General features: G+C 66.5%; 109 protein-coding genes, 2 tRNA genes, 1 other RNA gene and 2 pseudogenes (1 of these 114 only partly in view). 55 read left to right on the top strand and 59 right to left on the bottom strand.

All coding sequences use genetic code 11. The annotated features are described in order from the left end of the window. The 3 genes in view from OWC43_RS00570 to corA are tightly spaced (at most 21 nt apart) and all read left to right on the top strand, a layout consistent with a single transcriptional unit that may run on beyond the window. Positions 1-745, top strand: the 3' portion of a protein-coding gene (locus tag OWC43_RS00570; protein ID WP_393955307.1) for an SDR family NAD(P)-dependent oxidoreductase. It extends 101 nt beyond the left edge of the window; the window shows 745 of its 846 coding nt (coding positions 102-846); its start codon lies off the left edge, out of view; the stop codon is at positions 743-745. Further along, on the top strand, positions 742-1,596 hold the full coding sequence (locus tag OWC43_RS00565; protein ID WP_393955306.1) for an SDR family oxidoreductase: 855 nt from the start codon (positions 742-744) through the stop codon (positions 1,594-1,596). The genes OWC43_RS00570 and OWC43_RS00565 overlap by 4 nt, the downstream gene beginning before the upstream one ends. A gap of 21 nt (positions 1,597-1,617) precedes the next feature. Continuing rightward, positions 1,618-2,622 (top strand): magnesium/cobalt transporter CorA, encoded by a 1,005-nt coding sequence (gene corA / locus OWC43_RS00560; RefSeq protein WP_137827349.1) that lies wholly within the window; start codon positions 1,618-1,620, stop codon positions 2,620-2,622. A gap of 57 nt (positions 2,623-2,679) precedes the next feature. Here corA and OWC43_RS00555 read toward each other — a convergent pair whose 3' ends face one another. From OWC43_RS00555 to OWC43_RS00545, 3 genes are all read right to left on the bottom strand, one after another. Next, positions 2,680-3,345 carry a Crp/Fnr family transcriptional regulator gene (locus OWC43_RS00555; RefSeq protein WP_393955305.1) on the bottom strand — a complete coding sequence of 222 codons (666 nt, stop codon included), beginning with the start codon at positions 3,343-3,345 and terminating at the stop codon, positions 2,680-2,682. 249 nt (positions 3,346-3,594) lie between these two features. Beyond that, positions 3,595-3,825: a DUF6894 family protein gene (locus OWC43_RS00550; RefSeq protein ID WP_137827347.1), complete on the bottom strand. Its 231-nt coding sequence runs from the start codon at positions 3,823-3,825 to the stop codon at positions 3,595-3,597. A 93-nt stretch (positions 3,826-3,918) separates the two neighbouring features. Then, on the bottom strand, positions 3,919-4,869 hold the full coding sequence (locus OWC43_RS00545) for an oxidoreductase (RefSeq protein WP_393955304.1): 951 nt from the start codon (positions 4,867-4,869) through the stop codon (positions 3,919-3,921). Between the two features lie 237 nt (positions 4,870-5,106). On the opposite strand from OWC43_RS00545, the gene OWC43_RS00540 reads away from it, so the two are divergent. Further along, positions 5,107-5,343 (top strand): hypothetical protein, encoded by a 237-nt coding sequence (locus tag OWC43_RS00540; RefSeq protein ID WP_137827345.1) that lies wholly within the window; start codon positions 5,107-5,109, stop codon positions 5,341-5,343. A gap of 1 nt (position 5,344) precedes the next feature. Further along, positions 5,345-5,593 carry a BrnA antitoxin family protein gene (locus OWC43_RS00535; protein WP_393955303.1) on the top strand — a complete coding sequence of 83 codons (249 nt, stop codon included), beginning with the start codon at positions 5,345-5,347 and terminating at the stop codon, positions 5,591-5,593. Positions 5,594-5,597: 4 nt separating this feature from the next. Here OWC43_RS00535 and OWC43_RS00530 read toward each other — a convergent pair whose 3' ends face one another. Further along, positions 5,598-6,128 carry a hypothetical protein gene (locus OWC43_RS00530; RefSeq protein ID WP_137827343.1) on the bottom strand — a complete coding sequence of 177 codons (531 nt, stop codon included), beginning with the start codon at positions 6,126-6,128 and terminating at the stop codon, positions 5,598-5,600. Between the two features lie 188 nt (positions 6,129-6,316). Between OWC43_RS00530 and argC the strand changes: the two genes are divergently transcribed. Both argC and OWC43_RS00520 read left to right on the top strand, forming a co-directional pair. Then, positions 6,317-7,258 (top strand): N-acetyl-gamma-glutamyl-phosphate reductase, encoded by a 942-nt coding sequence (gene argC / locus OWC43_RS00525; RefSeq protein ID WP_393955302.1) that lies wholly within the window; start codon positions 6,317-6,319, stop codon positions 7,256-7,258. 836 nt (positions 7,259-8,094) lie between these two features. Further along, positions 8,095-8,625 carry a MucR family transcriptional regulator gene (locus tag OWC43_RS00520; RefSeq protein ID WP_393955301.1) on the top strand — a complete coding sequence of 177 codons (531 nt, stop codon included), beginning with the start codon at positions 8,095-8,097 and terminating at the stop codon, positions 8,623-8,625. A 21-nt stretch (positions 8,626-8,646) separates the two neighbouring features. On the opposite strand, the gene OWC43_RS00515 is transcribed toward OWC43_RS00520, so the two are convergent. Continuing rightward, entirely contained in the window at positions 8,647-9,651 is a 1,005-nt protein-coding gene (locus OWC43_RS00515; protein ID WP_393955300.1) for a hypothetical protein, read from the bottom strand. 263 nt (positions 9,652-9,914) lie between these two features. After that, entirely contained in the window at positions 9,915-10,472 is a 558-nt protein-coding gene (locus tag OWC43_RS00510; protein ID WP_393955299.1) for a hypothetical protein, read from the bottom strand. A 314-nt stretch (positions 10,473-10,786) separates the two neighbouring features. Here OWC43_RS00510 and OWC43_RS00505 point away from each other — a divergent pair, with 314 nt between their 5' ends. Both OWC43_RS00505 and OWC43_RS00500 read left to right on the top strand, forming a co-directional pair. Then, positions 10,787-11,458 (top strand): ParA family protein, encoded by a 672-nt coding sequence (locus OWC43_RS00505; protein WP_137827339.1) that lies wholly within the window; start codon positions 10,787-10,789, stop codon positions 11,456-11,458. After that, positions 11,442-11,756 carry a ribbon-helix-helix domain-containing protein gene (locus OWC43_RS00500; protein WP_137827338.1) on the top strand — a complete coding sequence of 105 codons (315 nt, stop codon included), beginning with the start codon at positions 11,442-11,444 and terminating at the stop codon, positions 11,754-11,756. The genes OWC43_RS00505 and OWC43_RS00500 overlap by 17 nt, the downstream gene beginning before the upstream one ends. A gap of 280 nt (positions 11,757-12,036) precedes the next feature. Here the strand turns inward: OWC43_RS00500 and flgH are convergent, their stop codons facing one another. Genes flgH through flgF form a run of 4 tightly spaced genes read right to left on the bottom strand, consistent with a single transcriptional unit; the run spans position 12,037 to position 15,442 of the window. Continuing rightward, a complete protein-coding gene (gene flgH, locus OWC43_RS00495) occupies positions 12,037-12,783 on the bottom strand; it encodes a flagellar basal body L-ring protein FlgH (protein ID WP_137827337.1) in 747 nt (248 codons plus the stop codon). 26 nt (positions 12,784-12,809) lie between these two features. Beyond that, complete coding sequence (gene flgA / locus OWC43_RS00490) at positions 12,810-13,871, bottom strand: flagellar basal body P-ring formation chaperone FlgA (RefSeq protein WP_393955298.1); 1,062 nt, start codon at positions 13,869-13,871, stop codon at positions 12,810-12,812. An 11-nt stretch (positions 13,872-13,882) separates the two neighbouring features. Next, on the bottom strand, positions 13,883-14,674 hold the full coding sequence (flgG, locus tag OWC43_RS00485) for a flagellar basal-body rod protein FlgG (RefSeq protein WP_393955297.1): 792 nt from the start codon (positions 14,672-14,674) through the stop codon (positions 13,883-13,885). Positions 14,675-14,701: 27 nt separating this feature from the next. After that, positions 14,702-15,442, bottom strand: coding sequence for a flagellar basal-body rod protein FlgF (gene flgF / locus OWC43_RS00480; protein ID WP_393955296.1), 741 nt, complete (start codon positions 15,440-15,442; stop codon positions 14,702-14,704). A 267-nt stretch (positions 15,443-15,709) separates the two neighbouring features. On the opposite strand from flgF, the gene fliL reads away from it, so the two are divergent. From fliL to OWC43_RS00460, 4 genes are read left to right on the top strand one after another with little or no spacing between them, the layout of a single operon-like run. After that, positions 15,710-16,219: a flagellar basal body-associated protein FliL gene (gene fliL / locus OWC43_RS00475; RefSeq protein ID WP_393955295.1), complete on the top strand. Its 510-nt coding sequence runs from the start codon at positions 15,710-15,712 to the stop codon at positions 16,217-16,219. Next, entirely contained in the window at positions 16,216-17,430 is a 1,215-nt protein-coding gene (gene fliM, locus OWC43_RS00470; RefSeq protein ID WP_137827332.1) for a flagellar motor switch protein FliM, read from the top strand. The genes fliL and fliM overlap by 4 nt, the downstream gene beginning before the upstream one ends. A gap of 14 nt (positions 17,431-17,444) precedes the next feature. After that, complete coding sequence (locus tag OWC43_RS00465) at positions 17,445-17,933, top strand: DUF6468 domain-containing protein (RefSeq protein WP_393955294.1); 489 nt, start codon at positions 17,445-17,447, stop codon at positions 17,931-17,933. Then, positions 17,930-18,721, top strand: a complete 792-nt coding sequence (locus OWC43_RS00460) for a MotE family protein (protein ID WP_137827330.1) — start codon at positions 17,930-17,932, stop codon at positions 18,719-18,721. Before OWC43_RS00465 ends, OWC43_RS00460 begins: the two co-directional genes overlap by 4 nt. A gap of 36 nt (positions 18,722-18,757) precedes the next feature. Here the strand turns inward: OWC43_RS00460 and OWC43_RS00455 are convergent, their stop codons facing one another. Continuing rightward, positions 18,758-19,249 carry a glutathione peroxidase gene (locus OWC43_RS00455; protein ID WP_393955293.1) on the bottom strand — a complete coding sequence of 164 codons (492 nt, stop codon included), beginning with the start codon at positions 19,247-19,249 and terminating at the stop codon, positions 18,758-18,760. 161 nt (positions 19,250-19,410) lie between these two features. Between OWC43_RS00455 and OWC43_RS00450 the strand changes: the two genes are divergently transcribed. The 3 genes from OWC43_RS00450 (at position 19,411) to OWC43_RS00440 (ending at position 22,197) form a co-directional block, all read left to right on the top strand. Continuing rightward, complete coding sequence (locus tag OWC43_RS00450; RefSeq protein ID WP_393955292.1) at positions 19,411-20,163, top strand: invasion associated locus B family protein; 753 nt, start codon at positions 19,411-19,413, stop codon at positions 20,161-20,163. Between the two features lie 80 nt (positions 20,164-20,243). Beyond that, on the top strand, positions 20,244-21,473 hold the full coding sequence (locus OWC43_RS00445; protein WP_393955291.1) for a lytic murein transglycosylase: 1,230 nt from the start codon (positions 20,244-20,246) through the stop codon (positions 21,471-21,473). Between the two features lie 139 nt (positions 21,474-21,612). Further along, positions 21,613-22,197 carry an NAD(P)H-dependent oxidoreductase gene (locus OWC43_RS00440; protein ID WP_393955290.1) on the top strand — a complete coding sequence of 195 codons (585 nt, stop codon included), beginning with the start codon at positions 21,613-21,615 and terminating at the stop codon, positions 22,195-22,197. Between the two features lie 6 nt (positions 22,198-22,203). On the opposite strand, the gene OWC43_RS00435 is transcribed toward OWC43_RS00440, so the two are convergent. Continuing rightward, entirely contained in the window at positions 22,204-22,596 is a 393-nt protein-coding gene (locus OWC43_RS00435; protein WP_393955289.1) for a GFA family protein, read from the bottom strand. 151 nt (positions 22,597-22,747) lie between these two features. Continuing rightward, a complete protein-coding gene (locus tag OWC43_RS00430; RefSeq protein ID WP_393955288.1) occupies positions 22,748-24,088 on the bottom strand; it encodes a dicarboxylate/amino acid:cation symporter in 1,341 nt (446 codons plus the stop codon). A gap of 303 nt (positions 24,089-24,391) precedes the next feature. Between OWC43_RS00430 and OWC43_RS00425 the strand changes: the two genes are divergently transcribed. Further along, on the top strand, positions 24,392-26,236 hold the full coding sequence (locus OWC43_RS00425) for an ATP-binding protein (protein ID WP_393955287.1): 1,845 nt from the start codon (positions 24,392-24,394) through the stop codon (positions 26,234-26,236). Continuing rightward, the gene (locus OWC43_RS00420; protein ID WP_393955286.1) at positions 26,233-27,591 is read left to right on the top strand and encodes a sigma-54-dependent transcriptional regulator; all 1,359 of its coding nucleotides are present in this window, start codon (positions 26,233-26,235) and stop codon (positions 27,589-27,591) included. The genes OWC43_RS00425 and OWC43_RS00420 overlap by 4 nt, the downstream gene beginning before the upstream one ends. A gap of 12 nt (positions 27,592-27,603) precedes the next feature. On the opposite strand, the gene OWC43_RS00415 is transcribed toward OWC43_RS00420, so the two are convergent. The 3 genes from OWC43_RS00415 to OWC43_RS00405 form a co-directional block, all read right to left on the bottom strand. Continuing rightward, positions 27,604-30,612, bottom strand: coding sequence for an EAL domain-containing protein (locus OWC43_RS00415; RefSeq protein WP_393955285.1), 3,009 nt, complete (start codon positions 30,610-30,612; stop codon positions 27,604-27,606). A gap of 194 nt (positions 30,613-30,806) precedes the next feature. Then, the gene (gatB, locus tag OWC43_RS00410; RefSeq protein WP_393955284.1) at positions 30,807-32,279 is read right to left on the bottom strand and encodes an Asp-tRNA(Asn)/Glu-tRNA(Gln) amidotransferase subunit GatB; all 1,473 of its coding nucleotides are present in this window, start codon (positions 32,277-32,279) and stop codon (positions 30,807-30,809) included. Between the two features lie 76 nt (positions 32,280-32,355). Then, positions 32,356-33,138, bottom strand: a complete 783-nt coding sequence (locus OWC43_RS00405; protein WP_393955283.1) for a class I SAM-dependent methyltransferase — start codon at positions 33,136-33,138, stop codon at positions 32,356-32,358. A 341-nt stretch (positions 33,139-33,479) separates the two neighbouring features. Between OWC43_RS00405 and OWC43_RS00400 the strand changes: the two genes are divergently transcribed. Both OWC43_RS00400 and OWC43_RS00395 read left to right on the top strand, forming a co-directional pair. Beyond that, the gene (locus tag OWC43_RS00400; protein WP_393955282.1) at positions 33,480-34,730 is read left to right on the top strand and encodes a PepSY-associated TM helix domain-containing protein; all 1,251 of its coding nucleotides are present in this window, start codon (positions 33,480-33,482) and stop codon (positions 34,728-34,730) included. Next, positions 34,727-34,903 (top strand): hypothetical protein, encoded by a 177-nt coding sequence (locus tag OWC43_RS00395; RefSeq protein ID WP_393955281.1) that lies wholly within the window; start codon positions 34,727-34,729, stop codon positions 34,901-34,903. Before OWC43_RS00400 ends, OWC43_RS00395 begins: the two co-directional genes overlap by 4 nt. 23 nt (positions 34,904-34,926) lie before the next feature. On the opposite strand, the gene OWC43_RS00390 is transcribed toward OWC43_RS00395, so the two are convergent. The 4 genes and pseudogenes from OWC43_RS00390 to OWC43_RS00375 all read right to left on the bottom strand — a co-directional run bounded on the left by OWC43_RS00390 (position 34,927) and on the right by OWC43_RS00375 (position 37,750). Then, a complete protein-coding gene (locus tag OWC43_RS00390) occupies positions 34,927-35,814 on the bottom strand; it encodes a cation diffusion facilitator family transporter (protein ID WP_393955280.1) in 888 nt (295 codons plus the stop codon). A gap of 72 nt (positions 35,815-35,886) precedes the next feature. Then, on the bottom strand, positions 35,887-36,135 hold the full coding sequence (locus tag OWC43_RS00385) for a hypothetical protein (RefSeq protein ID WP_393955279.1): 249 nt from the start codon (positions 36,133-36,135) through the stop codon (positions 35,887-35,889). Between the two features lie 10 nt (positions 36,136-36,145). Further along, positions 36,146-36,301: a hypothetical protein gene (locus OWC43_RS00380; RefSeq protein WP_393955278.1), complete on the bottom strand. Its 156-nt coding sequence runs from the start codon at positions 36,299-36,301 to the stop codon at positions 36,146-36,148. Positions 36,302-36,452: 151 nt separating this feature from the next. Beyond that, positions 36,453-37,750, bottom strand: a pseudogene (locus OWC43_RS00375) (FAD-dependent monooxygenase). A 152-nt stretch (positions 37,751-37,902) separates the two neighbouring features. On the opposite strand from OWC43_RS00375, the gene queA reads away from it, so the two are divergent. After that, a complete protein-coding gene (gene queA / locus OWC43_RS00370) occupies positions 37,903-39,036 on the top strand; it encodes a tRNA preQ1(34) S-adenosylmethionine ribosyltransferase-isomerase QueA (RefSeq protein ID WP_393955277.1) in 1,134 nt (377 codons plus the stop codon). Between the two features lie 135 nt (positions 39,037-39,171). After that, positions 39,172-40,323: a tRNA guanosine(34) transglycosylase Tgt gene (gene tgt, locus OWC43_RS00365; protein WP_393955276.1), complete on the top strand. Its 1,152-nt coding sequence runs from the start codon at positions 39,172-39,174 to the stop codon at positions 40,321-40,323. Positions 40,324-40,326: 3 nt separating this feature from the next. Here tgt and OWC43_RS00360 read toward each other — a convergent pair whose 3' ends face one another. Beyond that, the gene (locus OWC43_RS00360; protein ID WP_137827313.1) at positions 40,327-40,584 is read right to left on the bottom strand and encodes a hypothetical protein; all 258 of its coding nucleotides are present in this window, start codon (positions 40,582-40,584) and stop codon (positions 40,327-40,329) included. A gap of 284 nt (positions 40,585-40,868) precedes the next feature. On the opposite strand from OWC43_RS00360, the gene OWC43_RS00355 reads away from it, so the two are divergent. Continuing rightward, positions 40,869-40,944 (top strand) — tRNA-Lys (locus OWC43_RS00355). A gap of 395 nt (positions 40,945-41,339) precedes the next feature. On the opposite strand, the gene OWC43_RS00350 is transcribed toward OWC43_RS00355, so the two are convergent. From OWC43_RS00350 to OWC43_RS00340, 3 genes are all read right to left on the bottom strand, one after another. Then, positions 41,340-42,956, bottom strand: a complete 1,617-nt coding sequence (locus OWC43_RS00350; protein ID WP_393955275.1) for an FG-GAP repeat domain-containing protein — start codon at positions 42,954-42,956, stop codon at positions 41,340-41,342. Positions 42,957-43,591: 635 nt separating this feature from the next. Further along, positions 43,592-44,128: a hypothetical protein gene (locus OWC43_RS00345; RefSeq protein ID WP_393955274.1), complete on the bottom strand. Its 537-nt coding sequence runs from the start codon at positions 44,126-44,128 to the stop codon at positions 43,592-43,594. A 678-nt stretch (positions 44,129-44,806) separates the two neighbouring features. Then, complete coding sequence (locus OWC43_RS00340; protein ID WP_393955273.1) at positions 44,807-45,139, bottom strand: hypothetical protein; 333 nt, start codon at positions 45,137-45,139, stop codon at positions 44,807-44,809. Between the two features lie 398 nt (positions 45,140-45,537). Between OWC43_RS00340 and OWC43_RS00335 the strand changes: the two genes are divergently transcribed. Further along, a complete protein-coding gene (locus OWC43_RS00335) occupies positions 45,538-46,185 on the top strand; it encodes a lytic transglycosylase domain-containing protein (RefSeq protein WP_393955272.1) in 648 nt (215 codons plus the stop codon). 188 nt (positions 46,186-46,373) lie between these two features. Here the strand turns inward: OWC43_RS00335 and OWC43_RS00330 are convergent, their stop codons facing one another. Next, positions 46,374-46,946, bottom strand: coding sequence for a ferritin-like domain-containing protein (locus OWC43_RS00330; RefSeq protein ID WP_393955271.1), 573 nt, complete (start codon positions 46,944-46,946; stop codon positions 46,374-46,376). Positions 46,947-47,474: 528 nt separating this feature from the next. Here OWC43_RS00330 and OWC43_RS00325 point away from each other — a divergent pair. Then, positions 47,475-49,406: a PAS domain-containing protein gene (locus OWC43_RS00325; RefSeq protein ID WP_393955270.1), complete on the top strand. Its 1,932-nt coding sequence runs from the start codon at positions 47,475-47,477 to the stop codon at positions 49,404-49,406. Between the two features lie 354 nt (positions 49,407-49,760). Further along, positions 49,761-50,933, top strand: coding sequence for an alpha/beta hydrolase (locus tag OWC43_RS00320; RefSeq protein WP_393955269.1), 1,173 nt, complete (start codon positions 49,761-49,763; stop codon positions 50,931-50,933). Positions 50,934-50,986: 53 nt separating this feature from the next. On the opposite strand, the gene OWC43_RS00315 is transcribed toward OWC43_RS00320, so the two are convergent. From OWC43_RS00315 to OWC43_RS00305, 3 genes are all read right to left on the bottom strand, one after another. Further along, the gene (locus OWC43_RS00315) at positions 50,987-51,586 is read right to left on the bottom strand and encodes a hypothetical protein (RefSeq protein ID WP_137827306.1); all 600 of its coding nucleotides are present in this window, start codon (positions 51,584-51,586) and stop codon (positions 50,987-50,989) included. Between the two features lie 16 nt (positions 51,587-51,602). Beyond that, complete coding sequence (locus tag OWC43_RS00310; protein WP_393955268.1) at positions 51,603-52,778, bottom strand: zinc-dependent alcohol dehydrogenase; 1,176 nt, start codon at positions 52,776-52,778, stop codon at positions 51,603-51,605. 454 nt (positions 52,779-53,232) lie between these two features. Continuing rightward, complete coding sequence (locus tag OWC43_RS00305) at positions 53,233-53,469, bottom strand: DUF6894 family protein (protein WP_393955267.1); 237 nt, start codon at positions 53,467-53,469, stop codon at positions 53,233-53,235. A gap of 303 nt (positions 53,470-53,772) precedes the next feature. On the opposite strand from OWC43_RS00305, the gene OWC43_RS00300 reads away from it, so the two are divergent. Next, positions 53,773-54,474: a Crp/Fnr family transcriptional regulator gene (locus OWC43_RS00300; RefSeq protein ID WP_393955266.1), complete on the top strand. Its 702-nt coding sequence runs from the start codon at positions 53,773-53,775 to the stop codon at positions 54,472-54,474. Between the two features lie 92 nt (positions 54,475-54,566). Here OWC43_RS00300 and OWC43_RS00295 read toward each other — a convergent pair whose 3' ends face one another. Both OWC43_RS00295 and OWC43_RS00290 read right to left on the bottom strand, forming a co-directional pair. Beyond that, positions 54,567-56,471, bottom strand: coding sequence for a PAS domain S-box protein (locus tag OWC43_RS00295; RefSeq protein ID WP_393955265.1), 1,905 nt, complete (start codon positions 56,469-56,471; stop codon positions 54,567-54,569). Between the two features lie 694 nt (positions 56,472-57,165). Further along, complete coding sequence (locus OWC43_RS00290; protein WP_393955264.1) at positions 57,166-58,341, bottom strand: peptidoglycan-binding protein; 1,176 nt, start codon at positions 58,339-58,341, stop codon at positions 57,166-57,168. 533 nt (positions 58,342-58,874) lie between these two features. On the opposite strand from OWC43_RS00290, the gene OWC43_RS00285 reads away from it, so the two are divergent. The 3 genes from OWC43_RS00285 to OWC43_RS00275 all read left to right on the top strand — a co-directional run bounded on the left by OWC43_RS00285 (position 58,875) and on the right by OWC43_RS00275 (position 60,459). Next, the gene (locus tag OWC43_RS00285; RefSeq protein WP_171015364.1) at positions 58,875-59,048 is read left to right on the top strand and encodes a hypothetical protein; all 174 of its coding nucleotides are present in this window, start codon (positions 58,875-58,877) and stop codon (positions 59,046-59,048) included. 662 nt (positions 59,049-59,710) lie between these two features. Further along, entirely contained in the window at positions 59,711-60,034 is a 324-nt protein-coding gene (locus OWC43_RS00280; RefSeq protein WP_393958458.1) for a phage holin family protein, read from the top strand. Positions 60,035-60,216: 182 nt separating this feature from the next. After that, on the top strand, positions 60,217-60,459 hold the full coding sequence (locus OWC43_RS00275; protein WP_393955263.1) for a hypothetical protein: 243 nt from the start codon (positions 60,217-60,219) through the stop codon (positions 60,457-60,459). A gap of 184 nt (positions 60,460-60,643) precedes the next feature. Here the strand turns inward: OWC43_RS00275 and OWC43_RS00270 are convergent, their stop codons facing one another. Genes OWC43_RS00270 through OWC43_RS00245 form a run of 6 tightly spaced genes read right to left on the bottom strand, consistent with a single transcriptional unit; the run spans position 60,644 to position 67,517 of the window. Further along, entirely contained in the window at positions 60,644-61,312 is a 669-nt protein-coding gene (locus OWC43_RS00270) for a class I SAM-dependent methyltransferase (protein WP_393955262.1), read from the bottom strand. 53 nt (positions 61,313-61,365) lie between these two features. Beyond that, positions 61,366-62,433 (bottom strand): glycosyltransferase, encoded by a 1,068-nt coding sequence (locus tag OWC43_RS00265; RefSeq protein ID WP_393955261.1) that lies wholly within the window; start codon positions 62,431-62,433, stop codon positions 61,366-61,368. Next, entirely contained in the window at positions 62,430-63,377 is a 948-nt protein-coding gene (locus OWC43_RS00260; protein ID WP_393955260.1) for a glycosyltransferase family 2 protein, read from the bottom strand. The genes OWC43_RS00265 and OWC43_RS00260 overlap by 4 nt, the downstream gene beginning before the upstream one ends. A 47-nt stretch (positions 63,378-63,424) precedes the next feature. Next, positions 63,425-64,573, bottom strand: coding sequence for a glycosyltransferase (locus OWC43_RS00255; protein WP_137827290.1), 1,149 nt, complete (start codon positions 64,571-64,573; stop codon positions 63,425-63,427). 9 nt (positions 64,574-64,582) lie between these two features. Next, complete coding sequence (locus OWC43_RS00250) at positions 64,583-65,473, bottom strand: glycosyltransferase family 2 protein (protein WP_393955259.1); 891 nt, start codon at positions 65,471-65,473, stop codon at positions 64,583-64,585. Then, the gene (locus OWC43_RS00245) at positions 65,463-67,517 is read right to left on the bottom strand and encodes an HAD-IIB family hydrolase (RefSeq protein ID WP_393955258.1); all 2,055 of its coding nucleotides are present in this window, start codon (positions 67,515-67,517) and stop codon (positions 65,463-65,465) included. Before OWC43_RS00245 ends, OWC43_RS00250 begins: the two co-directional genes overlap by 11 nt. A 57-nt stretch (positions 67,518-67,574) precedes the next feature. On the opposite strand from OWC43_RS00245, the gene OWC43_RS00240 reads away from it, so the two are divergent. Both OWC43_RS00240 and OWC43_RS00235 read left to right on the top strand, forming a co-directional pair. Further along, on the top strand, positions 67,575-68,615 hold the full coding sequence (locus OWC43_RS00240) for a glycosyltransferase family 4 protein (protein ID WP_393958457.1): 1,041 nt from the start codon (positions 67,575-67,577) through the stop codon (positions 68,613-68,615). Next, positions 68,615-69,814, top strand: a complete 1,200-nt coding sequence (locus OWC43_RS00235; protein ID WP_393955257.1) for a glycosyltransferase family 4 protein — start codon at positions 68,615-68,617, stop codon at positions 69,812-69,814. The genes OWC43_RS00240 and OWC43_RS00235 overlap by 1 nt, the downstream gene beginning before the upstream one ends. 12 nt (positions 69,815-69,826) lie before the next feature. On the opposite strand, the gene OWC43_RS00230 is transcribed toward OWC43_RS00235, so the two are convergent. Then, entirely contained in the window at positions 69,827-70,786 is a 960-nt protein-coding gene (locus OWC43_RS00230; protein ID WP_393958456.1) for a hypothetical protein, read from the bottom strand. Positions 70,787-70,987: 201 nt separating this feature from the next. On the opposite strand from OWC43_RS00230, the gene OWC43_RS00225 reads away from it, so the two are divergent. Together OWC43_RS00225 and OWC43_RS00220 are read left to right on the top strand one after the other, a co-directional pair. After that, positions 70,988-71,563, top strand: a complete 576-nt coding sequence (locus OWC43_RS00225; RefSeq protein WP_393955256.1) for a hypothetical protein — start codon at positions 70,988-70,990, stop codon at positions 71,561-71,563. A 10-nt stretch (positions 71,564-71,573) separates the two neighbouring features. Beyond that, complete coding sequence (locus tag OWC43_RS00220; RefSeq protein WP_393955255.1) at positions 71,574-72,218, top strand: hypothetical protein; 645 nt, start codon at positions 71,574-71,576, stop codon at positions 72,216-72,218. A gap of 199 nt (positions 72,219-72,417) precedes the next feature. Here OWC43_RS00220 and oxlT read toward each other — a convergent pair whose 3' ends face one another. Beyond that, positions 72,418-73,719 (bottom strand): oxalate/formate MFS antiporter, encoded by a 1,302-nt coding sequence (gene oxlT / locus OWC43_RS00215; RefSeq protein WP_137827284.1) that lies wholly within the window; start codon positions 73,717-73,719, stop codon positions 72,418-72,420. Positions 73,720-74,681: 962 nt separating this feature from the next. Here oxlT and rplM point away from each other — a divergent pair. From rplM to OWC43_RS00195, 4 genes are all read left to right on the top strand, one after another. Continuing rightward, positions 74,682-75,143, top strand: coding sequence for a 50S ribosomal protein L13 (gene rplM, locus OWC43_RS00210; protein ID WP_137827283.1), 462 nt, complete (start codon positions 74,682-74,684; stop codon positions 75,141-75,143). Positions 75,144-75,145: 2 nt separating this feature from the next. After that, on the top strand, positions 75,146-75,631 hold the full coding sequence (gene rpsI / locus OWC43_RS00205) for a 30S ribosomal protein S9 (protein WP_393955254.1): 486 nt from the start codon (positions 75,146-75,148) through the stop codon (positions 75,629-75,631). A gap of 94 nt (positions 75,632-75,725) precedes the next feature. Beyond that, positions 75,726-76,082, top strand: a complete 357-nt coding sequence (locus tag OWC43_RS00200; protein ID WP_137827281.1) for a DUF2293 domain-containing protein — start codon at positions 75,726-75,728, stop codon at positions 76,080-76,082. Positions 76,083-76,165: 83 nt separating this feature from the next. Continuing rightward, positions 76,166-76,375, top strand: a complete 210-nt coding sequence (locus tag OWC43_RS00195) for a molybdopterin-binding protein (RefSeq protein ID WP_137827280.1) — start codon at positions 76,166-76,168, stop codon at positions 76,373-76,375. 2 nt (positions 76,376-76,377) lie between these two features. Here OWC43_RS00195 and OWC43_RS00190 read toward each other — a convergent pair whose 3' ends face one another. Both OWC43_RS00190 and OWC43_RS00185 read right to left on the bottom strand, forming a co-directional pair. Continuing rightward, on the bottom strand, positions 76,378-77,256 hold the full coding sequence (locus tag OWC43_RS00190) for an aldose 1-epimerase family protein (RefSeq protein WP_393955253.1): 879 nt from the start codon (positions 77,254-77,256) through the stop codon (positions 76,378-76,380). A gap of 73 nt (positions 77,257-77,329) precedes the next feature. Beyond that, a complete protein-coding gene (locus OWC43_RS00185; RefSeq protein ID WP_393955252.1) occupies positions 77,330-79,102 on the bottom strand; it encodes an ABC transporter ATP-binding protein in 1,773 nt (590 codons plus the stop codon). A 217-nt stretch (positions 79,103-79,319) separates the two neighbouring features. Here OWC43_RS00185 and OWC43_RS00180 point away from each other — a divergent pair, with 217 nt between their 5' ends. The 7 genes from OWC43_RS00180 (at position 79,320) to OWC43_RS00150 (ending at position 85,026) form a co-directional block, all read left to right on the top strand. Then, positions 79,320-80,798 (top strand): YdiU family protein, encoded by a 1,479-nt coding sequence (locus tag OWC43_RS00180; RefSeq protein ID WP_393955251.1) that lies wholly within the window; start codon positions 79,320-79,322, stop codon positions 80,796-80,798. A gap of 116 nt (positions 80,799-80,914) precedes the next feature. After that, entirely contained in the window at positions 80,915-82,021 is a 1,107-nt protein-coding gene (locus OWC43_RS00175) for an acyl-CoA dehydrogenase family protein (RefSeq protein WP_393955250.1), read from the top strand. Then, on the top strand, positions 82,018-82,617 hold the full coding sequence (locus tag OWC43_RS00170) for a trans-aconitate 2-methyltransferase (RefSeq protein WP_137827276.1): 600 nt from the start codon (positions 82,018-82,020) through the stop codon (positions 82,615-82,617). Before OWC43_RS00175 ends, OWC43_RS00170 begins: the two co-directional genes overlap by 4 nt. Next, a complete protein-coding gene (locus tag OWC43_RS00165; RefSeq protein WP_393955249.1) occupies positions 82,604-83,293 on the top strand; it encodes a cytochrome b/b6 domain-containing protein in 690 nt (229 codons plus the stop codon). The genes OWC43_RS00170 and OWC43_RS00165 overlap by 14 nt, the downstream gene beginning before the upstream one ends. Beyond that, positions 83,293-84,036: a molybdopterin-dependent oxidoreductase gene (locus OWC43_RS00160; protein WP_393955248.1), complete on the top strand. Its 744-nt coding sequence runs from the start codon at positions 83,293-83,295 to the stop codon at positions 84,034-84,036. The genes OWC43_RS00165 and OWC43_RS00160 overlap by 1 nt, the downstream gene beginning before the upstream one ends. Positions 84,037-84,202: 166 nt before the next feature. Then, a tRNA-Ala gene (locus tag OWC43_RS00155) sits at positions 84,203-84,278 on the top strand. A gap of 118 nt (positions 84,279-84,396) precedes the next feature. Then, the gene (locus tag OWC43_RS00150; RefSeq protein WP_393955247.1) at positions 84,397-85,026 is read left to right on the top strand and encodes a hypothetical protein; all 630 of its coding nucleotides are present in this window, start codon (positions 84,397-84,399) and stop codon (positions 85,024-85,026) included. Positions 85,027-85,173: 147 nt separating this feature from the next. Here the strand turns inward: OWC43_RS00150 and rfbA are convergent, their stop codons facing one another. Genes rfbA through rfbC form a run of 4 tightly spaced genes read right to left on the bottom strand, consistent with a single transcriptional unit; the run spans position 85,174 to position 88,624 of the window. Further along, complete coding sequence (rfbA, locus tag OWC43_RS00145) at positions 85,174-86,064, bottom strand: glucose-1-phosphate thymidylyltransferase RfbA (RefSeq protein ID WP_393955246.1); 891 nt, start codon at positions 86,062-86,064, stop codon at positions 85,174-85,176. Between the two features lie 18 nt (positions 86,065-86,082). Beyond that, positions 86,083-86,967, bottom strand: a complete 885-nt coding sequence (gene rfbD / locus OWC43_RS00140; RefSeq protein ID WP_393955245.1) for a dTDP-4-dehydrorhamnose reductase — start codon at positions 86,965-86,967, stop codon at positions 86,083-86,085. Further along, the gene (gene rfbB / locus OWC43_RS00135) at positions 86,967-88,028 is read right to left on the bottom strand and encodes a dTDP-glucose 4,6-dehydratase (protein WP_137827271.1); all 1,062 of its coding nucleotides are present in this window, start codon (positions 88,026-88,028) and stop codon (positions 86,967-86,969) included. The genes rfbD and rfbB overlap by 1 nt, the downstream gene beginning before the upstream one ends. A 44-nt stretch (positions 88,029-88,072) precedes the next feature. Further along, positions 88,073-88,624 (bottom strand): dTDP-4-dehydrorhamnose 3,5-epimerase, encoded by a 552-nt coding sequence (gene rfbC, locus OWC43_RS00130; RefSeq protein WP_393955244.1) that lies wholly within the window; start codon positions 88,622-88,624, stop codon positions 88,073-88,075. A gap of 206 nt (positions 88,625-88,830) precedes the next feature. Between rfbC and OWC43_RS00125 the strand changes: the two genes are divergently transcribed. Beyond that, positions 88,831-89,265: a DUF2147 domain-containing protein gene (locus OWC43_RS00125; RefSeq protein WP_393955243.1), complete on the top strand. Its 435-nt coding sequence runs from the start codon at positions 88,831-88,833 to the stop codon at positions 89,263-89,265. A gap of 22 nt (positions 89,266-89,287) precedes the next feature. On the opposite strand, the gene OWC43_RS00120 is transcribed toward OWC43_RS00125, so the two are convergent. From OWC43_RS00120 to OWC43_RS00090, 7 genes are all read right to left on the bottom strand, one after another. Next, a complete protein-coding gene (locus tag OWC43_RS00120) occupies positions 89,288-90,301 on the bottom strand; it encodes a peptidoglycan -binding protein (RefSeq protein ID WP_393955242.1) in 1,014 nt (337 codons plus the stop codon). Beyond that, a complete protein-coding gene (locus OWC43_RS00115) occupies positions 90,301-91,299 on the bottom strand; it encodes a flagellar motor protein MotA (protein WP_393955241.1) in 999 nt (332 codons plus the stop codon). The genes OWC43_RS00120 and OWC43_RS00115 overlap by 1 nt, the downstream gene beginning before the upstream one ends. 142 nt (positions 91,300-91,441) lie before the next feature. Next, complete coding sequence (locus OWC43_RS00110) at positions 91,442-92,263, bottom strand: TIGR00282 family metallophosphoesterase (RefSeq protein WP_137827266.1); 822 nt, start codon at positions 92,261-92,263, stop codon at positions 91,442-91,444. 8 nt (positions 92,264-92,271) lie between these two features. Then, positions 92,272-92,862, bottom strand: coding sequence for a 5-formyltetrahydrofolate cyclo-ligase (locus tag OWC43_RS00105; RefSeq protein ID WP_393955240.1), 591 nt, complete (start codon positions 92,860-92,862; stop codon positions 92,272-92,274). Then, positions 92,852-93,008: non-coding RNA, 6S RNA (gene ssrS / locus OWC43_RS00100), on the bottom strand. The genes OWC43_RS00105 and ssrS overlap by 11 nt, the downstream gene beginning before the upstream one ends. A gap of 101 nt (positions 93,009-93,109) precedes the next feature. Further along, positions 93,110-93,445, bottom strand: coding sequence for a cell division protein ZapA (locus OWC43_RS00095; protein WP_393955239.1), 336 nt, complete (start codon positions 93,443-93,445; stop codon positions 93,110-93,112). Positions 93,446-93,464: 19 nt separating this feature from the next. Next, positions 93,465-93,767 carry a DUF4164 domain-containing protein gene (locus OWC43_RS00090; RefSeq protein WP_137827263.1) on the bottom strand — a complete coding sequence of 101 codons (303 nt, stop codon included), beginning with the start codon at positions 93,765-93,767 and terminating at the stop codon, positions 93,465-93,467. Positions 93,768-94,147: 380 nt separating this feature from the next. Here OWC43_RS00090 and gap point away from each other — a divergent pair, with 380 nt between their 5' ends. The 6 genes from gap to OWC43_RS00060 all read left to right on the top strand — a co-directional run bounded on the left by gap (position 94,148) and on the right by OWC43_RS00060 (position 100,031). Further along, positions 94,148-95,155, top strand: a complete 1,008-nt coding sequence (gap, locus tag OWC43_RS00085) for a type I glyceraldehyde-3-phosphate dehydrogenase (RefSeq protein ID WP_137827262.1) — start codon at positions 94,148-94,150, stop codon at positions 95,153-95,155. 101 nt (positions 95,156-95,256) lie between these two features. Beyond that, positions 95,257-95,748, top strand: a complete 492-nt coding sequence (locus OWC43_RS00080; RefSeq protein ID WP_137827261.1) for a hypothetical protein — start codon at positions 95,257-95,259, stop codon at positions 95,746-95,748. A gap of 16 nt (positions 95,749-95,764) precedes the next feature. Next, positions 95,765-96,967: a phosphoglycerate kinase gene (locus OWC43_RS00075; protein WP_393955238.1), complete on the top strand. Its 1,203-nt coding sequence runs from the start codon at positions 95,765-95,767 to the stop codon at positions 96,965-96,967. Positions 96,968-97,196: 229 nt separating this feature from the next. After that, a complete protein-coding gene (fba, locus tag OWC43_RS00070) occupies positions 97,197-98,264 on the top strand; it encodes a class II fructose-bisphosphate aldolase (RefSeq protein WP_137827259.1) in 1,068 nt (355 codons plus the stop codon). A 10-nt stretch (positions 98,265-98,274) separates the two neighbouring features. Then, on the top strand, positions 98,275-98,943 hold the full coding sequence (locus OWC43_RS00065) for a thiamine phosphate synthase (protein WP_393955237.1): 669 nt from the start codon (positions 98,275-98,277) through the stop codon (positions 98,941-98,943). Beyond that, positions 98,940-100,031 carry a tetratricopeptide repeat protein gene (locus OWC43_RS00060; protein WP_393955236.1) on the top strand — a complete coding sequence of 364 codons (1,092 nt, stop codon included), beginning with the start codon at positions 98,940-98,942 and terminating at the stop codon, positions 100,029-100,031. Before OWC43_RS00065 ends, OWC43_RS00060 begins: the two co-directional genes overlap by 4 nt. Before the next feature lie 28 nt (positions 100,032-100,059). On the opposite strand, the gene OWC43_RS00055 is transcribed toward OWC43_RS00060, so the two are convergent. From OWC43_RS00055 to OWC43_RS00040, 4 genes are all read right to left on the bottom strand, one after another. Continuing rightward, positions 100,060-100,518: a hypothetical protein gene (locus OWC43_RS00055; protein ID WP_137827257.1), complete on the bottom strand. Its 459-nt coding sequence runs from the start codon at positions 100,516-100,518 to the stop codon at positions 100,060-100,062. 132 nt (positions 100,519-100,650) lie between these two features. Then, complete coding sequence (locus tag OWC43_RS00050; RefSeq protein ID WP_393955235.1) at positions 100,651-101,046, bottom strand: hypothetical protein; 396 nt, start codon at positions 101,044-101,046, stop codon at positions 100,651-100,653. A gap of 102 nt (positions 101,047-101,148) precedes the next feature. Beyond that, positions 101,149-102,969 (bottom strand): methylmalonyl-CoA mutase family protein, encoded by a 1,821-nt coding sequence (locus OWC43_RS00045; RefSeq protein ID WP_393955234.1) that lies wholly within the window; start codon positions 102,967-102,969, stop codon positions 101,149-101,151. 143 nt (positions 102,970-103,112) lie between these two features. Next, entirely contained in the window at positions 103,113-103,964 is an 852-nt protein-coding gene (locus OWC43_RS00040) for an undecaprenyl-diphosphate phosphatase (RefSeq protein WP_393955233.1), read from the bottom strand. A gap of 256 nt (positions 103,965-104,220) precedes the next feature. On the opposite strand from OWC43_RS00040, the gene OWC43_RS00035 reads away from it, so the two are divergent. Genes OWC43_RS00035 through OWC43_RS00025 form a run of 3 tightly spaced genes read left to right on the top strand, consistent with a single transcriptional unit; the run spans position 104,221 to position 106,969 of the window. Further along, a complete protein-coding gene (locus OWC43_RS00035) occupies positions 104,221-104,913 on the top strand; it encodes a glutathione S-transferase family protein (protein WP_137827253.1) in 693 nt (230 codons plus the stop codon). 44 nt (positions 104,914-104,957) lie between these two features. Next, positions 104,958-106,097, top strand: coding sequence for a tRNA epoxyqueuosine(34) reductase QueG (queG, locus tag OWC43_RS00030; RefSeq protein ID WP_393955232.1), 1,140 nt, complete (start codon positions 104,958-104,960; stop codon positions 106,095-106,097). Beyond that, positions 106,094-106,969, top strand: a complete 876-nt coding sequence (locus OWC43_RS00025) for an SDR family oxidoreductase (protein ID WP_393955231.1) — start codon at positions 106,094-106,096, stop codon at positions 106,967-106,969. The genes queG and OWC43_RS00025 overlap by 4 nt, the downstream gene beginning before the upstream one ends. Positions 106,970-107,054: 85 nt before the next feature. On the opposite strand, the pseudogene OWC43_RS00020 reads toward OWC43_RS00025, so the two are convergent. The 4 genes and pseudogenes from OWC43_RS00020 to OWC43_RS00005 form a co-directional block, all read right to left on the bottom strand. After that, positions 107,055-109,010: pseudogene (locus tag OWC43_RS00020) on the bottom strand (PAS domain-containing protein). A gap of 275 nt (positions 109,011-109,285) precedes the next feature. Beyond that, positions 109,286-110,056: an NUDIX domain-containing protein gene (locus OWC43_RS00015; protein WP_393955230.1), complete on the bottom strand. Its 771-nt coding sequence runs from the start codon at positions 110,054-110,056 to the stop codon at positions 109,286-109,288. Further along, the gene (locus OWC43_RS00010) at positions 110,007-110,501 is read right to left on the bottom strand and encodes a DUF983 domain-containing protein (protein WP_393955229.1); all 495 of its coding nucleotides are present in this window, start codon (positions 110,499-110,501) and stop codon (positions 110,007-110,009) included. The genes OWC43_RS00015 and OWC43_RS00010 overlap by 50 nt, the downstream gene beginning before the upstream one ends. A 23-nt stretch (positions 110,502-110,524) precedes the next feature. Next, on the bottom strand, positions 110,525-111,492 hold a 968-nt coding region (locus OWC43_RS00005; RefSeq protein ID WP_393955228.1), incomplete at its 5' end, for an RNB domain-containing ribonuclease.

Below are 111,492 nucleotides of genomic sequence, written 5' to 3'. Positions count from 1 at the left end.
GATCGTGACCGCCCGCTCGTCCGAGACCGGCCGGCGCACCGAGACCCGGCCGGAGACGATCGAGGACACGGCCCGTGCGGTCGATGCGGCGGGCGGCGAGGGGCATCATTACCTGTGCGACCACAGCAGCGAGCGGCAGGTCGACGAACTGGTGCACTGGGTTCTGCGGCGCTTCGGGCGGATCGACGTGGCGGTCTCCAGCGTCTGGGGCGGCAACGAGGGTTATGACGGAGAGCGCTATCCCGACGGGGCCAGTTGGGGCACCCCGTTCTGGCGGCGCTCGGCAGAGCCCTTCGCCGGGTTTCTCGGCTCCGGTCCCTATCCGGGCCTGCTGCTCGCCCGGGCGGTCGCGCCGGCCATGGTATCGGCGCGGCGCGGATTGATCGCCTTCGTCTCGTTCGGCACCGAGGATTACCTCGGCGACCTGTACTACGACCTCGCCAAATCGGTGACGAACCGCCTCGCCTTCGCCTGTGCGGCGGAACTCGCGCCCCACAAGGTCTGCGCCCTGGGGCTCTCGCCCGGGTTCGTGGCGACCGAACGGGTCCACGATTCCGGACAGGCAGAGATGGCCACCGAGACCCCGCTTTATGCGGGCCGCGCCCTCGCCGCGCTCGCTGCCGATCCGGAGGTGCTGGAACGCAGCGGGCAGGTTCTGCATGCCGGAGATCTGGCACAGGCTTACGGCTTCACCGACGCCGATGGCAGCCGGCCGGAGCGCTTCCGGATCGTGAGGGATACATGAGCCTGCAGGGCAAGACGCTGTTCATCACCGGGGCCTCGCGCGGCATCGGCCTCGCCATCGGGCTTCGCGCGGCGCGCGACGGCGCCAACATCACCATCGCGGCCAAGACCGACACGCCCCATCCGAAGCTCGAAGGCACGATCCACACCGCCGCCGAGGCGATCGAGCGGGCCGGCGGCAAAGCCCTGCCGCTGGTCGTCGATGTCCGCGACGAAGACGCCGTTAAGGATGCCCTCGACCAAACAGCGAAGAGGTTCGGGGGGGTCGACATCGTCGTCAACAACGCGAGCGCGATCGCGTTGACGAACACGGCCAACACCGAGATGAAGCGCTTCGACCTGATGCATCAGATCAACGCGCGCGGCACCTTCCTCGTCAGCAAGCACGCGATTCCGCATCTCGAGAAGGCGGGCAACCCCCATATCCTGATGCTGTCGCCGCCGCTCGACATGGCCGAGAAGTGGTTCGCGCCGCATCTCGCCTACACTATGGCGAAGTTCGGAATGTCGCTTTGCGTTCTCGGGCTCGCGGGCGAATTGCGGTCCAAGGGCATCGCGGTCAACGCGCTGTGGCCGCGCACGACCATCGCGACGGCGGCGATCCAGAATCTTCTCGGCGGCGATGCGCTGATGCGGGCGAGCCGCAGGCCAGAGATCATGGCGGATGCAGCCCACGCCCTGTTCGAGAAGCCGGCGCGGACGTTCACGGGCCGCTTCCTCATCGACGACAGCTTCCTGGCGGAACAGGGTGTCACGGACTTTTCAAAATACCGCGTCACAGCGGGTGTCCCCCTTGCGCCGGACTTCTTCGTGCCGGATGCGAGCGAGCCGCCGCCCGGCGCCCTCGACTAGACGCCATTCTCGAGTTCACCCTTGATCTTCATTCACCAGCCGGTCGCCGGCGCCGCGCAGACGCTGCTTGAGCGGCGCCCCCTCGAATTGCAGGACGCGATCCCCGAGGACACGGTCTGGATCGACATGATCCGTCCGACCCGCGAGGAGGACGTGAAGGTCGAATCCTTCATGGGCATCCAGGTGCCGACCCGCGAAGAGATGAAGGACATCGAGCCCTCCGAACTCCTCTATGTCGAGGAGGGCGCCCGCTACATGACCGGTCGCGTGCTGTCGAAGGTGAGCGATTCCGAAGAGCCGGGCCTGGCCGGCATCACCTTCATCCTCCGCGACAATCGCCTCGCCACGGTGCGCTACGAGGAACCGCAGGCGTTCCGGATGTACGCGCAGCGGGCCGGGCGCACCACCGGCAACGGGCCCTCGCGCTCGACCACCGGCGAGACGATCCTGGCCGGGCTGATCGAGGCGGTGATCGATCGCGCCGCCGACGTGCTCCAGCTTCAGGGCGAGCGCATCGACCGGTTGTCGCGAAAGATTTTCGAGGAACGGGACGACCCGTCCGCCCGGAACACTGCTCTGCAAGATACGCTGCGGGCGCTCGGACGCCACGGCGACCTGATTTCGAAGCAGCGCGAGAGCCTCGTCTCGATGGAGCGCATCCTGCTGTCGCTCTCGGCGACCTATCGCACCGCCAAGGCCCCGCGTGAATTGCGTGAGGATGTTCGCTCGACCCTGCGCGACCTGCAATCGCTGGAGGAGCACGCGACGTTCCTCTCCTCCAAGATTCAGTTCCTCCTCGATGCCACCCTCGGCCTCGTGAATCTCGAGCAGAACAACATCATCAAGCTGTTCTCAGTCATGGCGGTGGTGTTCATGCCGCCGACCCTGATCGCGTCGATCTACGGGATGAATTTCGAGACCATGCCGGAACTGAAATGGAGCTTCGGCTATCCCGCTGCGATCGGTATGATGGTGGTCGCCGCCGTGCTGCCCTATGTTTTCTTCCGCTGGAAGAAGTGGCTGTAACGATCGTCCTTAGATCGCGTGTCCTCAGGCCCTTGTTTGGATCCTGAAGATGGCGGTCTAGCGATCGACGCTCTTCAGATGGAGGTAGGCCGGATCGAACTCGGCCGCCTCGCACAGACCATTCCAATCGTGAATCGTCAGCGTACGGGCTTGCAGCGTGATCAAGCCTGCCTTCCGCAGGGCTCCGAGCGTCCGGGCGATGTGCACCGAGGTGAGGCCCATCGCATCGGCGAAGTCGGTCTGGCGCAGCGGCATCGGACAGGTCCGTCCCGTGCTCAGGCCCACCGCGCGCTGCCGCAGTGAGAGTTCGCAGAGGAGATGCGCTGTGCGGCCATAGGCCGATCGCCGCCCGTTGGCGGTCAACCAGCCACGGAACAACGCCGCATCGATCATGCTCTCGCGCCAGAGGACTGCGGCAAGTTCGGGCAGCCGCGCCGAAAGCTCGCGCAGCGCTTCGTGCGGTATCCGGGCCACCGTGCACGGCGTCAGCGCGGCGATGCCATGATCCAGAACGCCGAGATGCAGGCTCTGCAAGTCCGGCAGGTCGCCGGCGATATGGAAGGCGATGATCTGCCGTCCGCCACCGGGCAGGAATTTCAGGCGGGACACCCAGCCATCGACCACCGCCAGACAACAAGCCGGCCGCTCACCGTCTCGAAGGATCTCCTGGCCGGGTTCGTAGCTGCCTAACGAGACCGGCAACGTTCTGATCGCCTCGACCACCGTTTCCGAAAGCGTAGCGGTGCTCCGCAGCCGGCGGATCAAGGGAGGCACGAAACGGTCGGTCGTTGGGGACATGCGGCCTGTTTCGCGGACGGAATCGTGACGGAATCGTCGGCCGTCACCATCGAAGATGCGGCGACGCTCGGAACCGTGACGATGACGTGATCTGGCGTCCAGCCTGCGTGATCTTCCCATCGTTGAGAAGTCTTTTCAGCAAGGTCCGCGATGCGGGCCCTGGGTCAGACCGGGCTAGGCCGCAGCACGAACCCGGAAATCGAGGCGGAACACCACCTTTTTTGCCTCGTCGGTCGCCTCGAGGTGCCACGTGTCGCCGAAGCCGATGCTTTGGCCGCTCTCACCCAGCAGCGCGCCGGCATACTGGATCGCGAGGCGACGGGCCGCGTCGAGATCGGGGAGCAACATACCTTCCTCATCGCGAAGGTCGACGCCGTCCTGCACATTGAAGAAAAAGCGGGGCATCCGGCAACTCCTGAATTGCGTACGTCTTCCGACGCGTATGCGCCTCTCGATCGGACGCAATGACACCCAATTAAATTGCGCACAAGGCAAATTTTAGGCGTGAGCGGGTGTGTCCGACCAATCGTACGCGACGCCCGTCATCGTCTCCGACATGGCCCAAAGGCGCGCCGCGTCGGAAGGATCCGCCGCATGCGGAAAGACGCGGGCGGGCTTCGGCATGCCTCGTGCCTCCCAGACACCGTCCGGCCCATAGTAACCCCCGCCCCGCGCCTCGTGGGCGGTAGCCGCGAAGAGAACAGGCAGAGCTCCCTGCGCTGCGGATTGACCGGCGAGGGTAAACAAAGCCCGGCCGATCGCCTGCTGCAGCCATCCGGCCCGGTCGCCGCGGCGGAACACGTCGGTGAGCGCCAAACCGGGATGAGCGGCCAATGCACGCTCCTGTCGTCCCGCAGCTCGAAGCCGGCGCTCAAGCTCCAGGGCGAACATCAGCATCGCGAGCTTGGTCTGGCGGTAGGCCTTCTGCGGACCGTAGGTGCCGCGCCAGTGCGGATCGTCGAAGCGTATCTGCCCACTGCGATGGGCGAGGCTCGCCACCGCGACGATGCGGGTTTCGTGCGACGGCCGGAGGATCGGCAGGAGCAGGCCGGTGAGGGCGAAATGGCCCAGATAATTGGTCGCGAGTTGCCGTTCGAAGCCATCCTCGCTCTCCTCACGCCGGGGCACTGCCGCGATGCCTGCATTGAGGACGAGCAGGTCGAGCACGTCCCCGTCACGCTGCAACGCATCTGCCAAGGCCCGGACACTCGCGAGCCGCGCGGTGTCGAGTTCGCGGACGCTGAGGCGCGCGGAGGGATAAATTCGGGTGATCGTCGTCGCGATCCGGGCGCCCTTGGCCGGGTCGCGCACCGCCAGGATCACCCGAGCCCCCGCGCCGGCAAGCGCCAGCGCGGTCTCGTAGCCGATGCCGGAGCTCGCCCCGGTCACAAGGGCGATCCGACCGGTCTGCGTCGGAATGTCGGTCGTGGTCCATCGCCGTACCGCCATGGCGGGTCTCCTCTTACCAACACCGGGCAATGCGCGATCTTTGTGCATATCGACGCGGAATAACCCGTTCTGCGCCCAGCGAATTGGTCTTCGCCGGTGCTTTCGTGCTAACCCTTCCGAAGTCCCGACGATCCTGTCCGAGGACCGCTGCCGCCCCGTGCGTCTCGCTTTCCGCCGGGCCGCCGCTTGCCGCGCACGAAATTTTGCGTGGCACGACCCTCATCGAAAGACCCTTTCATGAGCGACGACACAGATGCCAAGACCCGCGCAGCCGAGCGCGCGGAGCGGTCCGAGCGCATGGCGCGCGAGGGGGCGCAGGCCATGGCCGAGCACCTTGCGGCCGTCAAGGCTGTGGATGAGCGCACGGTGAAGTTGCGGGCGCTGCGGCTCGCGAAGGAGGCCGAAGAGGCGGCCGCGAAGGCCGCCGAGCCGCCCGCGGCACCGAAGCGCAGCCGCAAGAAGGTCGCGAGCTGAGATGGCGATGGACCGTACCCGGCGACCGAGCGATCCGCGGCAGGCGGCCGAGGCCGCCTTCAAGGCCGTGACCCGGAAGGCGCCGGAAGCGGCGCCGACGGCGCCGACGCCGACGCCGACGGCGATCCCTGGCGCTCGCGAAAGCGTGTCACTGCGTATCGACCGGGCCGTCCTGGATCACTTCCAGAAGGACGGCCCGGGCTGGCAGGATCGGATCAACGCTGCCCTGAAGGCAGCCGCAGGTCTCTGAGCGTTCAAGCGGAAAGGGCGCGCTCCAACTCTCCCTTGGACATCTTCGAACGGCCGGGGATGTCCTGCTTGCGCGCCCGCTCCATCAGCTCCGCCTTCGTCGAGCCGCCGCGATCGGATGTGCTACCCGATTTGCCGCCGGTCTTGCGGGCCGTCGCCGTCTTCTTGGCGACATCTTCCGGCTGCTTCGAGTGCTGTTTCCCCTTGGCGGTGTCGGACCGCTTCTTCGCAGTCGACCGCTTGTATTCGGAATCCGAGAGCTTCTCGCGCGCCTTCTTGGGCAGGTAGCGTTCGCCGGTCTTGCCGCTTTCCTTACCCGATTTCGTCCCCCACTCCTCCTCGGTCCACTGCTTGAGGTGATTGTCGTCGGACTTCTTACCTTCGTAGCCGCCACCCTCCTTCTTGTATTCGGAGGTCGCCATCTGCGCCTTACGGGCGGACCATTGTCCCGGCTTCCCGCCCTTGGAGGATTTCGTCACCTCCTTCTTCACCTTGTCCCACAACTTCGGGTCGGTTTTCTTCGCGCTCTCGGCCATTGTTTCACTCCATGCTGCAGTGCATTGACATTCGGGTGTCAACAGGAGGCCGCAAAGTCGGTTCCGCGCGGGCCCATCACAACAGTGGATAGAACCGGCGCGAGCAACGGCGTTGACAGGAGCGAGGGAAGCTCTCACCTCCGCGCCATCAACCATCCGGCCGCGCGTGCGGCCGAGCGAGGATCGCGATGTCCGAGGCGAGCAGGCCGAAGGTGTTCATCGACGGCGAGGCCGGCACGACCGGTCTCGGCATCCGCGAGCGCTTGGAGCGCGACGGGCGCGTCGTTCTCATCAGCATCCCGCACGAGAGCCGCAAGGATCCGAACGCCAAGCGGGCGATTTTGGAAGAGGTCGACCTCGCGGTTCTCTGCCTGCCGGACGATGCTTCCCGCGAGACGGCGCACCTCGCCGATTCGTTGGCCGGGGGTGGCCCGAAGCTTCTCGATGCCAGCACCGCCCACCGCGTGGCGGAGGGCTGGGTCTACGGCTTCGCCGAACTGACGCGGGATCAGGCCAACGCGATCCGGAACGCTCGCCGGGTCGCCAATCCCGGCTGTTACCCGACCGGGGCCATCGCCCTGCTGCGGCCGCTCGTGGAGGCCGGATTGATCGCCGCCGATACGCCCATCAGTGTCAATGCCGTGAGCGGCTATAGCGGCGGCGGCAAGGGCATGATCGAAGCCTACGAAGCAGGACGCGCGCCAGCCTTTGAACTCTACGGCCTCGGCTTTGGTCATAAGCACCTGCCCGAATTGCAGACTTATGCCGGTCTGACCCGTCGTCCGATCTTCATCCCATCCGTCGGCAACTTCCGTCAGGGCATGCTGGTGAGTATTCCGCTGCACCTCGAGACGCTGCCGGCGCGCCCATCGCCCGGAGATCTCGAGGCTGTCCTCACGGATTGGTATGCCGGTTCGGATCAGGTCCGCGTCGTGCGTGGAGCGGAGGACGGCGCGCATCGTGAGCGGATCGAGCCAGAGGCGCTTAACGACACCGACCATTTGGAACTGCGGGTGTTCGGTGCGGATGGGCACCGGCAAGCGGTGCTGGTCGCCCGCCTCGATAATCTGGGCAAAGGCGCTTCCGGTGCGGCAGTCCAAAATCTAGGGCTGATGCTCGGCCTCGACTGACGCCGCGCGGGCGGCAACGTCACCTCGATCTGCGCGCCCACGGAGCGGCTGGTGGGATCGTCTGGAACCGCTTGATGAACGGCGTCGCCTGCCCGACCGGGCGGCGCCTAGCTTCCTACCGCGGTAAATGACGTCTCGCCCCAGTCGTTAGAGACCGTCAAGGATTGGTTGCAAGCGAGGGCTTCAATACTTTCGGCATCATTGTATTTTAATAAAGCCGAAGAATGATTCGGTCTTTCGTCTATAAAGCGCTGATCATTCAACTCATGCTCGTCCAGTCGAATATTTAGACAATTTATGGGCGAGTTCACACAACGAGCCTGGATGACTGAGCGCCAGGCGATACTTCATCGCAAACTCAAATCTAAGTTGGGCACAATCTAGTCTGTGCTACTCGCTGCCCCAACCTCGGCATTGCGATCCATCCACAGAAAATACGCAGCAGTGCGGCAGGGCGTCGCATGCTTCCGGGGTAGGGGCATGGTGCCGCGCCGGTGCGGAGGGGAGCACTGGCCTGTGCCTTCGGGATCGCCCAGGGGAAATGTCGGAGAGAATTCCAACATACTGATACCAACAGGTTTTTCGACCGTCACAGCAACTTTTCTTAACATATGAAATATTCGTTTCGGTTCAAAATCCTATGATGGATGCATTCCAGATGTCGCCGAAATACACCCTTTGGCGTTTTCATGGGAAGGCAGGGCATGTCAGATGTGCCCACTCGTTTCGATTTTGATCGATGCATGATCGAATAAAGATCGACAAACAGACTTGCTCCGGTAAAGCCCTGAGCTTACCGTGATGCAAGTAATCCTCCAGACTCAGAAGACGGCGCCATGGACACCACCGAACAGGACGCAGAAACCGCACGCCTCATCACCCTCGCGGCGGATGTGGTCTCGGCTTATGTCAGCAACAATCATGTCCAGAGTGCCGAACTGCCACGCCTCATCGGTGATGTGCATGAGGCGATCCGCTCCGTAACGGTCAGCGCCAAGCCGAGCGATAGCGGTCCGCCGAAGGCGACGCCGCAGGAGATCCGCAAGTCGATCAGTCAGGACTTCCTGATCTCGTTCGAGGACGGCAAGCCTTACAAGACGCTCCGTCGCCACCTGACGCTCCGGGGCCTCAGCCCTGAGGCCTACCGCGCGAAATGGGGTCTGCCGAGCGATTACCCGATGACCTCGACGAGCTATTCCGAGCAGCGTTCCGAGCTCGCGCGGGCCCTGGGCCTCGGCCAGCAGCGCCGCCGTCCCGAGGCTGAAGCCGCCGCAGAGCCGCCGCCTCCGGCCGAGCCTGAGGTCGAGGCTGAAGCGGAGGCCGCACCGGCGAAGAAGCCCCGCGCTCGCCGCAAGAAAGACGCGTGAGACTTCTCGCGCCGGCCGCTCTCAACCCGGCCGGCGCGAGGGCGTGAGCCGTACGCCCGGCGCCGGTCGCTCCAGGAGGACTTCACGGCGGAAGCGCACGAGGCGGGCCGGTCGTCCCGCCGTGCCGCTCGTAATGTCCTCGGTTTCCTCGACCAATCCCTGCTGCGCGACAAGACGGCGGAAGTTCTGCTTGTGCAGCCGCGTGCCGGAGAGTGCCTCGACGGTGCGCTGGAGCTGAAGCAGCGTGAAGGCCGGCGGCATCAATTCGAACACCACCGGACGGTACTTGATCTTGCCGCGCAGGCGGCCGATCGCGGTCGCGAGCACGCGGCGGTGGTCGAAGGCCATCGGCAGGCCCGTCGCCGCCGCGTCGTCGGGCACGGCCGCACCGGATTGCCCGCGTGCCTCCGGAATGAGACCGGCCTCGAACAATAGCTCGTAGCGCTCGAGCACCCGCTCCTCGTTCCATGCCCCGCCGAGACCGAAATTCAGGCTGACGCGGTCCTCTCGCAAGCGGCGCAGTTTGGCGTCCGGACCCTGAGCGACCCATTCCATCAGTCGCGGCTCAATGGCGGCCAACGCCTCGGGACGGCCCTCGCGGAAATCCTCCCACGGCAGGTAGCGATACCAGTTGCGCCACGCCGCCTCGGCGAGGCCGGCCGGGCGCAACTCGCGCACGAGGGCGAGATAGGCCACCGAGAGCAGATGGACGCCGCGACCGCCGCCGTCCCGATCTCGGTCGCCGAACGTGTAGAGTTGCTCGACATAGCCGAGACGCTGATGCGTCTGCTGCTCCACCCAGGCCCGCAATCCCCGTTCCAGGGTCGCGTGCTCGGGGACCAAGGGACCGGCCGGTAGGGCGCTGCTGCGTCCGGGCGCCTGCCCGGAAATCTGTACGGTCAGGGCGCGCGGCTCGCCGTCGGTTGCCGCCAGGATCACGGCGACGAGTCCGACCGCCGACGCGTTGTCGGCCCGTTCGAGGCCCTCCGTGGCGAGGGCGGCCACACCCGGTTCGGCCGTGCTCATCCCGTCGAACCCGATGCTCCCCGTCGCCGCAGATCTATGTGCAGTCCGAACTTTCACTCGCAGTGCTCATGCCGGATGGGAACCGGCACCGTCAACGAGGGGATCGGTCTCGGCACCTCGTTTGGCCGAAGCGCAAGACGCCATATGGCGCAAAATCACGGGCCACTGCTTCAACGCCGACCCGCGATGGGACATGCAGGCGAAAATCGTCGGTACCAATCGCCCCTTACGCGCCCGGAACGGCACGACCATTCGGGCACCGCTCAATGAACCGGGGGAGAGTCGCCGCGAAGGTGTCGAGCGACTTCGCGGCCGATCTCGACGGCGACGACATCGATGAGCTGCGCCAGGGGCGGATTGCGCAGGCCGACCACCAGACCCTTCATCGCGATGACGTGGTCGGCAAGGCGGTTGGCGCGACGCTGGGCGAGCCACTCGACGGGGCCACTGATCAAGCCTTCCGTCAGGTCGAATGCGAGCCCCTGTGACATGGCCGCGCCGGATGCGGGATCGCGAGCGAAACGTCCCATCAATCGAATCCACCGTGAACCCGCGTCTCGCGTGCGAAACTCCGTCTCGAACGGGTAGCCATCCGCGTCCGCCGCCCGAAGCATGCTCTCCAAACGCGCTGCATCCTCCGGGTCGATACGCGTGAGCGCCTGAGCCAGCGGAACATCGACCGCCGCATCTTCCGACAGCATGAGCAGTCGGGCGAGGGCGGGCGACAACGCGAAGCGATCACTCTGCGGGTCATGAGCCCAGGCCCCGATGCAGGATGAGGCAGCAAAGGCGGTCGAAAGATCAGGGTGGAAGGCCGTCATGTCGTCACCGAAACGGTTCGAACGTGGGTTCGCCCCGTCCGGGGCGGCCGTCCCGGACGTCCGCTTAAATTACCTGAGATTAATTTTGGCAGTCAGAGCCGCCGTGCGGAAGCCTTAGCTTCGATTGGATACTCGCGTAAAGCGTTTAATTCGTCCAATCAGTTGTATCAACCTGAGGTATGATTTTTCGGCAGTCCCGTGACGGCACGGCTTTAACGCCCGATTAACCATGTTGGGGTGAGATCACGGATCAGGGCATCCCGGCATCACAGGACGCGACGGTTCGGTCCGGGGCCCCCGAGAGGGGCTGCACGATGAAAGCGATCACGTTCGTCACGCAAAAGGGCGGCAGCGGCAAGAGCACGCTCTGCATCTCTCTGGCGGTCGCCGCCCAGGAGGCGGGCCACAGCGTCTGCATTCTGGAGATGGATCGGCAGGCGACGATTTCCGACTGGCTCGATCATCGCACCGCGGAGGGACCGGAGGTCGCCCAGATCGATGCCACGCAGATCGACGCCGTGATGGCGCGTCTGGCCGAGTCGGCCTACGACTACGTCTTCATCGACACGCCCGGCGTCGATTCGTCCGGCACGCTGTCGGCGATTCGCGCGGCGGATCTCTGCATCATTCCCTGCCGGCCGACCCCCGCGGATCTGCGCGCCTTCAAGCCGACGCTCGCGGCGGTGTATCGGTTGGAAAAGAAGTTCGCCTTCGTGCTGAACCAGACTCCGCCGCGCTCCTACCGCATCCGCGACGCCGCCGACGGGCTCGCGGTGCTCGGCATCCTGCCGGACGTCAACATCGTCGCCCGCACCGACCATCAGGACGCCATCGGCGTCGGTCAGGGCGTGACCGAATTCAACCCCAAGGGTCAGGCCGCGGGCGAGGTGCGCCGGCTCTGGAGCTGGATCGAGCGGCGGATGCAGGCGGCGCGTCCGCTGACTGGCCGGAACAGGATCGCGGATGGTCATGTCCAGGCCGCCTAAGCTCAGCCTCGCCTCGATCGTCGCGGAGGCGACCCCGAAGCCCACCCGGTCGCCGGGCGCCGAGATCGTCAGCCTCGACAGGGCGGCACCGCCCCCGGCGGCCGGGACAGGAACGCTCAAGCAGCGCGCCAAGCAGATGTCGGTCTATCTCGAACCGCCGGTCTACGACCAGCTGCGCGACCTCGCCTTTGCCGAACGCGCCAAGATGCACGGGCTGATGTTGGAAGCGCTCGATCTGCTATTCAAGCAGCGCGGCGCCCGCTCCATCGAGCAGATTCTGGGAGAGCGCCCGCGCTGACGCGCGACCGGGCTGTGCCTTCCAGCCGCCCTTAGAACCGAGAAGCTTCGAAAGAGCATGCCGCCACCGGTATGCCCTTTCGGGGCCTTCCGTCGTGCCGCCCTTGATCGGAGCTTCAAGGGGCGGCCTTCAATCGGATCGTTGTCGATCCTCGAAATCGCGGCCCGCACTGCAACCAACGGTGCGGGCGGGCTGGCGTAGTCTGGCGTTTCATCGCTCGGGATGTCGCTGCGCCGTCGGTCTGCGAAGATCGATGCGCGTGGGTTTCCGCTCGGAGCGATCAGAACGGCAGCAGGATATCCACGAGCTGCTGACCGTAGCGCGGCTGCTGCACGTCGGTGATCTGTCCGCGGCCGCCATAGGCGATGCGGGCCTGGGCGATTTTCGACGAATCGATGGTGTTGTCGGATTCGATGTCCTCCGGGCGGACCACACCGGCGACGATCAGTTCGCGCACTTCGAAATTGATGCGGATCTCCTGCTTCCCCTCGACCACGAGATTGCCGTTGGGCAGAACCTGATTGACCACCGCCGCGATGTTGGTCGTCACCGTCTCGGCCCGCTGGACCGAGCCCGCGCCATCGCTCGACGTGGTCGAAGTACCGGTGATGAGCTTGCCAGGGGTGATGCCCGCCGCCGCCACGGCGGCGCTGCTCTCCAACCCGAAGGCGTTGGGCAGACCGAGCCCCTCGGCGTTCGAGCGCGAGCGCTTGGTCTCGTTGTTGAGATTGGCCCGATCGGTGACGTTGACCTTCACGGTGAGGAGATCGCCGATGCGAGCGGCGCGCTGATCCTTGAAGAACGCCCGCGAGCCGGTGCGCCACAGGGAGTTCGGCGCGTAGCTCACCGGCTGGATATCCGGCATCGCCATGCGGACCGGCTTGTAGCCCGGCTGGCTGGTCGGATCCTCGATCGCCGAGAGGGAGGGCGTCGCGCCGACCTGCGACAGGCGGTCGACGGTGTTGCAAGCGGCCAACGGCGCGGCGGCGCAGAGAGCCAGGGCGAGACGGGGGAGGCGCGCGGTCATCGGAGGGGATGCCTTCGGAACGAGGATCAATTGACGCCGGGCCGCGCGGGAAGCGCGCTGGCCTGGAGGACGGGCTGTGCCGCCGGAGGGCTGACCGAAACGCGGCCGGGGCCGATCACCACGGCCTGCAGAACCTTCTTCGAGGCGCCGTTCGTCACGGAGACGCTGGCGCCCAGCCGCCCGCTCTCGTTGGCGGTGCCGCGCATGGCCAGGGACACGCCGGTCGTCTCGAACACGATGGTGACGGCATCGCCGCGGCCGACGAGTTCCGGGGGCGCCACGTCGCCCGAGCGCAGCACCTGCCCGGCGCCGACCGGGCGCTGCGCGACTTGACCGACGGCGAGCGCACCGGCCGCGACGGCATCCGTCGGCACCGTTTCGCGGGGGCGGCGCTCGACGGCGAGGTCGGCGGCGGCGACCGCTTCCCCACGGGCGAGATTCCGGGTCAGTACCGCGACTTCCCGGATCTCGACAGCGACGCCCGCGACCCGGAGCGAGGCTTGGCGCTCGCCCAGCACGATGAGCCCGGCGACCCGGCGGGTGCGCGGATCGTAGGTCACATCGACCGCCGCAGCCGGGCCGTCGAGGTCCACGGGCGCCAGCAGGGACGGTGCCTCGCCGTCGAGGCGGACCGACAGCGCCTTGGGATCGAGGCCGTAGGCGCTGTCCAGCGAGCGCTTGAGGGCCGCCTCGATCTCCGGTGCGCCCACCCGACGGGCGGCGCGCTGCACGCTCACCTGCACCCGGCCGCCGGTCTCGATGCCGGTGATCCCGAGGGACGAAGCCGCCTCGACGATGCGGCGTGCCTGGATCGTACCGACGGCACCGAGGCCGGGGGCGCGGAACAGCGCCCGGTCGGCAAGATCGGCGGGCGCGCCCTCGACGAGATCGCCGAGGCTGAGGGTGTCGCCGCGCGCCGTGACGTCGCCGCGCAATCGCAGCGTCGCATCGGCGGCCATCAGCGGCGCGGCGAAAACGGCGAGCATCGCGAAGAGCGCGAGCGCGAGGGCGGTTCGGCCGAAGGCACCGCGGGACGGCGGCATCACGGCGAGGCGGGTCGGGCGGCGGATCGGACGGAGGGCGTGCATCACGATGATCCTCAACCGCGGAACATCTGCGAGGTGGTGGAGAGCATCTGGTCGGCGGCGGTCACGACCTTCGAGTTCATCTCGTATGCGCGCTGGGCCGCGATCAGCGACGAGATCTCGGTGACCGCGTTGACGTTGGCCTCTTCGAGATAGCTCTGCTGGAGGTTGCCGAAGCCCTCCGAGCCCGGCAGGCCGGTCACGGCGGGACCCGAAGCCGCGGTCTCGATGAACAGGTTGTCGCCGATCGATTCGAGACCGACCTTGTTGACGAAGCGGGCCATCTGGAACTGACCGAGGGTCTGGGGCGCGGTCTGACCGGGGATCGTCGCCTGGACCGCGCCGGTGGCGCCGATCGTCACCGATGTGGCCGTATTCGGCACGGTGATGCCGGGATCGAGCAGATAACCGTCGCGGGTCACCATCTGCCCCTGGGCGTCGAGGTCGAACGAGCCGTCGCGGGTATAGGCGGTGCGCCCGTCGGGCATCCGCACCCGGAAATAGCCCTCGCCGCGAATCGCGACGTCGTAATCCTTCTCGGTCATGGTCAGGGTGCCCTGCGACATGACGCGGGCGGTCGAGACGGTCTTCACGCCGGAGCCGAGGGCGAGGCCGGCGGGCAGAACCGTATTCTGATCCGAGGTCGAGGAGCCGGAGCGGCGCAGGTTCTGGTAGAGCAGATCCTGAAAATGCGCTTGCTGGCGTTTGTAGCCGGTGGTGCGCAGGTTCGCGATGTTGTTCGAGATGACCTGAACATTGAGTTCCTGGGCCGCCATGCCGGTGGCGGCAGCGTAGAGGGCGCGCATCGGGGCCGATCCTTATGCGGGGCGCGATCAGGCGACGTCAGCGAGGCGGCGGATCGCCGTGCCGCGCAGATCGTCGAGGCGCGAGACGATGCTCGACACCATGGAATAGGTGCGGTTCACGTCCATCAGGCGGGTCATCTCGATGACCGGCTTGACGTTGGAGCGCTCAAGAGCGCCCGGCTCCAGACGGCTCTCCGGCCCGGCGGGCTGCGGGGCGGCCTGGGCGGAGAACAGGTTGCCGCCCTCGTTCTGGAGGGCCTGCGGATCTGCGAAGGTCACGAGGCGGATGCGGCCGCGCACGCCGAGATTGGTGGAGATCGTCCCGTCGGGGGCGATGCTCAGACCGGTCTCCTGCTGGCCGATGGTGATCGCGCCGCCATCACCCTGCACGGCGTAACCGTCGGAGGTGACGAGATTGCCCTGAGGGTTGAGCTCAAAAGCCCCGTTGCGGGTGAAGCGCGGACCCTGCGGCGTCTGCACCGTCAGGAAGGCGTCGCCGCGAACCGCCACATGCAGCGCGTTGCCGTCGGGCTCGACCGGCCCCTGGGACAGGTCGAGCGGCGTGCCCTGGTCGATCACGTAGGAGACCCGCCGGTCCTGCCGCTGGAAGCTGTCGGCGGAGGCCACCGGCATCAGGTATTCCTGGAAGCGTGCCGAGCGGCCCTTGAAGCCCGTGGTCGAGACGTTCGCCATGTTGTTGGCGATGACGTCGAGCTCGCGGGCGAGCGCGGTCTGGGCGGAGACCCCAACGAAGAGCGCGTTCTGCATGGCTGGCCTCGAATGACGGCGGCGGATGCCCTCCCTCCGCAGGGTCCGTGCCAGACCTGGAAGCTTCATTTACCTTAATGAAAACATGGATTTACTCAAAGAATCCATCTTCCGGCGCTGGGACCGCCGAAGCCTCGCGGCAAGTCCGACCCGGCAAATTCTGCCCTGCTTAAGCGGACGTTAACCACGCCGGTCGAGAACGGAAGCGGGGCTGCGCGTCCGGCGCGCGGACCTTTCCGTGCCACTCCTCTCCATCACGAGCAGCACATGGCGAAGAAGCCCAAGAAGGCGCCCGAGACGGCAGGCGAGGGGGGCGAGGCGGAAGCCCCGAAGTCCAAGAAGAAGCTCATCGTCATCGTCGCGGCCGTGCTCCTGCTCGGTGGTGGGGGCGGTGGCTACGTCTTCATGAAGAAGAAGGCAGCCGCGGCGGAAGCCGAGCACGGCGCGCATGTCGACGTGAAGATGCCGGCCGTCTTCGTCGATGTGCGCGACATGATCGTCAATCTCAGCGCGGATCCCGGCCAGACCAAGAACAGCACCCTCAAGCTGCGCATCGCGCTGGAACTGAAGGACTCCAAGGTCGAGTCCGAAGTGAAGCCGCTGATGCCGCGGGTCGAGGACGCGTTCCAGACTTACCTGCGCGAGATCCGCGCCAGCGATCTCTCGGGCTCCGCCGGGCTCTATCGTCTGCGCGAAGAATTGCTGCGCCGCGTCAACATCGCGATTCATCCGGCGAAGGTTGAGGCCGTGCTGTTCAAGGATGTGATCGTCCAATGATCGGCCCCGAGGACGAACTCGACGACGATTGGGCAGCAGCCTTCGCCGAGCAGGGCGCCGAGGGCGGCGACGCGACGCTTGCCGAGGAATGGGGCGCGGCGCTCGCCGAGCAGGGCACGACCAAGAGCGCGGGCGACGTCGCTGCCGAATGGGCGACGATGATCGAGGACGGGGAGACGGAGAATCTCCCCGAACTCGCCGGCAACGATCGCATCCTGAATCAGGACGAGATCGACGGCGTTCTCGGCTTCTCCCTGCGCGAACTCTCCGCCTCGGGTGCGGGGGGCGTGCGCGCCATCGTCGATTCGGGCGTCGTTCAGTACGAACGCCTGCCGATGCTGGAGATCGTCTTCGACCGGATGATCCGGTTGCTCTCAACCTCCCTGCGCAACTTCTTCCAAGACAACGTCGAGGTCACCCTCGACAACATCACCTCGGTCCGGTTCGGCGATTACCTCAACGCGATCCCGCTGCCGACGCTGCTGGGCGTGTTCAAGGCCGATCTCTGGGAGGGCTCCGGCCTCGTCACCGTCGAGCAGACGCTCGCCTACTCGACCATGGACCTGCTTCTGGGCGGCAAGCGCGGCGTCTCGTCGAGCCGGCTCGACGGGCGCCCGTTCACGACGATCGAGATGAGCCTCGTGCGCCGCCTCGTCGAGATTATCCTGACCGACCTCGAACTGTCGTTCCAGCCGCTCTCGCCGGTGCGCTTCGGCATCGATCGCATCGAGACCAACCCGCGCTTCGCAACGATCACGCGGCCGGGCAATGCCGCCATCCTGATCAGCCTCAAGCTCGACATGGACGGCCGGGGCGGCGGGATGCAGATCCTGTTTCCCTACGCGACGATCGAACCGATCCGTGAACTGCTCATGCAGAGCTTCATGGGTGAACGGCTCGGGCGCGACCAGGTCTGGGAGAGCCATCTCGCCACCGAGATCTGGCAGGCGGATCTCGAGATGGAGGCGGTGCTGCACGAGGTGACGCTGCCGTTGAAGCGCGTGCTCAACCTCAAGGTCGGCGATACCCTGATGTTCGACCGCAAACCCTCCGACCTCATCACCGTTCGCTGCGGCGACTGGGCCCTGACGCAGGGCCGGATCGGCCGGATCGACGACGCCATCGCGGTGCAGATCGCCCGGCCGCTCCGCCAATCCCGCACGACCCTCCAGGCCTACGAGGCCTCGATGCAGAATCGCAACGACGGCTAGGACGGCGGCCTCCCATGACCTTCTTCGTCTCCTTCGCCGCCGACATCCTCGTCGCCGTCCTGCTGGTGGCCACCATCGCCTCCTCGGTGCGGCTGTCGCAGCGCATCAGCAAGCTCAAGGCCGATGAGGCGGCGCTGCGCACCACCATCGGCGACCTCGTGGTCGCCAGCGCCACCGCCGAGCGGGCCATCGCCGGCCTGCGCGCCACCCTCGACGAGTGCGACCGCACCCTCGCCGAACGCCTCGGGACCGCCGAGCGCTACTCCACCGACCTCGCCGCCCATGTCGCGGCGGGAGAGAGCGTGATCGCCCGGATCGCCGCCATCGTCGGGCAGGCTCGCCCGCCGGCCGTTCCGGTGACGCCCGCGCCCACGACTGCGGCGCCGCGTTCTGTTTCTACCGAGACTGCGGGCGGCAATGGCGAGCGGGTCGGCGCGGCCCTCGCCGCCGCCCAAGCCCTCTCCGAGCGCGCCCTCGACCGCCTGAGGGCCAAGGCCGCATGACCCTTCCCGCGCGCCGCCTCGCCAAGCTCGCGAGCCTGCCGGCGCGCCCCTTCCGGCTGCGCCTGATCGATGCCGTGATCCTGGCCGCGATCGGTCTCCTGGTCCTGAAGCTGACGACTCTGCTCGGCAGCGACCCGCGCCCGGTCGGGACGCCGCTGCCCGACTTCGCCCGTGTGCTGGCCCATGCGCGCAGCAATTACGAGCCCGCCGACCCGACCACCACCGGCTCCGTCTCGACGCCGGAGAAGAAGGCCGAGCCCGCCCCCCCGCCGGTCTATCAACCGCAGGTGCCCGAGCCGGTCTCGCCGACCGAGCGGGCGCTGCTGGAGAAGCTCTCCGCCCGCCGGGATGCGCTGAAGCAGCGCCAGGACGCCCTCGATCTGCGGGAGCAGATGCTCAAGGACGCGGAGCGGAAGCTTGAGACCGGCGTCTCCGATCTCAAGGAGGCCGAGGAGAAGGTCGAGGCCGGCAGCGCGAAGAAGGGCGACGCGGAGAAGGCCGGCCTCAAGACGATCGTGACGATGTACGAGACGATGAAGCCGAAGGACGCCGCGCGGGTGTTCGACCGGTTGAGCCTCGAGACCCTGGTGCCGATCGTCCTGGCGATGAACCCGCGCAAGATGGCCGAGGTCCTGGCCCTGATGGGTTCGGAGCCGGCGGAGCGCCTGACGGTGGCGCTCGCCAACCGCGCCCGCGGTCTCGATGCGCCGCAATCCGCCTCCGCCGCACCGATCCTGCCGCCGGGGGAATTGCCGGCGATCGATCCGGGGTCGAAGGCGGTTCGCTAGCGCAATCGTCCGACGAAGGAGAACGCCGCTCCGGTCTCACGAGGTTTCGTTCAGCGCCCGTTCGATGGCCGCTTCCATCGCCACCGGTTTGGTGGCCGGGGCGAATCGCTCGATCACTCGCCCGTCCCGCCCGATCAGGAATTTGGTGAAGTTCCACTTGATTTTCTGTGTGCCGAGCAAGCCTGGCTTGGCCTCCTTGAGGTCCGCGTAGAGCGGAGCGGCGCCCGGCCCATTGACGTCGATCTTGCCAAGAACGGGGAAGGTCACATCGTAGGTGAGCGAGCAGAAGCGCTCGATTTCGTCGGCATCGCCCGGCTCCTGGGCACCGAATTGGTTGCAGGGCAGGCCGAGGACGACGAGACCTCGGCTCCGGTGCCGCCGCCACAAGGTCTCCAGCCCCTGGTACTGCGAAGTGAAGCCGCATTTCGAAGCGGTGTTGACCACGAGCAGAACCTTGCCGCGATATTGCGACAACGGATGGGGCCGTCCGCGCGCGTCCAGCGGCGCGTGCGCGAGGATATCGCTCATGGGGTCGTCGTCTCCACTTACCTAAAGTTCCCGAGCCCGTCCGCGACCTATGTGCCGGAATTTATGGAATGATTCCAGGCTTAGCGGTAATTCAGCCGGGGAGATTGCATCCACCGCTCGGCAGGGCTAGGCGGCCCGGGACAACGCACAGGAGTCCCGTGATGCCGCCACTTTCCCGCAGGACCTTGCCGCTCGCTTCGTCGCGGGTGCTGCTTCTCCTCGCCGGGCTCGCGGCCGGCTCCTGGAGCGGGCTGGCGCCGCTCGCCTACGCCCAGGACGGTGGGCAGGATGCGGCCCCCGAGGCAGCAGCCGACGAGGCTCCGAAGCCGAAACCCAAGCCGCGCCGCCCGCCGCCCGCCGCGGCGAAGCCCAAACCCGCCGAGGAAGCGAAGGACACCAAGGAGCCTGCGGCGGCTGCCGGGACGGTCCTCGAGCCGGCGGCCGCCGCATCCGGCCCCGCGCAATGGCCCGCCGGCGCCCGCTCCGTGAGCGAGAGCTACGGCGACTGGACCATGAACTGCACCCGCGAGGACAATCGCACCGATTGCGTCATCATCCAATCGCAGGGCGACCGCCGCACGGGCAAACGCCTGTTCAGCGTGGAGCTGCGCGTGCCGAAGGATGGCCGGACGGAGGGGCTGATCCTGATGCCATTCGGCCTGCAGATCGAACCCGGCGTGACGTTCAAGCTGGACGACCGGGCCCTCGGAAAGGGCGCGCCCTATTCCTACTGCGTCGCCGACGGGTGCCTCGTGCCGATCAGCCTGCCGACGCTGGCCACCGACGCGATGAAGACCGCACAGAACCTCACCGTGACAGCGAAGAAGCCGGATACCGAGGAGCCGACGGTCATCACCGTGCCGCTTTCGGGCTTTGCCGCGGCCTACGCCCGCTCCGCCGCCTTCGGAAGCTGAGGGCGCGTCGGGGGCCGCATCGGATTTGCGGCGGGCGGTGCTAGGCTCCGCCCGCCTCGCTTCTCGGCAATGGAATCTCGATGCTGCCCCTGCGCCTGCTGCTTCCGCTCGTCCTGCTCGCCGCCACGGGCGGCGAAATCCGAGCCGAAGCGACGCAAACCGATTTCGCCGGATGCCTGAACGGCTTGGCCGGCCTCGCCGAGGCGCGCGGTGTGCCGGCGACGACGGCGCGGGACGCTCTGGCGGATGTTGTCCCCGATCCGGCCGTGCTGCCGGCGACCCGGACTCAGGCGGAGTTCGTCAAGCCGGTCTGGGACTATATCGACGCCTCCGTGACGCCGGAGAAGATCGCGACCGGCCGCGCCAAACTCGCCGAATGGGCCGACATCCTCGGGCGGATCGAGGCCGCCTACGGCGTCGACCGGCATGTCCTCGTGGCGTTCTGGGGTGTCGAATCGGGCTATGGCAGCGTCCTCGACGATCCCAAGATCGTCCGCCCGGTCATCCCGGCGCTCGCGACCCTCGCGTGTCAGGATCAGACCCGGGCTGCCTTCTGGCGCGATGAACTCGTCGGCGCCCTGACGATCCTCGGACAGGGCGACGCCGATCGTGACCGCATGACCGGCTCTTGGGCAGGCGCGATGGGTCACACCCAATTCATGCCCAGTGCCTATCTCAAACACGCCGTCGATTTCGACGGTGACGGCCGACGGGATATCTGGCGCTCGGTGCCCGACGCCCTCGCCTCGACCGCGAATTTTGTGAAGAACTCCGGCTGGCGCTCGGGCGAGAGTTGGGGGCAGGAGGTCGGACTTCCCGACGGTTTCGATTATCGGTTCGCCGACGAGACCACCGAGCGAAGCTTTGCGGACTGGGCGGCGCTGGGACTGAAGCCCACGGGCGACAGACCGTTTCCAGAAAGCGCGGAGCGGCGCGCCACCCTCGTGGTGCCCGCGGGAGCACGGGGCCCGGCCTTCCTTCTGGAGCCGAACTTCAAGGTGATCCTTCGCTACAACACGGCGCTCGCCTACGCGCTGACCGTCGCCCATCTGTCCGACCGGCTCGCCGGCGCTCCGGCCTTTACCCGCGACTGGCCCCGGGGCGACCGAATGTTGACGAACGAGGAGCGGACCGATCTTCAGGCGCGCTTGGAAACCCTCGGCCATCCGACCGGGGGCGCCGATGGCAAGATCGGTCCGAAGACCCGCGCTGCGATCCGCGCCTTCCAGGCGACGAAGGGATTGGTGCCGGACGGCTACGCCGAGGCTGGCCTGCTGGAGGCGGTGAGGACTGCCGCGTCGGCGCCGTGAAACAGCTTTCGATGACGCGGCACAGGGAGATCGGGCAGCCGCCGGGCCGCGGCGATGCGTTCGTGGATGTCTCTTGCGGCGCCCATCGAAGCCACCAAAGGCCTTCGGCGCGATTGATGGACTGCGGAGGACATCGCTGATGCGCGTCCTGCTGGTGCATTGCCACCCCCGCGGCGACAGTTATTCCGCGGCCCTGCGCGACACGGCGCTCTCCGCGCTCGAGGCCGCCGGTCACGGGGTCGAGACCATCGATCTCTATGCCGAGCAATTCGATCCGCGGCTGAGCGCGGTGGAGCGGGGTGCCTATTACGACGATGCGGCGCTCCCGCCCGACATCGCCGCACATGTCGCGGCCCTGCGGCGGGCCGAGATGCTGGTCCTCGTCTATCCGACATGGTGGTTCGGCATGCCGGCGATGCTGAAGGGCTGGTTCGACCGGGTCTGGCGGCCGGGCGTCGCCTTCGCGCTCGGCGGCGTCCGCGTGCTCGAGCCGCGCCTCACGAATATCCGGCGGATCGCCGTGGTGACGACCTACGGCTCGCCGCGATGGCAGCTGTGGCTTGTGGGCTGGCCGGATTGGCGCTTGGTCCGGCGAGGCATCTGCGTGCTCTGCGCGCCCCGTTGCCGGCTCGACTGGATCGCCCTGAACGGCATGGATGGCGCGACGCAAACCGCACGGGATCGCTTCCTCGCCCTCGTCCACCGAAAGCTCGCGCGGATCTGATCGGTCTCAGCCCGGATACCGCTCGAAGCGTGGGAGCGTGTGCGCGTCCTCCATCCAGGCGATGCGCTCGGCCACCTGTATCTGCGCCTGCGGCGGAAGCGCGTCCGGCGTGTCGAGGGTGCCGGTCTGCACGTCGATCATCCCCGGCAGCATCTGTTCGTTGACGTAGAACAATCCGGTGCCGCAGCGCCCGCAGAAGTGGCGCCGGCCATGCTCGGACGAGTGATAGATGCTTGGCTCGCCCTCGATCGAGACCTGATCGGCCGGCACCATTGCCCATCCGACGATCGGCGCGCCCGCATGCCGGCGGCAATCGGAGCAGTGGCACAACGCGTTGTGAACCGGCTCGCCCCGCATCGTGTAGCGGATCGCTCCGCAATGGCAGCGTCCAGTCAGCATCGATCTTTCCCCGCACGATCGGTGCATAGAGTTAGCGGCCGGACGCGGTTCGAGAAAGCAGAAAGCCGCGGCAACCCTTCGGTCACCGCGGCTCCCTCACGGACGGGGCGTAAGGCGTGGGACGATACCCGTCCGGAGCGCGTGTCCGCTCTTACTCGGCGGGCTGGAGAGCCGGGGCGACCGGGGTCGCCTCGACCGTCTTGCCGGCCAGAGCGGCGTGCAGCTTGGCCTCGTCGACCTCACCCTCCCAGCGGGCGACGACGATGCAGGCCACCGCGTTGCCGATAAAGTTGGTCAGGGCGCGGCACTCCGACATGAACCGGTCGATGCCCAGGATCAGCGCCATGCCGACGACGGGCACGGAGGGAACGACGGCGAGCGTCGCGGCGAGCGTGATGAAGCCCGAGCCGGTGACCCCCGCAGCGCCCTTCGACGAGAGCATGGCGACGAGAAGCAGCAGCACCTGCTCGCCGAAGGTGATCGGCGTGTCGGTGGCCTGGGCGATGAAGAGCGCCGCCATCGTCATGTAGATGTTGGTGCCGTCGAGGTTGAACGAGTAGCCGGTGGGGACCACCAGGCCGACGACCGGACGCGAGCAACCGGCCTTCTCCATCTTCTCGATGAGAGAGGGCAGGGCCGACTCGGAGGACGACGTGCCGAGCACGAGCAGCAGCTCTTCCTTGATGTAGCGGATGAGCTTGATGATCGAGAAGCCGTTGTAGCGGGCGACCGCGCCGAGAACGCCGAGCACGAAGATCGCCGAAGTCAGGTAGAAGGCGCCGACGAGGTAGGCGAGATTGGCAAGCGAGGAGATCCCGTACTTGCCGATGGTGAAGGCCATCGCGCCGAAGGCGCCGATCGGGGCGACCTTCATGATGATGTTGACGACGCCGAAGACGGCTTCCGACAGCACCTTGATGATGTCGAGGACCGGCTTGCCGCGGTCACCCAGGAAGGCGAGGCCGAAACCGAACAGCACCGAGAAGAACAGAACCTGGAGGATCTCCCCGCCCGCAAAGGCGCCGACGGCGGTCGTCGGGATGATGTTCATGAGGAAGTCGGCGATGTTCTGCTCCTTCGCCTTGCCGGCGTAGGTCGCCACCGCCTTGGGATCGAGGGAGTTCGGATCGATGTGCAGGCCGTGTCCGGGCTGGAGCACGTTGGCGACGATCAGGCCGACGATCAGGGCCAGCGTCGAGAACGTCAGGAAGTAGGCCAGCGCCTTTCCGCCCACGCGACCGACCTTTTCCAGGTTGGTCATGCCGGCAATGCCGGAGACGACGGTGAGGAAGATCACCGGCGCGATGATCATCTTGACCAGCTTGATGAAGGCGTCACCGAGCGGCTTCATGTCGGCGCCGAGCTTCGGATAGAAGTGGCCGAGCGTAATGCCGATGGCGACGGCGACGAGGACTTGGAAATAGAGGGTGCGGTAGATCGGCTTGGGGGCCGACGGCGCGTGGGGCGCGGTCAGCGGCGGTACGGCTGCCATGGGGCTTCTCCCTGCGAAACGTGGTCGGTTCCGTCGGATCGGTCGCCCTCCCGTTAAGGGATCTGGCGGCGTCCACTCTTGCTTTTGGCCTTCCGGCGCACAGCTCTGCGGGTTCGGCATGGCTGCGTTTCACGATATGAATGGCAACCGTCGTGCCAGTCCGAAGGGGCAAGGGACTTTTTACTTACATGTTGATATGATTACGCTTTTTATACTTTCTCTCTACCTCGTTAGCCGCTCCATTGCGGCTTTCCGCACAGGCGCCGGGAAAGCGTTCCGAGATTTCGCACGGGTCCTCACGCGATGAGCGAGCCGCCCGGCCTTGAGGTGCGCCACCGCACCGGGGTCTTCGTGATCCTGGGCCTCGTCGTCATGGCGCTCGCGGTCTGGCTCGGCGGTCGCGTGGCCGAGCGCTTGGCCCTGACCGATCTGCGCCGGACGGCACAATCCACCCTCGGTCTTCAGGTCGCAGCGCTCTCCGCCGAGATGCAGCGACAGAGCGCACTTCCCCTCGCCCTCGCCACGGATCCGGAGATCGTTCGCGCCGTCGGTTCGGCACCGGAGCCGGGGCTCGTGGAGAGCGTGAATATTCGTCTCGGCGAGATCGCGCGGGCGACCGGGGCGGCGGTGATCTACGTCACCCGCGCGGACGGTCTGACGGTCCTGGCGAGCAATGCGAACGATGCGCGCAGCTTCGTCGGCAACGACTATACCTTCCGCCCCTATTTCCAGCAGGCGATGAAAACCGGGTCCGGTTCGCAATTCGCCCTGGGCACGGTGAGCGGGCGCCCCGGCTACTACCTGTCACGGCGATTGCCGGACTCGGTCGGCGTCGTCGTCGTCAAGATCGAGTTCGATGCTGTCGAGGCGGCGTGGAGGGCCGCCCGCGAGGGCGTCTTCGTGACGGATGCGCGCGGCATCGTTCTGGTGGCGAGCGAGCCGTCATGGCGCTTCACGGCGCTGCGCGGCATCGATGCGGCTGAGCGGGCCCGCATCGCCGTTGCGCTCGAATTCGGCGATGCGCCGCTCTCGCCCTTGCCGATCTTCCCGACCGACGAGGCGAGCAACTTGGTGAGGGTCGGAAACGGGGCGCGTCCGGCATGGCTCGCGCTGACGCTCGACGCCGTCGTACCCGGTACATCCTGGCGACTCCACACCTTGACGCCGATCGCGGCGGCCGTGGAGCGCGAGCGGGTGCAGGGGCGTCTGATCGCGCTCCTCGCCACCGGTCTCGCCTGGGGCAGCCTCGCGACTTGGCTCGCCCGGCAACGGCGAATTCGGACCCGTTTCACCGAGGCGGCTGCGCGGCGCGAGGAATTGGAGCGGCGCGTGGCCGAGCGGACTCAAGCGCTCAGCGATGCCAACCGTCAGCTCGTGGCCGAGATGGAAGAGCGTCGCCGGTCCGAGGCCGAACGCGAGCGCCTGGGCCGCGAACTGGCCCAAGCCGGCCGCTTGGCTGCCCTCGGGCAATTCGCCGCCAGCATGGCCCACGAGATCAACCAACCGCTCGCGGCGATCCGATCCTATGCCGACAACACCGCCATCTTGGTGCGGCGCGGACGCATCGAGGACGCGGCCGAGAATGTCTCGGCCATCGGGCGGCTGACCGAGCGGATCGGTGGGCTGACGCGTCAACTCAAGGGCTTCGCGCGGCGCGCTTCGGGCCGCCGCGAGCCGGTGAGCCTCGCCGGAGTGATCCGCGGTACTGTGGAGGTGGTCGGCGCGCGGGCACAGGAAGCCGGGATCCGGCTCGATCGACCGACGCTCGCCCCCGATCTCGTCGTTCTCGGCGATGGGCCGCGCCTGGAGCAGGTCGTCATCAACCTCGTACAGAACGCCCTCGACGCCGTCGCCGGACGGCCCGATCCGCAGGTCGCTCTCATGGTCGAGGTCGGGGAGGGGCGGATCGTCCTCTCGGTATCGGACAATGGTCCCGGTATTCCGGAGCCGGTACGGGCCCAGGTCTTCGATGCCTTCTTCACCACGAAGGCCGACGGTCTCGGGCTCGGCCTCGCCATTTCGCGCGGTATCGTCGAGGAATGCGGCGGCACCCTTTCTGTGATTTCAGGCGAGAACGGCACCGTATTCAGGATGGAGCTGATGTCTGCCAGCGAACCCGTGCGGGAGACCGTGCAGGAGACCTTATGAGCCGGGATGCCGTTTTCGACGCCGCCGAGCGCATCGTCTTCGTCGACGACGAGGAGGACGTGCGCCGTGCCAACCGGCAGAGCCTGGAACTCGACGGCTTCACGGTCGAGACCTTCGATACGGCGGAGGCGGCGCTATCGGCGATCCGGGCGGAGCCGCCGGGCGTCGTCGTCACCGACGTGCGGTTGCCGGGGATGGACGGGCGAGCCCTGTTCGACCGCGTGCGGGCGGAGGATCCGGATCTCCCGGTCATCCTCATCACGGGCCACGGCGATATCTCCATGGCGGTCGCGGCGATGCGCGAAGGCGCCTACGACTTCCTGGCCAAACCCTATCCGGCTGAAAGCCTAATGGGATCGGTGCGTCGCGCCCTCGATCACCGCCGCCTCGTCCTCGAAAATCGTCGCCTCCATGCCCGTCTCGACGCGGCGATCGAGGAGGATCCGGCCTTTCTCGGCATTTCTCCCGAGATCGTGCGCCTGCGCCGCCTCGTGCGCGACGTGGCGGCCGCCGATGTCGACGTGCTCATTCTCGGCGAGACCGGTTCGGGCAAGGAGGTGGTGGCGAGCGCGCTCCATCGTTGGAGCCGGCGGGCGAACAAGAACTTCGTCGCGATGAATTGCGGCGCGCTGCCCGACAGCGTGGTCGAGAGCGAGTTGTTCGGCCACGAGGCCGGCGCCTTCACCGGGGCCCTGAAGCGCCGGGTCGGACGCATCGAGCATGCGCAGGGCGGGACGCTCTTCCTCGACGAGATCGAGAGCATGCCGATGGCGCTGCAGGTGAAGCTGCTGCGGGTGCTTCAAGAGCGCGTGGTCGAGCCGCTCGGCACGAACGAGCGCCGCCCGGTGGACATGCGCGTCGTCTCGGCGACGAAGGTCGATCTCGGCCAGGAGGCCGCCGCCGGCACGTTCCGCGACGATCTCTATCACCGGCTCAACGTGATCACGGTGGCGATCCCCCCGCTGCGGGAGCGTCGCGAGGATATCCTCCTGTTGTTCGGGCATTTCCTGTCCCGCGCCGCCGCCCGGTTCGGGCGCGATACGCCCCCCGTGACGAGCGCGATGCGCGATCACCTCACCCGTCATTCGTGGCCGGGCAACGTGCGCGAACTCGATCATTTCGCCGAGCGCTGCGCATTGGGGCTCGCCGGTCAGCCCGTGCCGGACGCCCCGGCGCCTGCGGCGGCGCTCACCCTGTCCGAACAAGTCGAGCGGTTCGAGCGCGGCCTGATCCGTGAGGAGTTGATCATGGCCGGTGGCGACGTGCGGGTCGCGGCCGAGTCGCTGGGGGTGCCGCGCAAGACCCTCTACGACAAGATCGCCCGCTACGGCCTCGCGCCGACGGAATTCCGATAGAAGTCACACCGCTCACGCCGCAGCACTCGTCCGCTCCTGCATGAAGGCCCGGGCGTCTTCCGCCGCCATCGGCCGCGAGAGAAGAAAGCCCTGCACCTCGGTGCAGCCCTTGCTGTGCAACCGGCTCAGCTGTTCCTCGGTCTCGACCCCTTCCGCGGTGATGGTCGAGCCGAGACGCTCGCCGATGCCGACGATGGCGCGCACGATCGCGGCGGCCACCGGACTGTCGAGGTCGCGGACGAAGGAGCGATCGACCTTGATCTTGTCGAAGGGGAAGCGGCACAGATAGCTCAGCGACGAGTAGCCGGTGCCGAAATCGTCCAGGGCGATCCGTACGCCGAGCGCGCGCAGACGGTGCAGGCATCCGATCACCGCGTCGGAATCCTGCATCAGCACGCTCTCGGTGATCTCCAGTTCCAACCGCCGTGCGGGGAGTCCGGAGGTGGCGAGCGCCCGGATCACCGCCTGTTCGAGCCCCTGTTTGCGGAATTGAACCGCCGAGACATTGACCGCGACCCGCAATTCACCGGGCCATGACGCCGCCTCGCGACAGGCCTCGTTCAGAGCCCAGGCGCCGAGCGGGGCGATCAAGCCCGATTCTTCCGCGACGGGGATGAACTCGCCCGGGGGCACTGCCCCGCGCACCGGATGATTCCACCGCAGCAACGCCTCGAATCCGCGCAAGCCACCGTCGTTCAGGGCGAAGATCGGCTGATAATGCAGGGCGAAGCCGCCCGACCTGAGCGCGTCGCGCAGATCGAGTTCGAGAAGATTGCGGGTCGCCACCGCCGCATCCATTCCCCGCTCGTAGAAGCGGAAGGCGTTCCGGCCCGAATCCTTTGCCCGGTAGAGGGCAATGTCGGCGTTCTTGAACAAGGTCTCGGGGCTGTCGCCGTCACCCGGAGCGACCGCGATCCCGATGCTGACGCCGATGGCCGTCGACAGGCCGTCGAGATCGACCGGACGCCCGAGGGACTGGATGATGCGCCGGGCTTCCGCGGCGACGCGGCGGGTCTCATCGTGATCGGCCAGGATGATCGCGAACTCGTCGCCGCCGAGCCGTGCCACCATGTCGCCCTCGCGCAGGCAGGCTCGCAGGCGCTCGGCGACGATGCGCAGCAGCGCGTCACCGGCGGGATGGCCGAAGGTATCGTTGACCGCCTTGAACCGGTCGAGATCGCAGCACAGGATCGCCACACGTCCCCCCCGTCTGCGGACAGTGGAGATCTCCCGACCGAGCACCTCTTGGAACAGGCGGCGGTTCGGAAGGCCGGTCAGTGTGTCGTGGCGGGCCATGTGTTCGACCAGCGCCTCGGCACGCTTGCGCTCGGTGGCGTCGGCGACCGTGCCCTCGTACCCATCGGGCATGCCTTCGGCACCCGGTACCAACCACGCCGTCTCCGAGACCCAAATCGTCTCCCCGCCCGCGTGGCGACGCACCTCCGAGACGAAATCCTCGACCCGCCCGTCGCGTCGCAAACACTCCAGAAACGCAGCGTTTCGATGGGGATCGACGTACCAGTCGTGACGGAAGGCCGTCTCCGGCGCGAGCAGGCCGCACCCGTCGCCGTAGCCGTGCAGGCGCACGAGCGCGCGATTGGCCTGAACGATCACGCCGTCAAGGCGGGCCCTGTAGACGCCGATCACCGCGTTATGGAACAGCGATTGATAATCGGCCTCCGCAGCACGTAGCGCCGCCTCGCCCTGCCGACGCTCGGTCAAGTCGGTATAGGTGCAGACGGAACCGCCGGATTCCATCGGCCGGATGCGAACCTCCAGAACGGTGCCGTTGGGGCGCGTGCGCTCGTACTGACTAGAGGACGGACGTGGTCGCTTTCCCTCGAGCCAGCCACGCACCTCCGGCGGTGCATTCAGGAACTCGCCGGACGAAGCCTGATGCGCCAGGATCTGGTTGTAGACAGCCCCCTCGTGCAGCACGGAATCCGACAGGCCGAGCAGATCGTGGGCGCGCTGATTATGGACACGGATACGCCCGTCCGGCCCGACGGCCATCAATCCCTGATCCATCGCCTCCAGGGTCGCGCGCAGCAATTCGCCGGCCTCGCGCTGCTGCCGCTCGGATCGGGCGAGATCGGTGACGTCGAGGCAGACGCCGTACAGCGCGACGAGCCCGCCCGAATCATCCCGCTGGGCGATTCCATGAACGGCGACCACGCGCTCCTCCCCGTCGGGCCGGATCACCCGGGAGCGGTGCTCGTAACCGCCCGCATCGGCGTTGCCCCGCCCCGCCAGCGCTTCCGCAATCGCGTGGCCGACCCGTGCTTGGTCCTCCGGATGATAGAAGGAGAGATGCGTGTCGAGCGGCAGCACCGGGAGCGACTCGTTGCGCCCGAAGATGCGGGCGATGCCGGACGACCAGCCGATGGTGCGGGCTTCGACATCGATCCGCCAATGGCCGAAACAGGCGGTCCGCTCAGCCATGGCATGGGCGGCCTGGGTGACGCGCAGCATCGCCTCCCGCTCCACGAGCCGCGCTTCCGCCGCCGCGCGCTCCCGCGTCTCGGCTTCGGCGATGCTTCGGCGCTCGTAGAGTTGGAGATGGGCCTCGGCGAGGAGCGCCAGTTCCTGGAGTCTCCGCACCTGCGCCGATGAGAAGTCCGGGCGCGGCACCCGATCGATGACGCAGAACGTACCGATGGTCTGCCCTGTGATCGAGCCGATGGCGACTCCCGCGTAGAAGCGGGCCTGCGGCGGCCCGACGACGAGGGGCGAGTGAGCGAAGCGTGCATCCTCGGTCAGGTCGGGCACCACCAGCGCCTGTCCGCGGGCGCGGCGGATGGTGTGGCTGCAGAAGGCCCCTTCGCGATCGGTCCCGTCATCCTCGACACCGCAGCGTGCCCGGAACCAGAAACGATCCTCGTCAATCAGCGGGAGCAGGGCGATCGGCATCCCGAGCAACTCGGACGCCGTGCGGCAGAGAGCGTCGAGATGCTCCTCCAATCCGGTGTCCAGAATGGCCCGGCAAGGCGGATGGGCGGCGTCGTGATCGAAGCTCTGCACCGGTGGGTCCACCCATCATGGCTCAGGTCTCCCGCCGCCGCCGATCGAGGCCGACAGCCATTCGAGAGACCCAAAACGAAGCGGACACTTCCAGCCGGGTGTTAAGAATCCCGTTGCAAGGGGCGTCAAAACGGAACTTTTGTGCTGTTTACGGCGCCGAAACTTGGGTGCCGGTCCCGAATGGGGCCGAACCCTTACTCGATCCCGAGCTTGGCCTTCAGCAGCGCGTTGACCGCGGCCGGATTGGCTTTGCCGCCTGTGGCCTTCATGGTCTGGCCGACGAACCAGCCCAACAGCGTCGGCTTGGCCCGGGCCTGTTCGACCTTGTCCGGGTTCTTGGCGATGATCTCGTCTACCGCCGCCTCGATGGCGCCGGTATCGGTGACCTGCTTCATCCCGCGGGCCTCGACGATCTGCCGCGGATCGCCCCCCTCCGACCAGACGATTTCGAACAGGTCCTTGGCGATCTTGCCCGAGATCACGCCTTCGCCGATGAGATCGACGATGCCGCCGAGCTGGTCGGCGGAAACCGGCGTCTCGTCGATGCTGCGCCCCTCCTTGTTGAGACGCCCGAACAGCTCGTTGATGACCCAGTTCGCCGCGGCCTTGCCGTCGCGCCCCCGCGCCACGGCCTCGAAATAGTCGGCCGAGGGCCGCTCGGCCACGAGCACGCCCGCGTCATAGGCCGAGAGCCCGTAATCGCGCACGAAACGGGCCTTCTTGGCATCGGGCAGCTCGGGCAAGCCCTCGGCCAGCGCATCGACATAGGCCTGATCGAATTCAAGCGGCAGGAGATCGGGATCGGGGAAGTAGCGGTAGTCGTGCGCTTCCTCCTTGGAGCGCATCGACCGGGTCTCACCCTTGCCCGGATCGAACAGACGCGTCTCCTGATCGATCGTGCCGCCATCCTCCAGGATCGCGATCTGGCGCCGCGCCTCGGTTTCGATGGCCTGGCCGATGAAACGGATCGAATTGACGTTCTTGATCTCGCAGCGGGTGCCGAGCCCCTCGCCGGGCCGGCGGACCGAGACGTTCACGTCGGCGCGCAGATTGCCCTTTTCCATGTCGCCGTCGCAGGTGCCGAGATAGCGCAGGATCGTGCGCAGCTTGGTCACGTAGGCCTTGGCCTCCTCCGACGAGCGGAGGTCGGGCCGCGAGACGATCTCCATCAGGGCGACGCCCGAGCGGTTCAGATCAACGAAGCTCCTGGTCGGATCCTGATCGTGCAGGGACTTGCCGGCATCCTGCTCCAGATGCAGCCGCTCGATACCGACGGTGATCGCGCCGCCATCGGGCAGATCGACCAGCACCTCGCCCTCGCCGACGATCGGATCCTTGTACTGCGAGATCTGGTAGCCCTGCGGCAGATCCGGGTAGAAGTAGTTCTTCCGGTCGAACACCGAGCGCAGGTTGATCCGCGCCTTCAGCCCGAGGCCGGTACGGACCGCCTGGGCGATGCATTCTTCGTTGATGACGGGCAGCATGCCGGGCATCGCCGCATCGACGAGCGAGACGTGATCGTTGGGCTCGGCGCCGAACGCCGTGGCGGCGCCGGAGAACAGCTTGGAGCGGCTGGTGACCTGGGCATGAATTTCCATGCCGATCACGACCTCCCAGTCGTGCAGGCCGCCCTTGATCAGCTTCTTCGGATCGACGCGCTCGGTCATCTTCCATCGACTTCGGTTCGGGGCCGCCGGACCGGCACCCTCATAGACGGTGTGTAGGGACGGCCCGCGGGATGGGTCAAGCCGGCGGTGTTGCCCCCGGCCTTTGGGCCGCCACCGTCACGGCCGGCCCGTTCACGAAGTTCGGATCGTCGGCGATGATGGTGGTCTCGCTGAGCCCGTGATGGGCCAGCACCCGGATCAGGTCCGGCAATTCCATCCAACGGGTGCGGTCGCGGTTACCACCCCGGAAGGTCGCGAGCCCCCGGTCGTTATGAGCGAATTCGTGCAGCGACAGCCGCAAACCCTCGTGCTCGACGACGTGGCTGGTATGCCTTCGCGATCGTCGTTCCTCGCGGAAGTCATGCGTCCAGATGAAGATCCGATCGGTGCCCGCGGCGGCGAGGCGGATTAGCTCCAGCGGATCGCGCAGGTGGTAGAGAATGCCGCACCAGAAGATCAGATCGTAGCGCGGTCCCGGCGCCTCGAGATGCCGACTGACATCGCCGAGCAGGAAGGTCGATCGGTTAAGCCCCGCGATGTTCTTGACGATCAGCGACTTCAGGAACGCTTCCGAATTTGATTCGACGGCCGTGATGCGTTTCGCGCCGAGCGCCTCAAGCTGACACGTATGGGCGCCCTCCAACGGTCTAAGTTCGAGCACCCCGTAACCGTCGAGCCGCCCGTCCACACCGAGATGCGCGGCGGCCTGCCCCGGCCGCGGATCGGCGCGAAATCCCGGCAGTCCGCCCGCCTTGAGGCCGGGTGCCAACTCGGACAGATCGCTCGCCCAACGGTCGGCGAAGAGGTCGGTCGCATTCCGGTGGCTGGGTGCAGTGGTGACGAATTTTCGTTTGATCATGCCGTCCTGCCGGTGAGCACGATCACTGCGTGGAGCCGACCAATCGACGTCAATCCCTGTCTCTTGAATGCAACATATTTGGGTCGATTGCACGGTTATAGTCGGCAAATCAGAATTGAAATAACTACAGATATTTCAAAACCAAAAGCTATATCAATGACTTGAGTTTTTCGCTCATTCGAGGATATATTGATAATGCCGGGTGACGAAAAAGTTTGAGTTGATCAAACTGCATTTCACCATTCATCAAAGACAGGCTTTCGTGCCGAGTGTGGGCGAAGGCTGGAGGCTGTGCTGGTCGATCGATGATGGATCGAGATATCGCGTCGAAACACGTCGATGTGACGGTCGACGCTCCCGTCGCGACGGACCCAGCGGCCTGTGCGGCCGCCATTGGGCAGACCTCCGCGCAATCACGGAAAACGCCGGCTCCTAAAGAGGCGACACAGTCCGATTCCCCGCGCGCCACGCGCTTCACCACATCCCGCACTTTTCGCACCGCCCTGTGGCTGCATCGGTGGACCGGCCTCATCGCCGCACCGTTCTTCCTCATCCTCTGCATCACGGGCACGATCCTGATCTTCCATCACGAGATCGACGAAGCCCTCGGCCAGGACGCGCATGTCGAAGCGCCCGCGCCCGGCACGCCGGAGCGTCCGCTGGCTGAGATCGTCACGGCGGCGCTGGCGACCGCCCCGGAACGTCGCCCCCTCGGCATGGTCTTCGACGCGGATCACCCCGAACGGGTCATGGTCGCCCTCGTGCCCGCGAACGAACGCGGGTTCGACGCGGCTCAGTTCGTGACCATGGACCTGTTTCGCGGGACGCCGGTCGCGTCGGTCGATCCACGCTGGACGCCGACCGGCCTGGTTCTGCGCCTGCACGCCAACTGGTTCCTCGATCTGCCCGGCGAGTTGATCGGTGGGGTCATCGCGGTCCTGGTCGTCGTCTGCCTCGTGAGCGGAATCGTGGTCTACGGGCCCTTCATCAAGGGACTTGCGCTCGGCGAGGTCCGTCGCAAGCGCGGAAGACGGCTGCAACAGCGCGATCTGCACAACCTGTTCGGCACCATCGCCCTCGGCTGGACCTTGCTCGTGGGAGCGACGGGGATCGCGCTGGCCCTTGGCAACATCGCATTGAAGGTCTGGCAGGGTACCGAATTGCAACGCCTCGCGGCGGCCTATGCCCGAGAGGCGCCGCTTTCGAGCGGTCTCTCTTCCCTGGACGCCGCCCGCGCAGCCGCCGAGGCAGCCCGCCCCGGTTGGCGGACCACTTTCATCCTGTTTCCCGGCAGCGATTTCTCGACAGCCCGACATTACACCATCCTGCTCGTCGGCCCGGTCGGCCTGCAGAAGCGGCTATTCGAGATCGCCCTCGTCGATGCGGTCGATGCGCGCGTGGACGAGATCACCCAATTGCCGTGGTATCTCGTGGTGACGCAGATTTCCCAACCGCTGCATTTCGGAGATTACGGCGGATTACCGCTCAAGCTGTTCTGGGCCGGCTGTGCGTGGCTGGCCCTGTTCATCACGGCCAACGGTGCATGGCTGTGGTGGGCCCGCCGTCCCCGCAAAAGGAGCCGGGCGGCATGACCTGGGCGCAGCGTCCGATCATTTTCGCCATGGCCATCACGGCAGCGACCTTCGTCGGGCTGGCCACCATGCTGGCCGATGCAGCGGCCTGGAAAGTGGTAGGCTTCGTTCTGGCGGCGGGACCGGTGGGTGTTGGTCTCGCGCGCTACCTCGCCTATCGACGCCGCGGGTAAGACGCCGTCCCCGGTGACGCCGGTCAGATCACCGGCACCCCACGCCCCTTGGCTTTGTCGCCCGGCTCGACATGGATCACCACCACGGCGCCCTCGATCTCGGATTCGATCGCGTCCTCCAGCCGGTCGCAGATCGCGTGCGATTCCTCGACCGTCATTTCCCCCGGAACGACCAGATGGAAGTCGATGAAGGTGGCGCTGCCGGCGTGGCGCGTGCGCACGTCATGCGCCTCCAGGGCACCCTCGCCATGCGTCGAAATGAGAGCGCGGATCCGGCTGATCATTTCGGGTGAGGCCGCCTGATCCATCAGGCCGTTGACGGAATCGCGCACCATGGTCCAGCCGGACCAGAGGATGTTGAGGGCGACGAGGCCCGCCACCACCGGGTCGAGCACGAGTGTCCCCGTGGCGTAGACCAGCCCCACGCCGATCAGCACGCCGCCCGAGGTGACCACGTCGGCGACGATGTGGCGGGCATCCGCGATCAGGGCCGGCGAGCGCAGCGTCCGCCCCTGGCGGAACAACGCGACCGCCCAGGCGGCGTTGATCACCGTGGCAAGACCGTTCACCGCGAGGCCCAGGCCCGGCGCGTCGAGGGGCTTGGGGTCGAGAATGCCGTGATATGCCTCGCGCAGGATCAGCACGGCGGCGACGATGACGAGCGCTCCCTCGATCACCGCGGAGAAATACTCCGCCTTGTGATGGCCGTAGGGATGGTCCTCGTCGGCCGGCTGGGCGGCCACGCGCACCGCCAGGAAGGCGCAGGCCGCCGCCACGACATTGATGATGCTCTCCAGCGCATCCGAATAGAGCGCGAGGCTGCCGGTGAGCCAGTAGGCGACAAATTTCAGCGCCGTCACGACAACGCCAACGGCGGCGCTCGCGAGAGCGGCTTTCTCGGTCCGGGTCATGGCGGGGGGATGTGGCGTGACGGGGTGTCACGCCCTTAGGCCTGACGACCCCGGAAGGCCACGGCAAAGGTCTTAGCCCGGGCTATCGCCGTGAATGTCGGCGGAGGCCGATACCGCGGGGAGGCGACCCCGGGCGATCTCCTTGGCACGGCAGCGTTCCGCCATGTCCCGAGCCCGCTCTGCGCGCCGCGCGTAACCCCGTGCGAGCCAGCCGAAATTCGCCCGTGCGGCGAGATCGTCGAAGCGAGCCGCCTCCTTCAACCAATAGCGAAGGGCCTGCCCATCAAGCGTTTCGGGGAGGGTCCTGGCCGAGTGTGTCATCCGTTCCTCCTCACGCCTCGGGCTCCTCGACGAGGAGCGCCTCGGCGTCGCCGTGAAACGAGCCCGCGCCGCGATGGGGAAGCGGCTGGCCGGGTGTGCCGAAAAGTTCGCTCGGATAGGCTGCGCCGAACCGGCGGCGGGCATCCTCAGGTCCTTCGGCTTTCAAATCGACTTGTTGCGTCCTGCGCAAAGGCCAACGTGGATCGGCAGGATCGCGCGGACGCAGGGCAAACCATTTCATCGGAGGCTCGAACCTCGTCGCAACTAATCGCGAAGCCCCGATCAACGCGCGAGTGAGAAACTGGCTGCATCGCGCCTCACAGATGCGCGAGTCGGACGAGGTAGCGGTTGGCGGCGTCCCAGTCCCCAGCAGGAGCGCTGAGGCCGATATAGCCGTCGGGTCGTACGAGATGCATGCGGTCGTCCGGCGAGGGGCGAATCTCCGGGGCGAGCAAGGTCGGGAAACGAGCGATCAGAGCCTCGCCGTCAGAACCACGCTCCGCGTAGAGCACGAAGAGTGGCGCGTCGCCCGCGCCGGGCGGCGGCCCGCCCGCATACTCGGGTGGCCAACGTCGGCCGGCCCCAGGCCCCTCCGACAGCATGCTGTCGGGATATCCGGTCCCGATCTCGGTCAAGGTGGCGGCGAGCCGATCCCGCACGGCCCGGAAGTCGAACGAGGCCCGGATCGCGAGATTGCGGGCGGCTTGGGCGGAAGGCCGGGACAGCGTCGCGGCAGCCGTCAGCCGGGAGGCATTCCGCAGCACCCTATCCCCCACGGCGGCGCGCTCGGGGCTGTAACTGTCGAGGAGATCCGGTGCGGCGCGGCCCGCCTGCACCAGGGCGAGCTTTCAAGCGAAGTTCACCGCATCCAGCATGCCGGTGTTCATCCCCTGGCCGCCGGCCGGGCTATGAATGTGGGCGGCGTCGCTTGCACCAGGTCGAGGGACGGCTCGGGCGGCTTTCGCGATGGATCGGCCTCGCCCGTTGCCACGATCACCCGTGCACGCCCGCCGGAAAGCGGGAGCAGCACGAGAGGCCCATCCCGATGAAAGGTGACCGCGATTTCGTCGGAGGGCGGCGCGTCCGGCCCCTCGACCCGAACATCGGCGAGCAGCCATTCGCCACTTTCCGCCCGCCCCTCGAAGGCGAAGCCCAAACCGTGACGGACGTGCGAATGCGCCCCGTCGCAGCCGATCAGAAAGGGGGTGGTGATCGCCTCCTCGCGACCATCCGCGTGGCAGAGCCGTACCGTCACCCCATCGGCCTGCTGCGAGAAGCCCGACAAGGTGACCTGCCGTTCCACTGCCACGCCGAAGCCCGCCAGATGCTCTCCCAGCAGCCGTTCGGTCTCGGATTGAGGGATCATGAGAGCGAAAGGGTAGGGACTGGCGATGTCGGTGAAACACGTATGGCCGAGCACTCGCTCGCCGCTGCGCAGGGTGGCGCCCCGGGCGTGCAGGCCGGCATCGAGAAAGGCCCGCGTACAGCCCATCCGATCCATCAATTCGAGCGTGCGCGGCCAGACCACCAGGGCCTTCGAGGTCCGGGTCGGCTCCGGGCTTCGGTCGATCAGGCGCAGGTCGACCCCGTAGCGAGCCAGTTCGCAGGCGAGCATCAGACCGACGGGTCCGGCCCCGACGATGAGGATCTGTTCGAACACCGGTCATCCCCGCGGTCGATGGCACCCCTGATCGTTTGCATGCGCCTAAGGCCGATCCGGATCAACGGGCATTTGCCTCCCGGCCGCATCCGCGGCAAAGCCGCTGCATGCGCGTGGACCTGTTCGACTTCGATCTTCCCGAGGAGCGGATCGCGCTGCGCCCGGCGAGCCCGCGCGACGCGAGCCGCCTGCTCGTGGTGCGGCCGGGCGAAAACCTGCTCGATCGCGGCGTGCGCGATCTGGCCGGCCTGCTCACACCCGGCGACGTGCTGGTCTTTAACGACACGCGGGTCATCCCGGCCCGTCTTGCGGGCCTGCGGCATCGCCCCGGCGGCACCGGGCAGCGCTGTGAAGCGATGCTGCATTTGCGCGAGGCGCCCGATCGTTGGCGCGCTTTCGCCCGACCGGCCAAGCGCCTCGCCATCGGCGACCGTATCCGGTTCGGCCCCGAGGGGGAGGGGGCCGGCGAGGTCTGCGGCATGACAGGGCTCGAGGCCGTTGTCGAAGCCAAAGGGGAGGGCGGCGAGATCACCCTGCGCTTCGATCTCGCCGGCCCCACCCTCGACGAGGCCATCATGGCGCTCGGTGCCCTGCCGCTGCCGCCCTACATCGCGGGAAAGCGCGCCACCGACGCGCAGGACGCGACCGACTATCAGACCGTCTATGCCCGTGAACCCGGCGCCGTGGCGGCGCCGACCGCCGGCCTGCACTTTTCGTCTGCCTTACTGGCAGCGATCGACGCCGCCGGGATCGGACGGGCCCATGTCACCCTGCATGTCGGGGCCGGGACCTTCCTTCCGGTCAAAGCGGACGACACCGCCAATCACCGCATGCACGCGGAAATCGGCACCATCGATACCGAGACGGCCGCACGGCTCAATGCCGTGCGCGCCAGCGGCCGGCGGGTCGTCGCGATCGGCACCACGGCGTTGCGGCTTCTGGAAAGCGCAGCGGATCCCGACGGCACGATCCACCCGTTCGCCGGCGCCACCGAGATCTTCATCACGCCCGGCTACCGCTTCCGCGCGGTTGACGCGCTCGTGACGAACTTCCATCTGCCGCGCTCCACCCTGTTCATGCTGGTGAGCGCCTTCGCGGGCCTGGAGACGATGCGCGCGGCCTATGCGCACGCGATTCGAGACGGCTATCGCTTCTACTCCTACGGGGATGCGAGCCTGCTGTTTCCGGATAAGACCAGTGATCCCCGTCCGATTGATCGCGCCTACGACACCGGCGATTGATACCGGCGCGTGCGTCTCGATCGCCGGACCAGTCCCGATGCCAGCGCCTCCAGGGCCATACACCGTCCGTCCCCTACGCCGTCTCTCAACGACGCGACATCCGTTTCGGCCGAAAGCGCGCTAAACCACGAACCGATGACAGATCCGCTCACGACCAGCCCTGAATTCCGCTTCGCGGTACATGCCCGCGACGGCCAAGCCCGCACGGGCGCCATCACGATGCCGCGGGGGACCATCCGCACGCCCGCCTTCATGCCGGTCGGCACCGCCGCGACCGTCAAGGCCATGTATCCGGAGCAAGTGCGTGAACTCGGCGCCGACGTCGTACTCGGCAACACCTATCACCTCATGTTGCGCCCCGGCCCCGAGCGGATGGCCCGTCTTGGCGGCCTGCACCGCTTCATGCGCTGGAACGGCCCGATCCTGACCGATTCCGGCGGCTTCCAGGTGATGTCCCTCTCGGCGCTGCGGAAGATCGACAAGGACGGCGTGACCTTCCGCTCCCATGTCGACGGCTCCGCTCACCGGATGAGCCCGGAGCGCTCCATCGAGATTCAAGGGTGTCTCGGCTCCGACATCCAGATGCAGCTCGACGAATGCGTGCGGCTTCCGGCCGACCGCGCCACCATCGAGAAAGCGATGCAGCTGTCGCTGCGCTGGGCCGAGCGCTGCCGGACCGCCTTCGGCGAGCAACCGGGCAAGGCCATGTTCGGCATCGTCCAGGGCGGTGATCTGCCCGATCTGCGCGTCGAGAGCGCCCGCGCGCTCACCGGTCTCGACCTCAAGGGCTACGCGATCGGCGGCCTCGCGGTCGGCGAACCGCAGGCGGTGATGCTGGCCATGATCGAAACGGTGGAGCCGCATTTGCCGACGGGCAAGCCGCGCTACCTGATGGGTGTCGGGACGCCCGACGACCTGATGCAATCGGTGATGCGCGGCATCGACATGTTCGATTGCGTGATGCCGACCCGGGCGGGACGTCACGGCCTCGCCTATACACGGCACGGCCGCATCAACCTGCGCAACGCCCGCCACGCCGAGGATGTGCGCCCGCTCGACGAAGCGTCCGACTGCCCGGCGGCGCGCGACTATACCCGCGCCTATCTCCATCACCTCGTCCGTTCGGACGAGATCCTGGGGATGATGCTGCTGACGTGGAACAACCTCGCCTATTACCAGGCCCTGATGGCCGGCATGCGGGCGGCGATCGCCGAAGGTCGGCTCGCGGACTTCATCGGCGCGACCAAGGAGGGCTGGGCCCGTGCCGAAGCCGCCGAGAAGGCCTGACGCTCAGCGCAGGTCGGCGCGCTTCTGCGCCTTGGTGTAGCTCGTGATCGCCGCCTGGCAGCCCGGCGAGAGCTTGGCCTTGTTGGTCTTGAAGCAGGCGCGCACCTCGGGACCGTCGGGGGCGAGATCGCCGCAGAAGCTGAGATAGTCGCCGGTGCAGTGCTGCCGCAGGGCATCGCGGTCGGCCGGCTGGCCCGGTGCAGGAGCGGCCCAAGCCGCGCCGGTGGTGAGAACGAGGGCGAAGAGGGTACGTCCAATCATCAAGTCGTCTCCTGCGCCCGGTCTGGCCGGGCGGCGAGGGTAGACCTGCCGATCTGGACGAGAGTGCGGCCATTGCATGGCCAGACCTTCGAAGACCCAACGGCATGCCAAGAACGCCGGCTGCTCGGCTCGCTCTCTGCTCCGAGGGGCTGCATGACAGGGCGTGTCGGAAGCCTGCTTGGGATGACGCTCGCTGCGTGTTGACCCTCCCGCCGCGACCCCCTATTGCGAGCCACACGCACCGCCCACCGCCGCCCCGCGAGGCAGCCTCGGGTCCGCCGTGCGAGCGCGTAGCTCAGTTGGTAGAGCAACGGACTTTTAATCTGTAGGTCCTGGGTTCGAGTCCCAGCGCGCTCACCATCTCACTGAAACTTGCTGGACGATCCCACTCTCCGGCCACGAGGGATCACGGCATTGCGGGCACTGATCGGAATGACGAAGGTCTCTGCCCTTTGTCGTCATGCTGATCAGGGTCGTTGAGAGCGGCTGTCATCGCCGCTGAGAGGGAGCATCGCGCCCGGCAGTGCGGCGGCGCTCCTGTTCCGCCTCATTGAGTATGACCTTCACCGCGGCACCGACGCTCACCAGGATATCTGCTCGCGTACGACGTTGGCCGATGGTCGGAAGATCGACCCATACACTGCTTTCAGAGTCAGTTGCGTGAATAAAGCCCTCGCTGTCGCGCGACGGTCGCTCAAACACGCCAGCTGATCGTATCGGCAGGATCAATTTAATCCTGCCGATACTACCGAGAGCTACGCAACGATTGTCCAGCCCGAATCGATCGAACCGATATTGGGCGCGGCGGCGACCCGCCCGGTCGCGTCGAGCAGCCATTCGTTGACGTGCCCGGCCGTATCCCGCCACATCAGATCGACCGTGCCATCTCCGTTGTAATCGCCCGTACCGATGAGGGTCCACTCAGCCCCAATGGTTCCGATGTTCGGCGCGGATGAAACCTTTCCGGTTGCGTCGAGCAGCCACTCGTTCACATGCCCGGCCGAGTCCCGCCACATGAGATCGGCGACGCGGTCGCCGTTGAAATCGCCTGTCCCAATCAACGTCCATTCGGCGCCGATCGTGCCGATATTGGGAGCAGAGACCACCTGACCGTTGCTGTTCAACAGCCAGGCATTCACGTGACCCGCTGTATCTTGCCACAGGATATCGGCCCTGCCGTCGCCGTTGAAATCAGCGATGGCCTTCTTCTGCCATTCCGCGCTGATGGTGCCGATATTGGGCGCAAACGCGACAGCGCCGTCGCTGTTCAGCTGCCACTCGTTGACGTGGCCCGCGCTATCCCGCCAAAGGATGTCGGATGTCCCATCGCCGTTGAAATCGCCGAGACCCTGGAAGGTCCATTCGGCACCGATCGTGCCGATATTGGGTGCAACGGCGACTTGACCATGCGTGTCGAGGAGCCACCCATTGATATGGCCCGCTCCATCACGATACAGAATGTCGCCAGTGCCGTCGCCGTTCATATCCCCGATCCCTTGCGCAACCCATTCGGAACCGATCGTTCCGATATTGGGCGCTGCGGAGATTTGTCCGCCGCTTCCGATCAGCCATTGGTTGATATGACCGCTGGCATCTCGCCACAGCAGATCTGAAGTCCCATCGAAATTGAAATCCTTGGCGACGTACGGCGAACCATCATTGACGCTATAACCAAGATCTCGCATGATAGCGATGTCGAGACTGGATATGTCATATCGGGTCTGGTAATAAAAATAGATGCCATTCATTAAATCCTGACCACCATGCTCGTGGTCACTATTGAATAAATGAAAATATTGCTGGCCGTTGTTTAGCGTCGTGACCGGCACGGGCCCGCCCCAATTCTTTTGAGCGTAGTACCCGGTGAAATATGCACTTCCGTTCTGATTTATCGAAACAAGTTGGTCCCAGGGCGTCGCGTAGCCGGGAAGAGAGCCTGAATTCGTGTCACGATAGCCGGAGACCCCCAACCCATGTGCGATTTCATGCATGAAGACACTGAGGCCATCAACTTTATCGGCCGGCGCTGCCGTGTTGGGGTCCAGCCAAAGTGTATTGAGATAGGCCGGATCGACATTGATCATGAGATCGGGGGATGATCCATTGGAATCCCGCGAGGTCCGCATTTCATAGGACGTATTCGGCTCATATATTTTCCGATCACCCTCTGTTCCGACATAGACGACAGAGGCGGGGCCACCGCTCGCCCGACCACTTAAAGTGCTCGATACGTTAACTTGTATATCCAGCACGCCGAAGCCACGAATGTATCGCGACCATTGCTCAGCAGCTGCCGCTACGGCGTTGTACAGAGCACCGTCCTGCGCCGATTTGGACGGATCATTCAGTGTGACTGTATATCGGAAGCTCATTGCTCTAACCTTATTCCAGACGCTATACGATCACTTCAAATTGAGCACTGAATGCCGCCACAACACGCGACGATACACTGACGACCAAAGCACTCATGTTTGACCCACTCTTCGCTGGGCAGTATCACAGGCTTTCGCAACAGGCTAAAAATCTCGTAACCGAAAATAATTTTCAATTTATTGATCGACCCGCCTCGATCACCCGCCCTCCGGACGACGAGCTTCGAGCATGGCGCTACCGCAACTACAGGTAGATTTGCGTCGAATACCTCATACGTACGTCTCGCGTCAGCGATAAGACGTACTCGAATACAGGTGATTATGAAGCCGGAACCTGAAATTCAAATTGTATTCGGTGATGCGCCTAAAGCTTTCGGAATTATCACCCGTCTAACCGAATTTCACGAAATCGCCATTGGGACTGGCGCGGTCCACCCTGATATCCAGGCTCGTCCTGAAAGCGTAACAGCGAGAAGGGAGCGCATCGGCGTATGCCGATGCCACTGCAGAACCTGCATGGCTTGGAGGCGACGACAGGGGCACGCGGAGGATCGGAGAAGACACGATCCAGCGTGCAACGCCGCAGGCCATCGTCGTGGCCTTCCAGTGACACCCGCTTCTACAGTTGAAGACCTTTACGCAGCCCTGTGTTCACCCGTCGTGATGCTTGAGAATTCGTCGGAGATGACCTCGTGCACACGCCTCAACCAATTTTCCGCGATGCTCGCTCTTTCCTCGGCTGCAGTCGCCCGCTCTTCGGCCGCGCGGATCCGCAATTCTGCCTCAGCCTCGATTTTGGCAACTTTTGCCTCGGCCGCGCGCACTCTCTCACCGGCGCGCTTGATGTCCTCGCGAACGCGCTCCAGCAGCTCCTGAACCCTGTGCTCCTGCTCCTGCGCTTGCGCTTCTGTTTCGCGCGCATGAGCGGCCGCAGCTCGCACTCGGTCGATCAGGCCGGTCCAATCCTGGAATGACGGAAGGGGCTCTGAACTCGAAAGGGGATTTTGCTCGAGGCTCGCGTGGACGATGCGCAATATGTTGGGAAGCGTGGCACTCGGTTCTGAGATTGCCGCCAACTCCGCCATAGCGGGCGACGTCTCAAGCGCGTTGACTTGCTCTTCGGGGCGAATCTTGAACGAGGGATCCCACCGCATCTTCTTCGTCAGGTCCATCGGGAGCGTCTTCCAGCGAGACATGTTGCCAAGTGGGCCCGTATGGGCAACCACGGGATCCGCGGCATCAGTCTCGTTAACCAATCCGTTCGCACAAGAAAATTGTGCACTCGATCACGTGATACCGTGAGATTGGAACAAGATGTGTCTCTTGAGACACGTTTTCCGTTAACAAATGGTTAACATATAACAAACTTGAATTAAGAGATTTGTGTAGCTTGCACAAAACCGCTCTGCACAACTAAGCGCGCAAGTCCGACTATACGATGTATGATAAATACAATTTTCAGCGTACCTAGCGACAGCTGGCCTGCAACCCCGCACGGAGCGTGACGGACGGGTCTAGGTCGACTTGACAACTCGAAAAAAGTGATACTAAGAAAAGAAGAGACACCTATCTGCGAGAAATTGTGCTTAAATCGCCGGACGCAGTATTGCAAATCAAGCGAAATGCGTTCGGTATACCTATCGTCATGTAGAAATTTATTATGGAGGCCAAGAAGCAGCAGGAGACGCGTTGCTCAATCCATTCGAAAGTGCATTGCAACGCTTAGTGCGGGCGCCGATCGCCAGACAAGTGCGGCAAATGGATATGAGCCAATCCATCAAAGCCGCATACGATATCAGGGTTACCCGTGCCAGTTATGAAACGTACACCCCAGATTGATGTGCACCAATTCAGCGGAAGTACCAAAGAAGTAAAAGACCGATCGCTTGTAGGGTGCACATTCCAAACAATGCAACGATCCACTTGTACAATTCAGCGGAGTTATCCCGTAGAACCAGCACATCCCGTTCGATAATTCGAATATGATGGGAGTTGGTATTCTCATATTTCTTGATTTGCTGCCATTCGTTTTGAAGCTCGCGATGCCCCTGTTTTGCTGGGGGCTCATTATTCGCTGATTGCGGCATGGCAAACTGGGACAGCGGCCCCGATTCTGTAGCGTCAGCGACAAGACGGCGAGCGCCGCCATCGCGCGCACGGATCCAATGTTCCTGGCTGTTCATTGCGCCTACCTCTCGGAGGGCCGCGCGCGCGGCCCGCTGCATCCTCGATCACGATCGCAGTCCGCTGGTCGAACTGCGCAGCACGGCCCAGCGCACGGCCATCATTCCGGTCGGCCAGTTGCGTCCTTTCATCTCAATGCATGTTTCGCGCCTGTTTTAGGCACCCGGACGAACAATCGTGTGACCAGCGAATAAGGGAGCCAGTGAAAGGCAGAAGCCGACCTCCTGCCGAACTGTCGCCCGGACTTTCGCCCGACGGTTCGACGCTTAAGGAGGTAGAGAACGCAGCCAGCCAGCTTCAGCGCAGCAGGGTTGCCCGTCGCAGAGATGAGCGAATACCGACTGGCAACCAATTTGTGGTAACTCGAGCCTCCAACGGAGGCAGTATGTTGCGTTGTTTGAGCTACCTGCTCGTGCTGGTCGCCCTGACCGCCGGTGATGTGACGGCACAGGAATCGGCCATCCCCAGTGATCGTGCGACGTATGTCGGAATGGTCCGGCGGGCGGCGACCGAGCGCGGTTTGCCGCCGGATCTCGCCGAGGCGGTTGCGCAGATCGAGAGTTCGTACGACCCGCGGGTTGTGGGTACGGTCGGCGAGGTCGGCCTCATGCAGGTCCGCCATCCCACGGCTCAGATGCTGGGTTTCAAGGGCACGATTGCAGAGCTCGCACGGCCATCGGAGAATGTCCGCTACGGGGTCGCGTATTTGGCAGGTGCTTGGGGGCTGGCACGCGGTGACGTGTGTCGCGCCCTGATGAAGTACCGCGCTGGCCACAAGGCGGAAACGATGACGCCCCTCTCTGTCACGTATTGTCAGAGAGCACGGGCTTATCTCGCGGAAATCGGATCGACGCTGGCGAGCGGCGTCGGACCCGCACCTGTAGCGGCCGTGGCTCGCCCGACCGTGGAGCCTGCGGGTCCGGTTCGCATGCCGAGCTGCCAGCGAGGAACGCCGGCCTGTAGTAAGCTGTTCTGGGCAGCGCATGAGGCACGCGTCCGCCGCATCGTCGCGCAACTGCAATCGGGTCGACGGTCAGGAGGCTGAGAGCACTCGATCCGCGAGCCGGATACCGCGCTCATCGACGGATGGGTTCGGCAACAATATGCCCCCACGGCAACTGCGCTGGATCATGATGGAACCCGCCGAAGCAAAAGAACCCAGCTGATCGCAGCATCGAGGGGCGCCTGAAGGGCGCCCCAGGATCACGGGCCTAAAGCGGTATGAGGTGGCGCCTAGGCCGCCTTGCCGCGCCCGCTGCCGCGCTCCTTGCTTCCGGCTTTGGCGGTCTCGCTCTCGGCCTGGTCGCTTTCTGACAGATCGCCCTCGACATTGATGCGCTCGGCAATCTCGCTCAGAAGCGCGTCGGTCTTCTTTTCCTCTTGCAGGGTTTGGTCGAGCAACTTGGCCGCATCCGCATAGCCGAGCTGTTTCGCCCAGGTCTTGAGGGTACCGTAACGGGCAATCTCGTAATGCTCGATCGCCTGAGCACACGCCGCGAGCACCGCGTCCGACGCCGGGCTATCGGCAAACTCCTCAAGATCCTCTTCCATTTCAGAGGTCAGCCCTTGCATGGCTTCGCAGGTCTTGGCCCGGGCAGACTTCCCGATGATTTCGAACACCTGCTGGAGCCGTTCCACTTGATCGGCACTTTCCTCAGCATGGGTTTCGAACGCTTGCCGCAGCTCATCGTTTTCCGCTGCTTTGGCAGATTTTTTGAGCGCCTTTACCGACTGCCTTTCAGCATAGTAGACGTCTTTCAGCATTTCATAAAAAGCATCCTGCAAGCTCTTTTGCTTAGCGGCCATGTCTATTTGTCCTATAAAGAGAATTGAATAAAGCTGCAGGAGAGCGCTCACCGGCAGACGACGCCTTGAGAACCGGCCGAAGACGGTTCGGGTCCGTAAATTTGTCGAGGAAAAGCTGAAAAATTCGAGGAATTTTATAGGTCGACTCAGCCAGCTTGCCGTCTCGCACCTCGTTTCAAGGCAAAGGCGAGCCGAATTGCTTCATGTGGCACCATCGCGGGGAACGTTCGCGCACAACGCAATGGGTCGGGTCAGCCCCACCGAGTGCCCGACGCGCATAGGGCTCATTTCCTCGTTGACCGGGCCCCCTCACACCGCCCAATCGGTGACCGCGGCTTGCATGGCGAAGCCGCCAGGAGGCCGCCTTGACCGAGCAGAACGCGTGCTGCGGCTACGCGCTCCTGTCGAGACCATCCGAAGCAGCGGGACAACCAAAACCAGGCCAACGGGCGGCTGGAACTCCCACGATTGTGCGAGACGATTGCGCGCAATTGGGTTATGAGACGATCGCATAAACCACCTGTGCCGATGTCCAAACCTGCTCTCCCCAGTTCCACGTTCGATCCCGTCCGGCTGGACGCCCTCAAGGCGCTCGATCTGCTCGATACGCCGCCGGAGGCGGAATTCGACGACGTTGCTCATCTGGCGGCATTGGTCTGCAACACTCCGGTTGCTCTGGTCAGTCTGGTGGCCGGGGATCGGCAATGGTTCAAGGCGCGGGTCGGCTTTCCGGCCTGCCAAACCGATCTGAACGCCTCGGTCTGCGTCCACGCGCTCGCAGCGCCCGATCTCCTCATCATCCCGGACCTGACCGCCGACCCGCGGACGCGCGACAATCCGCTCGTGACTGGTGAACCGTCGATCCGGTTCTATGCTGGAGCCCCCCTGCGCAGTCCTGACGGGCATGTGCTCGGCAGTCTGTGTGTCATCGACCATAAGCCTCGGGCCCGAGGCCTCACCACCGCGCAGGCGGACGGTCTGCGGCGGCTGTCGCGGCAGATCACGACCGTGCTGCGCGAGCGGCAGCTCAACCGGGACATGCGGGCCGCTCGGGACGCGCTGCGGATCTCCGAGGAGCGGCTCACCTTCGCCTTCGCGGCGGCGGGCGGCCTCGGTTGGTGGGATTGGGACATCCGGGCCGACCGGCTCTATGCCGGCGAACAATTCGCTCGAATGTTCGGTGTCGATCCGACCGAAGCGGCGAAGGGCGCGCCGCTCTCGGCCTTCATCGATGGCATCCACCCCGATGATCGGGGATGGGTCGGCGAGCGGATCCAGCTCGCTCTCGAGAAGGGGGGCGAATTCAGCGAGGAATATCGCCTGCGCCACGGCGATGGGACGATCTCGTGGGTCCATGCCCGCGGACGCTGCTTCCACGATGCCGATGGAAGAGCGTCCCGCTTTCCCGGCGTGGTCCTCGATGTGACCGCCCATCGTGACGCGGTCGCGGCCCGCCTCATCAGTGAAGCCCGGTTGCGGACGGTCATGGAAGCCGTACCGGTCGGCATTCTGCTGGCCGAAGCCCCGTCCGGCCGCATCCTGATGGGCAACAGGCGGCTGGCCGACTTTCTCGGTCACGACACGCTCTATGCTCCCTCCAGCAACGCCTATGGCAGTTTCGTGGCCTTCCATGGCGACGGGCGGCCCGTGGAGGGACATGAATATCCGCTGGCGCAGATCACCAGCGGTGCGTGCAAGCGGGCGAGCCTCGAAGTGCAGTACCAGCGCCCGGACGGCACACGCCGCTGGATCGCGATCGTCGGCGAGGCGATCGAGGATGAGCAAGGCGCGACCATGGGTGCAGTGGTCGCGGTCAGCGACATCGAAGTGCGCAAGGCCGCCGAAGCCCATCAGGACATTCTCAACCGCGAGCTATCGCATCGATTGAAGAACACCCTGACGATGGTCCAGTCGATTGCCTCTCAGACCCTGCGCAACGCATCGAGCCTCGACGCTGCCCGCGATGCCTTGGCAGCCCGATTGATCGTGCTCGGCAAGGCGCACGACATTCTACTGGACGGGCAGACCGACAGCGCCCGCGTGGATCGGGTGGTGCAGGAGGCCGTAAACCTTCACGACGACACCGGACAACGCTTCCGGGTCACCGGCCCTGACCTGCTGATCGGCCCGTCTGCCGCGCTCTCGCTCGGCCTCATGCTGCATGAGCTCGCGACCAATGCGCAGAAGTACGGCGCCCTCTCGGCGCCGGGGGGCAGGGTCTCGATCGAATGGACGGTCCAAGGGGAGGGGGCGGATGCCGTGTTCCAGTTCGACTGGCAGGAGCAGGACGGCCCGCCGGTCACGCCTCCCACGCGCAAGGGTTTCGGCTCACGGTTGATCCAGCGCGGCCTTGCCGGGGGCGGCGTGTCGCTTCGCTATCGCAGCCTGGGGGTGCATTGTACGTTGCGTACCCCGCTCGCCGAACTGCGCATCGACGTGCAACCGCTCGCACTCCCCTGACGAGTCCGATGCGTGATCGGCGCAGTCGACACGCGCTTGTGATGCGTCGACGGATGCAGGCGGAGCCTTTAGAGCGAAACGCCGTAGAGAACTAAAGACCGATGGCAGGATGACGCAGGCCATGGTGACCGCGAACTGCCGCAATCGCGCGGCATCTTTATCGAGGGCAAGAATTCGTTAATCGTCATCTGGCCCTGGCATGGATTGAGATTGGGTGCGGGGCCGCTGGTGTTCGAGACATATCCGGGGAAGCAGCGGAGGCTTTTGGGCGCCGGCCTCGCAGCCACGCTGACCCTCTTGAGCGCTTGCGCCGGCCGCCCGACCGGAGTGCTTCTCCCGATCGCCGAAACCGGGATGCTTCCGGGCACATCGCGGGTCGAGATGCTGGTGGCGACGACCCGCAAGTCGGCAAGCGATCGCGGTGTGCTTTTCTCCGGCGAGCGCGGCGACGCGGTCACCTATACCGATCTGGCCGTCTCGATCCCGCCGGACACGACGCGTCAGCCGGGGACCGTCCAATGGCCGAAATCGCTCCCCGGAAATCCTGCGACCGATTTCGTTGCCCTCCGCGCCGAGCCGGTCGAGCGCTCGAAAGTGTCGGCCTGGACGGGCCGCACGGTTCGACGCGGGGCCAAGCGCCACGTTCTCGTGTTCATCCACGGCTTCAACAACAAGTTCGAGGATGCCGTCTTCCGGTTCGCGCAGATCGTGCACGATTCCGGTGCCGAGGTGGCGCCGGTGCTGTTCACGTGGCCGTCGCGCGGGTCCGTGCTGGCCTATGGCTACGACCGGGAAAGCACCAATTTCTCGCGCAACGAGCTCGAGACATTGCTGCGAGATCTCGCGAAGGATCCGAATGTCGGTGAGATCACGGTGCTGGCCCACTCGATGGGCAACTGGCTCACCTTGGAAAGCCTGCGCCAGATGGCCATCCGTGACCGTCACGTCGCGCCCAAGATCCGCAATGTCATCCTGGCAGCGCCGGATGTCGACATCGATTTGGCCCGGTCCGCCTTCCGCGATATGGGCCCGAACCGGCCGCGGCTGACCCTGATGGTGTCCGGCGATGACCAGGCGCTGGCGGTGTCGCGGCTGGTCTGGGGCGACAGCGTGCGGTTGGGCGCCATCGATCCGACGGCCGAGCCGTACCGTACGGAACTCGAGCGTCAGAATATCGGCGTCCTCAACCTTTCGACGGTGAAGGGCGACGATCCCCTCAACCACGGCAAGTTCGCCTCCGGCGATGTGGTGGCCCTGCTGGGCAAGCGCCTCGCCGATGGCCAGCCCATCTCGGACGGCCAGATCGGCATCGGTGATCGGTTGGTGAGCACGGCGGCCGGCGCCGCCTCGACCGTGGCCACCGGTGCAGCGCTGGCGGTGGCTGCTCCGGTCGCCATCATCGATCCGCAGACGCGCGAGACATATGGCGAGCATCTGTCGAATGTCGGCTCGCGCCTCCGCGATACGGTCGGCTCGACCGTCGATCTCGCCGGCGCCCCCGTACGGGCTATGACCGGCAATCGCTAGCCGGCTCGTCCCCTCATCAGCCGAGACGAGCCGGCTCTGCGAAAACCGCTGTGTCAGGCGGCGGACGTTCTCGGCGAAACCTTAGCAAGGTGCGGGGCATGCCGGAGATCATCGGGTGTCTTGAAATCTCGCGCGGCACCACGGGACGCCTGGACGCCGCGTGGGAAGCCGCTTCGATTCCGGTAGGATCGCTTTCGACCGACATCGCGGCTGTGCCGCGCCGAATGGGCTTTGGCGTCGATGAGATCGACCGCCGTGATGCCGAGGAGAAGGGCGAGGGCGACGACGACGTTGTCGCGCTTCGGGTTGTCGTGCCGCAACGCCGTCATCACGGTCGCGATATCGATCCCGTCCCCGGCGACGCGGCTCCACAGACCGAGATTCTTGTCGACCGACAGCGAGAGGATGCCGCTGCCGATTTCGCGAACGCCGTAGACGCGCACCAAGGCCTCCTTGCCCTCCATTCCGAGCGGACGCGTGATGCTGCGCGGCGCGAGAAGTTCAGTGAGGCCCAGGGCCAGGCTGAACCAGCCGAGACCCTTGGCAAGGCTGTCCGGCACGCCTCGCGAACTCGGTCCGGACCGTAGAACCTTCGGATCGCCCTCGGACCGTGTGATGTTCGAGAGGCTCGTGAGGCTTGAGATGTTCGTCATGATCTCTCTCGATGGGTCAGGGTTTGAGAACGACTTTGATGCAGCTGTCCTGCTTGTCGCGGAACGTTCGATACATCTCCGGTCCCCGGTCGAGCGGGACCTCGTGGGTGATGACGAAGGAGGGATCGATCTGCTCCTCCTCGATCCGGCGGAGGAGGTCGGGCGTCCAGCGTTGCACGTGCGTCTGACCCATACGGAAGGTCAGGCCCTTGTTCATCGCCGCGCCCATCGGGATCTTGTCGACCAAGCCCCCGTAAACGCCCGGTATCGAGATCAGGCCGCCCGGACGGCACACATAGATCATCTCGCGCAAGACGTGCGGCCGGTCACTCTCGGCGAGCAGAAGCTGCTTGGTTCGATCATAGACCGTATCCGGCATGGATAGCGTGACGTGGCTTTCCATGCCGATGCAGTCGATACACTTCTCGGGACCCTCGCCGCCGGTCAGTTCATTGAGCCGCTCGACGACATTCTCGTCGTCGAAATTGATCGTGATGGCACCTCCGGCCTCCGCCATCTCCAGGCGCTCCGGGATATTGTCGATGGCCACGACCTGCTCGGCGCCCAGAAGGATCGCCGAGCGGATCGTCATCTGTCCGACGGGCCCGCAGCCCCAGATCGCCACGGTGTCGGTGGGGTGAATGTCGGCCTGCACCGCCGCCTGCCAGCCGGTCGGGAAGATGTCGGACAGGAAAAGGAGCTTTTCGTCGGGAATACCCTCCGGCACCTTCTGGACGGTCGTGTCGGCGAAGGGCACGCGCAGGTACTCGGCTTGGCCGCCCGGATAGCCCCCGGTGAGGTGAGAATAGCCGAACAATCCCGCAGTCGTATGGCCGAACACCTTATCGGCGAGGTGCTTCTTGCGATTGCTCTTTTGACAGACGGAGTAGTAGCCGCGCTTGCACTGATCGCACTCGCCGCAGACGATCGTGAACGGCACGACGACCCGATCACCTTTCTTCAGCTTGCCGTTGAGATTGCGGCCGGTCTCGACGACTTCGCCCATAGTTTCGTGCCCCAAGACGTCGCCGGGCAGCATGGCTGGGATGAAGTTGTGGAACAGATGCAGGTCGGATCCGCAGATCGCGCAACTCGTCACTTTGACGATGACGTCGCGCCCGTCTTCGATCTCCGGATCGGTGACGGTGTCGCAACGGATGTCTTCCTTCCCATGCCAAACCAGGGCTCGCATCGCCTTCTTCTCCCATCGGCTGAAGGTGCGAGAGCCAGATCCGAGGGATGTATCGGAGCTGAAGTCTCGCGGGATGGTGGTCGGGATTTCAACGGGGCGAACCGGCCCGATCTCCGCAGCGTTCCCGCGGACAATTCCCTAGGAGACCTCCGCTACGCGGCACTCATCGGACGGAACGCAATCGATCCTGCGTCGGCAGCGCACCGGCGCCGGACCTCAGGACATGCCCGGATCGCCCTGCCCAGCGCACCACGTCTCTCGCAGGTCCCCGCGGCTTTGCCCGGTGCTGTCGGATGGGGGGCAACTCGTGCCGCCCTTACGTCGGCAAACTGCAACGTGCGCCGCAAGTCATCCAATACGAAATCGATAGGGGAACGCTTGACCCGCCACCTTGTGAGTCCCAGTACATACTTGCTTGGAATCCAGTTGCCATATTAATGCGCAAATATTAGATTTATATTTCCCATTTTCCGCAGAAATTCAGATCCGCCGTATACAAGACTTTACCGAATTCGTCCCGCAGAATTGCCCGGTAATGCTGGGTGATGCCGTCAGGAAGGTCGCCGTCGCACAGTCCAGGCAAGGCCAGTATCGTCGCTTGGCGAGCCTCGACAATGTCGCGATACGTCTCGCCGTCTTCGTCACGCGTTTCTTCGCAACCCTTGACTGTGTCTATGTAAAAACGTGGCATTTTCTATGGTTTCTTGCCCAAAAAATAGGCATCAGATACAAATCCGAACAGATAAAAGAGCAATAACTTGGGTTATGATCATTACGAGAATCACAATACATCGATCGCAGGCAGGGGCACTGGCGTGTCCGGGGAAATTCCTAAGGAACTGGACAGATGTACTTTGTTGATCCGAACAATTGAATTGAGCGGCATCCTGGAGGGAGTCCTATGGAGCCGAGCATCCCCGTCATCGAGTTCAATCGCGAGAGGCCTGATACCGATCGCATCCCGTGGCACCGAGCCCCGGCGCCGGATGGAAGCGTGTCCGGTTGTGCCCTGTCACGCAAGCTCGACGCATTCGGCCCACTCACGGAGCAGGATCGGTCGGCGCTTACGGGATTGACCGTCTACACGCGCCCGGTCGGGCGGCATGTCGTGCTCGTCGAGCAGGATTGCGCGGCCGACCATGCGCTCATCGTCTTCGCAGGGTTCGTTGGCCGGCATAAGCGCCGCGCATCCGGCCGACGCCAGATCCTGGCCTATCTCATCCCCGGTGATCTCTGCGACCGGGGTGCTCTCCACGGATACCCTCTCGACCACGCCATCGAGACGCTCACCCATTGCCGGATCGCCCGGGTCCCGCGTGCGGCCTATCTCGATTTGCTCGACAACCATCCCCGGATCGCGTTCGCCCTGCAACGCGCACGGCTCGCCGAAGAGGCAACGGGGCGCGAATGGATCGCCAATATCGGCATCCGCTCGGGTGTCGAGCGCGCGGCTCATCTTCTGTGCGAATTGCTGGAGCGCCTGGGATCGATCGGCCAAGCCTCCGACGGTCGGTTCGACCTGCCGTTGACCCAAGCGGATCTGGCCGAAGCTCTCGGGCTGTCGAGCGTCCACATGAACCGCGTCCTGCAAACCCTCCGGCGCGACGGGATGATCGCGTTGCAGGGCCGCCATCTCCGGATCCTCGCCCCGCGACGGCTGCGCCAACTTGCGGAGTTCGAGGCCGGTTACCTCTAGATCCTTGGTCCCTTCACGGACTTACCGCCCCTCCCGGCGAAATCGCAATCCGTTGGCGAGATGGGCTCGATCGAGTGGGGTCGAGCGCGCCTCTACGGTGCGTCTTGCACGGCGGGATGGACACCGGCGGCCGTGGCGATGAGCACCGCTTCGGGAAGGGTTTGGGCGCCGAGCGCCTCCATCAGCCGAGCCCGATGGATCTCCACCGTACGGGGGCTGATACCCAGGGTGCGAGCGATGGTTTTGTTGGTGCCTCCCGCCAGCAACCCTTCGAGCACCGCGCGCTCGCGGTCCGACAGGGTCGCGACCCGCTCACGAGATTCATCGCGTGCCCGCGATCGATCGGCGGTATCGCGGATATCCGCAAGCGCCGTCTTTACCGAAAAAATCAGTGCGTCATTGGTCCAGGGCGCTTCGAGGAAATCGACCGCTCCCGCCTTCATGGCGCGAACTCCGAAGCCGACATCGCCGGCGCTGGCGCCGACCGTCACCACCGGCAGGTGCGTGCGGTAGGCCTGAAGCTCCTTCGCAATCACGAAATCGCCGCGCTCTTCCAAGTCGAGCACGACGCAGCCGGGCATCAGGGAATTGGCAATCTGCAGGAGGGCCCGACCGCTGTCGAAGCCCTGGACCTCGTATCCAGCGGCCTGGAGGGCAGCTGCGAGTTTCAATCGGGCCTCATCCTCGGTCGCGACCACGTAGGCGTGCAGACCCGCGTCCATCGTGATGTCTTGCGCGATCCCACCCACTTGGCGGCTGCGACCATCCTCCGCTGGGATCGGGAAGAAGGTGTCCCGGATCCGGCGTACGGCCCGGTCCGAGGCACGCAGGATGCGATATTCCACGACCAGCGTCTCACCGCGACCGACCCGCTCCAACGCCTGTGCCGCGCCGTCACGATCATCCGGGTGCACGCTGGCCAGCCATGCGGCGATATCTGGCATGTCCTCTACGGCCATGCCCCAAATCCTCTCGAAAGCCGGACTGAGATAATCGAGCCGCTGACTTTCCACATCGGCCAACCAGAGCACGTTTGCCGAATGATCGGCGAAGCGCCGGAAGCGCTCCTCGCTCTCGCGCAGGGCCCCTTCGGCGCGCCGCTCCCGATCGACATCTTGCAGCACCACGATGGCCTGTTGGATCTCGCCATTGCTCTTCAGCACCGGAATCGAGCTGACGCGCATCCAACAGGCATGCCCCTCGGCGGTCCGGTGCAGGAAGCTCGTGCCCTGAACGACCTCGCCCCGGATCGCCCGCGCAAACGGGTATTCATTCGGTTCGAGGATCCGGCCATCGGTGTCGAAACCAGTCCATTGCGGCCGCAGCTCGGGACTGACGGAGGGAGCCTTGCCGCCCGGCAGGAACCGCCGACAGAGCGGATTGGTCAGCACCGCCTGGCCATCGGCTCCGAACAGTCCGGCTCCGAAGGGAAGATGCTCGATCAGCGCAGCGAACCGGGCTTGTTGCGCCTCGATTTCCCGCAGGGCGGATAGGAACCGCTCCTCCGTGCTGACCCGCTCGGTCGTCTCGTGCACATGGCAGAGCACGCCCTGCACCTGCCCACCATCGTCCCGGACCGGGGAATAGGCGAACGTCCAATGGCTCTTCTCCCGGACCCCGTGGCGATTCACCGTGGCGGTGTAATCTTCGAGATAGCTTGCCTCCCCGTGCAACGCACGATCGGTCAACGGCCCGATCTGATCCCAAGCCTCGCTCCACACCTCCGGGAACGGACGCCCCAAAGCCTCGGGCTTAGCGCCGAGGATGGGCCGGTAGGCATCGTTGTAGAAGCTGACGAGGTTGCCCCCCCAGGCAAGATACATCGGAAAGGCCGAATTGAGCATACTGCTCAACGTGTACCGCAAGGCGAGGGGCCAGCCTTCGATGGGCCCGAGTGGGGTGGCGTCCCAGTCGTGCTCTCGAATGCGGAGAGCCACTTGGCCGCCACCCGTCAGGAAATCGTCGGTATCTACGCTGATCCGCTTCCGGGCTTGCATCGGGATGGACCACTCCAAGGTTCAGAGACCGTTGTGGTGGAAGGAGCCCATTCTACGGGGCCAGCGATGCGCGGATCAGGCAAGCTGGCTTGTCCAGACGTGGCCAATCTCTTCCTTGAGCGTCAATGCGCTAAACTCAAAGTGAGGTCATATCCTTCATGTATGTTGATCGATGATGCGTAATCGCATTGCGCGATGGCGGCTGTAATAGCCTTGACCACTTCGGCATTTGGCATGCTCGATCGATTCATTGATTTTTGTTGGAAAAGCATACCCCCGCACCGATAAGAGGACGCGGGACGAGTTAGATGATACGCACTTAGCCAGGCTAATATACAAACGTGCGCCACCGAGATAAACATTTTAATCAATAAGGAATTGGTATCGATTAAATACTATATCATCAAACCCAAATTTCAATGGTCGATATCGATGTAGACAAGCGACGCTGGTCGCGATGGTCATTTGTACGTGCCTGACAAATGACGCCTCCAGTATAGACAATTGTTGATCTTAGAAATTTTTCTGGTTGCTGGTCGACGGTTGGTCGATGGCCCCACCCGAAGATTCGGCAGGGTGATCGCATATCCAACAGGATGGGCGGCGAGACCGCGCTTCCTGCCGAGAGCCGGCGGCACGCATGCCGCTCGGCGATCGACGAAGCTGGTCGCGAACTCGCCGCCCGAGCAGGGCGCTATCGGTTGCCAGACTCGTTCTTCCCTTCACCACCGGCGCGCCCGGCGGGAGCGTTGTCCCGTGCGGCGAGCCCGTCCCTCGTACCGCCGGAGGCTGACGAGTTCGTACCAGACGCTGACGTCGAGCCGGTCGTCTGCGGGTTAGGATTTCCCGGCGCATTCGCGTTGGCCGTCATGCCGCCCATGAATTCACCGCGCTGCCAATTGGGCATGCCGATGGAGGCGAGGAGATTCGTGGTGAGCGTGCCGGTCGGCTCCAGCCCCTGCGCTTGCTGGAAATGGGTCGCAGCAATCGTCGTGTCGTTGTTCCAATTGCCATCGAGATGGCCGGCGGCGTAGCCTCGCTGGTTGAGGACCTGCTGAATCTGGCGCACGCCATCGGCGTTCATCCAGAGGGGCTCACCGGGACTGTCGGCGCGCTCCATAGCAATGCGCTGATTGTCGACTTGCCGATCCCCGCCCGAGCCGGCCGCCTGCGAAGGCTGAGGCCGCGCCGTATTGGCGGCCTGTGGACCGGTGCCGTGCCCGGACGAGAAGATCGGATCGGTCAGGCCCAGGGCGGCGATCAGGCCGACTTCGAGCCGTCCGGTCGGCTCAAGACCGTGCACCTGCTGGTAGCTGCGCGCTGCCTGCACGGTCGCCGGCCCCCATCGCCCGTCCACCTGTCCGGTATTCCAGCCCTGCTGATTCAGAGCCTGCTGGATTTGCCGGATTCCGGCCGGGCTGACGTAGAGCGGCGTGCCGCGGCTGTCGGCGCGTTCGACGACGACACGCTGGTTGTCGGCCCGCTTCGTGCCCTGATCGGCTCCCTGGCCCGCGTCCTGTCCGTCGCGATTGCCGAGAACGACGTCCTTCTCGAGACCCAGGCCGTAGACGAGCGGAATCGTGAGCGTCCCGGTCGGCTCCATATTCTGCGCCTGCTGAAAGCTGCGCGCCGCGGATGTGGTCTGCGCGCTCCAGCGCCCATCGACGGTTCCGGTGCTGTACCCCTTCTGCGTCAGCGCCTGCTGAATCTGCCGTACGCCCGCCGAGCTGACGAAGATCTGCGTGCCTTGTCCGTCAGATTGGTCTTGAGTGGTCCGCTGATTGCTAACGGCCGATTGCTGCGCTTGTGCGTAGCCCCCTGCCAGTGCTGTAAGGACCGTACTTACGAGAAAGATTTGCTTCAAAGCCATGAAGACCTCCTGCCATGGACATGGAGGCGAACCGGGCCTGTCGACCGCCGTTTCCTACGGAGGAACCCCTAGGAGACACCCGGCGTGAGCGGACCCATTGTCCAATCGCCGCCTTTTTCGTCGCTGCTCGACACCCAGCATCGCTTGGGATCAACCGACCCTCGCAATGGCCGCTTTGGCGATTGTACCGCTTCGGTACCCATGCACTCTCGGCAGAGTCGCTTCGGCATCTCGATTGAACCGAACGTCGGGGCGAAGCACGACAAAGCCGTTCCGTCACCGACACGGTGCCGCTTCACACTTCAAGGTCGTTGCGGTCTTCCGAGACCGTTTCGCCTCCCTTATTGTCCGCCTGCGTACTGGTCTCGTGTCGATCAATCGTATTCACATGATCGGCAGGCGGGGCACCGAGACTCGCTGGTCAATCGCGGCATGCTTCCCTTCCTGTGCGATGGTGAACGGAGAAGATTGACACACCCGCATCTGCTCGTAATCCTGACAGGTGGTACGTGATTCTACGCAGGAGCAATCCGATGCGTGCTCTCAATGTCTTTCTGGCAGCTTTTGCCCTGGCCACGGGCGCCTTCTGGTTCACGATGCTCTCGAATCCGCCGAGGACGGCTGCCGCCCCGCGTGCCATCGCCGATTCCTGGCCGGCGAAGCCGAAGGCTCCGCCCATTGCCGACGACTACGACTCCGAGTTTTGAACAGGGCCTTGTCCTTCTTCCAGCACATAGATCAGCGTTGCGCAGCGTGACGTGCAGTCCAACGCCTCTATTCTGATCCAGTGAGTTCTATCTATAAGTATCGCTTCACTATTTGGTTTTTGTATAATTTTGGGATTCCTTAGACGAAGGCACGGCCGGGCCCGAATATGGCGCCTCGTCGGACAATTCGAATCAGTTGTCATCCCGGTCGCAACAGACGGTCGAACACCGCAAGAACAAGTTTGGCCGATGTGGTCCGGAACCGCTCATCAAGCGAACACCACCCACGGTTTTCGGGCTTGATAGCTTTGGCCCGCGCTGCCTCATCCATCGTTCATCCGTCGCGCCGTTCTACAGCATCACATCCCAGCGTCCGACCTCAAAGGCGATTCAGCGGAATGGGTGGTGTAGGGAGCGGTGTTCGCCGTGCCCGTCGAACATCCTCTGCCGAGCGGTCCAGAGCCTTGCGGCTGAAGCCTCTGTGACACTTCGGTCGGTTGGGGGCGGACGGCGTGGAGATCATTCCTAGATACGGTGTCGGTGCGGACGGCTGGTTAGGACGCCGCACTGCCCGCCGACATTCATGCTCCAAGAAGGCTGCCGTGACCGAACCTACATCGCACCCGGTACGACCGGACACGGACCCGCGCAGCACCCCCTCGCTGATTGCAGCCGCCGCCCGTGATGCGAGTGCTCAGTTGGCCGATCTGCTTGCGTTGGCGCGGATCGAAATGCGCGGAAACGTGAGGGCCGTCGCGATGCTCGCATTGCTGTTCGGCGGAGCAGTGCTGCTGATCCTCGTCTCGCTCGTCCTTCTGCTTCTCTCGGTGCGGGATGCGGTCGCGGTTCTCGTCGGATCCGATGCGATCGCCGCACTGATCGTGGCTCTGCCCTTCCTGATCGCAACAGCAATTCTGATGTGGGCCGGCCTTCGGAGAATGAGTCTGCGAGAGGTGCCGAGAGGAAAAACACCCGATCATTCGTAAAGTGCAGGCCCCGCCCCCCGCCTGACACCGCTGGGCCTTAGCTCAGGTACCGTTGGCCATGACGACCGCACCGATCGGCGCGGCGGCGCGACGAGGGAGCAGAGCGATCGGGCGGAGGGAGAGGAGGTGTCCCGCATCGTGCAGCCGTTGCACTTTCGAAGATCGCCACGCAGTCTGGCGCGATGGCCGATCATGCTTCGCCCCACCGTCCGCTGCCCGAGAGCCTGACGCGGTTCCTGTCGGATCCGGCGTCACAGGTGATCCCGCTGCAGGCGCACGCCTTTCCCCGCCTCGACAAGCCCGAAACAACCAAACGCCGGCCCTCGCCGCCGAACCGGGCGATGCGTATCTTCCTTGCTTGGGCGCTCGCTTACAACATTCTCGGCTTCGCGATTATTGTCTTGCTATGGCGGAGCCTGGGGTGACAGTTTTCCAGTTGAAAATATCACACAAGGCTGTCGTTACAGCTTCGGCAGGACCGGCGCTGCGCCGTCAGCCTCTCGACAAAAGGGTTCGATTGCCTCTTCTACTGCGTGGCGCGCTAGGGGTCACATGAATTGCGCGGCAGAGAGGTAGGACGGCTTTTATCCGGCAGCGCGCGCAATCACCTCAATCCCGTTTCATGAACTTGCACTTGCCGTCGAGCGGCCACGGCCCTCTCACGTCGAACTCGGCGCAGAACTGGTCGACCGCGCGGGTGACGCCGGGGAAGCGGCCGCCGAGGCGATCGTAATCGTCGGCAATGAGCAGGCCGCCGGGCCGCAGCACCGGCCACCAGGCTCGCAGATCGGCGGCCACCGACGCCTCCTCGTGGCCGGCATCGAGATGGATCACGTCGGCACGGACGCCGCGCAGGCGCAGCAGCTCGGCCGCGTTCACCGAATCGAGGGGCAGGGGCAGGATTCGCTCGGCTTGGCCCTCGTGCAGGACGTTGGCCAGGAAGGTTCGATAGAGGCTCGGGAAGCCGTGCTCCGTGGCGAGCTCGGCAAACAGGGACTCGTCCGCCCAATGGTCGACGGCGCCGAGCCACGTGTCGACCGCGATCACCGTGCCGGGGACTCCGCGATCCGCCAGCATGCGAGCAAAATGGAGTGCACTCGCGCCCTTCCAGGTGCCGACCTCGACGATCACACCGGGACGGAACTCGTCCACCGCCTGCTCCAAGAACGGATGGTGGCTGCGCCATCCCTGAAGGTCGAGGGGTCGCAGCTGTGCCGGCGGATCGGCGAAGGGGTCGCGCCCATGCCACAACGCGGCGAGGAGGTCCTGTCGAGTCATGGCTTACCCCGGATTCGGGTGAGGTCTGGGCCGGCAGGCCCGGAGGGTTGGGATCAGGAGACCGCGTTCGCGGTGGTGAGCAGCGCGTAGAGCGCCTCGCAGCGGTCGAGCCACCGGTCGCGGGTGAACAGACGCTCGACGCGGGCACGGGGAACGCTGCGGGGAATCGTCAGTGCCTCGCCGATTGCCGTTGCGAGTGCAGCGGCATCGCCGGTCTGAACGAGGCATCCGGCTTCGCCGACAATCTCAGCGGCCGCTCCGGAATCGAATCCGGCTACGGGGAGGCCGCAGGCCATTGCCTCGACCGCCACCAGCCCGAACGGCTCGTCCCAACAGGGTGTGAACAGGAAGACCGAGGCGCGGCCGATCTCCGCCGCGAACGCGGCACCGGAGAGGTGACCGCCGTAGCGGATCGCGCCGCCGAGAAGCGGGGCGACCTGAGCGTCCCAATAATCCGGCTCCTCGATCGGGCCGAACAGGGTCAGCGCGAGGCCCGCCCGACGGGCTGCCGCGATGGCGAAATGCGTCCCCTTGATCGCCGCGATGCGCCCGCACCACACGGCGGTGCCGTCGCCCCCCTCCCGGAAAGGCCAGGCGTCGGGATCGACGCCGTTATGGAGCACCGAGACGGCGGACGGCGCACCCTCCAGCCACCACGCGCGGGCGTGAGCCTGCGACGTCGCGGTGATCCGATGGTTCGGGGCGAGGCTGTCCTGCACGAACCAGCGCAGGGCATCGTAGGGCGGGACATGGAGGGAGGTGAGCGTTGGCACCGCTGCGGTGCGCCGGCGCTCCAGGGGGAGGCGGCTCAGGCTGTTGTTGTGCAGTAGATCGAAGCCGCCGGCGGCGATCCGATCGCAGGCGGCGGCATAGCCGGCATCGACATGCGCCTTCAGCCCCGCATCGCCCCGATGCTCCAGCCCTGGGAAACGGCATTCGTGATGAACGGGGATCACCGGGTCGATGGTGAAGCGACCGTCGCTGTCGCCGGCGGCGAAGAGAACGATCTCGTGGCCGCGGGCCGTCAGGCCATCGGCGAGGTGCCAGGTATAGGCTTCGAGCCCCCCCGCGAAGGGCGGCGCGATCGGATGGCGGAGATGGGCGAGGAGGGCGATCCTCACGCCGTCACCGGTTCGGAGGCGGTTCCGGCCGCAGGCCCCGTCGCGCCCGCCTGCCCCTCCAGATGGCGGATGACCGACGCCGCGTTGTTGTAGGGCTGATGCCCCTGTTGCCCGGTCAGGGCGAGGTCGTCGGCATCGGGCCGTCGTAAGATGCGGATCGGCCGGTCGGGCGTATCGTCGATGAGGCCCATGATCTTGAAGGCGTAGAGCCAGTGGCCCATCGTGCGGTAGCCCCACTTGGTCTCGAACAGTTCCGCATTGCGGACCACGCTGTCGAGATGATGGACCGGCGGCATGTGGTGCCGGTGATACTGGTGGTAGGACAAAGCACCCTTGATCCAGGCGATCGGGATACCGCGCCGGTCCAGGATCTTGCCGAAATCGGTGTCCTCGCCGCCATAGCCCCGGTAGCGCTCGTCGAAGCCGCCGATCGCGAGAAAGGTGGCGCGCCGCATGGCGAAGCTGAGTGACCAGAAGCAGCGGTAATCGGTGCAGATCTCGATGCCGGTCTTGGGTGGTCCGCGGCGATCGGAATGCTTCTCGGCGATGCCGTTGAAGCCCTCGCAGGTCCAGTCGCCCGAAGTGGCGTGCTCGGGCAGATGAAGCACCTCGCCCATGAGCAATCCGTCGAGCTCGCTCAAGCCCCGCGCGTAATCGGCCACGAGGTCGGGCGACGGAATGCAGTCCACATCGAGGAACACGATCGTCTCGCCACTTGCGGCCGCGACGCCACGGTTGCGGGCGGTGGCAAGGGGCAGTTCGGCGCCCGGCACGAGGATCTGACGGACCGGGAACGAGGTTTCCGGCAGATCGTAGGGCGCATCCTGCATGACCGCGACGATGAACTCGGCGGGCGGCTGCGTCTGGCGTTCGAGGCCGATCAGGACGTTGCGCAGATGTCCCGGGCGACCCCGAGCCAGGGTCACGACGGATACGGTCGACATCACGAGAGGGGCTCCGGCTGCGAGGAGGACGGTACGGGTGTGATCACTCAGGCGGTCGCGACGACGCGCAGCGGAGCGGTCTCCGCCACACCGTCCGCTGCGCCCCGCCACAGTTCGTCGGTGAGCCCTTCGAGCCAACCGGCGGCGCGGGCCGCCGCCTCCGGCGCGTAGAGGCTGCGCAGGGCGGTCCCATCGAGAGCGCGGGCTCGGTCGAGAAGATCGCGCCAGCCTTGCAGGTCGCCGGGCCAGACGGGGGCCTGCACGGCGGCGCCCAATCGGACGAGGGCCTCCGCCTTGCGGGTCTGCTCGCCGAAATAGCGCCATTCGGGCATCACGATCAGGCGTCCCCCGACGCGGGCGACCTCGTGCACGGTGTTGTCGCCGGCGGAGGCGACGACGATGTCGGCGGCGGCGAGATAATCGGTGACCGAAGCGACCCAGCCGCATTCCCGCAGATTGGCGAAATCCGTCTCGTGCCCCTCGCGGTGGGTCGGTCCGAGAGTCAGCCACAAGGCCTCGGGCGCCGCCCGCGCCGCCACGGTCAGGGGGGCGTAGGGCGTCCCGCTGCCGCCGCCCCCGGTCACCGCGACAATGATCTCGCGGTCGGGGTCGAGGCCGAGTCTCTGCCGCGCCTCCGCGCGGGTCCGCACCCGGTCGAGGCTGGTGCAGAGACCGCCGCTGTAGAACGTCTTGGCGCGCAGGGTGTCCGGATAATCGTCCTGCTCCAGCCGTTCGTCGAAGGGGGCGAGCATGCCGACGCAGGCCTCGTAGGCGCCGAGATGCCCGATATCGGATCGGTCGCCATGCATCCTGATCTGCACCGCGGGCACACTGGCGATCCGTGACAGCAGAGCGATCTCCGCCGAGACGTCGACGACGAACAGGCCGATGCCGCGCTCGTCGAGATGGTCGAGGATGGTCCGCATGGTCCGGCGCATCGCGGTCAGCCCCAGCGGCACGCAATGCATCACCTGCGGCGTCGGCTCGGCGTAGAGACGCGGCGTGGGCACGGCGGCGCCGATCATGTTGGGCAGGGCGACGATCTCGATATCGCGGGAGAACCCGTCGAAGAGCTGCGGCCCGGCGGTCAGCACCGAGACGGGGCGGTCGGCGGCGAACTCGGCCGCCACGGCCATCGTGCGGTTGGCATGGCCCCGGCCCTGGTGGTGAACGAAGAACGCGATCGGCTTCTTCATGAGCTTCCTTCAGGAGAACAGGGCGTCGGGCCGCAGCGAAGCGGCGAGCTCGGAGGATGTCGGGCAACGGATGAGGCGGATCGCCGGGGCGGATTCGTCCCAGGCGATGAGCCCGGCTTCCACGAACTGGCCGAGCCAGTAGCCCATGCACCAACGTCCGTGCCGGGCGCGGAACCGCTCCGCGTTGGCGAGGATCGACGCGAAATGCTGGAGCGGCGGCACGTGGACCGGATGGTGCTGGTGATAGGCGCGGGCGCCGGCGATCCAGAACGTCGGCAGACCGGTCCCGGCCAAACGCGCGGCGAAATCCGTTTCCTCCCCGCCGTAACCGGCGAAGGCCTCGTCCATCCCGCCGATCGAGCGCCATGCGTCGGCCCCGAGGGCGAAGGACAGGCCCCAAAGCTGGCCGGCATCGGGCTCGTACCGGATGCCGTTGTCTGGGATCGTGGGGCGGGCCGGATGCCGGCAGGCCTGTCGATCGAGCGTCGCGTCGGCGAGGCGGTCGTCGGCAGCGTCCGCCGAGGGCCGGTCCGGCGGCAGGTAGAGGACTTCGCCGAGGAAGAGGCCCACCGTCTCCGACGCGGCTGCGGCGTAAGCCGAAACGAGGCCGGTCGAGGGGATACAATCGACGTCGAGGAAGACGAGGAGATCGCCGGTCGCGGCCTCGGCGGCCCGGTTGCGGGCGGCGGCGAGGGGCAGCTGTTCGCCCGGGACCACGACGTGGCGCACGGGGCAGCCTGGATCGGGCAGCTCCCGGACCGGGTCCGGCTGCATCCAGGCGATGACGAGTTCCCCCGGGCGGACGCTCTGCCGCCTCAGGCCCCGCATGAGGTTGCGTAGGCGATCGGTCCGGCCGCGCACCAGGGTGAGGACGCTGACCCTCGACGCTTCAACAGGCATCGGCCGACAATCGGCGGAAGTGCAGGACACCCTCGATGATGCCGCGGGCATGCGAGGCGCGCGCGACGTAGGAATGGGCGAGCGCGGCGTTGGTCGCGAGCCCGTCGGAATAATTGGCGACGATGATCGCCTGGGTTCGAGCGCGCAGCATCTCGACATCGTTGCCGGAATCGCCCGCCACGAAGACTGCCCGCTCCGGCAAGCCGTAGAGCGCACGGACATGATCGACGGCGCTGCCCTTGGAGGCCGCCGCGGGCAGGACGTCGAGGTAGCGCCCGTGGGAGTGGATCACGTTCGCGCTCAGGCCCGCCGCAGCGAGGCGGTCGCGCACGCGTCGGGCGGTGACCGCGTCCCCGAAGAAGCTTAATTTATGCGTCCGCTGCTCCAAAGGGCCCTGAGGCACCAGCGCATCGAGCTCGGCGAGCGCCGCGTTCACGGCGGACCGGTCCCAGCCCGCCGAGACGGCGGTGCGCCACGCGGCATCCGCGGTGTAGGTCACGCCGTTGGCGTCGAGGTGATAGATTTCCGATCCGACGGAGGTGATCATCACCTGTGGCTGCGGGCTGTCTTGCTGCTCCAGCACCGCCATCGCACTGTGGAACGACCGACCGGTGGCGACACCGAAGGCCAAGCCGGCCTGGCGGCTGCGCCAGCGGCGAAAGATTCCCAGTCCCGCCTCGCAGCCCACCAAGGTGTTGTCGATGTCGCTCACCAGCAATTGCAAGGGCGCGGCCAACGGTGGCTCGGGAGTGAGCAGACCGCGCAACAGGGCATGGTAGCGGGCCGTGTGCCGCTCCCAATCGTAGGCCGCCGCCGCCCGCGATCCGCCCGACACGCAGCGGGAGCGGAAGTCGGCATCGGACAAGATGTGCAGGCAGGCCGCTGCGATGGTCGTCGGGGCCCGGGGATCCACCAGCAATCCGTTGCCGCAGATCTCGACGATGTCGTTGGGCCCGCCGCTATCGGTGGCGACGAGCGGCAGGCCCGCGGCGGAGGCCTCGAGCAAGGTCAGGCCGAACGGCTCGTTGAGGGCGGGATTGACGAACAGGCCGCCGCGCTCGCGGGCATAGGCGTAGATCGCCGGCACGTCCTCCGGGCGATGCGTCTTCGGGTAGGCGACGCGCCCGTAGAGGTCGTAGCGGTCGATCAGCACGAGGAGGTCGCGCATGGTGGCCGCCATGTCGCCGTCGAGCGTGTCGATATCCTCCCGGGTGCCGGCCACGATCACGAGGTTGGCGCGCGCCTGAAGCTCAGGACATTCGCCGTAGGCCCGGACCAGGGCCGCGAGATTCTTCCGCGCCACCGGCCGGGCGAGCGCGAGCAGCGCCGGCTTGTGCGGTTCGCGCAGGAAACGGTCGATGGTCGCATCCACCCTGGGGTGGGGACGGCTCGCCGCGAACCGGGCCAAGTCGCTGCCCGGTGGCAGGACGCGTACGCGGCCGGGATCGTAGGTCGTGTAGCCGGCATATTGCACTTCCGCCTCGTCGCGTGACGAGGCGACGACGAGGGCGGCGCGGGCGAGCGCGGCTTCTTCGGTGGCGATCCGGCGTGTCAGATCCGGAGACGGTACGGCGTCGGCTCCGAGGGTCGACAGCTTGACCCGTCCGAGCGAATGGGCGGTGAACACGAAGGGAATGCCGAGGCGGTCCTCGACGAGGCCGGCCACCGCCGCGGCGTCCGCGTAATGGGCGTGGATCAGGTCGGGCGGCGACGGCTGAGCGGCGATCCAGGCGATGAGGTTCCCGGCAAAGCTCTCGACCTCGCCGTACATCTCTTCCTTGACCCGGTAGCCCGGCGACGCGCTCGCAAGCCTAACGAGCGCGACCTTGTCGGCGATCGCCTCTTCGGGCACGGCGTAATCGGGACCGGGCAAATCGTGGAAGAGCCGCGTCGCCACGACGATGCGCGTGATGGTTTCGTCCTTGGCCGAGGCCGTAACGAGATCGAGCAGGTAACGGATATGGCCGCCGGTATCCGCCGTCAGTCCGTAGACGACGTCGCTGCCGCGCAGGCAGCCCTGTAAGGCGACGTGGAGAACGAACATAGGAGGTTCTATGGATCGGATCGCGCGGCACCGTACACATCATATGAGGTGAGGCTGTTGTTCCGTGTCGCTCAAGTCGCACCTAATATTTTTCCTGTTCCCCCACTGCATCACGGCGGTACCGAAAGGATTGTCCACGATCTCTCGATGGCTTTGCGGGGCATCGGCGTCGATGTGACGCTGTTTGCATCCTCAGATAGCGTGACAGAAATCTCCCGTATCGGCGATCATCCAAGTCTCGATGCCTTGGAACGTCGTTATGGCCGCGTCGCTCCCGGTGTCCCGGCGGCACTCGACACGTTGCAACTGGAAGCCCTGCGTCTGCGGCTCCCCGAATTCGACATCGTGCACGCCCACGGCGAATTCGCGCATGCGGCGCTGCTCGGGGAGCGTCGGCGGAGGAGCCTCACCACGGTGCATTGGCGGGTGGACGAACTCGACCGTGCCTTGTTCTTCGCGGGCTTCCCCGACCTCCCGGTGGCGGCAATCTCGGCGGCGCAGGAGGCCGGCATTCCTCCGGCGAACCGGGCTGGGATCGTGCATCATGGCATTGCCGCGGACCGCTATGCGCTTCGGTGCGAGCCCGACGGGCATGTCGCCTTCGTCGGGCGAATGACCGACCAGAAACGGCCGGACATCGCGATCCGCGTCGCCCGTGCCGCCGGCATTCCGATCCGCCTCGGCGGCACGATCGATGTCGGCAATCCGGATTATTTCGAGCAGAGGGTTCAGCCTCTGCTCGGACCGGACGCCACCTATCTCGGCCCGATCGACGACACGGCGAAGGGTGCGTTGTTGGGCGGGGCCCGAGCGCTCCTCTTCCCGATCGACTGGCCGGAGCCGTTCGGCCTCGTGATGATCGAGGCGATGGCCTGCGGTACACCGGTGATCGCCTGGAACCGCGGTTCGGTGCCGGAGATCGTCGAGGACGGCGTCACCGGCTTCGTCGTGACGTCGGAGACCGAGGCCGTAGAGGCCCTGACGCGGATCGGGCAGCTCGACCGCCGGCAGGTGCGGCGCCGCTTCGAGGAGCGATTCACCGCCGAGCGCATGGCCCGCGACTATCTCGCCATCTATCAGCGTCTGCTGGCCGCCTGATGCGCATCGCGCTGCTCAACTGGGACTATCCACCGAACCCGAGCGGGCTGTCGACGGCCGCCCGCGAGATCGCCGAAAGTCTGGCCGAGGGCGGTCAGGAGGTGACGGTCTTCACCCTCGACCGGAGCGGGCGTGAGCGGGTCGGCGGCGTCACCGTCGAAGGCCTCGCCCTGCCGCCCGGTGGCACGCTCGCGCGATTGCGCCGGTGGGGCTCGGTCGGGCATCTGGCGGCACCGCTCGCGTTCCGGCGGGCGGTTCTGTCCGCCCACGCCGAAGCGCCCTTCGACGTGGTCGAGGCGACGAACTGGTACGCCCCCGCCGTGCTGCTCACCAGGCGCCGCGATCTGGCTTTGGTGACGCGCAACTCGACGCCGGCCGGGCTCACCCGCGGCCCGGCCTCTTCCCTGCGCAATCGATGGGACGGACGAAGTGCCGACGCCCTGGAGCGTCGGCAGGCGCGGGGCAGTGCCGGTCTCATCGCCAACACCGCCGAGCACGGAGCGGTGATTGCCCGGGCCTACGGGCTCAGCGGCCGACAGCCCTCCGCCGTGATCGGTCTCAGCCTGCCGCCGGCGATCGTCGAGAGCGCCCGCACCGCTGCCTATCCGGATGAGGACGCCCCGGTGCGCCTGCTGTTCGTCGGTCGAGCGGAGGCACGCAAGGGCTTCGACCTGCTGCTCGGTGCCATCGCGATCCTGGCGGAGGAGCAGGCGCAAGGCGCCCTGCCGGCCTTTCACCTCGATCTCGTCGGAGTGCCGCCCGGCGATCTGCCGGCAGACCTATCCGCGGCGGCGCGCCAGCGCATCCGCGCCTGCGGCCGCGTCGATGCGGCGGCGCTCGCCGCGGCCTATGCGCGATCCCACGCGGTGCTCGCACCGTCTCGCTACGAGAGCTTCGGCCTCGTCTATCAGGAGGCCATGGCCTATGGCCGGCCGGTAATCGCCTGTGCCGAGGATGCGAGCGCCCGCGCCTTCGTCGGCGCGCCGGGAGCCGGTCCCTTGGCCGCTCGCGCCGCAGGGTCGGCGCTCGCCGATGCCCTGCGTCCGCTTCTCCTCGATCCCGGGCTGCGGCGTGCCTATCGCGCCCGTGCCCTGGCGGCGGCCGGGAGTTTCGATCGCGCGAGCCTCGGACGTGAAACCCTGGCCCTCTACGAAGCGGCGATCGCGGCGGCCCGACGCAGGCGAAACGGCTCGTCCTAGGCTGACGGGAGGTCAGGCTTCATCGCGGTAGGGACGGAGCAAGGCCTCCTCCTCTTCCAATCGACCGCGGCCCGGATCCAGGGCCTCGTAACGGCGCGAGCGCGCCGCGACATGGGCGCGGCTCAGGTGATGGTCGATGGCCCCGTGCAGGGAGATGAAGCCTTCGCGCCATCCGGCATCGAGCTGGGGCCGTTCGTGCACCCGACCGGCATAGACCACCTCGCCACGGTTCAATCGATACTGCACATCCGGAAACATGTCGGAGAGAACGCCGTCGACGCGGTTGCGCCGTGGCAGACCGATCGAGCGGACGTCACCCGTCTCTGCGAGCGCGGCGAGTCCGGGGAGGAGGCGTCCCGTGGCGGGTTGAAGCGTCTCGTCGGCATCGAGCTGCAGCATCCAGTTATGTCGGGCGAGGGCCTGCAGCGCATTGCGCTGCGCCGCGAAGTGCCCGGCGAGTGGGCGGGCAGCCACCCGGACCGCGCCGGCCGAAAATCCCGGCACTGCAATGGCGCGCGGCGGGGCCGCATCCGCGTCGAGGAGAATCGCGACATCGTCGACCCAGTTGGCCTGCGCCGGCAGCTTGGCCAGCACGCTGTCACACTCCTCGGGTCGACAGAGGAAGCCGAGGGAGACGGAGCGCGTTTCGGCCGTGGTGAGGTCGTAGAGTTCCGCCCGTGCCGCATCCTCGGAATGGGGATGCAGCAGCGCCGCCCGCCCTGCCTCGTCGAGCCATCGGACGCCGCGTCCGTGCCCGGTGGCAGCGATGCGCAGCGTGTAGAGGTCGAGTCCATAGGGCGCATCGGGATCGGACTCGAAGATCGGCGCCGCGAGCGCGCTCGTCAGATGGGTGCGGCAGCGGACGGTCTCCGCCCCCGTGTCGAGCAGGACACCGCAGGAGTCGCAGGCCGTTCGAAACAGGCGCCGACGCCCATTCGAATAGGTAAGCGCCCGTGCGGTCGGCGCGAGCATGGCGGCCGCGCAGACGAAGCAGCGTGGAGAGGTCGTCACGTCGGCTTGTCGTCCCTGCGGCGCATCGAGACCCTGGTTGGACGGGGGCCGCGCCTTACCTGGGCGAGTTCCCGAGCGTGGCTCCGCGAACCCCCGACCCCAGTGTCCGTCGACGTCGATCCCTCGGGAGCCGGTCCGGCTCGCTTTCCGCCGTTCGCATCCATGGCCATCGTTGGCAATGCGCCGGAGCCCCGCGCAACGGCGAGCGCCATCGACGAGGCGGCCTGCGTCGTGCGCTTCAACAATGCCGCGGGCTTCGGGGGACGGACCGGCTCACGGGTCACTTACCTCGCCCTGGTCAATCGCGGCGGCCAGATGCGGGAATGGCTGGAGGACGAACTTTTTCTGGATCGCCCGGTGATCCAGGCGGCAGAGGCGTTCATCCTGCCGTTCCCAATGCTCGCCCCGGAAGAGAACCTCCCCGAGCCGATCTGCTGGACCCGCGAGATCCTCGCGCGACTGCGCCCGACGGGTCGCCCGATCTATATCCTGCCCGAGTCGCTCCACGAGCGTGCTCGTACCCTGCTCGCAGCAGGGACGAGCGGGCGACCGAACCCGAGCACCGGCTTCCTCGTGACGCTCGCGCTTCTCCTCGAGCGGCCCAGCGATGCTGATCCGATCCAGGCTTTCGGCTTCGGATTCGATGGTTGGCCCGGACATCCGTGGGCTGCCGAGCGCGCGTGGTTCGAGCGAGCCGAAGCGGCCGGGCGCCTGCGTCTGCACCCCGTCGAAGGATGAGTCCCAATCCATGGCCACGCTGATCACCGTGCTGAAGAGCGGCGGGCGCTACGATGCGACCTGGGTCGCGCGGCTGGCTCGAGGGGTGCGTCGCCATGCGCCCGCCTTCACGCGGATTCTCTGCCTGACCGACATGCCGCTCGTCCTCGACGGTGTCGAACGCGTGGCCCTGCGCCATGACTGGCCGGCGTGGTGGGCGAAGATGGAGGCATTCCGCCTTGGCCTTTCAGCGGGCACGACGCTGCTGTGCGACCTCGATACCGTCTTCACCGGTCCTGCCGATCGGCTCGCGGAGCCGGGTCTTGCCGCTATGGAGGATTATTTTCATAAGGGGCGGCTTTCGAGCGCCTTGCTGCGCTGGAATGGCGAAGAACTCGCAAATCTCTACGCGCGCTTCTCGGCCGATCCCGCGCGCTGGATGGCCGCCGGATCCTGCGGCCCGGTACCGAACGGGGTGCACGGCGATCAGGTCGTCATCGATCATCTTCTCCGCCAGGACGGCGTGCGCCCCCGGTTCTTTCAGGAGATCGCACCGGACCTTCTCGACTTCTACGATCCTCGACGCGACGCTCACGGGCCGGTCGTGGTCTTCATCGGCCCGTCCAAGCCCGACACCGCTCGCGGCTCCGTCCATGCTGCCTGGGCCGGAGTCTGAGCGACAACTGGAGGCCCGTCATTCGCCGTGCCTCAGGGTGCTCACCGCTGAAACGACAAGGCCCCGCCGGTGATCGGCGGGGCCTTCTCGTTGGGGTGGAACGGGGAGCACCGGCAGTGATGTCCGGAACCCCGCTCCTGATCTCGGCTATCGACTTCCCGGCGAGGCGATCTCCGCGTCGCCGGGAAGCGTCGCTGTCTTAGGCCGTGGCGAGCGCCGGGGCGCGGGCCATGCGGGCCTCGTTGGCGGCGTGGTGCTGCTTCAGCATCGGCCGCAGGACGGCGATGGCGAGGAAGGCCGCGATGAGGTCCATGATCGCCACCGTGTAGAGCACGGTCGCCCAGGTGCCGGTCGCCTGCATCAGCAGGTTGCCGACCGGGACGAACAGGGCGGCCAGACCCTTGGCGCAGTAGAGCACGCCGTAGATCTTACCGATGTGCTTCGAGCCGAAGGTATCCGCCGCCGTCGCGCTGAAGAGCGAGTAGACTTCACCCCAGGCGAGGAACACGATGCCCGAGAGGATCACGAAGGCCCAGGGGTTCGAGCCGAAGTAGCCCAGCGCGACGATGCCGATGCCTTCCATCGCGAAGGCGATGAACATCGTCTTCTCACGGCCGATCCGGTCCGAGATGAAACCGAACAGCGGGCGCGAGATGCCGTTCATGATGCGGTCGAGCATCAGGGCGAAGGGCAGGGCGGCCATGGCGAAGAAGTACAGGTTCACCTGGAAGTTCTTCACGCCCAGATCCTGCGCGATCACGCCGAGCTGCGCCACCGCCATCAGGCCGCCAGTCACCGTGCAGGTGAACATGACCATCATGACCCAGAACACCGGGGTCGAGAGCGCCTCGCCCAGGGTGTAGTCGCGACGGCTCTGCATCACCTTGCTGGAGAACTTCACCTCGTCCTTCTGCGGGCCACGCATCATGGTCGAAGCGGCGATGATGATCGCGCCCTGGATCAGGCCGAAGATGAAGAAGGCCTGGGCGTAGTTGCCCGCGTCGATCATCTTGGCAATCGGCAGGATGGTCAGGGCCGAACCGGCGCCGTAACCGCCCGCCGTGAGGCCGACCGCCAGACCGCGCTTGTCCGGGAACCACTTGAGGGCGTTGTTGATGCAGGTGGCGTAGACGCAACCGACGCCGATGCCGCCGAGGACCGAGCCGACATAGAAGCCGGTCAGCGAGGTCGCGTAGGAGTTCACCACCCAGGCGAGGCCGGTCATGAAGCCGCCGAACATGACGACGCGGCTCGGACCGTACTTGTCGATGAAGTAGCCCTCGATCGGCGTCAGCCAGGTCTGGACAACGACGAAGATGGTGAAGGCGACTTGGATCGCGGCGCGGTCCCAGCCGAAGGTCTTCTGGATCTCGGGGACGAACAGCGTCCAGGCGTATTGGATGTTTGCCGCGGCCACCATGCAGGCGACGCCGAGGACAATTTGGAACCATCGATTGGATGATGTGACGGGTCTATCTGGGGCGATAGAGGACGTTGCCATGGGCGCTCTCCCTCGATCAGGCTTCGACACTTCCGGCCTGACTCGTTTGACGTGATGAACTTTCGCCGCACTTGGTTCGGCTGCCAAGGTCCAGGTCCCGCAAGGGATGCCCCCAAGGCCTCCGTGGCATGCATTATTTGGTATACCAGCAAGGCCGGCAAGCGAAATAATTCCGAGCCAAACATGAAATTGTACGGATTAAAAACTGCTCCCCTTCGTGCGTAGGGGTCCAGAAAGCGCTGCCACGCTGCGTTTCCCCAGGGAGAGCCTATAGTCGGCCTCGAACGTCGCCTGAATGGATGATGCAAAATAATCTGCTTAGTCCGGTGAGACGGCAAATTTAAATTACGAACGTATCAAGAATTTTCCTGCTTATCGCGACGTCAACGACGATACCCGCTGCGGGCATCCCTGCCTGATTGCTCTTTCTACGCGAGATTGAGCGTTCAGGGCCGCCGTGGCTTTCGCGATCTGAGCTGGAAACGACAGCCGCTGGCGCCTGCGAATCGCACCCGATGCACCGTGATTGGGCACAAGCCTGCCGGCAGACATTCGTCACGGCACGATAATGCCAGACCCGAAATAAACAGCCGCGCCGGGATTAGCCGGCGACGGGAACGCGTTAATCCAATTGTTCCGTTTAGGACGGGACGAATCTCCAACTCAGCCCGCTCCGGCGCAAGCCGCGGCGGGTTTTTCTCGTTCGCATGTGGCTTTCTCGACGGACCAAGCACGGCACCTGACGCCCGTAAGGCGTCCCGCCGGTGGCTGATTGCGGAAGAGAGCGGTATCTAATTACCGCATCAGGCAACTGCCTCGATATGTTGCGGTTTTTGCGTTTTCATGTGTTCGACATGCCTTGACGCGGCGAGGCAACCTCAGTATTGCCCTCTCGCACGCCGCTGCGTCCTCACCGACGCGGCGGCGCTCTCTTTCTAACGTCACCGGCACGGGAATCGGCCATGAAGACCACTTCGCTGAAGCCCGCCGACGTCGACAAGAAGTGGGTCGTGATCGACGCGGAAGGGCTCGTGGTGGGCCGCCTCGCATCGATCGTGGCAATGCGCCTGCGCGGCAAGCACAAGGCCGCCTATACGCCCCACGTCGATTGCGGCGACAACGTCATCGTCATCAATGCGGACAAGGTGAAGTTCACCGGCCGCAAGTACGACCAGAAAATCTACTTCCATCACACCGGTTACCCGGGCGGCATCAAGGAGCGCTCGGCGAAATTCATCCTCGAAGGCCGCTTCCCGGAGCGCGTTGTCGAGAAGGCCGTGGAGCGCATGCTTCCCCGCGGTCCGCTCTTCCGCCAGATCCTCGGCAACCTGCGCGTCTACAAGGGCGCGGAGCACCCGCACGAGGCCCAGCAGCCGCAGGCGCTCGACGTCGGCTCCCTCAACCGTAAGAACGTGAGCGCTTGATCATGGCGACCCTTCAGTCCCTCGCCGATCTCAATCGGGCGAACACCCAGACGACGAACTCCGAGAACGAGGCTCCGGTCCACGTCCAGAAGCTGGACGCCCAGGGCCGCGCCTACGCCACCGGCAAGCGCAAGGACGCGGTCGCCCGCGTTTGGATCAAGCCCGGCAAGGGTGACGTCGTGGTCAACGGCCGCCCGGTCGAGACCTACTTCGCCCGTCCGGTGCTGCGCATGATCCTGCGTCAGCCGCTGGAGATCGCCGGTCGCGTCGATCAGTACGACATCACCGTCACGGTAAAGGGCGGCGGCCTGTCCGGTCAGGCCGGCGCCGTGCGCCACGGCCTGTCGAAGGCCCTGACCTATTACGAGCCGGAGCTGCGCTTGCCGCTCAAGCGCGAGGGCTTCCTCACCCGCGACCCGCGCGTGGTCGAGCGTAAGAAGTATGGCCGCAAGAAGGCCCGCCGCAGCTTCCAGTTCTCGAAGCGCTAAGCGGTTCGAAGCATCACCAGGGGAGGGCGGGGCCGCGAGGCTCCGCCCTTTCTCGTTTCAGAGAGCCCGGAGAGCATCAGATGAGGGAGCCCGCATGAACACGCGCGTCCCCCCAGGCCTACCCGGCGACCGCCGCGCCGCCGTGGCCGCCGCCTTGCGGCAGCTCGCCCCGCGCCTGCCCGCCTTCGAGGCGGAAGCCGTGCTCGACCGGGCGATGCGCAGTCCCGGCCTGCGGCTGGCCCTCCCGGAAAACGCGGCTTGGCTCGCGCTCACGGCTTTCGCCCGGCACACCTTCACCGATTACGACGACCTGCTCGCCGAAGGCTATGACCGCGACAGCGCCCGTCACTTCGTGCTGGACGACATGAACGCGACGCTCAGCGAATGGGGCAGCCGTCGCCTCGTCTCGGAGGAGGAGGACGAGGCGGATGAACCGCTTGCCGAATCGTGACGGAAGAGCCGGTAGCACCCGCTTGCCCGGTGGCCTGGGGTGAGGCAGGGAAGCCGCTCGTCGATAACGGGAAAGAGTTTCCGATGAAGCTGAGCGCGCGCAACGTCCTCAAGGGCAAGGTGGTATCGGTCGAGAAGGGCGCGACCACGGCCCATGTGAAGATCGAGATCGCCAACGGCCAGACCGTGACCTCGTCGATCACCAACGAGTCGGTCGAAGCTTTGGGCCTGCAGGTCGGTTCGGACGCCTATGCCGTGATCAAGAGCTCCGACGTCATCATTGCCGTCGACTGAGTTCAGCCTTCAAGCGTCAGCGCGATGCCGTGTCCGGCCTGGCCGCCGGGAGCGAGCAGGCGCTGGGAATCGCGCTCCGATAATTCTCCGTCGAAGCCGGCCCAGTCGGCATGGCCGGTCCAGGCTTCGAGGGAGAGGAACGGCGCGGTCGGGCGTGTCCACACCGCGAGATGGGGGAAATCCTCCACCCGCATGGCGATGGTCCGGCCACCGGGCGCGACGAAGCGGAGCGCCCGGCTCTCCGCGTTGAGGAACACCAGCGCCTCCGTGAACATCTCCGGGTCGAGATCGAGGCGCGCCCCATCGAGCGGCACCTCCCGCTGCGAGCGCACCAGCAGCCCGCCCTCGCCGACCTCGGGCACGAAGGGTCGCTCCACAGCCTCGAACAGGACGGCGTAGCCGCCGCCAGCCCGCCGCTCGCCCCCGGCGAAGGGCCAGGGGAAGGCCGGGTGGAAGCCGAGCGCGTAGGGGAGAGGCTTCTCGCCCCGGTTGCTGACGGTGAGATCGAAAGCGAGGCCGCGGGCGGTGACCCGAGCGGTCACGTCGAGCCGGAAGGCGAAGGGGTAATGCGTCCGCGTCCCGGCATCGTCTTCAAGCCGCAGCGTCACCGAATCGTCCGTTCGGGCCACAACGGTGAACAGGCAATCGCGGGCGAAACCGTGCTGCGCCATGGGGTAGGGACGCCCCTCGACCTGCACCATCCCCCCCGCCGAGGCGCCGACCACCGGGAAGAGCCAGGGCGCATGTCGGTTCCAGTGCGCGGGGTCGCCGTTCCAGAGATATTCCTGGCCCTCGACCTGCCAGGAGACCGGCTCGGCCCCCTGTAGGGCGATCCGTGCCGTCGTGCCATCCTCAGCCCGAATCTCGATACACTCGGCCATTCTCGCTCCCCGCTTTCGACCTCGATCGATAGCGGGGCCGTACGCGCGGCGCTACCCGGCCGGCGAGCCGCTCTCAATCGCGTGATGCGGCCTCGGACGCCTCGAGGGCTGGGATCACCTGGGCCGGCGGGCCGGAGGCGATGATGTTGCCGGCCTCCAGCACGAAGACCGTGTCGGCGCGGCGCAGCGAAGACAGGCGATGGGCGATCATGATGATCGTCCGCGTACCCGCAAGTGCGCTCAACGCGCCCATCACCGCCGCCTCCGTCTCGCCGTCGAGGGCGCTGGTCGCCTCGTCGAACACGATCACGTCGGGATCGTGATAGAGGGCGCGGGCGATGCCGATGCGCTGGCGCTGGCCGCCGCTGAGCCGTGCGCCCCGCTCGCCGACCCCGGTCCGATAGCCCTCGGGCAAGCCCGCGATCATCTCGTGGATGCCGGCGAGCCGGGCGGCGCGCTCGATCGCATCCGGGTCGATCCGGTCCGGCGGCAGGCCCAGAGCGATATTCTCGGCGACCGTGCCGTCGATCAGGAAGACGTCCTGCGGCACGTAGCCGATTCGATTTTGCCAAGCCGGCAGGGTCTCGGGGCCGAGCGGGCAGCCGTCGATCAGGACGCGGCCCTGGGTCGGCGACAGGATGCCGAGGATCAGTCCCACGAGGGTCGATTTGCCCGACCCGGTGCGGCCGACTAGACCGACGGTCGTGTGGGCCAAGATGGTGAGATCGAGGGCGTGGAGGGTCGGGCGGCCGGGCTCGTAATCGAAGCCCACACCTTCCAGCCGGATGTCCGTCGTGAAGGGCAGGCGCTCGCTCGTGCGGGGGACGGGCGGGCGCTCGCCTTCCAGCGCATCGACGATGAGCCGCACCCCGGCAAGGGAGAAGCGTAGCTGCGAGACCGAGGTGAAGATGTTCTGGAAGGCCGGCAGCATGCGATAGCCCGCGAAGGCGAACAAACCGAGCAGCGGCAGCATGCCGGCGGTGTCGAGACCCTGCGTCAGCGCGAAGAGCACCACCGCGATCACACCGCCGAAGGCGAGGGCTTCGATCACGAAGCGAGGCAGCTGACCGGTGAGGAGGCTCTCGGCGAGCGCGCGGGCGTAGCCGCGAGCTGGGGCATCGAAGCCGGCCGAAAAGGTCTCTGCTCGACCGTACAGCTTGAGTTCGGTGAGCGCCCCGAACGTTTCCTGCACGACGCGGTAGCGGCCTTCATTGCCCGCCACCGCCCGCGTTCCGAGCCGGGCGAGGCGCACCCGCGCCACGAGGTAGATCAAGACGTAGAGGCTGCCGAAGCCGCCGCCGAGGATCAGCGCGAGGCGCGGCTGATAGCCGATCAGAAACACGATCACGGCCAATGCCGAGGTTGCTCGCGAGGCGATCACCAGGATCGGCGTCAACACCCCGAGGACGAGGCGGTCGGTCTCGGACAGGACGTTCTTGGCGAGTTCCGCGCTGTTGGACCGGGCGAAAAACAGGCGCTCGCGATCGACGTATCGCGCCAGCAATCGCCGGGCAAAATCGTACCCAACGAGATGGGCGAACAGCAATTGGGCGAAGGCGAGCCCGGCATTGACGGCGCTGGTCAGCAGGATGGCACACAGAGCCGCGCCGCCGGTCACCAGGAGGAAACTGCGCGGGTCCGTCAGACCCAGCGCGTCGCGGAGGCCTGCCAGAACCGGCACCCGCGCGGCCGCAGCCGGATCGCCGACCAGGGTCAGGAACGGCAGCACCGAGGCAATGCCGACGACTTCGAGAAGCGCCGCGATCCCGAGTCCCAAGCCAAGCCATCCGAGGCGCCGCCGGTCGTGCGGGCGCATCACCCGCAGGAGATCGAGGAGGGTCCTCAAGGGAGCACCGAACGCGGAACGGAGGGAGCCGAAGCCCAATTAAAACCGTTTAAGAACAGACGGTTAGGCATTTTGAAGCGGGGCTTGTAGCATTCGCCAGAAACCCTGTCGACCGGTTTCCGGGCCGGTGATCCGCCGGTTCGGATGAACCGGACGCTTCCCCGCCTGTTCGACAGGAATGCTGAGCTCCTCCATAGACCCATCCGAAGAAGTCCCCATGCCGGCCTCAATACCCTTCGACAACAGCTACGCGCGACTGCCCGCCCGCTTCCACGCGCGCTTGGCACCGACGCCGGTCGCAGGCCCCAGGCTGATCAAGCTCAATCGGGCGCTCGCCGAAGAATTGCGGCTCGACTCCGCGTGGCTCGGCAGTCCCGACGGCCTGGCGATGCTGGCCGGCAATGCCGTCGCGGAGGGTTCCGAGCCGCTCGCGGCCGCCTATGCCGGGCACCAATTCGGCAATTTCGTGCCCCAACTCGGTGACGGGCGCGCGATGCTGCTCGGCGAAGTCATCGATAAGCATGGTCGCCGCCGCGACATTCAGCTGAAGGGCTCGGGGCCGACTCCGTTTTCGCGCATGGGCGATGGCCGAGCCGCACTCGGGCCGGTCCTGCGCGAATATCTCGTCAGCGAGGCGATGGCCGCCCTCGGCATTCCGACGACCCGAGCCCTGGCGGCGGTCGCGACCGGTGAGCCGGTGATCCGCGAGACCGTGTTGCCCGGTGCCATCGTCACCCGCGTGGCGGCGAGCCATATCCGCGTCGGCACCTTCCAGTATTTCGCGACCCGAGGCGACACGGAGGCCGTGCGCGCGCTCGCCGATCACGTCATCGCCCGCCACGATCCGGAGCTGGAGGGGCGGGAGGACCGTTACCGCGCCCTGATCGCGGCGGTGTCGGCACGGCAGGCCGAACTGGTCGCCCGCTGGCTCCTCGTCGGCTTCGTCCACGGCGTCATGAACACCGACAACATGTCGGTTGCCGGCGAGACGATCGATTACGGCCCCTGCGCATTCCTCGATGCCTACGATGCGCGGACCACGTTCAGCTCCATCGACCGGCATGGGCGCTACGCCTACGGCCAGCAGCCGCGCATCGCCCTCTGGAACCTCACCCGCTTCGCCGAGACCTTGCTGCCGCTCCTGCCCGAGGACGAGGATGCCGGGGTCAAGGAGGCGGAAGCCGCCCTCGCCACCTTCGGACCGTGCTTCGACGCCGCCTATCGCGGGGGGCTCGCCCGCAAGCTCGGCCTCGCCGAACTGCGCGAGGGAGATGCGGAACTCGCCGGAGACCTGTTGCGGGTGATGGCCGAGAACCAAGCGGACCATACCCTGACCTTCCGGCGCCTCTGTGCCGCGGCCGAGACGTCCGACGCCGATGGCCTCGTCCGCGACGGCTTCGTCGATCCGACCGCCTACGATGCCTGGTCCGTCCGCTGGCGCTCGCGGCTTGCCGAAGACCCGCGCGATCCGGCCGAGCGGGCCTCGGCCATGCGCGCGGTCAACCCGGCCTTCATTCCCCGCAACCACCGCATCGAGGAGATGATCGAGGCGGCGATGGAGCGGGACGATTTCGCCCCGTTCGAGACCCTCCTCGCGGTTCTGTCGCGCCCCTACGACGATCAGCCGGAGCACGCCCGCTACGCCGAGGCCCCGGAGGGCGGGGGTGTCGGTTACCGGACCTTCTGCGGCACCTAAGCTGAGCATGATTGGGGAGGACAACATTTGTTCTCTTGAACAGACTGGCGTCACCATGCGTTTGCTGATGGAGCGGACGGCCGCATTGGAGCCGCTCCAGCACGCGCGAGTTCTCCTTGTCCGCTCATTCCTCGCTTCATCTCGCCGCGCCTCCGATCGAGGCTGCGAGCGACGACGCCTTTCCCCATGTCGCGATCGGGCGTCTGCGCCGGATGGGTCGCCTCTCCGCTCCCCTGCCCACGGCGCTCGGCGGCGAGGGCTTGTGTGAGCCGGAACGCGTCGGCGACCTCCGCCGGCTCCTGACTCAGATCGGCCGTGACAGCCTTCCGGTCGGGCGCCTCTACGAGGGGCATGTCAACGCGCTGGCCCTCGTACTGCGCTACGCCGATGCCGAGACGCGGGAAGTGCTGGCCCGCGACGCCCTCGACGGTCACCTGTTCGGCGTGTGGAACACCGAACCGAAGGACAATGGCCTGACCCTCGATCCTGCGGGGCGGCTGCGCGGGGCGAAAAGCTTCGCCTCGGGCGCCGGCTCCGTCACCCGCCCGCTCGTCACCGCGCGAATGCCGGACGGCCGCAGCCTGATGCTGATCCTGCGGCTCAAAGCGGGCGAGCGGGCCGATCTCAGCGAATGGCGCGTGCACGGCATGCGCGCCACCGCGACCGGCACGGTCGATTTCTCCGGCCTGCATGTCGGCGAGGGCGCGGTGATCGGCGCACCGGACGATTATTTCCGCCAGCCGTTCTTCTTCGCCGGGGCGTGGCGCTTTCTCGCCGTCCAGCTCGGCGGCATGGAGGCGGTCGTCGAGACCCACCGTGCCCATATGCGCGCGACGGGGCGGAGCAGCGATCCTCACCAGCAGGCGCGGTTCGGGCGCAGCCTGATCGCTCTCGAATCCTGCCGTCTCCTCGTTGCTCAGGCGGCCGAGATCGCCGCCGCCGAGGCGCTCCCGCCGGAGCGCGTCATCGCCGGCGTCAACCTCGCCCGCGCCGCCGTGGATCAGGCCGGTCTCGACGTGCTGACCCTCGCGCAGCGCTCGGTCGGGCTCGCCGGATTCCTCGACGACCATCCGCTCGAAGCGCAGATGCGCGATCTCGCGACCTATCTGCGCCAGCCCGCGCCCGATTTCGCGCTCACCGGCATGGCCGCCCACGTGCTGGATTGCGAGACACCGCTCCATGCCCTCTGGCCGGAGGTCCGTTCCCAGGGATGCGAGGCATGAGCGGTCGCCACGCTCAGACCCTCCCGGCCCGCTACTTCGTCGATCTCTACGCGTCGAATCCCGATCCCTGGCAGTTCACGTCGAGCGATTACGAGCGCGACAAGTATATGGCGACGCTCGCGGCCCTGCCGCGCCCTTGCTACGACCGGGCCCTCGAGATCGGCTGCTCCATCGGCGTCTTCACCCGTGAGCTCGGCGAGCGTTGCGCCGAACTCGTCGCCCTGGACATCGCGCCCTCGGCGATCGCGGTGGCCCGCGAGCGCTGCGCCGACCGGCCACAGATCGATTTCGTCGTCGGCGCCGTGCCGGGAATCTGGCCGGACGGGCGCTTCGACCTGATCGTGCTGTCCGAAGTCCTCTATTTCCTCGATCGCGACGATCTCGCCCGCCTCGTGGCGCGGGTCGGACAGAGCCTGATGCCCGGAGGCGAGTGCGTGCTGGTGCACTGGACCGGCGAGACCGATTATCCCCTGTCCGGCGACGAGGCCGTGGACGGTTTCATCGCCGGCGCGTCGTGGTTCTGCCGCCCCCTGTCCCATCAGCGCACCGGGCAGTACCGCCTGGACGTGCTCCGGTCCGGCCATGAGGCGGGCTGAGCCCCTCCGCCATCCACTCTGGGTGCGCCTGACCCACTGGATCGGGGCGGGCGCCTTCCTGGCGCTGACGATCAGCGGCTTCGCGATCCTGCTCGCCCTACCGCGCCTGTTCTGGGGCGAGACCGGCGCCAACGAGGCTCCGGCCTGGATCGTCCTGCCGCTGCCGGTCAATCTCGAACAGACCGGATGGGGTCGCAACCTCCACTTCCTCTCGGCCTGGATCTTCGTGCTGGGCGGCGCGGTCTACCTCATCGCCGCCCTACTGTCGGGCCACCTGTTCCGCCGCCTCGCGCCGGACCGTGACCAACTCCATCCTGCCCATCTCGCCAGCGAGATCCGCGATCACCTCCGACTCCGTCCAGCGGTGCCGTCCGACGGCGGACACGCGCGCTACAACGCCCTGCAGAAGCTCGCCTACCTCGTCGTCCTGCTGGTGCTGGCCCCGGTGATGCTGCTGTCGGGGCTGACCATGTCACCCGGCGTGACGGCCGCCTATCCTGAACTGTTCACTCTGTTCGGCGGGCGACAATCGGCCCGCACCATCCATTTCCTGGCCGCGACGCTGCTGGTCGCCTTCCTTCTGGTGCACCTCTGGCAGGTCCTGGCCAACCGCCCGCTGCGTCTGATGCGGGGCATGATCACCGGCCGCTCCGGCGGCGATACGGAGAAGGCCTGATGCCGGACATCTCCCGCCGCCGCCTCCTGCTCGGCTCCTCGGCGCTGGGCCTCGGCCCCCTGCTCGGCGGCTGCGAGCTGATCGAGGGCGGCCCGAGCCGTGCGGGTTTCTACGGGCTGAGCGACACGCTGACGCTCGCGACCCAACGCTTCCTCTTGCGCGATCAGCCCCTCGCCCGAGAGTTTTCGCCGGAGGCGATCTCGAAGATCTTCCCGGCCATTAACACGACCGATCCGGACAACCCCGATTACCGGCGCTCGAAGGAAGCGGGCTTTGCCGATTGGCGCCTGCCGGTGAGCGGCCTCGTCGAGCGTCCGACCGCCTTCTCGCTGGCGGAGCTTAAGGCCATGCCGGCTCGCACGCAGGTGACGCTGCATTCCTGCGAGCAGGGATGGTCGGCCATCGGCGGCTGGACCGGTGTGCCGCTCGCCCACGTGCTGGCGAGCTGCGGCCTGAAGCGCGAGGCCCGCTTCGTGGTGATCCGGACCGTCGATGGCTGGTGGGACAGCTACGACCTGTTCGACGCGCTCCACCCGCAGACCATCCTGGCCTACGGCATGAACGGGGGTGATCTGCCGGTCGCCCACGGTGCCCCCGTGCGCCTGCGGGTGGAGCGCCAGCTCGGCTACAAGTCGCTCAAATACCTCGCCAGCATCGAGGCGATCGATCGGATTTCCGGCCTCGGTCAGGGCCGGGGCAGCATGGTCTCCGAACTGGGTTTTGCCTGGTACGCGGGCATCTGAGGACGCTGCAACCGAGCGATTTTCCGAGGCGGCAAAAAAGCGAGCGGCCGGGCAAGAAGGGGGTTGAGTCCCGCCAATCCTCCGCTTATAGAACCGGCCGTCGGCAACGGGCAGCGCCCGAAGCGAGACACCGCCGAGACCTCCAGCGGTCGTGGCGAGATAGGTTGGGGCCTTAGCTCAGCTGGGAGAGCGCTTCCATGGCATGGAAGAGGTCATCGGTTCGATCCCGTTAGGCTCCACCATCCTCCTCTAAAATATTCGATCCGCAGAAAGCCGCCTCCGGGCGGCTTCTTCGTATGTGGTCCCCTCTGCGCTGGGCACGATGGACCTTTCGATCTCGGCGACGTATGGCGCTGCACGATGGGTGCGGCGACACGACTGCTGACGGTGGGGCTCGCGATGGCCGGTGCGATCTCGGCGCCCGCCGCAGCACAGCCGCAAAACCTTCGGCCGGAGGCGCAGGATGGTACGGGGACGCGCGCGGTGATCGAGACCCTCAGCGCCCGTCTCCTCGCTGCGCCGAGCGCCACGGCCGTTCTGGAGGCCTGGTGCGCCGAGCGGGGGCTTGCCGCCGATCCCCGCATTCTCGCGGTGCGCGTGCCCGGTATCGACAAGGCTCCGACCCCGCTGCAGCGCGAGCGCCTGGCGGTCGGTCCGGACGAGAGCGTGCGCTATCGCCGGGTGCGGCTCACCTGTGGAACCCATGTGTTGTCGGAGGCGGACAATTGGTACGTCCCCGGCCGGCTGACCCCCGAGATGAACGCCGCCCTCGACGGCACCCAGGCGCCGTTCGGAGCGGTCGTCCGCCCGCTGAAGCCGAGCCGCCGCAACCTTTCGCTCCACATGGTGTGGCGCCCAGGGGAGGGGACGATGCCGGGCCCCGACGCGCCGCTCTTCTCGGTGGAGGCGTTGCTCTCGGCAGACGGCGTGCCGTTCTGTGAGGTGGCCGAGACCTATACGGGTGCCGTCCTGGCGCGGGGCGAACGCTGATCCGATCCCTCGCCGGTTGGCAGCGCACCGGCGGTCGTCACCATGCGCGCGAGATGCGGCAACAGTGGGTACTGCCCGCAGGGGAGCCGCCGCGCCACCCCATGATGGCGCGGGACTGAGCGCGGAGCGCGGGCCGCGTGGCGTCGATCAGAACGATTGATCGACCCGGCGCCCTTCTCGGGCGAGGCGCAGCAGGTTCTGGCCGTACTGAGTCTTGGCGAACATCTCGCCCCGGACCTGGAGTTGCTCCTTGTCGATGAAGCCCTGGAGAAAGGCGATCTCCTCCAGACAGGCGACCTGCAGCCCCTGACGGTGCTGCAGCACCCGCACGAACTCGGCGGCCTCCAGCAGGCTGTCATGCGTGCCGGTGTCGAGCCACGCGTAGCCCCGGCTCATCCGCTCGACGTGGAGTTGGCCGCGTTCGAGATAGGCCTGGTTGACCGAGGTGATCTCCAGCTCGCCCCGATCCGACGGCTTCACGTCGGCGGCGATGTCGAGAACCTGATTGTCGTAGAAGTACAGGCCGGTCACCGCCCAGGGACTCTCGGGCGTCTTCGGCTTCTCGACGAGGCGCAGCGGCCGGCCCGCATCGTCGAGGGTGACGACGCCGTACGCTTCCGGGTGATCGACATGGTAGGCGAACACGGTCGCACCGTGTTTGCGGGCACTGGCGCGGGCGAGCAGGGTGCTCATGCCGTTGCCGAAGAACAGGTTATCGCCGAGCACGAGCGCCACGTCATCGGAGCCGACGAAGTCACGGCCGATGATGAAGGCCTGGGCCAGCCCCTCGGGTCGCGGCTGCACCGCGTAGGTGAAGGTGACGCCGAACTGCTCGCCCGTGTCGAGCAGGCGCTGGTAATTGCCGAGATGCTCAGGGCTCGAGATGATGAGGATCTCACGGATACCCGCGAGCATCAGCACCGAGATCGGGTAGTAGATCATCGGCTTGTCGTAGACCGGCAACAACTGCTTGTTGATCGCCAGCGTGGCGGGATGCAGCCGGGTGCCGGATCCACCGGCGAGAACGATGCCCTTCATCGAAACGACCCTATTCGTTCACTGTGCCGGCCCGACCAAGCGGTCGAGAATATCGTCGAGCGCCGCCGCCCAGGGGCGGGGCGTGATCCCGTACGCGTCGGTCAGGCTCCGCGTGGAGAGGCGGGAATTGGCTGGGCGGCGTGCCGGGGTCGGATAGGCGGTGGTCGAGATGCCATCGACCGGCACCGAGCGCCCGCCTCGTCGGGACGAGCCTTCGACGATGGCGCGGGCGAAGCCGCACCACGTGGTCGCGCCGTCGTTGACGAAGTGGAAGGTCCCAGTCGGCGCCGCCGGATCCTGCGCCAGCCGTAGGGCGATCGTCGCCAAGGCTGCCGCGAGATCGGCCGCCGAGGTCGGGCAGCCGTGCTGATCGTCGACCACCGTGAGCTTGTCGCGCTCGGCGGCCAACCGCAGCATCGTCTTCACGAAGTTGCCCCGGTGCGGGCTGACCACCCAGGCGGTGCGGACGATCGCGTGGAGCGGGTTGCCGGTGCGCACGGCCATCTCGCCCGCAGCCTTGCTGGCGCCGTAGATGCTCGTCGGGTTCACCGGCGCATCGGGGTCGTAGAAGCCCTCGCCCGTGCCGTCGAACACGTAGTCGGTCGAGACATGGATCAGGGGAATGCCCCGCCGCTTGGTCTCGGCGGCGAGGATCGCCGGAGCCAGCGCGTTGAGGCGCCACGCGGCGGCGACATCGCTCTCGGCCTTGTCGACCGCCGTGTAGGCGGCCGGCACGATCACCGCCGCATAGGTCCGGGCATTGAGGGCAGCGGTCACAGCCGCCGCATCGGTGATGTCGAGGCTAGACCGGTCGGGGGCGTCGATCCGGACGCCCTGCGGCCAAGCGAAAGCCTGAAGTTCCGTACCGACCTGCCCGGCGCCGCCGAGGACGAGGATGTCCATCAGCGGTCCTTCTCCGCGGAGAGGCCGAGCCGCTCACCGGAGTAGCGGCCCTCACGGATCGGGCGCCACCACGACTCGTTGTCGAGATACCATTGCACGGTCTCGACCAGAGCCTCCTCGAACACCTTGGTCGGGCGCCAGCCAACCTCGGCCTCCGCCTTGGACGGGTCGATGGCGTAGCGCCGGTCGTGGCCGGGACGGTCGGCCACGAAGGTGATCAGTCGCTCGTGCGGTCCGTTCTCGGGACGAACCCGGTCGAAGGCGGCGCAGAGCGCCTTCACCACGGCGAGATTGTTGCGGACCGAGCGCCCGCCCAACAGGTAGGTCTCGCCGAGGCGACCCCGCTCCAGCACCGCGACGAGGCCGCGGGCGTGATCCTCGACATGGATCCAGTCGCGCTCGTTCATGCCATCGCCGTAGACCGGCAGATTCTTGCCGTCGAGCGCCGCAAGGATCATCAGCGGGATCAGCTTCTCGGGGAAATGGCGCGGCCCGTAATTGTTCGAGCAGTTCGTCACCAGCACCGGCAAGCCGTAGGTCTCGTGCCAGGCCCGCGCGAGGTGATCGGACGCGGCTTTCGAGGCCGAGTAGGGCGAGCGCGGGTCGTAGCGGCTCTCTTCCGTGAAGAACGCGTCCGGCGGCAGGGAGCCGTACACCTCGTCGGTCGAGACGTGGAGGAAGCGGAAATTCTTCTTGGCCTCGCCCTCGAGGCTTTCCCAATGGGTGCGGGCGCCGTCGAGCATCACCTGCGTGCCGATGACGTTGGTCCGCACAAAGGCGCCCGGATCGGTGATCGAGCGGTCGACATGGCTCTCAGCGGCCAGATGCATCACCGCGTCCGGCTTGAAGTCGGCATAGAGGGCATGGACGCGGGCCGGATCGCAGATATCGGCCTGCTCCAGGCGATGACGCCGATCATCCTTCAGCGGATCGAGCGAGATCGGATTGGCCGCATAGGTCAGCGCGTCGAGGGTCAGAACCTCGTGACCGAGATCCTGCACGAGGTGCAGCACCAGCGCTGAGCCGATGAAGCCGCAGCCGCCGGTCACCAGAATGCGCATCGCGGGGTCTCTCCGTCGGTCCTGAAGTGGGAAGGGGCGCGGGTTTAGAACACTCGTCCGAGATCGGCGAGCAAGGGAGCAGTCTTGTCCTTGCCCGACAGGATCGCTTCCGCCTCGCCGACCGGCCAGTCAATGCCGATGGCCGGATCGTTCCAGCGCAGATTTCGATCGTTCTCGGGGCTGTAATAAGCGTCGACCTTGTAAGCCACCATCGTGTTCGGCTCCAGAGTGCAAAAGCCGTGCGCGAAACCCGCGGGCACGAAGAGCTGCTCACCGCCCGCCGCATCGAGCCGAACCGCGACGGAGCGGCCATAAGTCGAAGAGTCGGACCGGAGATCGACGGCGACATCCAGGATCGCCCCGGCCAGGACCCGGATCAGCTTGGCCTGCGCCGCGGGCGCGGTCTGGAAATGCAGGCCACGGACCGTGCCCTGCGGTGCCGAGAACGATTGATTGTCCTGAATGAAGACGTTGGCGATACCGGCCTGAGCCAGCACATCGGCCCGGAAAACTTCCGAGAACCAGCCGCGATCGTCGCCGTGACGCTTCGGGATCACCCGCTTGACCGCCGGGATGTCCGTATCGATCACCTGCATCCGCCGAACTCCTGCCGCTGCCCAGCCGACCTCCCTGGGCCACCCTGAACGCTTGAGACGTTGCAACGCGGCGAAGTCAAGGCACCGTCATCAGAAATCCAGTGCTGAGATGCGCCCGGAAGCGTAGCGCTTGCGCCCCACTTCGTAGGGTCATACCGGTGCCCCCCCCGGCTGCCGCCGGACGATTGCCAGGAGTCACTGTTACGATGTTTGCGCTCGTTTCACCCCGCCGCGCCTGCCGCATCGCGCTCACCGCGACGCTCCTTGGCTCTCTGGGTGGCCCGGTCTTCGCGCAGAAGGGCACCGACCTCGCGGGGTTGTGGCAGACCGAGAATGCAGGCTCGACGGTGCGCATCGCCCGGTGCGGAGCCGGCTATTGCGGAACGATCGCGGCGACCCCCGGCCCTGGCCTCGACGCGAAGAATCCCGATCCCGCCCTGCAATCACGCAAGCTCGTCGGCGTGCAGATCATGTCGGCCGGCACGCCGAGCGGAGAGGCGTTCGAGGGCAGCCTCTACAACCCCAACGATGGGAAGACCTATGCGGGCAGCCTGACCCCCAAGGGCCCGGACACGGTCGAGGTCGCCGGCTGCGTTCTCAGCGTCCTCTGCAAGCGCCAGACCTGGCGCCGGATACGATAGGCGAAACTCTGACGGAGCCGTCTCACCGCTCCGTCAGCTTCATCTCGATCCGTCGATTGCGGGCATAGGCCTCGTCGCTCGTGCCCGAATCAAGCGGCTGGAACTCGCCGAAGGCGCCGGCCAGCAGCCGCTGCGGCGGGATGCCCTTGGTGCGTAGATATTGCACCACCGCGATGGCGCGGGCAGCCGAGAGTGCCCAGTTCGATGGGAACTGGGGCGACTGGATCGGGCGCGCGTCGGTATGCCCGTCGACCCGCAGCACCCACGGGATATCGGCGGGGATCTCCTTCGAGATGTCGAGAATGGCGCCCGCGATGCGGTCGATCTCCGGGCCGGCCTCGGGCTTGAGCGCGGCGGAACCGGCGGCGAACAAGACCTCGGATTGCAGCACGAAGCGGTCTCCGACGATGCGGATGTCCGAGCGGCTTCCGATGATCTGTCGCAACCGCCCGAAGAAATCGGAGCGGTATCGGGCGAGTTCCTGCACACGCTGCGCCAGCGCCACGTTGAGGCGGCTGCCCAGTTCGGCGATCCGCGCCTGACTTTCCCGGTCGCGGGACTCGGAGGCCGACAGCGCGTCCTCCAGGGCGGCGAGCTGACGGCGGAGCGCCCGAATCTGTTCGTTGAGCAACTCCACTTGGTTCTGCGCCCGCGCCGTGGCTCCGCGCTCGGCGGCGAGTTGGGCATCGACGTCGGAGGCCTTGCCTTGGCCGGCTGTCGCGGCGTCGGCGAGAGCCTGAAGGCGGTCGCGCTCGGCTTCCGTCGCGGTCAGGGTGTTGCGCATGCCGGCCACCGCCTCTTCCTGCGCCCGGCGGCTGGAACGCTCGAGGGCGAGCAGGTCGGTGAGGTCGGCGATCTGGCGGTTGAGGCGGTTCAGCACCGCGTCGCGCCCGGTCAGTTCCTGCGACAGGAAGAACTGGCCGACGACGAAAACGGTGAGCAGGAACACCACCGAGAGCAGCAGCGTCGCCAGGGCGTCGACATAACCCGGCCAGACGTTGAGGCTGCGATGCGCGCGGGCGCGGGTTGAGGCCATCACTCGGCCTTTTCGCGGGCGAGGCGATCGAGCACCTGCTTCAGTTCACGCTCACGGGCAGCCTGCGCCTCGACCCAGTCGCGGATCATCTGCTGCTCGGCGCGCATATGCTGGACGAGCCCCTGGATGCCCTCGGCGAGATTGGTCATCGCCTGGGTCGCGGCCCGGCCTCCCCCGCCCTCTGCGACGACGCCGCTCAAGCGATCGATGGCCGCCTGAAGCTCGCGAGCGAGCGCCGGATCGTGCTCGGGCGTAGGCCGAACTGCGGCGGCGGCTGCGGCGGTCGGCACCTCCTCCTCACCGGAGACCAGCCAATCCTCCAGTTCGTTGTGGAAACGGGCATGGGCCTGCCCCGCCTGAAGATCGAGGAACCCGATCACGAGCGACGAGGCGAGGCCGAACAGGGAGGCCGAGAACGCCAGGCCGATGCCCGACAGCGGCACGGCGAGCCCGCTCTTCAGCTCGTCGAACATGACCGCGGCATCGCCCCCGCCACGCATCCCGCCGATCACCGCTCCGACGGCCGACAGCGTCTCGATCAAACCCCAGAAGGTGCCGAGCAGGCCGAGCAGGATCAGGATGCCGGCGCTGTAGCGCAGGATCTCGCGCCCCTCGTCGAGGCGCACGGCGATCGTGTCGAGATGGGCGCGGGTCCCGGACAGCGTCACGCCCTGACGCCGCGTCTCGATGGCGGGAACGAGCGGTGCCAGCAGCGTCGGCTTCTCCCGAGGCGCCTGCCCGGCGGCGACCGCGTTGACGTACCGGGTTTCGCGGAACAGCCGGGTCACCTGCCCGAACGCGAGCAGCACCGCGATCAGCAGCACGCCGAGGATCAGCCCGTTGAGACCGGGATTGGCGAGGAAGGCCGGTGTGATCTGTCGGTAAAGGACGAAGGCGAGAAACCCGACCAGAACCAGGAAGACCAGCATCCGGACGAGCGTCATGCCGGGTTTGGCGATCGGCGGGCTGTCGGAGGAAGACGCGGGACGGGCCGCCATCGGGTCCATGCTCGTGTTAGGGGCCGACGCCAGGGGGAGGGCACCGCGCGCGGGAGAAAAGCGGCGGCACTCTGGCGACTTGGCCTTTGACGATCAAGTCACCGGGCCTCCCCGCGTCAGGGGCGTCGACGCGGAATGGCCGCTAATCCCATTCCCGTGGCCAGCTCTCGTCCAGATGCGGCCCGAGCCGCACCGCCCAGACCTTGTTCGCGAGCCCCGTAGAATCGTCCGTTTCGACGGCGATCCCGCAGAGCGTGCCGGGGCCGGTGGCGGCCTCCAAGCGCGAGCCCGGTGTCTTCTGAAGGAAGCGGCGAACCGGCTCTTCCTTCTGCATGCCGAGCACCGAATCGTAGTCGCCGCACATGCCGGCATCCGACAGGTAGGCGGTGCCGCCAGGCAGGACACGGTGGTCGGCGGTGGGCACATGGGTATGCGTGCCGACGACGAGCGTGGCCCGCCCATCGAGGAAATGGCCCATCGCCTGCTTCTCGCTGGTGGCCTCGGCATGCATGTCGACGATCACAGCATCGGCCGCCGCCCCGAGCGGGCAGGCCTCCAATTCGCGGTCGGCCGCCGCGAACGGGTCGTCGAGGGGATCGAGATAGATCCGGCCCATCACGTTGACGACGAGGACGCGGGCGCCCCGCGCCGTCTCGATCACCGTGGCGCCGCGTCCCGGCGTGCCCGGCGGGTAATTGGCGGGCCGGATCAGCCGGGGCTGCCGGGCGATGAAGACCAGAGCCTCGCGCTGATCGAAGGAGTGATTGCCGAGCGTCACGGCATCGGCACCCGCTTGGAGGATCTCGTCGCAGATCGACTCGGTGATGCCGAAGCCACCGGCGGCGTTCTCGCCGTTGATGACGACGCAATCGAGCCGCCAGCGCTCGCGCAGCCCGGGCAGGCGGTCGGTGACGGCCTGACGGCCCGGACGTCCGACGATGTCGCCGAGGAAGAGGATACGCATGAACGAACTCAGACTTGCCGGAGCGGTACCGGACCTTCCTCGGTGACCATGTGGTCGAGGGGACGGTCATGCGGCTCGGCCGGGACTTCCGGAATCTCCTGGACCGAGAAGGCGATGCCGATCGTCAGCACCGGGCCGTTCTTCGACAGCCGCTCGATCGCCTGATCGTAATAGCCCGCGCCGTAGCCGATCCGCTGCCCGGCCCGGTCGAAGGCGGCGAGCGGCACGATCAATGCGGTCGGATCGAGGGGAGGGAGGTCGTCGCGCGGCTCGGACAGCCCGAAACCGCCCTTCACTAGTTCCTCGCCGGCTCGCCACTCGCGAAAGACGAGCCCCTGCTTGGTCACCTTCGGCAGGGCGACCCGCTGCCCACGGGCGAACAGGCGTTCGATCAGCGGGCGCGGATCGATCTCGCTCCGGATCGGCCAGAAGGCCCCGACCAGCGGCGCTTGCGCCAGCTCCGGAAGACCGGCGATGAACGCGGCGGCCTGCTGTGATCCGGCAAGACGGGTCTCGGGCGAGAGAGCGTCGCGCCGGGCCAGGACCTCGGCGCGGAGTTGCGCCTTGTGGGCGCGTCGGGGGGAAGAGTGCGGAGCCACCTGAGCCGTTGGAGTGTCGATCCCGGGAAACCTACAGAGTAGGTGGGCGCCGTGTTGGCCAAGTCCACGGACGAGGCCAGGAACAGCTCCCTAGGGAGTCGATAAGGCCCCGGGGAAAGTTCTCCTGACGAACTCTGCAGCCCCGCCCACGAGAGATAGACGTGCCGGGGCCCGGACGCCAGGGGCCGAATGCCGCGAAGCGCGAAGAAATCGGGTGCCGGCTCGATCTCCCGCGCTCGGACGGAGCTTATCCCCCGGGCTGTCCCGATAGGGCGCGCGCCAATCGATCGATGCGCTCGGCGGCGACGCCGACGCCCGCGGCCAGACGCGCCTGCTCGCCGGCCTCTCGCGCGGCCTCACGTTCCATGTCCTCGATGCGGCGGCGCGCTTCCTGCAATTCATCGACCAGCGTCAGCGCCGCCATGATCTGGAGGCGCATGTCGCCGATCTCACCGAAGGCCCCGCGCATATCGGTGACCCGCCGGTCGAGCTCGCCCGCGAGCGTTTCGAGGTGGCTCTCCTCGCCCGCGCCGCAGGCCATCCGGTAGCTCTTGCCCGCGATGGTGACGCTGACATGGGGCATGGGACGCAGTTTCTCTCGGTTACGCGCCGGACGGGCCGGACAGGACATCCTTCACTGTCTCGATGGCGCGATCGAGGCGACGGCCGACTTCGCCGGTGGTGACGTTCATGCGCGCCAGCCGGGCGCCGGCGGCGTCGAGTTCGGCGGCGAGCCGGGCGCGATCCTCCTCCAGCAGGGCGAATTCGGTATCCCGATCACCGCGGCTACGCTCGGCTTCGAGCCGTCGGGCCACCGCGTTCTCCAGCAGGGCCAAGGCCGCATCGAGCCGGCCGATCGCTTCCTCTAGGTTGACCGTCGCCGGCTGTCTCTCGGTCTTCGCCATACCGCCCGATCGATCCTTTTCCGCTCCGCCCCGGCTCAAGACGTTTCAGCCAAGCGTATTCGAAATTCCAGCCTGTTGGCAGCGATGCCCACGATCTTTGACAGCCCCGGTCGCCATGTTAGAGAGCCCGCGCCCGGCCCGCTCACGCCTTTCGCGAGCCGCCGTTCAAACGGAAGTCTCACCGTGCCCTTCTCCGGCTCCCCGCGCAGACCGTCCGCCGTCCGGACGCGTGCGGGTGTGGGCCGTCGCCCGGTTCATCTCAGGTTCAGCGCGGCCCCGCTTGGAGCGGTCGCGTCATCGTCGGCCGCGGAGCCTCGGCGCACCGCATCACTGGTCCCCCATCGGCGCGCTGGCGCGCCCCACATACAAGGAGTCACGCCGTGACCGTCAAGGTTGCCATCAACGGGTTCGGGCGCATCGGCCGCAACGTGCTGCGCGCCATCGTCGAGGCCGGCCGCACCGACATCGAGGTCGTGGCGATCAACGATCTCGGCCCGGTCGAGACCAATGCCCACCTCCTGCGCTACGATTCGGTCCACGGCCGTTTCCCGGCCGAGGTTGCGGTCGAGGGCGACGCCATCGTCATCAACGGCAAGCGCATCAAGGTCACGGCCGTGCGCAACCCGGCGGAACTTCCGCACCGCGATCTCGGCGTCGACATCGCGCTCGAATGCACCGGCATCTTCACCTCGAAGGACAAGGCCAAGGCCCATCTCGACGCCGGCGCCAAGCGCGTCCTCGTCTCGGCCCCCGCCGACGGGGCCGACCTCACCGTGGTCTACGGCGTCAACCACGACGGTTTGACGGCCGATCACCTCGTCGTCTCGAACGCCTCCTGCACGACGAACTGCCTCGCGCCGGTCGCCAAGGTCCTCAACGAGACCGTCGGCATCGAGCGCGGCTTCATGACCACGATCCACTCCTACACCAACGACCAGCCCTCGCTCGATCAGATGCACAAGGATCTGTACCGGGCGCGCGCCGCGGCCCTTTCGATGATCCCGACCTCGACCGGTGCGGCCAAGGCCGTCGGCCTGGTCCTGCCGGAGCTGAAGGGCAAGCTCGACGGGACCGCGATCCGCGTGCCGACCCCGAACGTCTCGGCGGTCGATCTCGTTTTCACGGCCAAGCGCGCGACCTCGGTCGAGGAAATCAACGAGGCGATCAAGGCGGCCGCCTCCGGTCCGCTCAAGGGCGTGCTGGGCGTCACCGACCGGCCGAACGTGTCGATCGACTTCAACCACGATCCGCACTCGTCCACCTTCCACCTCGATCAGACCAAGGTCATGGACGGCACCTTCGTGCGCATCCTGTCCTGGTACGACAACGAGTGGGGCTTCTCGAACCGCATGGCCGACACCGCCGTCGCCATGGCCAAGCTGATCTAATCACCTGATCACCGCCGAATGCGAGGCGGCCGGCCTGATGCCGGCCGCCTCGTAAGCGTTCCGAGGGCGAACTCGCCTTCCCTCAAACAGGTGTGCACGCGATGACCGAGACCTCGCCGACCCAGTCGTCCGGGACCGACTTCATCCCGACCACCCCACCCGCTTCCGCGGCACCATCGCCCGCAGCGGCCTCCACGGTGAAGCCGACAACGGACAAGGCCGGTCTCTCCGCCGCCGCGCCGGTCAATGCTTCCGATCAGCTTGCCCGCATCGAGGACAAGACAGCCCGCATCGAGGACAAATATGCCCGCTCGGAGGCGCTGCTCTCGCGCGTCGAGGAGAAGGTGGAGAACGCGTCCTCGCGCATGAACGAGGCGGCCCGTCAGGCCGATCTCGCCTCGCTGCGCGGCGAAGTGCGCGGCATGGCCGACCGCATCAACCGGCTCCCCGGGACCGGCGCCCTGGTGCTCACCGCGCTCATCACCGCCGTGCTCACCGTCGCCCTGATGGTCGCCGTGCAGCGGGCGAATCTCGACAAGCTGCTCCCCCCGAGCCTGGGCGGCTCGGCACCGACCTCCACGACCAACCCGTAAGAGCGATCCGACCGGCATGACCGATTTCCGCACCCTCGACGATGCCGGCCCGCTCCAGGGCAAGCGCGTGCTCCTGCGCGTGGATCTCAACGTTCCCATGGAAGGGGACCGCGTGACCGATGCGACCCGCATCGAGCGGGTGGTGCCGACGATCCGCGAGATCGCCGAGAAGGGCGGGAAGGTCATTCTGCTCGCGCATTTCGGCCGTCCGAAGGGCAAGCCCGACCCCAAGGACTCGCTGAAGCCGATCCTGTCGACGCTTTCGGACAAGGTCGGCAAGCCGGTGGCCTTCGGCGAGGATTGCATCGGCGACGCCGCAGCCTCGGCCGTCGGCGCTCTCAAGGACGGTGACGTGCTTCTCCTCGAAAACACCCGCTACCACGCCGGTGAGGAGAAGAACGACCCCGAGTTCACGAAGGCGCTGGCCGCCAACGGCGACATCTACGTCAACGAGGCATTCTCCGCCGCCCATCGCGCGCATGCCTCGACCGAGGGCCTCGCCCGTGTGCTGCCGGCCTATGCCGGACGCCTGATGCAAGCCGAGCTCGACGCGCTGACCAAGGGATTGGAATCTCCCAGCCGTCCCGTCATCGCCATTGTCGGCGGCGCCAAGGTCTCGACCAAGATCGACCTTCTGGAGAACCTCGTCGCCAAGGTCGACATGCTGGTGATCGGCGGCGGCATGGCCAACACCTTCCTGCACGCGCAGGGCAAGGATGTCGGCAAGTCGCTCTGCGAGAAGGATCTGGCCGAGACGGCCCAGCGCATCCTCGCGGCGGCCAAGGAGAAGAACTGCACCATCATCCTGCCCGCCGACGCACTGGTGGCCCGCGAGTTCAAGGCGAATGCCGAGAACGAGACGGTGACGGTCGATGCCGTTCCCTCCGATGCGATGATCCTCGATGTCGGCGCCGCCTCCATGTCGACGATCGACGGCGCCATCGACGAAGCCCGCACGCTGGTGTGGAACGGCCCCCTCGGCGCCTTCGAGCTCACCCCCTTCGACACCGGCACGGTCGCGGTCGCCCGCCATGCGGCGGCCCGCACGAAGGCCGGACAGCTCGTCAGCGTGGCCGGTGGCGGCGACACGGTGGCGGCTCTCAACCATGCGGGCGTCGGCGAGGATTTCTCCTACGTCTCGACCGCGGGCGGCGCGTTCCTCGAATGGCTTGAGGGCAAGGAGCTTCCGGGCGTCGAGGCCCTGCGCGCGAAGGGCTGACGCCCGCTCCGTTCCCCTACCCGCGCGGATTTCGGGCCCCACCCGATACCGCCCGCGAATGCCGAAATCGGTTCGTACCGATTTCGGGCGGGAAGGGTTCGGGTCGCGACGAATTCGGCGGATATGCTCAAGTTTTTGACGCCGGGGCGCAGGCTGACGGCGCGTAACCGCCTATATACGCCCTGAAGAGATTGGCCCGCGCAAGGCCGCATCGGACGAGGTTTGAACCATGGCACGCATCACCCTCCGGCAGCTTCTCGACCACGCCGCCGAGTACGGCTACGGCGTGCCCGCCTTCAACCTGAACAACATGGAGCAGGGCCTCGCCATCATGGCGGCAGCCGACGCCACGGATTCACCGGTGATCCTGCAGGCGAGCCGCGGCGCCCGCGCCTATGCCAATGACGTGGTGCTGGCGAAGCTGATCGACGGTCTCGTCGAGATCTACCCGCACATCCCGGTCTGCATGCATCTCGACCATGGCAACAACGAAGCCACGTGCGCCACCGCGATCCAGTACGGCTTCACCTCGGTGATGATGGACGGTTCGCTGAAGGCAGACGGCAAGACCCCGGCCGACTACGCCTACAATGTCGACATCACCCGCAACGTCACCAAGATGGCCCATTGGGCCGGCGTCTCGGTCGAGGGTGAGCTCGGCGTGCTGGGCTCCCTGGAGAGCGGCACCGGCGAAGCCGAGGATGGACACGGCGCCGAGGGCGAACTGTCCCACGATCAGCTCCTGACCGACCCGGAAGAGGCGGTGAAGTTCGTCCGCGAGACCAAGGTGGATGCCCTGGCGGTGGCGATGGGGACCAGCCACGGCGCCTACAAGTTCACCCGCCAGCCCGACGGCGACGTGCTGGCCATGAACGTGATCGAGGAGATCCATCGTCGCCTGCCGACGACGCACCTGGTCATGCACGGCTCCTCCTCCGTGCCGCAGGAATTGCAGGACATCATCAACAAGTTCGGCGGCCAGATGAAGCCGACCTGGGGCGTGCCGGTGGAGGAGATCCAGCGCGGCATCAAGCACGGCGTGCGCAAGATCAACATCGACACCGACAACCGCATGGCGATGACCGGCCAGATCCGCCGCGTCCTGACGGAGACCCCGGAGGAGTTCGATCCGCGCAAGTATCTGAAGCCTGCCATGGAAGCGATGACCAAGCTGTGCAAGCAGCGCTTCGAGGAGTTCAACACCGCCGGGCAGGGCAGCAAGATCCGTCCGATCTCGGTCGCCGAAATGGCCAAGCGCTACGCCAGCGGCTCGCTCGATCCGCGTATCGACGCCTGAGAGCTCTGCCTTGAGTGACCCACAACCAGCAGGCCCCAAGCCTCGCCTCGCCCTCCTGTCACCCTACGGTCTCGGTCCCGCCGAGGCCGACGCGGCCGCCGAGGCGCTCGACGCCGCCTGCGCGGCGGGGGACGTTGCGGCGGTGATCCTCCGTCTGGCCCCGTCCGACGAGCGCAGCCTCGTATCCCTGCTCAAGCGGCTCTGTCCGCCGGCGCAGGAGCGGGGCGCGGCGGTCGTCGTCGCCGTGCCGGACTATCCCGGCGATCTCGTCTCGGTGTCGGCCCGTGGCGGGGCGGACGGCGTGCATGTCGATCGCGCCGAGGACGAGACCTTGCGCGACCTGCGCGGGCGCCTTCGGGACGGGCGCATCCTCGGGGCGGGCGGCCTGCTGGGATCGCGGGACGCCGCCATGTTGGCCGGCGAGGCCGGCGCCGATTATCTGCTGTTCGGTGGTCTGTTCGCGGATGGGGGCGCACCCGACGCGGCGGACGTGCGGGAGCGCGCCGCTTGGTGGGCCGAAATCTTCGAGACGCCCTGCATCGCCGTGGCAGCGCAGGCTGATGAGGTCGCAGCCCTCGCCGCGACGGGCGCCGAGTTCGTCGGCCTCGAAAGCGCCCTCTGGTTCGGCGATGCCGGGGGCGTGCGGACGGCGCAGGCGGCTCTCGACCAGGCTCGATGATACTTCTCAACGTTTCGGATTTTCCGAAGTCGAGGCGTCGCGGCGGCCGGGCCGGTCGGCCCTCCCTCGTCGCAGCGCTCGCTGGGCTCCTCCTCGCGCCGGGAACGCCGTGGGCGGCTCCGAAGGCGCCTGCGACGGTGCCGCCGGGCAAGGACGTCGCACCGAAGGCGAGCGGGCAGGGCCTGGATCGCGAATTGCCCTCGCCCTACAGCGTCAAATCCGACGGCGCGCAGCCCGCCAAAGCCGATCCCAATTCCGACGCGGCCTACGGCGCCTATCAGCGCGGACGCTACGTCACCGCCTTCCGCGAGGCGACGAAGCGGATCGAGGCGAATCCGAAAGATGCCCCGGCCATGACGCTGCTGGGCGAACTCTACAATCAGGGCCTCGGGATCAAGCAGGACCCGAAACGGGCGCTGGAATGGTATCGCCTCGCCGCGGCACAGGGCGAGGCGCACGCCATGGCCTCCCTCGGTCTGATGGCGATGGATGGGCGCGGCCAGCCCAAGGACATGAAGACCGGGCGCAGTTGGCTCGAGCAGGCGGCGCAGCGCGGCGAGCCGAGCGCCGCCTACAACCTCGCGCTGATTCAGATCGGCGATGCGAAGCCGGAGGAGCACATCAAGGCCGCGGCCAATTTCCGCAAGGCGGCGGAGGCCGAAATCCCGCCGGCGCAGCACGCACTCGGGGTGCTGTATCTGCAGGGTAAGGGCGTCCAGAAGGACACGGTGCAGGCGGCGCAGTGGTTCCGGCGTGCCGCCGACAACGGCGATCTGGCGGGCGAGGTCGAGTTCGCGATCCGGCTGTTCCTCGGCGACGGCGTGACCAAGGACGAGGCGCGGGCCGGCCGTTACTTCCTGCACGCGGCTCGGCGGGGCAATGCCATCGCACAGAACCGGATCGCCCGGCTTTACCTAGCCGGACGGGGCATGCCGAAGAACCTCGTCGAGGCGGCAGCGTGGAACCTCGCCGCCGCAGCTCAGGGACGGCCGGACGAGATCCTCGACCAGGGAACCGCCGGTCTCAATCCCGAAGAGCGAAAGCGTGCCGAAGCCTTGGCCGCGGAGCGAGCCAACCTCCAGCCTTGAACGAGATCGGTCTCCGCCGCCGAATGACTCAGTGATCTTCGGCGGTCGCGCCGGTGTCCGAGATGTCCGTCACGGACGCCTTGTCCACCGGCGGTTCGGCGCTGGCGACCGATTTCGTCTCGAGCAGGGGCTGGAGGCGGGCAGCGAGTTGCTTGTCGAGATGCCGGGCATAGGCGCCCTTGAAGTAGCGCTCACCGGTGCCGCGCCCGTAGAGCTGGTCATGGGCGACCGCCATGCGCTGGACTTCCGGACGGCAGAGGAAGCCGATCACCCCGGCCGCCTCGTACCAGCGACCGTCGCGGGCCAGCCGCATCGCCTTCGGATTCGACAGCACCGTCTCGGCGAAGCAGGCCGTGGCCGCGTCTTCGAGGGGGCTCAACACGACATGGGCCGTGCCGGGCACGCGCTCGCGCTGACGGGCGGGTCGCGCCTCCGCCGCGGAGGAGGCTAGAGCGACGGCAAGACCGCAGAGCAGCACGGCTTTCATGGGGCGTCTCGAACCAGTGTCGAACGCCCGCATTCTTTGCTGAACAAATCGTCAGATCTAGGGCGCTGAGCCGCGCTTCATGACGCAGTGCGAGACAAAATCAGCCTGTCGCCCGGGCGCCACATGTGCCGTTCAGCCGCGGCGCACGGCATTCCAGTTGCCGCTGCAGCTGATGAGCCCGCCACCAACGGTCTGCCACGTGCCCGAGCCGCTGCCGGCGGGGGTCAATCGACCGACCACCTGGGCGGAGTCCTGGCCGCGGGAGATCAACCCGCGGACCGCGCCGTTCTGTGAGACGCGCCCCTGGATATTGACTTCGCCGCCACCGTAGACCGCTTCGCCGCGTTGGATCTGAACGCCGTAGCGGTAGGCCCGATCGCAGGGACCGTCGCGCGTGACCACCTCGATGCTCCAGCGCCCGTCATAGCGGTGCGGTACCTGTACCTTGCGCTGGGCGGCATCGACCGGACCAGCCACCGTCACAGCGATGGCGGCGGAAAGGCAGGTCGCGAGAATCGGCAGGCGCATGGCGTCGGGTCCGGCTGTCCACATACGGCAGGATCGCCCTGCACCCGGCCGAACATTGGTTCGATGCCGGGAGAGTCAAGGCGTGTCCGAATGGCGCCCGGGTCAGCCCTTCGCGCGAATCCCCGCCTCGGTCAGGAGAGCGAGCAGATCGCATCCCGCGAACAGGAAACCATCGACCCCCGCTTCGCGCAGGCTCGCTTCATCCGCGGGCTTCCCGGCGAGGTAGAGCGTACCGCAGCCCGCCGCCTTCAGGGCGCGGGCCGCCGGGACGGCCTCGGTCTCGTAGAGCTTGTCCGACGAGCAGAGACAGGCGAGCCGTGCGCCGGACGCCTTGAAGGCGTCCGTGAGAGCGGCGACGTCGGAGAAGCCATCGTTGTCGAGCGCCTCGATCCCGCCCGCAGCGAAGGCGTTGGCCGCAAAGGTCGAGCGGGCATTGTGAACGGCGACCGGCCCGAGATTGGCCAGGAACACGACAGGGCGCTGGCCGCCCAGCGCCAGGACGGCGTCGGAGGCGTCGCGCAGGGCTTCGTAGGGCTCGGCGACGCGCAGGGAGGGAAGGGCACCGGCCGGTCGCGCTTCCGCCTCGCGCGGCGCCACGTCGAGCACCGCCACCGGCTTCTCGGCGAGAGAGGGGAACTCGCTGGCGCCGGTCAGCGGCTGCTTGCGGGTCGCGACCGCACGCTCGCGCGCCGTTCGCACGCCTTCGATCCGGCCGGCGAGGGCGCCGGAGGCGAGGCTCCGGGCGAGCCCGCCCTCCCGCTCGATCTCCTGGAAGGCCGCCCAGGCCTTTTCGGTCAGTTCGGCGGTCAGCGCCTCGAACCCACCAGCGCCCGCGGCCGGATCCGACACCTTGGCGAGGTTCGATTCCTCCAGGAGCACGATCTGGCTGTTGCGCACCACGCGGCGCGCGAAGGCATCGGGGAGGCCGAGCGCGAGGGTGTAGGGCAGGGCGGTGACCGAATCGGCGCCGCCGAGGCCCGCGGATGCCGAAGCCATGGTCGTGCGCAGGATGTTCACGAAGGGATCGCGGCGCGTCATCATTCGCCACGCGGTCTCGGCCAGCACCCGCAGGGGCTTCGGCTCCAGCCCGCAGGCTTCCTCGACCCGTGCCCAGAGGCGGCGGATCGCCCGGAACTTGGCGATGGTCAGGAATTCGTCGGCATCCGCCACGAGCAGCACGGAGATCGCCTCCCGCGCCCGGTCCAGATCGTGTCCGCCCGCCTCGAGCGCGCGGAGATAAGCGACGGCCGTGGCGAGCACGGCGGCCAGTTCCTGCACTTCGCTGGCGCCGGCCTCGTGGTAGGGGCGGGCATCGGCCAGAGCCACACGGCCGCGATAGGGGGAAAAATCGGTGAGCACCTGAGAGAGCCGCGTTTCCCAGCCCTCGCTCACCCGGCCGGTCGCCGCCTGCCCGCCGAGCGGGTCGAGGCCGAGATCGATATCGAGTTCGGCCGGATCGTCACCGCGCCGCTCGACCACTTGCTTAAGCAGTGCCGCGACCTCGAAGCCGCGCTCGCACGCGTCGATCCGCAGGGCGATGAGCGGCAGCATCACGCCGTTCAGCGCGGCTTCGAGCCCATCGGCATCGGTGAGGGCAAGGCCGAAGCCGCGGGCGGCGGGAGCCCCGGCCTCGACCAGAACCAGAGCGTCGGCGCCCCCCTCGAGATCCGTGAGCGCCTGGGCGGCGGCTTTTCCGGCGTCGGGATGATCGATGCGCTGCGCCAGACGCCAAGGTCCGGGGGCCCTGACCGGCTGGGCAACGGGGGCTGCCGGCTCGTAGAGCGGTTCGATGCGAAGGCCGTCCGCGGTCTTCGAGACGAGCCGCTTCTCGTAATCGCCACCCTTCAGCGCGGCATCGACCGCCTTGCGCCAACGCTCGCGGGTCGCGGGCTCGAACAACTCGGCAAGCGGACGATCTTCCATCGTAAACCCTGGCGGTACGGCGATTCCGGCTCGCTCCTTGTAAGAGCGGCGGCTCGGCCGCAAGCCTTTGCACGGGCCACGGCGGAGCGACAACCGACTTTAGTCCGGGTGGAAGCGCAGGTACCGTTCAAAATCCTGAAGCGTCAGCCAAAAATAATCAGTCCCGCGAAGCCGAGCGAGCCGACGATGATGCGCCACCACGCGAACAGCCAGAATCCGTGGCGGGACACGTAGTCGAGCACGGTCCGCACCACGATGAGCGCCGAGACGAAGGCGGCCACGAACCCGATCACGATCAGGGCGGCGTCGTCGGAGGACAGGTTCTTGTAGTTGTCGAGAAGGTCCTTGGCGAAAGCGCCGGCCATCGTCGGCATGGCGAGGTAGAACGAGAATTCGGTGGCTGAGCGCTTGCTCGCACCCATCAGCATCGCGCCGACGATGGTGGCGCCCGAGCGCGAGACGCCGGGGATCATCGCGAGACACTGGAAGATGCCGATCTTGAGCGCCATCGGCAGGCTGAACTCGAACACGTCGGTCTTGCGCGGCGCCTCCACCGTATCGGTGTGGCTCTCGTCGGCCGGGGTCGCCTTGGGTTCGCCGACCATGTCGTCGATGACCAGCAGCACGAGGCCGCCCGCGACCAGCGTGGCGCAGATGATCCACGGGTTGAACAGGTAGGCTTTGATGAGTTTTGAGAAGAGGCCGCCGATGATCGCCGCCGGTAGGAAGGCAACCAGAACGGCTGCCACGAAGCGCCGGGCCTTCGGGTCGTTCGGGAGGCTGCGCGCGATGCCCCAGAGCTTGCCGAAATAGGCGTAGAGGATGGCCAGCACCGCACCGAGCTGGATCAGCACTTCGAAGGTGTTGTTCGGCGAGTGGAAGCCGATGAAGTGGCCGACCAACAGCTGGTGACCGGTCGAGGACACCGGAATGAACTCGGTGGCTCCCTCCACCACGGCGAGCACAAGCGCCTTCGCGATCAGGACGAGATCCATGGGTCTGCTGCTCCTCGCGCCGGCACGGCGCCCATTCCGCGCCGTGTGGGCGGGCGCGCGACACCGGGCAAGACGACGGCGGTGCGGCAGCTTTGGGGCGGCAGCGTTGACGCGCGGTTACCGAGACGCATCAAGCGTGTTAACGGGGCCGAAACGGACCGGACATAATCCTGGCTTGTCGGCCAGGGTCATGCTCGGCCGCAGCGAGTTGCCGAGCCGGCGGCTTCTTCACACGTCACGCTGAATCACGGCCTCAATGGCGACCCTTCACCACGCTCCGTTCTGTCCGAATTCGCGGTTCATCCGTCTCGCGCTCACCGAGATGGGCATGGAACCGGTGCTCGTGGAGGAACGGGCCTGGGAGCGACGCCGGGATTTTCTCATCGTCAACCCGGCGGGCACCACGCCGGTGCTGGTGGAGCAGACCGGGCTCGCGATCCCCGGCGCGGGGGTGATCGCCGAATATCTGGACGAGACACGGGGACTCGGCCTGAACGGACGGCGCCTCCTGCCCGACACCACCACCGCCCGCGTCGAGGTACGCCGCCTGCTCGACTGGTTCCTCGTGAAGTTCAACGGGGAGGTGACCGAGTATCTCGTCACCGAGAAGATCGACAAGCGCTTCATGCCGAGTTCGGAGGGTGGTGGTCCCCCGGACATGAACGCCATCCGCGCGGCGCGCACCAATGTGCGCTATCACCTCAAATATATCGGCTACCTCATCGGCCAACGCCGTTGGCTGGCGGGCGACCACCTGACCTATGCGGATCTGGCGGCGGCGGCCCATCTTTCCTGCGTGGATTATCTCGGCGACGTGCCATGGGACGAGGACGAGATGGCGAAGGATTGGTACGCGCGGGTGAAGTCCCGCCCGTCCTTCCGTCCCCTCCTCGCCGACCGGGCACCGGGAATGCCGCCATCGGCCCATTACGCGAATCTGGATTTCTGAAGCTCGAACGGACGGTCCTGACCGGTTCCGCCCTGCGTCAGGTCGTGGAGGAACGGGCCCGCAAACTCGGCTTCGATGCCCTCCGCGTCACCCGCCCCGATGCAATCCCGCTGACCCGCGAGCGGCTGCCGGCTTGGCTGGCGGCCGAGCATCACGGCAGCATGGACTGGATGGAGGAGCGCGCCGGCCAGCGGGCCGATCCGTCCACCCTCTGGCCCGAGGTCCGCAGCGTCGTCATGCTCGGCATGAATGCCGGGCCGCAGACCGACCCGCTCGAGCTTCTGGCCCGGAGGGATCGCGGCGCCATCGCGACCTATGCGCAGAGGCGCGACTACCACGATGTCATCAAGGGCAAGCTGAAGGAGCTCGGCGGCTTCCTCTCCGCGCGCTCGGGCAGGCCGGTGAAGGTCTTCTGCGACACGGCTCCGGTGATGGAGAAGCCGCTCGCGCAGGCTGCCGGCCTCGGCTGGCAGGGCAAGCACACGGTGCTGCTCTCGCGCCAGCACGGCAATTGGCTCATGCTCGGCGCGATCTTCGCGGCCGCCGATCTCCCGATCGACGCCCCCGAAGGCGACCATTGCGGCTCCTGCCGTCGCTGCCTCCAGGCTTGCCCGACCGCCGCCTTCCCGACCCCGTATCAGCTCGATGCGCGGCGCTGCATCGCCTATCTCACCATCGAGCATGCGGGCCCGATCCCGGAGGAATTCCGCGAGAGCATCGGCAATCGCATCTTCGGCTGCGACGATTGCCTCGCGGTCTGTCCCTGGAACAAGTTCGCCGCCAAAGCGCGGGAGTCGCGCATGGCGGCCCGGTCCGATCTCGCCGCCCCTCCGCTGGCGGAGCTGTCCCGGCTCGACGAGGCCGGCTTCCGGTCCTTCTTCGCCGGCACGCCGGTCAAACGGACCGGCCGCGACCGCATGCTCCGCAACGTGCTCATCGCCATCGGCAATTCGGGGGATGCCGCCCTCGGCGAGGAGGCCGCGCGCTGTCTCGCCGACCCGGATCCGACCGTGCGGGGGGCCGCCGTCTGGGCGTGCGGGCGCCTGTTCCCGGCCGTGCGGCTCGCGGCCCTCTACGCGGCCCATGGCCAGGACGAGGCGGATGCCCATGTGAGAGACGAATGGCGCGCCCTCTCGCTCACCCCTATTCAGGGGGCGCCCGCTTCGGAGACCTCGCCCGCATGAACCTCTTCGTCTTCGGCTTCGGCTTCTCCGCCCGCCATTTCGCCGAATCCGAGCGGTCGCGTTTCACCACCGTCCGGGGAACGGTGACCGAGGCGGATCGCGCGCGAAAGCTCGCCGCCGAAACCGGGTTCACCCTGCGGACCTTCGGCCCGGAAACGGACGATCCCGGCATCGCCGACGACCTGGCCGATACCGACATCCTCCTCGTCTCGGCTCCGCCCGGGCCCCACGGTGACACGGCGCTTTCTCGCTACCGGGCGGCCATCGCGGCCAGTCGGATCCGGTGGATCGGCTATCTGTCGACCATCGGGGTCTACGGCGATCAGGGGGGCGCCTGGATCGACGAAAGCACAATCGCCACCCCGAAAAGTGCCCGCTCCCGCGAGCGCCTCGCGGTCGAGGAGGCGTGGTTGGCGCTCGGGGCCGAGACCGGCAAGGCGGTGCAGGTGTTCCGTCTCTCGGGCATCTACGGACCCGGCCGAAATCCCATCGTGAAGCTGCGCGAGGGCCGCACCCAGCGCATCGTCAAGCCGGGGCAGGTGTTCAACCGCATCCATGTCGCCGACATCGCCACAACGCTGGCGGCCTCGATCGATCGACCGAGGGGCAGCGCGATCTACAACGTCACCGACGACGAGCCCGCGCCGCCTCAGACGGTGATCGAGCATGCCGCGGCTCTCACCGGACTGCCGCTCCCCCCCGCCGTCGATTTCGAGACGGCGGATCTGAGCCCGATGGCACGCAGCTTCTACGGCGAGAACAAGCGCGTCCGGAATGGCCTGATCCGCGGGGAGCTGGGCGTCACGCTCGCCTATCCGACCTACCGTGAGGGTCTGGCCGGTCTGGTCTCCGATGCCGAGCGCGGCCGCTGAACCGGTAGCCGCCTGCACGCCTCGTTCTCGGCACTCCAACCGTCGTGGGACCTCCACCAGAACCCGTGCCCCTTCAACAGCCGCCTCAGATGAACTGGACGCCGAACTCGTCGCCGGTGTTCCACATGCGCTGGCAGGCGAGCGGCGCCTCACCGGTGCATTGAAGCGTGAAGCGTTCCGGCAGGCCGCCCCCCACGACCCTCAGCTTGGCGCCGGATTTCGAGCGGTTGAGCACCTCGCACTCGACGGTCCGCTCGCTGCCGCCGCGCGGCGGCGTGTAACTGACATGGGCATGGGCGAGGACGCGCACTCGCACGTCGCCGCGCCTTTCTTCCAGATCGATGCTCCACGCATCGAGGTTACTGGTGAAGCTCTCGACGATCTCGGCGGTCGCCTGCATGTCGGCGTTGACCTGCCCGGTGGTCGCCCTCTGCTTCACGCTCGCCGAGACGGTCTGGGCGATGAAGCCCTGTACGGTGTCGACGACGGAGGCGGTGGAAGCCATGGCCTGTCCGACTTCCCGTGACACCGCCTGCATCGCCGAGATTTCGCCGGTGATGCGCCCGGTCGCCGAGCGCGCCTGTTCGGCCAAGCTCTTCACCTCGGTGGCGACGACGGCGAAGCCGCGGCCCGCGGCGCCCGCGCGGGCCGCCTCGATCGTGGCGTTCAGGGCCAACAGGTTGATCTACTCAGCGATGGAAGTGATCAGATCGACGACCCCGTTCATCGCTGAGGCCGCGTCGCCGAGCCGCTCGGACAGTTGTCCGGCCTCGACCATTCGGCTCTGAATCTCGCCGACCGCTTGGTTCGAGCGGTCCATCTGCTCGGCGATCTCGGACGAGGTGCGATGCATCTCCTCGGAGGCCGCAGCGACGTCGCGCACGCGCCCGAGGGTCTGTTCCGCCATGGCGATGGCGCTGGAGCGCACCAGCATGTTCTGCGTGATGTCGAAGGCGTATTTCACGACCTTGAACGGCCGACCCGCCGCATCGAGCACCGGGTTGTAGGATGCCTGGATCCAGACCTCTTTGCCGCCCTTGCCGATCCGCTGATAGACGGCCGAGCTGAACCGCCCCTCGCGCAGGCTGTCCCAAAAGCCGGCATAGGACGGGCTGCGGGCGTACTCCGCGGTCACGAAGAGGCTGTGATGCCGACCCCGCACCTCGTCCAAGGTGTACCCCATCGCACCGAGAAAATTCTCGTTCGCGTCGAGGATGGTGCCGTCCGTATCAAACTCGACGACGGCCTGTGAACGACGCGCCGCCTCGACCTGCCCCGCCATGTCGGCGGCGACGAGCTTGGCCGACGTGACGTCGCTGGCGTATTTCACGACCTTGATCGGTTTGCCGGTCGGATCGAAAATCGGGTTGTAGCTCGCTTGAATCCACACGTCGCGGCCGTCCTTGCCGCGACGCCGAAACTCGCCGGCCTGATACTCGCCGCGCGACAACGCCTGCCAGAAAGCACGGTAAGCCGACGAGCTGGCCTCGCCCGGATCGACGAACAGGCTGTGATGGCGGCCCTCGACCTCCCCGAACTCGTAGCCGAGGGCATTGAGGAAATTCGGGTTGGCGTGACGGATGGTGCCGTCCAAGTCGAAGTGGATCACCGCCTGCGACCGGTCGATGGCCGCGATCTGGCCGGCAGTTTCGGCGGCGGCGAGACGCTCGGCGGTGACGTCGAGGGCGAATGTGACGATCTGCACCGGCTTGCCGCGGGCATCGAGCACGGGATTGTAGGAAGCGCGGATCCAGACTTCCCGCCCGTCCTTCGTGATCCGCCGATAGGCCGCCGCCTGAAACGTGCCCGCTCGCAGAGACTCCCAGAAGGCCGCGTAGGCGGGCGTCGTGACCTCATGAGGATCGACGAAGATCCTGTGGTGACGTCCGCGCACTTCCGCGAGGTCGTAGCCCATCAGGCCGAGAAACTTGTCGTTGGCGTCGAGGATCGTTCCGTCGAGGGCGAAGGTAACGACAGCCTGGGAGCGGTTGAGGGCGTCGAGCTTGGCCGTCGCTTCGGACCGGCGGAGGGCAGCAAACATCGCGCGAACCTACATACAATCAGAACTTAACATTTGGCATGAACGCGTAAAAAATCAGCTAATTTTGTACTCTTTGCATCCAGAAAACGAGCATCGTCGCCATCATCATCAGCCAGAGAATCTCGCGGCCGCCACACCACGAGGTTTGATATGAGACGAACCTTGAGTTGCATGGGTTTTGTCTAGGGGTGATCTTGTGTTGCGCCCCCACATTTCCAACGATGATCACCCTATCGCCGAAGCAGCCACCCGTCTCAACACGGGCGACTGAGCGTCTAGATATCCTCGCGCAGGCTTTTGCCATGGCGCTCGAAGTAGAACGGGATCGGTCGATACGGCGGGAAACCGGCCGATGCGGCGGCCTCGAGGTCATCGAGAACGATGCGGGTGATGCGCGGCAGATCCAGTTTGCGCGCATCATCGAGGGTGACCCAGGCCAGTTCGGTGAGTTCGGCCTCGGGACCGACGATCCCGGTCCGCTCGGCGGCGACGCTTCGGCGATCGACGACGAAGAAGCGGGTATCGAACCGGCGCGGCCGCTTCGGCGGCGTGATCGCCCGGGCCACGAGATGGAGCGCTTCGAGATCGGGCATCACGCCGTCCTCGGCGAAGGCCTGCCACGCGCCTTCCGGAACGGCTTCCGGCGGACCGTAATCGCGCGTCCCGATGAGGAGGCCGGTCTCTTCGTAGGTCTCGCGGATCGCCGCGAGGGCGAGTGAGCGGCCGAGGTGATGGGGCGCGCGGGAAAGCTTGGCGCGCAGGGCGTCGTCGGCGCGTTGCGAGAGGGCGCCCGCCACCGGCATCTGCCGGTCGGACCGCTCGATCCGCCCCCCCGGAAAGACGAACTTGCCGCCCATGAAGGCGAGGCGCGCGTTGCGCTTGCCCATGAGGACGCGCAGGGCCTTGCGGGACCGGTCGAGGACGATCAGCGTTGCCGCATCGCGGGGACGAAGCGCCACCGCCTTGGCCGGAACGACCGGTGCCGGGGAGGGGATCTCAGGCGTTTCCGAGGCCGGGGGCGCCACCTGTTCGGGTTCCTGCCTCACCGCCGCGCCTCTCCCCTGCGCCGAGCCCGTCTCGGACGGGCGGTGCCACGCTGAACCCATGCATGCCGAACGCGTATTGCAGGCCGATCACCGCCCCCTTCACCGGCTGGAGCAACCCGAGCGCCAGGACGAGAGTGAGCAGCGGCCAGACGGTGAGCGACAGCCAGAGCGGCACGTCGTAGCCCATCTCGACCTCCAACACGAGGTAGCCGACGAGATGCCCAACGAGGAAGATCACGAGATAGGGCGGCAGGTCGTCGGCCCGGTGCTCCGCCATGGCGAGGCCGCAGGCTTCGCATTCGGGCCTGACCTTGAGGAAGCGGCCGAACAGGCGGCCCTTGCCGCAATGCGGGCAGCGGTTGAGGAAACCGCGAGCCATGGCCGGGATCAACCGCGTGCGCGTCGCGGCCGCCGCGTCCGGCGGGGGAAATGCCTGGATGTCCATGGCCCGATCCTACCTGCTCCGCCTCAGCGGCGCGAGCCGCGATGACGCCGCGATCCGTCGCCATCCGTCGACGGAGGCTTCGTCGAGGCCCGGCCGGGCCGGGATTTCGCGGATTTCGCCTTCTCGATCTTCGCTTTTCCGAATGTCGGCTTCCCGGCCCTGGTCGCCGCGCCCGGTCGGCGTCCGCCGCCCTTCTGGCCGGACCGGCTGCGCCCTTCCGACAGGATCTCGAAGCGCAGCGCGCCCGCGACCGCCGCGGCCTCCACGAGCCGGACCTCGACCGGATCACCCAGGCGATAGGTCTCGCCGGTGCGGTCGCCGACCAGGGCGTGCAGGGTCTCGTCATGGCGGTAGAAATCGGCGCCGATGGTGGCGGCGGGAACGAAGCCGTCGGCTCCGGTCTCGGACAGTTTCACGAACAGGCCGGCGCGGGTCACGCCGGAGATGCGTCCCTCGAAGGTCGCCCCGACCCGGTCGGCGAGGTAGCCGGCGATGAGCCGGTCGATGGTCTCCCGCTCGGCCGCCATGGCCCGGCGCTCGGCGCCCGAGATCTGCTCGGCCACCGCGTCGAGCGTGCCCGCCGTCACGTCGGTCGGCAGCCCGTCGGTGCCGAGCTTGCAGGCCCGCACCAGGGCACGGTGCACGATCAGGTCGGCGTAGCGCCGGATCGGCGAGGTGAAATGCGCGTAGCGGCGGAGATTGAGCCCGAAATGGCCGAGATTCTGCGCGGCGTAGACGGCCTGCGCCTGGGAGCGCAACACCACTTCGTTGACGAAGATGGCGTGCTCGCTCTCCGCCACCTGGGCGAGGATGCGGTTGAACAGCGAGGCCCTGAGCGCCCCGGCCTTGGTGATCTTGATGCCGATGGAGGCGAGCACTTCCAAGAGCGCCCGCATCTTCTCCAGGGCCGGCTCGTCGTGGACGCGATAGATCAGCGGAGAATTCGCCGCCTCCAGGGTCTCGGCGGCGGCGACGTTGGCCTGGATCATGA

It is taken from the genome of Methylorubrum sp. POS3, from assembly GCF_043352485.1.
GTDB lineage: Bacteria > Pseudomonadota > Alphaproteobacteria > Rhizobiales > Beijerinckiaceae > Methylobacterium > Methylobacterium suomiense.
The sequence above is the reverse complement of the archived record's forward strand: the minus strand, read 5'-3'. Positions and strand labels throughout refer to the sequence as shown.

Bases quoted from the DNA above. Each gene is read 5' to 3' on its own strand.
- OWC43_RS00565 (WP_393955306.1), top strand. From the start codon at position 742: ATGAGCCTGCAGGGCAAGACGCTGTTCATCACCGGGGCCTCGCGCGGC.
- OWC43_RS00550 (WP_137827347.1), bottom strand. From the start codon at position 3,825: ATGCCCCGCTTTTTCTTCAATGTGCAGGACGGCGTCGACCTTCGCGAT.
- OWC43_RS00545 (WP_393955304.1), bottom strand. From the start codon at position 4,869: ATGGCGGTACGGCGATGGACCACGACCGACATTCCGACGCAGACCGGT.
- OWC43_RS00540 (WP_137827345.1), top strand. From the start codon at position 5,107: ATGAGCGACGACACAGATGCCAAGACCCGCGCAGCCGAGCGCGCGGAG.
- OWC43_RS00535 (WP_393955303.1), top strand. From the start codon at position 5,345: ATGGCGATGGACCGTACCCGGCGACCGAGCGATCCGCGGCAGGCGGCC.
- OWC43_RS00530 (WP_137827343.1), bottom strand. From the start codon at position 6,128: ATGGCCGAGAGCGCGAAGAAAACCGACCCGAAGTTGTGGGACAAGGTG.
- argC (WP_393955302.1), top strand. From the start codon at position 6,317: ATGTCCGAGGCGAGCAGGCCGAAGGTGTTCATCGACGGCGAGGCCGGC.
- OWC43_RS00520 (WP_393955301.1), top strand. From the start codon at position 8,095: ATGGACACCACCGAACAGGACGCAGAAACCGCACGCCTCATCACCCTC.
- OWC43_RS00515 (WP_393955300.1), bottom strand. From the start codon at position 9,651: ATGAGCACGGCCGAACCGGGTGTGGCCGCCCTCGCCACGGAGGGCCTC.
- OWC43_RS00510 (WP_393955299.1), bottom strand. From the start codon at position 10,472: ATGACGGCCTTCCACCCTGATCTTTCGACCGCCTTTGCTGCCTCATCC.
- OWC43_RS00505 (WP_137827339.1), top strand. From the start codon at position 10,787: ATGAAAGCGATCACGTTCGTCACGCAAAAGGGCGGCAGCGGCAAGAGC.
- OWC43_RS00500 (WP_137827338.1), top strand. From the start codon at position 11,442: ATGTCCAGGCCGCCTAAGCTCAGCCTCGCCTCGATCGTCGCGGAGGCG.
- flgH (WP_137827337.1), bottom strand. From the start codon at position 12,783: ATGACCGCGCGCCTCCCCCGTCTCGCCCTGGCTCTCTGCGCCGCCGCG.
- flgA (WP_393955298.1), bottom strand. From the start codon at position 13,871: ATGCACGCCCTCCGTCCGATCCGCCGCCCGACCCGCCTCGCCGTGATG.
- flgG (WP_393955297.1), bottom strand. From the start codon at position 14,674: ATGCGCGCCCTCTACGCTGCCGCCACCGGCATGGCGGCCCAGGAACTC.
- flgF (WP_393955296.1), bottom strand. From the start codon at position 15,442: ATGCAGAACGCGCTCTTCGTTGGGGTCTCCGCCCAGACCGCGCTCGCC.
- fliL (WP_393955295.1), top strand. From the start codon at position 15,710: ATGGCGAAGAAGCCCAAGAAGGCGCCCGAGACGGCAGGCGAGGGGGGC.
- fliM (WP_137827332.1), top strand. From the start codon at position 16,216: ATGATCGGCCCCGAGGACGAACTCGACGACGATTGGGCAGCAGCCTTC.
- OWC43_RS00465 (WP_393955294.1), top strand. From the start codon at position 17,445: ATGACCTTCTTCGTCTCCTTCGCCGCCGACATCCTCGTCGCCGTCCTG.
- OWC43_RS00460 (WP_137827330.1), top strand. From the start codon at position 17,930: ATGACCCTTCCCGCGCGCCGCCTCGCCAAGCTCGCGAGCCTGCCGGCG.
- OWC43_RS00455 (WP_393955293.1), bottom strand. From the start codon at position 19,249: ATGAGCGATATCCTCGCGCACGCGCCGCTGGACGCGCGCGGACGGCCC.
- OWC43_RS00450 (WP_393955292.1), top strand. From the start codon at position 19,411: ATGCCGCCACTTTCCCGCAGGACCTTGCCGCTCGCTTCGTCGCGGGTG.
- OWC43_RS00445 (WP_393955291.1), top strand. From the start codon at position 20,244: ATGCTGCCCCTGCGCCTGCTGCTTCCGCTCGTCCTGCTCGCCGCCACG.
- OWC43_RS00440 (WP_393955290.1), top strand. From the start codon at position 21,613: ATGCGCGTCCTGCTGGTGCATTGCCACCCCCGCGGCGACAGTTATTCC.
- OWC43_RS00435 (WP_393955289.1), bottom strand. From the start codon at position 22,596: ATGCTGACTGGACGCTGCCATTGCGGAGCGATCCGCTACACGATGCGG.
- OWC43_RS00430 (WP_393955288.1), bottom strand. From the start codon at position 24,088: ATGGCAGCCGTACCGCCGCTGACCGCGCCCCACGCGCCGTCGGCCCCC.
- OWC43_RS00425 (WP_393955287.1), top strand. From the start codon at position 24,392: ATGAGCGAGCCGCCCGGCCTTGAGGTGCGCCACCGCACCGGGGTCTTC.
- OWC43_RS00420 (WP_393955286.1), top strand. From the start codon at position 26,233: ATGAGCCGGGATGCCGTTTTCGACGCCGCCGAGCGCATCGTCTTCGTC.
- gatB (WP_393955284.1), bottom strand. From the start codon at position 32,279: ATGACCGAGCGCGTCGATCCGAAGAAGCTGATCAAGGGCGGCCTGCAC.
- OWC43_RS00405 (WP_393955283.1), bottom strand. From the start codon at position 33,138: ATGATCAAACGAAAATTCGTCACCACTGCACCCAGCCACCGGAATGCG.
- OWC43_RS00395 (WP_393955281.1), top strand. From the start codon at position 34,727: ATGACCTGGGCGCAGCGTCCGATCATTTTCGCCATGGCCATCACGGCA.
- OWC43_RS00390 (WP_393955280.1), bottom strand. From the start codon at position 35,814: ATGACCCGGACCGAGAAAGCCGCTCTCGCGAGCGCCGCCGTTGGCGTT.
- OWC43_RS00385 (WP_393955279.1), bottom strand. From the start codon at position 36,135: ATGACACACTCGGCCAGGACCCTCCCCGAAACGCTTGATGGGCAGGCC.
- queA (WP_393955277.1), top strand. From the start codon at position 37,903: ATGCGCGTGGACCTGTTCGACTTCGATCTTCCCGAGGAGCGGATCGCG.
- tgt (WP_393955276.1), top strand. From the start codon at position 39,172: ATGACAGATCCGCTCACGACCAGCCCTGAATTCCGCTTCGCGGTACAT.
- OWC43_RS00360 (WP_137827313.1), bottom strand. From the start codon at position 40,584: ATGATTGGACGTACCCTCTTCGCCCTCGTTCTCACCACCGGCGCGGCT.
- OWC43_RS00350 (WP_393955275.1), bottom strand. From the start codon at position 42,956: ATGAGCTTCCGATATACAGTCACACTGAATGATCCGTCCAAATCGGCG.
- OWC43_RS00345 (WP_393955274.1), bottom strand. From the start codon at position 44,128: ATGGACCTGACGAAGAAGATGCGGTGGGATCCCTCGTTCAAGATTCGC.
- OWC43_RS00340 (WP_393955273.1), bottom strand. From the start codon at position 45,139: ATGAACAGCCAGGAACATTGGATCCGTGCGCGCGATGGCGGCGCTCGC.
- OWC43_RS00330 (WP_393955271.1), bottom strand. From the start codon at position 46,946: ATGGCCGCTAAGCAAAAGAGCTTGCAGGATGCTTTTTATGAAATGCTG.
- OWC43_RS00325 (WP_393955270.1), top strand. From the start codon at position 47,475: ATGTCCAAACCTGCTCTCCCCAGTTCCACGTTCGATCCCGTCCGGCTG.
- OWC43_RS00320 (WP_393955269.1), top strand. From the start codon at position 49,761: ATGCTTCCGGGCACATCGCGGGTCGAGATGCTGGTGGCGACGACCCGC.
- OWC43_RS00315 (WP_137827306.1), bottom strand. From the start codon at position 51,586: ATGACGAACATCTCAAGCCTCACGAGCCTCTCGAACATCACACGGTCC.
- OWC43_RS00310 (WP_393955268.1), bottom strand. From the start codon at position 52,778: ATGCGAGCCCTGGTTTGGCATGGGAAGGAAGACATCCGTTGCGACACC.
- OWC43_RS00305 (WP_393955267.1), bottom strand. From the start codon at position 53,469: ATGCCACGTTTTTACATAGACACAGTCAAGGGTTGCGAAGAAACGCGT.
- OWC43_RS00295 (WP_393955265.1), bottom strand. From the start codon at position 56,471: ATGCAAGCCCGGAAGCGGATCAGCGTAGATACCGACGATTTCCTGACG.
- OWC43_RS00290 (WP_393955264.1), bottom strand. From the start codon at position 58,341: ATGGCTTTGAAGCAAATCTTTCTCGTAAGTACGGTCCTTACAGCACTG.
- OWC43_RS00285 (WP_171015364.1), top strand. From the start codon at position 58,875: ATGCGTGCTCTCAATGTCTTTCTGGCAGCTTTTGCCCTGGCCACGGGC.
- OWC43_RS00275 (WP_393955263.1), top strand. From the start codon at position 60,217: ATGGCCGATCATGCTTCGCCCCACCGTCCGCTGCCCGAGAGCCTGACG.
- OWC43_RS00270 (WP_393955262.1), bottom strand. From the start codon at position 61,312: ATGACTCGACAGGACCTCCTCGCCGCGTTGTGGCATGGGCGCGACCCC.
- OWC43_RS00260 (WP_393955260.1), bottom strand. From the start codon at position 63,377: ATGTCGACCGTATCCGTCGTGACCCTGGCTCGGGGTCGCCCGGGACAT.
- OWC43_RS00255 (WP_137827290.1), bottom strand. From the start codon at position 64,573: ATGAAGAAGCCGATCGCGTTCTTCGTTCACCACCAGGGCCGGGGCCAT.
- OWC43_RS00250 (WP_393955259.1), bottom strand. From the start codon at position 65,473: ATGCCTGTTGAAGCGTCGAGGGTCAGCGTCCTCACCCTGGTGCGCGGC.
- OWC43_RS00245 (WP_393955258.1), bottom strand. From the start codon at position 67,517: ATGTTCGTTCTCCACGTCGCCTTACAGGGCTGCCTGCGCGGCAGCGAC.
- OWC43_RS00235 (WP_393955257.1), top strand. From the start codon at position 68,615: ATGCGCATCGCGCTGCTCAACTGGGACTATCCACCGAACCCGAGCGGG.
- OWC43_RS00230 (WP_393958456.1), bottom strand. From the start codon at position 70,786: ATGCTCGCGCCGACCGCACGGGCGCTTACCTATTCGAATGGGCGTCGG.
- OWC43_RS00225 (WP_393955256.1), top strand. From the start codon at position 70,988: ATGGCCATCGTTGGCAATGCGCCGGAGCCCCGCGCAACGGCGAGCGCC.
- OWC43_RS00220 (WP_393955255.1), top strand. From the start codon at position 71,574: ATGGCCACGCTGATCACCGTGCTGAAGAGCGGCGGGCGCTACGATGCG.
- oxlT (WP_137827284.1), bottom strand. From the start codon at position 73,719: ATGGCAACGTCCTCTATCGCCCCAGATAGACCCGTCACATCATCCAAT.
- rplM (WP_137827283.1), top strand. From the start codon at position 74,682: ATGAAGACCACTTCGCTGAAGCCCGCCGACGTCGACAAGAAGTGGGTC.
- rpsI (WP_393955254.1), top strand. From the start codon at position 75,146: ATGGCGACCCTTCAGTCCCTCGCCGATCTCAATCGGGCGAACACCCAG.
- OWC43_RS00200 (WP_137827281.1), top strand. From the start codon at position 75,726: ATGAACACGCGCGTCCCCCCAGGCCTACCCGGCGACCGCCGCGCCGCC.
- OWC43_RS00195 (WP_137827280.1), top strand. From the start codon at position 76,166: ATGAAGCTGAGCGCGCGCAACGTCCTCAAGGGCAAGGTGGTATCGGTC.
- OWC43_RS00190 (WP_393955253.1), bottom strand. From the start codon at position 77,256: ATGGCCGAGTGTATCGAGATTCGGGCTGAGGATGGCACGACGGCACGG.
- OWC43_RS00180 (WP_393955251.1), top strand. From the start codon at position 79,320: ATGCCGGCCTCAATACCCTTCGACAACAGCTACGCGCGACTGCCCGCC.
- OWC43_RS00170 (WP_137827276.1), top strand. From the start codon at position 82,018: ATGAGCGGTCGCCACGCTCAGACCCTCCCGGCCCGCTACTTCGTCGAT.
- OWC43_RS00165 (WP_393955249.1), top strand. From the start codon at position 82,604: ATGAGGCGGGCTGAGCCCCTCCGCCATCCACTCTGGGTGCGCCTGACC.
- OWC43_RS00160 (WP_393955248.1), top strand. From the start codon at position 83,293: ATGCCGGACATCTCCCGCCGCCGCCTCCTGCTCGGCTCCTCGGCGCTG.
- OWC43_RS00150 (WP_393955247.1), top strand. From the start codon at position 84,397: ATGGGTGCGGCGACACGACTGCTGACGGTGGGGCTCGCGATGGCCGGT.
- rfbA (WP_393955246.1), bottom strand. From the start codon at position 86,064: ATGAAGGGCATCGTTCTCGCCGGTGGATCCGGCACCCGGCTGCATCCC.
- rfbD (WP_393955245.1), bottom strand. From the start codon at position 86,967: ATGGACATCCTCGTCCTCGGCGGCGCCGGGCAGGTCGGTACGGAACTT.
- rfbB (WP_137827271.1), bottom strand. From the start codon at position 88,028: ATGCGCATTCTGGTGACCGGCGGCTGCGGCTTCATCGGCTCAGCGCTG.
- rfbC (WP_393955244.1), bottom strand. From the start codon at position 88,624: ATGCAGGTGATCGATACGGACATCCCGGCGGTCAAGCGGGTGATCCCG.
- OWC43_RS00125 (WP_393955243.1), top strand. From the start codon at position 88,831: ATGTTTGCGCTCGTTTCACCCCGCCGCGCCTGCCGCATCGCGCTCACC.
- OWC43_RS00120 (WP_393955242.1), bottom strand. From the start codon at position 90,301: ATGGCCTCAACCCGCGCCCGCGCGCATCGCAGCCTCAACGTCTGGCCG.
- OWC43_RS00115 (WP_393955241.1), bottom strand. From the start codon at position 91,299: ATGGCGGCCCGTCCCGCGTCTTCCTCCGACAGCCCGCCGATCGCCAAA.
- OWC43_RS00110 (WP_137827266.1), bottom strand. From the start codon at position 92,263: ATGCGTATCCTCTTCCTCGGCGACATCGTCGGACGTCCGGGCCGTCAG.
- OWC43_RS00095 (WP_393955239.1), bottom strand. From the start codon at position 93,445: ATGCCCCATGTCAGCGTCACCATCGCGGGCAAGAGCTACCGGATGGCC.
- OWC43_RS00090 (WP_137827263.1), bottom strand. From the start codon at position 93,767: ATGGCGAAGACCGAGAGACAGCCGGCGACGGTCAACCTAGAGGAAGCG.
- OWC43_RS00080 (WP_137827261.1), top strand. From the start codon at position 95,257: ATGACCGAGACCTCGCCGACCCAGTCGTCCGGGACCGACTTCATCCCG.
- OWC43_RS00075 (WP_393955238.1), top strand. From the start codon at position 95,765: ATGACCGATTTCCGCACCCTCGACGATGCCGGCCCGCTCCAGGGCAAG.
- fba (WP_137827259.1), top strand. From the start codon at position 97,197: ATGGCACGCATCACCCTCCGGCAGCTTCTCGACCACGCCGCCGAGTAC.
- OWC43_RS00060 (WP_393955236.1), top strand. From the start codon at position 98,940: ATGATACTTCTCAACGTTTCGGATTTTCCGAAGTCGAGGCGTCGCGGC.
- OWC43_RS00055 (WP_137827257.1), bottom strand. From the start codon at position 100,518: ATGAAAGCCGTGCTGCTCTGCGGTCTTGCCGTCGCTCTAGCCTCCTCC.
- OWC43_RS00050 (WP_393955235.1), bottom strand. From the start codon at position 101,046: ATGCGCCTGCCGATTCTCGCGACCTGCCTTTCCGCCGCCATCGCTGTG.
- OWC43_RS00045 (WP_393955234.1), bottom strand. From the start codon at position 102,969: ATGGAAGATCGTCCGCTTGCCGAGTTGTTCGAGCCCGCGACCCGCGAG.
- OWC43_RS00040 (WP_393955233.1), bottom strand. From the start codon at position 103,964: ATGGATCTCGTCCTGATCGCGAAGGCGCTTGTGCTCGCCGTGGTGGAG.
- OWC43_RS00035 (WP_137827253.1), top strand. From the start codon at position 104,221: ATGGCGACCCTTCACCACGCTCCGTTCTGTCCGAATTCGCGGTTCATC.
- OWC43_RS00025 (WP_393955231.1), top strand. From the start codon at position 106,094: ATGAACCTCTTCGTCTTCGGCTTCGGCTTCTCCGCCCGCCATTTCGCC.
- OWC43_RS00010 (WP_393955229.1), bottom strand. From the start codon at position 110,501: ATGGACATCCAGGCATTTCCCCCGCCGGACGCGGCGGCCGCGACGCGC.